120 protein-coding genes (1 of these 120 only partly in view) are annotated in these 110,361 nt (G+C 61.0%); 48 read left to right on the top strand and 72 right to left on the bottom strand.

Features of this window, described 5'->3' with window-relative positions; all coding sequences use genetic code 11:
* Window positions 1-144 precede the first annotated feature (144 nt).
* The 28 genes from rplQ to rpsJ all read right to left on the bottom strand — a co-directional run bounded on the left by rplQ (window position 145) and on the right by rpsJ (window position 13,767).
* Window positions 145-528, bottom strand: a complete 384-nt coding sequence (gene rplQ, locus AB5Y70_RS07855; RefSeq protein ID WP_005307999.1) for a 50S ribosomal protein L17 — start codon at window positions 526-528, stop codon at window positions 145-147.
* A gap of 43 nt (window positions 529-571) precedes the next feature.
* A complete protein-coding gene (rpoA, locus tag AB5Y70_RS07860) occupies window positions 572-1,561 on the bottom strand; it encodes a DNA-directed RNA polymerase subunit alpha (protein ID WP_005307997.1) in 990 nt (329 codons plus the stop codon).
* Window positions 1,562-1,586: 25 nt separating this feature from the next.
* Window positions 1,587-2,207 carry a 30S ribosomal protein S4 gene (gene rpsD / locus AB5Y70_RS07865; protein WP_010672568.1) on the bottom strand — a complete coding sequence of 207 codons (621 nt, stop codon included), beginning with the start codon at window positions 2,205-2,207 and terminating at the stop codon, window positions 1,587-1,589.
* A gap of 39 nt (window positions 2,208-2,246) precedes the next feature.
* Entirely contained in the window at window positions 2,247-2,636 is a 390-nt protein-coding gene (rpsK, locus tag AB5Y70_RS07870) for a 30S ribosomal protein S11 (RefSeq protein ID WP_005319702.1), read from the bottom strand.
* Window positions 2,637-2,650: 14 nt separating this feature from the next.
* Window positions 2,651-3,007: a 30S ribosomal protein S13 gene (gene rpsM, locus AB5Y70_RS07875; protein WP_005307991.1), complete on the bottom strand. Its 357-nt coding sequence runs from the start codon at window positions 3,005-3,007 to the stop codon at window positions 2,651-2,653.
* A 139-nt stretch (window positions 3,008-3,146) separates the two neighbouring features.
* Window positions 3,147-3,260: a 50S ribosomal protein L36 gene (gene rpmJ, locus AB5Y70_RS07880; RefSeq protein WP_005319705.1), complete on the bottom strand. Its 114-nt coding sequence runs from the start codon at window positions 3,258-3,260 to the stop codon at window positions 3,147-3,149.
* Between the two features lie 27 nt (window positions 3,261-3,287).
* Window positions 3,288-4,616 (bottom strand): preprotein translocase subunit SecY, encoded by a 1,329-nt coding sequence (gene secY / locus AB5Y70_RS07885; protein ID WP_010672567.1) that lies wholly within the window; start codon window positions 4,614-4,616, stop codon window positions 3,288-3,290.
* Window positions 4,617-4,624: 8 nt separating this feature from the next.
* Window positions 4,625-5,062: a 50S ribosomal protein L15 gene (rplO, locus tag AB5Y70_RS07890; protein ID WP_005307987.1), complete on the bottom strand. Its 438-nt coding sequence runs from the start codon at window positions 5,060-5,062 to the stop codon at window positions 4,625-4,627.
* Window positions 5,063-5,064: 2 nt separating this feature from the next.
* Window positions 5,065-5,244: a 50S ribosomal protein L30 gene (rpmD, locus tag AB5Y70_RS07895; RefSeq protein WP_005307985.1), complete on the bottom strand. Its 180-nt coding sequence runs from the start codon at window positions 5,242-5,244 to the stop codon at window positions 5,065-5,067.
* Window positions 5,245-5,250: 6 nt separating this feature from the next.
* Complete coding sequence (rpsE, locus tag AB5Y70_RS07900) at window positions 5,251-5,751, bottom strand: 30S ribosomal protein S5 (protein ID WP_005340605.1); 501 nt, start codon at window positions 5,749-5,751, stop codon at window positions 5,251-5,253.
* A gap of 14 nt (window positions 5,752-5,765) precedes the next feature.
* Window positions 5,766-6,119, bottom strand: coding sequence for a 50S ribosomal protein L18 (rplR, locus tag AB5Y70_RS07905; RefSeq protein WP_010672566.1), 354 nt, complete (start codon window positions 6,117-6,119; stop codon window positions 5,766-5,768).
* Between the two features lie 9 nt (window positions 6,120-6,128).
* Window positions 6,129-6,662, bottom strand: coding sequence for a 50S ribosomal protein L6 (gene rplF, locus AB5Y70_RS07910; RefSeq protein WP_010672565.1), 534 nt, complete (start codon window positions 6,660-6,662; stop codon window positions 6,129-6,131).
* Between the two features lie 13 nt (window positions 6,663-6,675).
* Window positions 6,676-7,068 carry a 30S ribosomal protein S8 gene (rpsH, locus tag AB5Y70_RS07915; protein ID WP_010672564.1) on the bottom strand — a complete coding sequence of 131 codons (393 nt, stop codon included), beginning with the start codon at window positions 7,066-7,068 and terminating at the stop codon, window positions 6,676-6,678.
* Window positions 7,069-7,087: 19 nt separating this feature from the next.
* A complete protein-coding gene (rpsN, locus tag AB5Y70_RS07920) occupies window positions 7,088-7,393 on the bottom strand; it encodes a 30S ribosomal protein S14 (protein ID WP_005331161.1) in 306 nt (101 codons plus the stop codon).
* A gap of 10 nt (window positions 7,394-7,403) precedes the next feature.
* On the bottom strand, window positions 7,404-7,943 hold the full coding sequence (gene rplE / locus AB5Y70_RS07925) for a 50S ribosomal protein L5 (protein WP_005331162.1): 540 nt from the start codon (window positions 7,941-7,943) through the stop codon (window positions 7,404-7,406).
* 13 nt (window positions 7,944-7,956) lie between these two features.
* Complete coding sequence (rplX, locus tag AB5Y70_RS07930; protein WP_005307977.1) at window positions 7,957-8,274, bottom strand: 50S ribosomal protein L24; 318 nt, start codon at window positions 8,272-8,274, stop codon at window positions 7,957-7,959.
* A gap of 11 nt (window positions 8,275-8,285) precedes the next feature.
* Window positions 8,286-8,654: a 50S ribosomal protein L14 gene (gene rplN, locus AB5Y70_RS07935; RefSeq protein ID WP_005307975.1), complete on the bottom strand. Its 369-nt coding sequence runs from the start codon at window positions 8,652-8,654 to the stop codon at window positions 8,286-8,288.
* A 148-nt stretch (window positions 8,655-8,802) separates the two neighbouring features.
* The gene (gene rpsQ, locus AB5Y70_RS07940) at window positions 8,803-9,051 is read right to left on the bottom strand and encodes a 30S ribosomal protein S17 (protein WP_005307966.1); all 249 of its coding nucleotides are present in this window, start codon (window positions 9,049-9,051) and stop codon (window positions 8,803-8,805) included.
* Complete coding sequence (gene rpmC / locus AB5Y70_RS07945; RefSeq protein WP_005307965.1) at window positions 9,051-9,242, bottom strand: 50S ribosomal protein L29; 192 nt, start codon at window positions 9,240-9,242, stop codon at window positions 9,051-9,053. Before rpmC ends, rpsQ begins: the two co-directional genes overlap by 1 nt.
* A complete protein-coding gene (gene rplP / locus AB5Y70_RS07950; protein WP_010672562.1) occupies window positions 9,242-9,655 on the bottom strand; it encodes a 50S ribosomal protein L16 in 414 nt (137 codons plus the stop codon). Before rplP ends, rpmC begins: the two co-directional genes overlap by 1 nt.
* A 13-nt stretch (window positions 9,656-9,668) precedes the next feature.
* Entirely contained in the window at window positions 9,669-10,382 is a 714-nt protein-coding gene (rpsC, locus tag AB5Y70_RS07955) for a 30S ribosomal protein S3 (RefSeq protein ID WP_005331168.1), read from the bottom strand.
* 3 nt (window positions 10,383-10,385) lie between these two features.
* Window positions 10,386-10,730 carry a 50S ribosomal protein L22 gene (gene rplV / locus AB5Y70_RS07960; RefSeq protein WP_010672561.1) on the bottom strand — a complete coding sequence of 115 codons (345 nt, stop codon included), beginning with the start codon at window positions 10,728-10,730 and terminating at the stop codon, window positions 10,386-10,388.
* A gap of 10 nt (window positions 10,731-10,740) precedes the next feature.
* On the bottom strand, window positions 10,741-11,019 hold the full coding sequence (rpsS, locus tag AB5Y70_RS07965) for a 30S ribosomal protein S19 (protein ID WP_005307960.1): 279 nt from the start codon (window positions 11,017-11,019) through the stop codon (window positions 10,741-10,743).
* A 22-nt stretch (window positions 11,020-11,041) separates the two neighbouring features.
* Window positions 11,042-11,863 (bottom strand): 50S ribosomal protein L2, encoded by an 822-nt coding sequence (gene rplB / locus AB5Y70_RS07970; RefSeq protein WP_010672560.1) that lies wholly within the window; start codon window positions 11,861-11,863, stop codon window positions 11,042-11,044.
* Window positions 11,864-11,878: 15 nt separating this feature from the next.
* The gene (gene rplW / locus AB5Y70_RS07975; RefSeq protein ID WP_342690021.1) at window positions 11,879-12,178 is read right to left on the bottom strand and encodes a 50S ribosomal protein L23; all 300 of its coding nucleotides are present in this window, start codon (window positions 12,176-12,178) and stop codon (window positions 11,879-11,881) included.
* Entirely contained in the window at window positions 12,178-12,783 is a 606-nt protein-coding gene (rplD, locus tag AB5Y70_RS07980; RefSeq protein ID WP_005340616.1) for a 50S ribosomal protein L4, read from the bottom strand. The genes rplW and rplD overlap by 1 nt, the downstream gene beginning before the upstream one ends.
* A 17-nt stretch (window positions 12,784-12,800) precedes the next feature.
* On the bottom strand, window positions 12,801-13,433 hold the full coding sequence (rplC, locus tag AB5Y70_RS07985) for a 50S ribosomal protein L3 (protein ID WP_010672559.1): 633 nt from the start codon (window positions 13,431-13,433) through the stop codon (window positions 12,801-12,803).
* Between the two features lie 22 nt (window positions 13,434-13,455).
* Complete coding sequence (gene rpsJ, locus AB5Y70_RS07990; protein WP_005307944.1) at window positions 13,456-13,767, bottom strand: 30S ribosomal protein S10; 312 nt, start codon at window positions 13,765-13,767, stop codon at window positions 13,456-13,458.
* Between the two features lie 354 nt (window positions 13,768-14,121).
* On the opposite strand from rpsJ, the gene AB5Y70_RS07995 reads away from it, so the two are divergent.
* On the top strand, window positions 14,122-15,036 hold the full coding sequence (locus AB5Y70_RS07995; RefSeq protein WP_049636697.1) for a DMT family transporter: 915 nt from the start codon (window positions 14,122-14,124) through the stop codon (window positions 15,034-15,036).
* A gap of 36 nt (window positions 15,037-15,072) precedes the next feature.
* On the opposite strand, the gene envZ is transcribed toward AB5Y70_RS07995, so the two are convergent.
* Window positions 15,073-16,383: a two-component system sensor histidine kinase EnvZ gene (gene envZ, locus AB5Y70_RS08000; RefSeq protein ID WP_010672557.1), complete on the bottom strand. Its 1,311-nt coding sequence runs from the start codon at window positions 16,381-16,383 to the stop codon at window positions 15,073-15,075.
* Window positions 16,380-17,099: a two-component system response regulator OmpR gene (gene ompR, locus AB5Y70_RS08005; RefSeq protein WP_010672556.1), complete on the bottom strand. Its 720-nt coding sequence runs from the start codon at window positions 17,097-17,099 to the stop codon at window positions 16,380-16,382. The genes envZ and ompR overlap by 4 nt, the downstream gene beginning before the upstream one ends.
* Before the next feature lie 202 nt (window positions 17,100-17,301).
* Here ompR and greB point away from each other — a divergent pair, with 202 nt between their 5' ends.
* Window positions 17,302-17,775, top strand: a complete 474-nt coding sequence (gene greB / locus AB5Y70_RS08010; protein WP_049636698.1) for a transcription elongation factor GreB — start codon at window positions 17,302-17,304, stop codon at window positions 17,773-17,775.
* 268 nt (window positions 17,776-18,043) lie between these two features.
* Entirely contained in the window at window positions 18,044-20,350 is a 2,307-nt protein-coding gene (locus AB5Y70_RS08015; RefSeq protein WP_049636699.1) for a Tex family protein, read from the top strand.
* Window positions 20,351-20,408: 58 nt separating this feature from the next.
* On the opposite strand, the gene AB5Y70_RS08020 is transcribed toward AB5Y70_RS08015, so the two are convergent.
* From AB5Y70_RS08020 to bioH, 3 genes are all read right to left on the bottom strand, one after another.
* Window positions 20,409-21,173: a putative metalloprotease CJM1_0395 family protein gene (locus tag AB5Y70_RS08020; RefSeq protein ID WP_049636700.1), complete on the bottom strand. Its 765-nt coding sequence runs from the start codon at window positions 21,171-21,173 to the stop codon at window positions 20,409-20,411.
* Window position 21,174: 1 nt separating this feature from the next.
* Window positions 21,175-21,408, bottom strand: coding sequence for a hypothetical protein (locus AB5Y70_RS08025; protein ID WP_041214075.1), 234 nt, complete (start codon window positions 21,406-21,408; stop codon window positions 21,175-21,177).
* A 72-nt stretch (window positions 21,409-21,480) separates the two neighbouring features.
* Window positions 21,481-22,245 carry a pimeloyl-ACP methyl ester esterase BioH gene (gene bioH / locus AB5Y70_RS08030; RefSeq protein ID WP_049636701.1) on the bottom strand — a complete coding sequence of 255 codons (765 nt, stop codon included), beginning with the start codon at window positions 22,243-22,245 and terminating at the stop codon, window positions 21,481-21,483.
* Window positions 22,246-22,283: 38 nt separating this feature from the next.
* On the opposite strand from bioH, the gene AB5Y70_RS08035 reads away from it, so the two are divergent.
* Both AB5Y70_RS08035 and nfuA read left to right on the top strand, forming a co-directional pair.
* Window positions 22,284-23,012: a ComF family protein gene (locus tag AB5Y70_RS08035; RefSeq protein WP_049636702.1), complete on the top strand. Its 729-nt coding sequence runs from the start codon at window positions 22,284-22,286 to the stop codon at window positions 23,010-23,012.
* 148 nt (window positions 23,013-23,160) lie between these two features.
* A complete protein-coding gene (gene nfuA, locus AB5Y70_RS08040) occupies window positions 23,161-23,739 on the top strand; it encodes a Fe-S biogenesis protein NfuA (protein WP_010672549.1) in 579 nt (192 codons plus the stop codon).
* Between the two features lie 69 nt (window positions 23,740-23,808).
* Here nfuA and gpsA read toward each other — a convergent pair whose 3' ends face one another.
* Genes gpsA through AB5Y70_RS08055 form a run of 3 tightly spaced genes read right to left on the bottom strand, consistent with a single transcriptional unit; the run spans window position 23,809 to window position 25,765 of the window.
* A complete protein-coding gene (gene gpsA / locus AB5Y70_RS08045) occupies window positions 23,809-24,813 on the bottom strand; it encodes an NAD(P)H-dependent glycerol-3-phosphate dehydrogenase (protein ID WP_049636703.1) in 1,005 nt (334 codons plus the stop codon).
* A gap of 2 nt (window positions 24,814-24,815) precedes the next feature.
* On the bottom strand, window positions 24,816-25,286 hold the full coding sequence (gene secB / locus AB5Y70_RS08050; protein WP_010672547.1) for a protein-export chaperone SecB: 471 nt from the start codon (window positions 25,284-25,286) through the stop codon (window positions 24,816-24,818).
* A 47-nt stretch (window positions 25,287-25,333) separates the two neighbouring features.
* Complete coding sequence (locus AB5Y70_RS08055; protein ID WP_010672546.1) at window positions 25,334-25,765, bottom strand: rhodanese-like domain-containing protein; 432 nt, start codon at window positions 25,763-25,765, stop codon at window positions 25,334-25,336.
* A gap of 348 nt (window positions 25,766-26,113) precedes the next feature.
* Between AB5Y70_RS08055 and gpmM the strand changes: the two genes are divergently transcribed.
* The gene (gene gpmM / locus AB5Y70_RS08060; protein ID WP_049636704.1) at window positions 26,114-27,643 is read left to right on the top strand and encodes a 2,3-bisphosphoglycerate-independent phosphoglycerate mutase; all 1,530 of its coding nucleotides are present in this window, start codon (window positions 26,114-26,116) and stop codon (window positions 27,641-27,643) included.
* 9 nt (window positions 27,644-27,652) lie between these two features.
* Window positions 27,653-29,056, top strand: coding sequence for a peptidoglycan DD-metalloendopeptidase family protein (locus AB5Y70_RS08065; protein ID WP_049636705.1), 1,404 nt, complete (start codon window positions 27,653-27,655; stop codon window positions 29,054-29,056).
* Window positions 29,057-29,346: 290 nt separating this feature from the next.
* Here the strand turns inward: AB5Y70_RS08065 and AB5Y70_RS08070 are convergent, their stop codons facing one another.
* A complete protein-coding gene (locus tag AB5Y70_RS08070; RefSeq protein ID WP_042864588.1) occupies window positions 29,347-29,997 on the bottom strand; it encodes a Qnr family pentapeptide repeat protein in 651 nt (216 codons plus the stop codon).
* Between the two features lie 88 nt (window positions 29,998-30,085).
* Here AB5Y70_RS08070 and AB5Y70_RS08075 point away from each other — a divergent pair, with 88 nt between their 5' ends.
* Window positions 30,086-31,093, top strand: coding sequence for a substrate-binding domain-containing protein (locus tag AB5Y70_RS08075; protein WP_039039499.1), 1,008 nt, complete (start codon window positions 30,086-30,088; stop codon window positions 31,091-31,093).
* 110 nt (window positions 31,094-31,203) lie between these two features.
* A complete protein-coding gene (locus AB5Y70_RS08080; protein ID WP_049636706.1) occupies window positions 31,204-31,593 on the top strand; it encodes a nuclear transport factor 2 family protein in 390 nt (129 codons plus the stop codon).
* Between the two features lie 55 nt (window positions 31,594-31,648).
* Here AB5Y70_RS08080 and AB5Y70_RS08085 read toward each other — a convergent pair whose 3' ends face one another.
* From AB5Y70_RS08085 to AB5Y70_RS08100, 4 genes are all read right to left on the bottom strand, one after another.
* The gene (locus AB5Y70_RS08085) at window positions 31,649-32,341 is read right to left on the bottom strand and encodes an AraC family transcriptional regulator (RefSeq protein ID WP_043153524.1); all 693 of its coding nucleotides are present in this window, start codon (window positions 32,339-32,341) and stop codon (window positions 31,649-31,651) included.
* A 138-nt stretch (window positions 32,342-32,479) separates the two neighbouring features.
* A complete protein-coding gene (locus AB5Y70_RS08090) occupies window positions 32,480-33,121 on the bottom strand; it encodes a bifunctional 4-hydroxy-2-oxoglutarate aldolase/2-dehydro-3-deoxy-phosphogluconate aldolase (protein ID WP_039039502.1) in 642 nt (213 codons plus the stop codon).
* Between the two features lie 9 nt (window positions 33,122-33,130).
* Entirely contained in the window at window positions 33,131-34,927 is a 1,797-nt protein-coding gene (edd, locus tag AB5Y70_RS08095; protein ID WP_043153528.1) for a phosphogluconate dehydratase, read from the bottom strand.
* 60 nt (window positions 34,928-34,987) lie between these two features.
* Window positions 34,988-35,497 carry a gluconokinase gene (locus AB5Y70_RS08100; RefSeq protein ID WP_039039504.1) on the bottom strand — a complete coding sequence of 170 codons (510 nt, stop codon included), beginning with the start codon at window positions 35,495-35,497 and terminating at the stop codon, window positions 34,988-34,990.
* A gap of 165 nt (window positions 35,498-35,662) precedes the next feature.
* On the opposite strand from AB5Y70_RS08100, the gene AB5Y70_RS08105 reads away from it, so the two are divergent.
* The 4 genes from AB5Y70_RS08105 to AB5Y70_RS08120 all read left to right on the top strand — a co-directional run bounded on the left by AB5Y70_RS08105 (window position 35,663) and on the right by AB5Y70_RS08120 (window position 42,975).
* Window positions 35,663-37,024: a GntP family permease gene (locus AB5Y70_RS08105; protein ID WP_223931884.1), complete on the top strand. Its 1,362-nt coding sequence runs from the start codon at window positions 35,663-35,665 to the stop codon at window positions 37,022-37,024.
* A 152-nt stretch (window positions 37,025-37,176) separates the two neighbouring features.
* A complete protein-coding gene (gene pssA, locus AB5Y70_RS08110) occupies window positions 37,177-38,526 on the top strand; it encodes a CDP-diacylglycerol--serine O-phosphatidyltransferase (protein WP_049636708.1) in 1,350 nt (449 codons plus the stop codon).
* 176 nt (window positions 38,527-38,702) lie between these two features.
* Complete coding sequence (gene recG, locus AB5Y70_RS08115; protein ID WP_049636709.1) at window positions 38,703-40,772, top strand: ATP-dependent DNA helicase RecG; 2,070 nt, start codon at window positions 38,703-38,705, stop codon at window positions 40,770-40,772.
* 142 nt (window positions 40,773-40,914) lie between these two features.
* Window positions 40,915-42,975: an AsmA-like C-terminal region-containing protein gene (locus tag AB5Y70_RS08120; RefSeq protein ID WP_049636710.1), complete on the top strand. Its 2,061-nt coding sequence runs from the start codon at window positions 40,915-40,917 to the stop codon at window positions 42,973-42,975.
* Between the two features lie 46 nt (window positions 42,976-43,021).
* On the opposite strand, the gene AB5Y70_RS08125 is transcribed toward AB5Y70_RS08120, so the two are convergent.
* Window positions 43,022-43,930 (bottom strand): bifunctional GNAT family N-acetyltransferase/hotdog fold thioesterase, encoded by a 909-nt coding sequence (locus AB5Y70_RS08125; protein ID WP_010672532.1) that lies wholly within the window; start codon window positions 43,928-43,930, stop codon window positions 43,022-43,024.
* 173 nt (window positions 43,931-44,103) lie between these two features.
* On the opposite strand from AB5Y70_RS08125, the gene AB5Y70_RS08130 reads away from it, so the two are divergent.
* Window positions 44,104-44,784, top strand: a complete 681-nt coding sequence (locus AB5Y70_RS08130) for a methyltransferase domain-containing protein (RefSeq protein ID WP_049636730.1) — start codon at window positions 44,104-44,106, stop codon at window positions 44,782-44,784.
* Between the two features lie 66 nt (window positions 44,785-44,850).
* On the opposite strand, the gene dtd is transcribed toward AB5Y70_RS08130, so the two are convergent.
* The 3 genes from dtd to typA form a co-directional block, all read right to left on the bottom strand.
* The gene (gene dtd, locus AB5Y70_RS08135; RefSeq protein WP_039039510.1) at window positions 44,851-45,288 is read right to left on the bottom strand and encodes a D-aminoacyl-tRNA deacylase; all 438 of its coding nucleotides are present in this window, start codon (window positions 45,286-45,288) and stop codon (window positions 44,851-44,853) included.
* Between the two features lie 126 nt (window positions 45,289-45,414).
* On the bottom strand, window positions 45,415-46,287 hold the full coding sequence (locus AB5Y70_RS08140) for a virulence factor BrkB family protein (RefSeq protein WP_039039511.1): 873 nt from the start codon (window positions 46,285-46,287) through the stop codon (window positions 45,415-45,417).
* A 177-nt stretch (window positions 46,288-46,464) separates the two neighbouring features.
* Window positions 46,465-48,276, bottom strand: coding sequence for a translational GTPase TypA (gene typA / locus AB5Y70_RS08145; RefSeq protein WP_042882265.1), 1,812 nt, complete (start codon window positions 48,274-48,276; stop codon window positions 46,465-46,467).
* 350 nt (window positions 48,277-48,626) lie between these two features.
* On the opposite strand from typA, the gene glnA reads away from it, so the two are divergent.
* The 5 genes from glnA to add all read left to right on the top strand — a co-directional run bounded on the left by glnA (window position 48,627) and on the right by add (window position 54,511).
* Entirely contained in the window at window positions 48,627-50,036 is a 1,410-nt protein-coding gene (glnA, locus tag AB5Y70_RS08150) for a glutamate--ammonia ligase (protein WP_010672526.1), read from the top strand.
* A 192-nt stretch (window positions 50,037-50,228) separates the two neighbouring features.
* Window positions 50,229-50,798 (top strand): DUF4124 domain-containing protein, encoded by a 570-nt coding sequence (locus AB5Y70_RS08155; protein ID WP_010672525.1) that lies wholly within the window; start codon window positions 50,229-50,231, stop codon window positions 50,796-50,798.
* A gap of 86 nt (window positions 50,799-50,884) precedes the next feature.
* The gene (gene glnL / locus AB5Y70_RS08160) at window positions 50,885-51,940 is read left to right on the top strand and encodes a nitrogen regulation protein NR(II) (RefSeq protein WP_010672524.1); all 1,056 of its coding nucleotides are present in this window, start codon (window positions 50,885-50,887) and stop codon (window positions 51,938-51,940) included.
* A 9-nt stretch (window positions 51,941-51,949) separates the two neighbouring features.
* Window positions 51,950-53,368, top strand: coding sequence for a nitrogen regulation protein NR(I) (gene glnG, locus AB5Y70_RS08165; protein WP_010672523.1), 1,419 nt, complete (start codon window positions 51,950-51,952; stop codon window positions 53,366-53,368).
* A 141-nt stretch (window positions 53,369-53,509) separates the two neighbouring features.
* Window positions 53,510-54,511, top strand: coding sequence for an adenosine deaminase (gene add / locus AB5Y70_RS08170; protein WP_049636711.1), 1,002 nt, complete (start codon window positions 53,510-53,512; stop codon window positions 54,509-54,511).
* Between the two features lie 68 nt (window positions 54,512-54,579).
* Here the strand turns inward: add and hemN are convergent, their stop codons facing one another.
* From hemN to AB5Y70_RS08190, 4 genes are all read right to left on the bottom strand, one after another.
* Complete coding sequence (gene hemN, locus AB5Y70_RS08175; protein WP_080988650.1) at window positions 54,580-55,953, bottom strand: oxygen-independent coproporphyrinogen III oxidase; 1,374 nt, start codon at window positions 55,951-55,953, stop codon at window positions 54,580-54,582.
* 28 nt (window positions 55,954-55,981) lie between these two features.
* Window positions 55,982-56,422, bottom strand: a complete 441-nt coding sequence (locus AB5Y70_RS08180) for a DUF2489 domain-containing protein (protein WP_039039514.1) — start codon at window positions 56,420-56,422, stop codon at window positions 55,982-55,984.
* 11 nt (window positions 56,423-56,433) lie between these two features.
* The gene (gene yihI / locus AB5Y70_RS08185; protein ID WP_010672519.1) at window positions 56,434-57,015 is read right to left on the bottom strand and encodes a Der GTPase-activating protein YihI; all 582 of its coding nucleotides are present in this window, start codon (window positions 57,013-57,015) and stop codon (window positions 56,434-56,436) included.
* 800 nt (window positions 57,016-57,815) lie between these two features.
* Window positions 57,816-58,433, bottom strand: a complete 618-nt coding sequence (locus tag AB5Y70_RS08190) for a cytochrome c (protein WP_010672518.1) — start codon at window positions 58,431-58,433, stop codon at window positions 57,816-57,818.
* Between the two features lie 143 nt (window positions 58,434-58,576).
* Here AB5Y70_RS08190 and yihA point away from each other — a divergent pair, with 143 nt between their 5' ends.
* A complete protein-coding gene (gene yihA, locus AB5Y70_RS08195; protein WP_049636713.1) occupies window positions 58,577-59,230 on the top strand; it encodes a ribosome biogenesis GTP-binding protein YihA/YsxC in 654 nt (217 codons plus the stop codon).
* 980 nt (window positions 59,231-60,210) lie between these two features.
* Here yihA and aroE read toward each other — a convergent pair.
* The 7 genes from aroE to AB5Y70_RS08230 form a co-directional block, all read right to left on the bottom strand.
* Window positions 60,211-61,032, bottom strand: a complete 822-nt coding sequence (aroE, locus tag AB5Y70_RS08200) for a shikimate dehydrogenase (RefSeq protein ID WP_049636714.1) — start codon at window positions 61,030-61,032, stop codon at window positions 60,211-60,213.
* A gap of 103 nt (window positions 61,033-61,135) precedes the next feature.
* Window positions 61,136-62,044: an oxygen-dependent coproporphyrinogen oxidase gene (gene hemF, locus AB5Y70_RS08205; RefSeq protein WP_049636715.1), complete on the bottom strand. Its 909-nt coding sequence runs from the start codon at window positions 62,042-62,044 to the stop codon at window positions 61,136-61,138.
* Window positions 62,045-62,144: 100 nt separating this feature from the next.
* Window positions 62,145-62,705 (bottom strand): Sua5/YciO/YrdC/YwlC family protein, encoded by a 561-nt coding sequence (locus AB5Y70_RS08210; RefSeq protein WP_049636716.1) that lies wholly within the window; start codon window positions 62,703-62,705, stop codon window positions 62,145-62,147.
* A gap of 278 nt (window positions 62,706-62,983) precedes the next feature.
* Entirely contained in the window at window positions 62,984-63,541 is a 558-nt protein-coding gene (locus AB5Y70_RS08215; RefSeq protein ID WP_049636717.1) for a type I DNA topoisomerase, read from the bottom strand.
* A 55-nt stretch (window positions 63,542-63,596) separates the two neighbouring features.
* On the bottom strand, window positions 63,597-64,070 hold the full coding sequence (locus AB5Y70_RS08220; RefSeq protein WP_010672510.1) for a DUF494 family protein: 474 nt from the start codon (window positions 64,068-64,070) through the stop codon (window positions 63,597-63,599).
* The gene (dprA, locus tag AB5Y70_RS08225; protein WP_043153552.1) at window positions 64,063-65,178 is read right to left on the bottom strand and encodes a DNA-processing protein DprA; all 1,116 of its coding nucleotides are present in this window, start codon (window positions 65,176-65,178) and stop codon (window positions 64,063-64,065) included. Before dprA ends, AB5Y70_RS08220 begins: the two co-directional genes overlap by 8 nt.
* Before the next feature lies 1 nt (window position 65,179).
* On the bottom strand, window positions 65,180-66,268 hold the full coding sequence (locus AB5Y70_RS08230) for a LysM peptidoglycan-binding domain-containing protein (RefSeq protein ID WP_010672508.1): 1,089 nt from the start codon (window positions 66,266-66,268) through the stop codon (window positions 65,180-65,182).
* A 108-nt stretch (window positions 66,269-66,376) separates the two neighbouring features.
* On the opposite strand from AB5Y70_RS08230, the gene def reads away from it, so the two are divergent.
* The 5 genes from def to AB5Y70_RS08255 all read left to right on the top strand — a co-directional run bounded on the left by def (window position 66,377) and on the right by AB5Y70_RS08255 (window position 72,186).
* Window positions 66,377-66,889 carry a peptide deformylase gene (gene def / locus AB5Y70_RS08235; protein ID WP_010672507.1) on the top strand — a complete coding sequence of 171 codons (513 nt, stop codon included), beginning with the start codon at window positions 66,377-66,379 and terminating at the stop codon, window positions 66,887-66,889.
* A 12-nt stretch (window positions 66,890-66,901) separates the two neighbouring features.
* Window positions 66,902-67,846, top strand: coding sequence for a methionyl-tRNA formyltransferase (gene fmt / locus AB5Y70_RS08240; protein WP_043153554.1), 945 nt, complete (start codon window positions 66,902-66,904; stop codon window positions 67,844-67,846).
* Between the two features lie 60 nt (window positions 67,847-67,906).
* On the top strand, window positions 67,907-69,199 hold the full coding sequence (rsmB, locus tag AB5Y70_RS08245) for a 16S rRNA (cytosine(967)-C(5))-methyltransferase RsmB (RefSeq protein WP_010672505.1): 1,293 nt from the start codon (window positions 67,907-67,909) through the stop codon (window positions 69,197-69,199).
* 74 nt (window positions 69,200-69,273) lie between these two features.
* Window positions 69,274-70,650: a Trk system potassium transporter TrkA gene (gene trkA / locus AB5Y70_RS08250; protein ID WP_049636718.1), complete on the top strand. Its 1,377-nt coding sequence runs from the start codon at window positions 69,274-69,276 to the stop codon at window positions 70,648-70,650.
* Between the two features lie 93 nt (window positions 70,651-70,743).
* A complete protein-coding gene (locus AB5Y70_RS08255) occupies window positions 70,744-72,186 on the top strand; it encodes a TrkH family potassium uptake protein (RefSeq protein ID WP_010672503.1) in 1,443 nt (480 codons plus the stop codon).
* Window positions 72,187-72,268: 82 nt separating this feature from the next.
* Here the strand turns inward: AB5Y70_RS08255 and rmuC are convergent, their stop codons facing one another.
* Together rmuC and AB5Y70_RS08265 are read right to left on the bottom strand one after the other, a co-directional pair.
* Window positions 72,269-73,600 carry a DNA recombination protein RmuC gene (rmuC, locus tag AB5Y70_RS08260; protein ID WP_049636719.1) on the bottom strand — a complete coding sequence of 444 codons (1,332 nt, stop codon included), beginning with the start codon at window positions 73,598-73,600 and terminating at the stop codon, window positions 72,269-72,271.
* Window positions 73,597-73,812 carry a hypothetical protein gene (locus tag AB5Y70_RS08265; RefSeq protein WP_010672501.1) on the bottom strand — a complete coding sequence of 72 codons (216 nt, stop codon included), beginning with the start codon at window positions 73,810-73,812 and terminating at the stop codon, window positions 73,597-73,599. Before AB5Y70_RS08265 ends, rmuC begins: the two co-directional genes overlap by 4 nt.
* A gap of 137 nt (window positions 73,813-73,949) precedes the next feature.
* On the opposite strand from AB5Y70_RS08265, the gene AB5Y70_RS08270 reads away from it, so the two are divergent.
* Entirely contained in the window at window positions 73,950-74,462 is a 513-nt protein-coding gene (locus AB5Y70_RS08270; RefSeq protein ID WP_010672500.1) for a ferredoxin-type protein NapF, read from the top strand.
* A 52-nt stretch (window positions 74,463-74,514) separates the two neighbouring features.
* Here the strand turns inward: AB5Y70_RS08270 and AB5Y70_RS08275 are convergent, their stop codons facing one another.
* The 6 genes from AB5Y70_RS08275 to AB5Y70_RS08300 all read right to left on the bottom strand — a co-directional run bounded on the left by AB5Y70_RS08275 (window position 74,515) and on the right by AB5Y70_RS08300 (window position 81,003).
* Window positions 74,515-74,967: an Rrf2 family transcriptional regulator gene (locus AB5Y70_RS08275; protein ID WP_010672499.1), complete on the bottom strand. Its 453-nt coding sequence runs from the start codon at window positions 74,965-74,967 to the stop codon at window positions 74,515-74,517.
* A gap of 275 nt (window positions 74,968-75,242) precedes the next feature.
* On the bottom strand, window positions 75,243-76,082 hold the full coding sequence (locus AB5Y70_RS08280) for a PfkB family carbohydrate kinase (protein WP_049636720.1): 840 nt from the start codon (window positions 76,080-76,082) through the stop codon (window positions 75,243-75,245).
* 60 nt (window positions 76,083-76,142) lie between these two features.
* Complete coding sequence (locus AB5Y70_RS08285; protein ID WP_041212153.1) at window positions 76,143-77,114, bottom strand: LysR substrate-binding domain-containing protein; 972 nt, start codon at window positions 77,112-77,114, stop codon at window positions 76,143-76,145.
* Window positions 77,115-77,267: 153 nt separating this feature from the next.
* Window positions 77,268-77,996, bottom strand: a complete 729-nt coding sequence (locus AB5Y70_RS08290; protein WP_010672496.1) for a glutamine amidotransferase — start codon at window positions 77,994-77,996, stop codon at window positions 77,268-77,270.
* Window positions 77,997-78,079: 83 nt separating this feature from the next.
* Window positions 78,080-79,576 (bottom strand): CoA-acylating methylmalonate-semialdehyde dehydrogenase, encoded by a 1,497-nt coding sequence (locus tag AB5Y70_RS08295; RefSeq protein WP_039039524.1) that lies wholly within the window; start codon window positions 79,574-79,576, stop codon window positions 78,080-78,082.
* A 98-nt stretch (window positions 79,577-79,674) separates the two neighbouring features.
* A complete protein-coding gene (locus AB5Y70_RS08300) occupies window positions 79,675-81,003 on the bottom strand; it encodes an aspartate aminotransferase family protein (protein WP_045522440.1) in 1,329 nt (442 codons plus the stop codon).
* 171 nt (window positions 81,004-81,174) lie between these two features.
* Here AB5Y70_RS08300 and AB5Y70_RS08305 point away from each other — a divergent pair, with 171 nt between their 5' ends.
* The 6 genes from AB5Y70_RS08305 to AB5Y70_RS08330 all read left to right on the top strand — a co-directional run bounded on the left by AB5Y70_RS08305 (window position 81,175) and on the right by AB5Y70_RS08330 (window position 86,365).
* Entirely contained in the window at window positions 81,175-81,717 is a 543-nt protein-coding gene (locus tag AB5Y70_RS08305) for a cupin domain-containing protein (protein ID WP_010672493.1), read from the top strand.
* Window positions 81,718-81,967: 250 nt separating this feature from the next.
* A complete protein-coding gene (locus AB5Y70_RS08310; protein WP_041212149.1) occupies window positions 81,968-83,464 on the top strand; it encodes an aldehyde dehydrogenase in 1,497 nt (498 codons plus the stop codon).
* Between the two features lie 124 nt (window positions 83,465-83,588).
* Window positions 83,589-83,762: a hypothetical protein gene (locus AB5Y70_RS08315; protein WP_010672491.1), complete on the top strand. Its 174-nt coding sequence runs from the start codon at window positions 83,589-83,591 to the stop codon at window positions 83,760-83,762.
* A gap of 122 nt (window positions 83,763-83,884) precedes the next feature.
* Window positions 83,885-84,781 (top strand): EamA family transporter RarD, encoded by an 897-nt coding sequence (rarD, locus tag AB5Y70_RS08320; protein WP_039039527.1) that lies wholly within the window; start codon window positions 83,885-83,887, stop codon window positions 84,779-84,781.
* Window positions 84,782-84,837: 56 nt separating this feature from the next.
* Complete coding sequence (locus AB5Y70_RS08325) at window positions 84,838-85,641, top strand: AraC family transcriptional regulator (protein ID WP_049636721.1); 804 nt, start codon at window positions 84,838-84,840, stop codon at window positions 85,639-85,641.
* A gap of 85 nt (window positions 85,642-85,726) precedes the next feature.
* The gene (locus AB5Y70_RS08330) at window positions 85,727-86,365 is read left to right on the top strand and encodes a LysE family translocator (protein WP_049636722.1); all 639 of its coding nucleotides are present in this window, start codon (window positions 85,727-85,729) and stop codon (window positions 86,363-86,365) included.
* A 53-nt stretch (window positions 86,366-86,418) separates the two neighbouring features.
* Here the strand turns inward: AB5Y70_RS08330 and AB5Y70_RS08335 are convergent, their stop codons facing one another.
* Entirely contained in the window at window positions 86,419-87,084 is a 666-nt protein-coding gene (locus AB5Y70_RS08335; protein ID WP_041212148.1) for a chromophore lyase CpcT/CpeT, read from the bottom strand.
* A 198-nt stretch (window positions 87,085-87,282) separates the two neighbouring features.
* Between AB5Y70_RS08335 and AB5Y70_RS08340 the strand changes: the two genes are divergently transcribed.
* On the top strand, window positions 87,283-87,726 hold the full coding sequence (locus tag AB5Y70_RS08340; protein ID WP_049636723.1) for an SRPBCC family protein: 444 nt from the start codon (window positions 87,283-87,285) through the stop codon (window positions 87,724-87,726).
* A gap of 127 nt (window positions 87,727-87,853) precedes the next feature.
* Window positions 87,854-88,510 (top strand): DUF3313 domain-containing protein, encoded by a 657-nt coding sequence (locus tag AB5Y70_RS08345; protein WP_049636724.1) that lies wholly within the window; start codon window positions 87,854-87,856, stop codon window positions 88,508-88,510.
* Window positions 88,511-88,570: 60 nt separating this feature from the next.
* Here the strand turns inward: AB5Y70_RS08345 and AB5Y70_RS08350 are convergent, their stop codons facing one another.
* Window positions 88,571-89,071 (bottom strand): DUF1993 domain-containing protein, encoded by a 501-nt coding sequence (locus AB5Y70_RS08350; protein ID WP_039039533.1) that lies wholly within the window; start codon window positions 89,069-89,071, stop codon window positions 88,571-88,573.
* A gap of 290 nt (window positions 89,072-89,361) precedes the next feature.
* On the opposite strand from AB5Y70_RS08350, the gene ydfZ reads away from it, so the two are divergent.
* On the top strand, window positions 89,362-89,559 hold the full coding sequence (gene ydfZ / locus AB5Y70_RS08355; RefSeq protein ID WP_010672483.1) for a putative selenium delivery protein YdfZ: 198 nt from the start codon (window positions 89,362-89,364) through the stop codon (window positions 89,557-89,559).
* A gap of 104 nt (window positions 89,560-89,663) precedes the next feature.
* Here the strand turns inward: ydfZ and AB5Y70_RS08360 are convergent, their stop codons facing one another.
* Complete coding sequence (locus AB5Y70_RS08360) at window positions 89,664-90,005, bottom strand: SH3 domain-containing protein (RefSeq protein WP_049636725.1); 342 nt, start codon at window positions 90,003-90,005, stop codon at window positions 89,664-89,666.
* Between the two features lie 237 nt (window positions 90,006-90,242).
* Between AB5Y70_RS08360 and AB5Y70_RS08365 the strand changes: the two genes are divergently transcribed.
* The 5 genes from AB5Y70_RS08365 (at window position 90,243) to AB5Y70_RS08385 (ending at window position 94,883) form a co-directional block, all read left to right on the top strand.
* On the top strand, window positions 90,243-91,028 hold the full coding sequence (locus AB5Y70_RS08365) for a hypothetical protein (RefSeq protein ID WP_049636726.1): 786 nt from the start codon (window positions 90,243-90,245) through the stop codon (window positions 91,026-91,028).
* 287 nt (window positions 91,029-91,315) lie between these two features.
* Window positions 91,316-92,209 (top strand): LysR family transcriptional regulator, encoded by an 894-nt coding sequence (locus AB5Y70_RS08370; RefSeq protein ID WP_049636727.1) that lies wholly within the window; start codon window positions 91,316-91,318, stop codon window positions 92,207-92,209.
* A 210-nt stretch (window positions 92,210-92,419) separates the two neighbouring features.
* Window positions 92,420-92,950 carry a transposase gene (locus AB5Y70_RS08375; RefSeq protein WP_049636728.1) on the top strand — a complete coding sequence of 177 codons (531 nt, stop codon included), beginning with the start codon at window positions 92,420-92,422 and terminating at the stop codon, window positions 92,948-92,950.
* Window positions 92,951-93,160: 210 nt separating this feature from the next.
* The gene (locus AB5Y70_RS08380; RefSeq protein ID WP_080988652.1) at window positions 93,161-94,201 is read left to right on the top strand and encodes a DUF262 domain-containing protein; all 1,041 of its coding nucleotides are present in this window, start codon (window positions 93,161-93,163) and stop codon (window positions 94,199-94,201) included.
* Window positions 94,194-94,883, top strand: coding sequence for a HEPN domain-containing protein (locus tag AB5Y70_RS08385; protein WP_158657395.1), 690 nt, complete (start codon window positions 94,194-94,196; stop codon window positions 94,881-94,883). Before AB5Y70_RS08380 ends, AB5Y70_RS08385 begins: the two co-directional genes overlap by 8 nt.
* Before the next feature lie 132 nt (window positions 94,884-95,015).
* On the opposite strand, the gene uvrD is transcribed toward AB5Y70_RS08385, so the two are convergent.
* From uvrD to AB5Y70_RS08400, 3 genes are all read right to left on the bottom strand, one after another.
* Window positions 95,016-97,187 (bottom strand): DNA helicase II, encoded by a 2,172-nt coding sequence (gene uvrD, locus AB5Y70_RS08390; RefSeq protein WP_103261588.1) that lies wholly within the window; start codon window positions 97,185-97,187, stop codon window positions 95,016-95,018.
* Between the two features lie 68 nt (window positions 97,188-97,255).
* Entirely contained in the window at window positions 97,256-97,738 is a 483-nt protein-coding gene (locus tag AB5Y70_RS08395) for a hypothetical protein (protein ID WP_128318463.1), read from the bottom strand.
* Window positions 97,722-99,641 carry a hypothetical protein gene (locus AB5Y70_RS08400; protein WP_125117011.1) on the bottom strand — a complete coding sequence of 640 codons (1,920 nt, stop codon included), beginning with the start codon at window positions 99,639-99,641 and terminating at the stop codon, window positions 97,722-97,724. The genes AB5Y70_RS08395 and AB5Y70_RS08400 overlap by 17 nt, the downstream gene beginning before the upstream one ends.
* A gap of 588 nt (window positions 99,642-100,229) precedes the next feature.
* Here AB5Y70_RS08400 and AB5Y70_RS08405 point away from each other — a divergent pair.
* The 4 genes from AB5Y70_RS08405 to AB5Y70_RS08420 all read left to right on the top strand — a co-directional run bounded on the left by AB5Y70_RS08405 (window position 100,230) and on the right by AB5Y70_RS08420 (window position 105,073).
* Complete coding sequence (locus AB5Y70_RS08405) at window positions 100,230-101,228, top strand: BMP family protein (protein ID WP_158657396.1); 999 nt, start codon at window positions 100,230-100,232, stop codon at window positions 101,226-101,228.
* A 101-nt stretch (window positions 101,229-101,329) separates the two neighbouring features.
* A complete protein-coding gene (locus tag AB5Y70_RS08410) occupies window positions 101,330-102,907 on the top strand; it encodes an ABC transporter ATP-binding protein (RefSeq protein WP_368175986.1) in 1,578 nt (525 codons plus the stop codon).
* A 79-nt stretch (window positions 102,908-102,986) separates the two neighbouring features.
* The gene (locus tag AB5Y70_RS08415; RefSeq protein WP_103261591.1) at window positions 102,987-104,105 is read left to right on the top strand and encodes an ABC transporter permease; all 1,119 of its coding nucleotides are present in this window, start codon (window positions 102,987-102,989) and stop codon (window positions 104,103-104,105) included.
* Window positions 104,106-104,107: 2 nt separating this feature from the next.
* Window positions 104,108-105,073 (top strand): ABC transporter permease, encoded by a 966-nt coding sequence (locus AB5Y70_RS08420; RefSeq protein ID WP_103261592.1) that lies wholly within the window; start codon window positions 104,108-104,110, stop codon window positions 105,071-105,073.
* 63 nt (window positions 105,074-105,136) lie between these two features.
* Here the strand turns inward: AB5Y70_RS08420 and AB5Y70_RS08425 are convergent, their stop codons facing one another.
* Window positions 105,137-106,042: a LysR substrate-binding domain-containing protein gene (locus AB5Y70_RS08425; protein WP_039039541.1), complete on the bottom strand. Its 906-nt coding sequence runs from the start codon at window positions 106,040-106,042 to the stop codon at window positions 105,137-105,139.
* Window positions 106,043-106,160: 118 nt separating this feature from the next.
* On the opposite strand from AB5Y70_RS08425, the gene AB5Y70_RS08430 reads away from it, so the two are divergent.
* From AB5Y70_RS08430 to AB5Y70_RS08440, 3 genes are all read left to right on the top strand, one after another.
* Window positions 106,161-107,288 (top strand): S-(hydroxymethyl)glutathione dehydrogenase/class III alcohol dehydrogenase, encoded by a 1,128-nt coding sequence (locus AB5Y70_RS08430; protein WP_010672469.1) that lies wholly within the window; start codon window positions 106,161-106,163, stop codon window positions 107,286-107,288.
* A 48-nt stretch (window positions 107,289-107,336) separates the two neighbouring features.
* A complete protein-coding gene (fghA, locus tag AB5Y70_RS08435; RefSeq protein WP_039039543.1) occupies window positions 107,337-108,185 on the top strand; it encodes an S-formylglutathione hydrolase in 849 nt (282 codons plus the stop codon).
* Between the two features lie 63 nt (window positions 108,186-108,248).
* Entirely contained in the window at window positions 108,249-108,755 is a 507-nt protein-coding gene (locus AB5Y70_RS08440; protein WP_042650299.1) for a DinB family protein, read from the top strand.
* A gap of 72 nt (window positions 108,756-108,827) precedes the next feature.
* Here the strand turns inward: AB5Y70_RS08440 and AB5Y70_RS08445 are convergent, their stop codons facing one another.
* Entirely contained in the window at window positions 108,828-109,550 is a 723-nt protein-coding gene (locus tag AB5Y70_RS08445; RefSeq protein WP_049637041.1) for a DUF2807 domain-containing protein, read from the bottom strand.
* 298 nt (window positions 109,551-109,848) lie between these two features.
* Here AB5Y70_RS08445 and ovoA point away from each other — a divergent pair, with 298 nt between their 5' ends.
* Window positions 109,849-110,361, top strand: partial view of a 5-histidylcysteine sulfoxide synthase gene (gene ovoA, locus AB5Y70_RS08450; protein WP_049637042.1) — the beginning only. 1,635 nt of this gene lie beyond the right edge of the window; 513 of the gene's 2,148 nt are visible here — the first part of the coding sequence; its start codon is at window positions 109,849-109,851; the stop codon falls past the right edge of the window.

Raw genomic sequence — 110,361 nt, forward strand, 5'->3', positions numbered from 1 at the left:
CAGTAGAGGCAGTAGAGGCAGTAGAGGCAGTAGAGGCAGTAGAGGCAGTAGAGGCAGTAGAGGCAGTAGAGGCAGTAGAGGCAGTAGAGGCAGTATCAGAATCCACCAAAAGAAAAGCCGGGACAAGCCCGGCTTTTTCTTTTATCACTCAGCAGCTGCTTCAGCAGCGGCCGGGCGGTCTACCAGCTCAATGTAAGCCATAGGAGCGTTGTCGCCAGCACGGAAACCGCATTTCAGAATGCGAGTATAACCGCCGGCGCGCTCCAGGTAGCGCGGGCCCAGTTCATTGAACAGCTTAGCCACGATCGCGTTATCGCGAGTACGGGCAAATGCCAGGCGACGATTAGCAACGCTATCAGTCTTGGCAAGGGTGATCAGCGGTTCAACTACACGACGCAGCTCTTTTGCCTTAGGCAGAGTCGTCTTGATGATCTCATGACGAACCAGGGAGCTGGCCATGTTGCGGAACATAGCCTGACGATGGCTGCTGTTCCGGTTCAGTTGACGACCACTCAAACGATGGCGCATGACCTTATCCTTCTAACTAAATCTGTGAAACCCGTAATCTGGATTACTCGTCAGCGATGCTGGCGGGCGGCCAGTTCTCAAGGCGCATGCCAAGAGACAGACCACGGGAGGCCAACACGTCCTTGATCTCAGTCAGGGACTTCTTACCGAGGTTAGGAGTCTTAAGCAACTCAACTTCGGTACGCTGTACCAGATCACCAATATAGTGGATAGCTTCTGCCTTCAGACAGTTCGCTGAACGAACTGTCAGCTCCAAATCATCGACAGGACGCAGCAGAATCGGATCAAACTCGGGTTTCTCTTCTTTCTTCTCGGGCACGCTGACATCGCGCAGATCCACGAAGGCTTCCAGTTGCTCTGCCAGAATAGTGGCTGAACGACGGATGGCTTCTTCCGGATCCAGAGTACCATTGGTCTCCATGTCGATAACCAGCTTGTCCAAGTCGGTGCGCTGTTCCACACGTGCCGCCTCGACATTGTAGGCGATGCGAACGATGGGGCTGAACGCGGAGTCCAGCAGCAGGCGACCGATAGGACGCTCTTCATCATCGTTGTGAACACGAGCAGAAGCAGGCACATAACCACGACCGCGCTGAACTTTCAGGCGCATGCTGATCTCAGCATTTGCACCAGTCAGGTGGCAGATTACGTGCTCCGGGTTTACGATCTCGACTTCATCACCGTGAGTGATATCACCAGCGGTAACGGGGCCTGTTCCAGACTTGGTCAGGGACAGAGTTACCTCGTCCTTGCCTTCCAGCTTCACAGCGATACCTTTCAGGTTGAGCAGGATTTCAAGAATGTCTTCCTGTACACCTTCTTTGCTGCTGTACTCGTGCAGTACTCCGTCGATCTCGACTTCAGTAACCGCACAACCGGGCATAGATGACAGCAAAATACGACGCAGGGCATTGCCCAGCGTGTGGCCAAAGCCACGCTCAAGCGGCTCGAGAGTCACTTTCGCGTGAGTCGGGCTAACTTGCTCGATGTCAACTAGCCGCGGTTTAAGAAAATCTGTTACAGAACCCAGCATTGTGTCCTCTCTTTAGAAGCTAGCTTTACTTGGAGTAAAGCTCGACGATCAGCTGTTCGTTAATGTCGGCAGACAGGTCGGAACGCTCCGGCAGGCGCTTGAAGGCACCTTCCATCTTAGCAGCGTCAACCTCTACCCAAGTCGGCTTCTCGCGCTGACCAGCAACTTCCAGGGAAGCTTTGATACGCGCTTGCTTCTTAGCCTTCTCGCGAACGCAGATCACGTCCTCAGGGGATACCTGGAAAGAAGGAACATTCACAACGCGGCCGTTTACCATGATGGCTTTGTGGCTCACCAGCTGACGAGATTCAGCACGAGTGGCGCCGAAGCCCATGCGGTAGACGACGTTGTCCAGACGACCTTCCAGCAGCTGCAACAGGTTTTCACCGGTGTTACCCTTTTGACGGGCAGCGTCGCGGTAGTAGTTGCGGAACTGTTTTTCCAATACGCCGTAGATACGACGTACTTTTTGTTTCTCGCGCAGTTGCACACCGTAGTCGGACAGACGCGCTTTACGCGCACCGTGTTGACCAGGAACGGTGTCAATCTTGCACTTAGAATCAATCGCACGAACACCAGACTTCAGGAAGAGGTCGGTGCCCTCACGACGGCTAAGCTTAAGCTTAGGACCGATATATCTTGCCATCTTCTTTCTCCAACAATCCTAGACCAAGTAGCTACAGCGTTACACGCGGCGCTTCTTGGGAGGACGACAACCGTTGTGCGGGATCGGAGTCACATCAGTAATGTTAGTGATGCGGAAACCAGCCGCGTTCAGAGCGCGGATGGAAGACTCACGACCGGGACCCGGACCTTTGACCATGACTTCCAGGTTCTTCACGCCGTATTCTTTGGCGATCTCACCAGCACGCTCAGCAGCTACCTGGGCAGCAAACGGAGTGGACTTACGGGAACCACGGAAACCGGAACCACCAGAGGTAGCCCAAGACAGAGCATTGCCCTGACGGTCAGTAATGGTCACGATTGTGTTGTTGAAAGATGCATGAACGTGCGCAATACCGTCGCTCACTTGCTTTTTAACGCGCTTGCGAGCACGAGTCGGAGTTTTAGCCATTTTCTACCTTCCCGTTACTTCTTGATAGCCTTGCGCGGACCCTTACGGGTACGAGCGTTGGTCTTGGTACGTTGACCACGAACAGGCAGGCTACGACGGTGACGCAAACCACGGTAGCAACCCAGATCCATCAATCGCTTGATGTTCATGGAAATCTGACGACGCAGGTCACCTTCAACGGTGAATTTACCTACTTGTTCACGCAGACTCTCGATCTGAGCTTCGTCCAGGTCTTTAATTTTCACATTCTCAGCGATACCGGCTGCGGCACAGATGGCCTTGGAGCGGGTACGACCGACGCCATAAATAGCAGTCAACGCAATGACTGCATGTTTATGGTCAGGAATGTTAATGCCAGCGATACGGGCCACTATTCACTCCTACATATAGTAGATAACGACCACCACAAAGCCCGTGAGCGGATACGTGGCGGTCAACCAATACACAACAAAAGTTGGCTGGCTATATTAGCCAGCACAACTATTTGTTGCAAGTACTAACCGTAAAAAATTAGCCTTGGCGCTGTTTATGCTTTGGCTCGCTGCAAATCACACGCACCACACCGTGACGCTTGATGATTTTGCAGTTACGGCAGATTGCCTTAACGGAAGCACGAACTTTCATTGCTTAACTCCGTAACTACGCCGACCTTTAGCGGCCGTAGCCCTTCAGGTTGGCCTTCCTCAGGACGTCGCCATATTGATGAGACATCATATGGGTTTGAACCTGAGCCATGAAGTCCATGATAACTACCACGATAATCAGCAGCGAGGTGCCACCGAAGTAGAACTGTACGTTCCAGGCAGTCATCAGGAACTGGGGTACCAGACAGATAAAGGTAATATAGAGCGCACCTGCCAATGTCAGGCGAGTCATAACCTTATCGATGTAACGTGCTGTCTGCTCGCCCGGGCGGATCCCCGGGATAAAGGCTCCACTCTTCTTCAGGTTATCTGCTGTCTCGCGGGGGTTGAACACCAGCGCGGTATAGAAGAAGCAGAAGAAGATAATGGCTGCTGCATAGAGCATCTCGTACAAGGGCTGACCCGGCTGCAGGACCATAGAGACCTGTTGCAGAATGTCAGCGATCTTGCCCTCGCCCTGACCAAACCAGGAGGTAATGGTACCCGGGAAGAGGATGATGCTGGATGCGAAAATCGCAGGAATCACACCGGCCATATTCACTTTCAACGGCAGGTGTGTGCTTTGCGCAGCGAATACCTGGCGGCCTTGTTGACGCTTGGCATAGTTAACGACGATACGACGCTGACCACGCTCCACGAACACCACAAAGTAAGTCACAGCGAAAACAATCAAGCCCAGCAACAACAACAGCAGGATGTGCAATTCCCCTTGACGTGCCTGTTCGGCCGTAGCGCCAATGGCATGAGGCAGACCGGCGACGATACCTGTGAAGATAATCAACGAGATACCATTACCAATCCCACGCTCGGTAATCTGTTCACCCAACCACATCAAGAACATGGTACCGGTGACCAGACTCACAACGGCTGTGAAATAGAAGCCCAAACCCGGATGAGTCACGAGTCCTTGCATCATATTCGGCAGACCTGTTGCAATACCAATGGCCTGGAACGTTCCCAAAACCAGCGTGCCCCAACGGGTATATTGGCTAATCTTGCGACGGCCGGATTCACCTTCTTTCTTGAGTTCAGCAAGAGCAGGGTGAACCACAGTCAGCAACTGGATAATGATCGACGCCGAAATGTACGGCATGATCCCCAGTGCAAGAATAGAAGCACGCGAGAGTGCACCACCACTGAACATGTTGAACATCTCAATGATGGTGCCCTTCTGTTGTTGGAACAACTCGGCCAGTACGGCGGCGTCAATACCAGGGATCGGCACATAAGAGCCTGCACGGAACACGATAATTGCCCCGAGAACGAAGAGCAGACGGCTCTTCAGTTCGCTCAGACCACCTTGTGCTTTAACATCCAATCCTGGTTTCTTAGCCATTGTACTGATTATTCCTCGATTTTACCGCCAGCGGCCTCGATGGCTGCACGTGCACCCTTGGTGACGGACAGACCACGAACGGTCACAGCACGGTCAATGTTGCCAGACAGAACAACTTTAGCGAACACGATGTTTTTGGTAATAACACCGGCTTGCTTCAGAGTGCTCACGTCGACCACATCACCTTCTACCAGGGCGATTTCGTTCAGGCGCACTTCGGCAGAAACCAAAGATTTGCGAGAGAAGAAACCGAACTTCGGCAGACGGATTTTCAAAGGCATCTGGCCGCCTTCGAAACCGTTGCGGACCTTGCCGCCACCGGAACGAGAGGTTTGACCTTTAACACCACGACCACCGGTCTTGCCCAGACCAGAACCGATACCACGGCCCGGACGGTGCTTGACGCGCTTGGAGCCAGCGGCCGGAGACAGAGTATTCAGACGCATGCTTAGCCCTCCACCTTAACCATGTAATAAACTTGGTTGATCATGCCGCGTACGCAGGGAGTATCTTCCAGCTCAACGGTGTGACCAATGCGACGCAGACCCAGACCACGCAGAGTCGCCTTGTGCTTTGGCAGACGGCCGATAGAGCTGCGAGTTTGAGTTACTTTTACAGTGTTAGCCATGTCGCATTACCCCAGAATTTCTTCAACGCGCAGACCACGCTTGGCCGCGATCTGTTCCGGTGATTGACCGTGAACCAGAGCGTCGACAGTTGCGCGAACAACGTTGATTGGGTTGGTGGAACCGTAGGTCTTGGCCAGCACGTTGTGGATACCAGCAACTTCCAGTACGGCACGCATGGCGCCGCCTGCAATGATACCAGTACCTTGGGAGGCCGGCTTCATGAACACGGTGGAACCAGAGTGAACGCCACGCACCGGGTGGTGCAGGGTGCCGTTGTTCAGCTCAACCTTGTTCAGGTTACGCTTAGCCTGTTCCATCGCCTTTTGAATGGCGGCCGGAACTTCACGGGCCTTACCGTAACCGTAACCTACACGGCCGTTACCATCACCCACCACGGTCAACGCGGTGAAGGACATGATACGACCACCTTTAACAGTTTTCGAAACACGGTTTACTGCAATGAGCTTTTCTTGCAGTTCGCCGGCTTGAGATTCGACTTTAGCCATCTTCGACTCCTAGCTTAGAACTGAAGACCAGCGTCACGAGCAGCGGCAGCCAGAGCGGCTACACGACCGTGATACTTGAAACCGGAACGATCGAAAGATACGTTCTGAACGCCTTTGGCAATAGCACGCTCAGCGATAGCCTTACCTACAGCGGTAGCAGCATCTGCGTTACCGGTGTATTTCAGAGCTTCACTGATGGCTTTCTCTACTGTGGAAGCAGAGGCCAGAACTTCGGAACCGTTGGCTGCAATAACCTGCGCATAGATATGACGCGGGGTACGGTGAACAACCAGACGGGTAGCTCCCAGTTCCTGCATCTTTTTCCGAGCACGAGTAGCACGACGGAGACGAGCTGCTTTCTTGTCCATAGTGTTACCTTACTTCTTCTTAGCTTCTTTAGTACGCACTTGCTCGTTGGCATAGCGTACACCCTTGCCCTTGTAGGGCTCCGGAGCGCGGTAAGCACGGATATCGGCGGCGACTTGGCCAACCAGCTGCTTGTCCACACCACGCAGAACGATCTCGGTGGCGGACGGACATTCAGCGGTGACACCAGCCGGCAGCGCATGCTCTACCGGGTGAGAGAAGCCCAGTGCCAGCGCAACAGCATTGCCCTTGATGGAGGCTTTGTAACCTACACCAACCAGCTGCAGCTTGCGCTCGAAGCCTTGGGTAACACCGACTACCATGTTGTTGACCAATGCACGGGCAGTACCGGCCTGAGCGTCAGCACCAGCGATGCCGTCGCGCGGGGCGAACTTCAGTACATTGTCTTCTTTGGTCACTTCTACACCGGCGTGGATGGAACGAACCAGGGAACCCTTGCCACCTTTGATGGACAGTTCTTGGCCGTTCAGAGTCACCTCTACGCCAGCAGGAATAGTGACGGGTGCCTTAGCAACGCGAGACATTTCCGACCTCCTATTAAGCGACGTAGCAGATGATCTCACCACCCATGCTTGCCTTGCGGGCAGCACGGTCGGTCATCACACCTTTAGACGTGGACACGATAGCAACACCGAGACCGCCCATGACTTTCGGCAGATCAGTAGTGCGCTTGTAAATACGCAGGCCGGGACGGCTCACGCGTTGGATCAGTTCTACAACCGGCTTGCCCTGGAAATACTTCAGTTCGATTTCCAGTTCCGGTTTCACGTCACCAGCTACGTTGTAGCCAGCGATGTAACCTTCTTCTTTCAGCACTTTGGCGATAGCCACTTTCAGCTTGGAAGAAGGCATGGAAACCGCAACTTTGCTCGCCGCCTGACCGTTACGGATGCGGGTCAGCATATCCGCGATCGGATCTTGCATGCTCATAGTCTAACTCCCGAGATTCTTACCAAGAGGCCTTTTTGAGGCCCGGAATTTCGCCCTTCATGGCATGCTCACGCACCTTGATGCGAGAGAGGCCAAACTTCCGCAGGAAACCGTGCGGACGACCAGTGATGTTGCAACGGTTACGCTGGCGGGACGGACTGGAATCACGGGGCAGCTGTTGCAGTTGCAAGACAGCATCCCAACGCGCTTCTTCAGAAGCGTTCATATCAACGATGATAGCTTTCAGCTCGGTACGCTTGGTCGCGAACTTGGCTGCCAGCTTCGCACGCTTTGCTTCACGTGCTTTCATGGATGTTTTAGCCATAACCCTAACCTTACTTGCGGAATGGGAAGTTAAAGGCAGCCAGCAGAGCACGGCCTTCTTCATCGGTATTCGCGGAAGTGGTGATGGTGATATCCAGACCACGGACGCGATCGACCTTGTCATAGTCGATTTCCGGGAAGATGATTTGCTCACGCACGCCCATGGAGTAGTTACCACGGCCATCGAACGCCTTGGCGTTCAGACCACGGAAGTCACGGATACGCGGTACGGAGATGCAAATCAGCCGTTCCAGGAACTCCCACATACGCTCGCCACGCAGGGTTACTTTACAACCTATCGGGTAGCCTTCACGAATCTTGAAGCCCGCAACAGATTTGCGTGCTTTGGTGATCAGCGGTTTCTGACCGGAAATGGCAGCCATATCGGCAGCAGCATTTTCCAGCAACTTCTTGTCAGAGATCGCTTCACCAACACCCATGTTCAGGGTGATTTTCTCGATCCGAGGGACTTGCATGATAGTCTTGTAACCGAACTGCTTGGACAGTTCATTTACTACATCGGATTTGTAGTAATCATGCAGTTTCGCCATCGTTAAACTCCAATTACTTCACAAGTTCGCCGGTGGATTTGAAGAAACGGACTTTCTTGCCGTCTTCAATCCGGAAACCAACGCGGTCAGCCTTGCCAGTGGCAGAGTTGAACAGCGCGACGTTAGATACATCGATGGGGGCTTCTTTGGTGACGATGCCGCCAGCCTGACCCAGTGCGGGTACCGGCTTTTGGTGTTTCTTCACCTGGTTGATGCCTTCCACGATTACCTTACCTTTTGCAATCAGGACTTGAGTGACTTTGCCACGCTTGCCCTTGTCTTTGCCGGTAAGAACAATTACTTCGTCTTCGCGACGGATTTTAGCTGCCATCGTTCGACTCCTTACAGTACTTCGGGTGCCAGGGACACAATCTTCATGAACTTCTCGTTACGGAGTTCACGGGTCACCGGGCCAAAAATACGAGTACCGATTGGCTGTTGGTTGTTGTTAAGCAACACAGCCGCATTGTTGTCGAAACGGATGACAGAGCCGTCCGGACGACGAACGCCTTTACGGGTGCGTACGACCACCGCGTTATACACATCACCTTTCTTCACTTTACCGCGAGGAATGGCTTCCTTGATGGAAACCTTGATGATGTCGCCGATGCCGGCATAACGGCGGTGCGAACCACCCAGAACCTTAATACACATTACACTGCGAGCGCCGGAGTTGTCGGCAACACCCAGCATACTTTGCATCTGGATCATCTTAGTGCTCCGCTTTGTTTACTTCTTATCCCTGATGGGATCTGGCTGCCTTCAAAAGGCGCGAAACTATAACACAGCTATTTTTGAAAAGGTAGCCTAAAAAACAAACGGCCCCGATGGGGGGCCGTTTGGGCTAAAAAGTACCGAATTAGGCCTTTTCTACGACAGCAACCAGGGTCCAGGACTTGGTCTTGGACAGCGGGCGGCACTCGCGGATTTCCACGAGATCGCCAGCCTTGCACTCGTTGTTCTCGTCATGCACGTGCAGCTTGGTAGTACGCTTGATGATCTTACCGTAGATCGGGTGCTTTACCTTGCGCTCGATAGCGACGGTGATGGACTTGTCCATCTTGTCGCTAATTACACGACCTTGCAGAGTACGGATCTTGTCAGTCATTACGCACCTGCCTTCTCAGTCAGTACAGTCTTGATACGTGCGACGTCACGACGCACTTGTTTCAGAGTGTGAGTCTGAGCCAGCTGGCCGGTGGAAGCTTGCATGCGCATGTTGAATTGCTCACGCAGCAGACCCAGCAGCTCCTGGTTCAGTTCTTCGACGCTCTTTTGACGCAGATCTTGGGCTTTCATCACATCACCGTCTTAATTACGAAAGTGGTCTGAACAGACAGCTTAGCTGCGGCCAGGGCAAACGCTTCACGCGCCAGAGCCTCAGGTACACCATCCATCTCGTACAGAACCTTGCCAGGCTGGATCGGGCAAACCCAGTATTCCACGTTACCCTTACCTTTACCCATACGAACTTCGAGGGGCTTTTCGGTGATGGGCTTGTCCGGGAACACACGGATCCAGATCTTGCCTTGACGCTTAACGTGACGGGTCATGGCACGACGGGCTGCTTCGATTTGACGAGCAGTCAGTTGACCACGAGATGTCGCCTTCAGGCCAAAGGTACCGAAGGATACTTCGTTACCGGCATTGGCCAGACCGCGGTTACGACCCTTGTGGGTCTTGCGGAATTTAGTACGCTTAGGTTGCAACATTTACCGAATCTCCTTACTTGGCAGCGCGGCGCTTGTTGTCACGCTTGGGCTTCGCAGGAGCTTGCTCTTGAGCAGCGGCAGCATTGACTGCAGCCAGACCGCCCAGAACTTCGCCCTTGAAGATCCAAACTTTAACGCCGATCACACCGTAAGTGGTGTGGGCTTCAGAAGTTGCGTAGTCGATGTCGGCGCGCAGGGTGTGCAGGGGCACACGACCTTCACGGTACCATTCGGTACGCGCGATTTCAGCACCGCCCAGACGACCGGAAACTTCCACTTTGATGCCCTTGGCACCCAGGCGCATGGCGTTCTGTACGGCGCGCTTCATAGCACGACGGAACATTACGCGACGCTCCAGCTGGGAAGTGATGCTGTCGGCAACCAGTTTGCCATCCAGCTCCGGCTTGCGGACTTCGGAAATGTTGATCTGAGCAGGCACGCCAGCGATCGCGGCTACAGCTTTGCGCAGTTTTTCAACGTCTTCGCCTTTCTTGCCGATCACGACACCCGGACGAGCGGTGTGAATGGTCACACGAATGCTCTTGGCCGGACGCTCGATAGTGATCTTGGACAAGGAAGCGTTTTTCAGCTCCTTGGTCAGGAACTGGCGTACTTGGAAATCGCTGTACAGGTTGTCAGCGAAGTCTTTGGTGTTCGCGAACCAGGTAGAATTCCAAGGCTTGGTAATACCCAGGCGAATGCCATTAGGATGTACTTTCTGACCCATTGCTTATCTCCCAGCCTTAGCGTCGGATACCACTACAGTGATGTGAGCGGTACGCTTGAGGATACGATCCGCGCGACCTTTGGCACGCGGGCGGATGCGCTTCATGGAGGGACCTTCGTCTACCATGATGGTGGCAACACGCAGGGTGTCGATATCGGCACCTTCGTTGTGCTCAGCGTTGGCAATGGCAGATTCCAGCACTTTCTTCACCAGAACAGCAGCCTTTTTCGGGCTGAAGGTCAGGATGTTCAGAGCCTTGTCTACGGACAGACCACGTACTTGATCGGCTACCAGACGAGCTTTCTGGGCAGAAGTACGGGCATAACGGTGTTTAGCGATAGCTTCCATCATTTATCCCTTAGCGCTTCTTAGCCTTCTTATCAGCAGCATGGCCGCGATAAGTACGAGTCGGTGCGAATTCACCCAGTTTGTGACCGATCATTTCTTCGGTAACGAAAACCGGAACGTGCTGACGACCATTATGGACAGCGATGGTCAAACCGATCATGTTCGGGATGATCATTGAACGACGGGACCAGGTCTTAACCGGCTTTTTATCCCCGCTTTCCACCGCTTTCTCTACCTTCTTCAGCAAGTGCAGGTCGATAAATGGACCCTTCTTGAGAGAACGTGGCATGGTGATTCCTCTATGTTAACAATTACTTGTTACGACGACGTACGATGTACTTGTCGGTACGCTTGTTCTTACGGGTCTTGAAGCCCTTAGCCTTCTGGCCCCATGGGGACACAGGCTGCATGCCCTTGTTACGACCCTCACCACCACCGTGCGGGTGATCAACCGGGTTCATCGCCATACCGCGAACGGTCGGACGAATACCACGCCAGCGGTTAGCACCGGCTTTACCCAGTTGACGCAGCATGTGCTCGGAGTTACCCACTTCACCGATGGTAGCGCGGCACTCGGCCAGAACTTTACGTACTTCGCCGGAACGCAGACGCAGAGTTACATAGTTACCTTCACGAGCCAGGATCTGGATGAAAGTACCAGCGGAACGAGCCAGCTGGGCACCTTTACCAGGCTTCATCTCAACGGCGTGAACGGTAGAACCGACCGGGATGTTGCGCATCGGCAGGGTGTTACCCACCTTGATGGCAGCATCAGCACCAGAGGCGATTGCATCACCAGCTTTCAGGCCTTTCGGAGCCAGGATGTAACGACGCTCACCGTCTGCATACAGCACCAGGGCGATGTTTGCGGTACGGTTGGGATCGTATTCCAGACGCTCAACTTTGGCCGGAATGCCGTCTTTGTCGCGTTTGAAGTCGATCAGACGGTAGTGTTGCTTGTGACCACCACCGATGTGACGAGTGGTGATACGACCGTTGTTGTTACGGCCACCGGACTTGCTTTTGCTGTCCAGCAGAGCGGCGAAGGGCTTGCCCTTGTACAGCTCTTGGTTGACGATCTTGACGACGTGGCGGCGGCCCGGAGAAGTAGGCTTGCACTTAACGATTGCCATTTTTCAGAACTCCTCTTACTCGGCTGCGCCCATGAAGTCGATGTCCTGACCAGCTTTCAGGGTCACATAAGCCTTTTTCCAATCGGAACGACGGCCTACGCGTGCACCTGCGCGCTTGGTCTTACCCTTCATGTTCAGGGTACGGACGGTCTCAACTTCGACCTCGAACAGTTTCGCAACTGCAGCTTTGACTTCCGCCTTGGTGGCATCAACAGCAACTTTGAACACGATAGTGTTCTGCTTTTCTGCGACCATGGTGCTCTTTTCAGAGATGTGCGGAGCCTTCAGAACTTTCAGCAGACGCTCTTCACGGATCATGCCAGCATCTCCTCGATTTGCTTAACTGCGTCAGCAGTCATCAGAACCTTGTCGAAAGCGATCAGGCTGACCGGGTCGATACCGGCAACGTCACGCACGTCAACTTTGTACAGGTTACGAGCAGCCAGGAACAGGTTCTCATCGACTTCAGCAGTCACGATCAGAACGTCAGTCAGTTCCATTTCTTTCAGCTTGGCGATCAGTTCTTTGGTCTTCGGCGCTTCGATGCCGAACTTCTCAACAACGATCAGGCGCTCTTGACGTACCAGCTCGGACAGGATGCTACGGATAGCGCCGCGGTACATCTTCTTGTTTACTTTCTGGCTGTGATCTTGCGGCTTAGCAGCAAAGGTCACACCACCGGAACGCCAGATGGGCGAACGGATGGAGCCAGCACGGGCACGACCAGTACCCTTCTGACGCCACGGCTTTTTGCCGCCACCAGACACTTCAGAGCGAGTCAGCTGCGCACGAGTACCCTGACGGGCACCAGCGGCATATGCAACGACAACCTGGTGAACCAGAGCTTCGTTGAATTCGCGCCCGAAGGTAGTCTCGGAAACTTCAAGAGCGCTCTTGGCGTCTTTCATTACCAATTCCATTACTATCTCCTCAGACGTTACGCTTTGACGGCAGGTTTGACGATCACGTTGCCGTTGGTTGCACCCGGTACTGCGCCTTTGATGAGCAGCAGGTTGCGTTCAGCGTCAACACGAACCAGTTCCAGGTTCTGAGTCGTTACACGCTCAGCACCCATGTGACCAGCCATCTTCTTGCCCTTGAATACACGGCCCGGGGTCTGGTTTTGACCGATGGAGCCAGGTACACGGTGGGACAGGGAGTTACCGTGGGTCATATCCTGGGTACGGAAGTTCCAGCGCTTAACAGTACCGGCAAAACCTTTACCCTTGGATGTGCCGGTAACGTCTACCAGCTTAACGTCAGCGAGAAGATCTACTTTCAGCTCGCTACCAACAGTGAAAGTTTCACCGTTGTTCAGGCGGAATTCCCACAGACCGCGACCGGCTTCTACACCAGCTTTGGCGAAGTGGCCAGCTTCCGGCTTGGTTACGCGGCTGGCTTTCTTGGCGCCAGTGGTAACCTGAATAGCGTTGTAGCCGTCGGTTTCTACAGATTTGACCTGAGTTACACGGTTAGCTTCAACTTCGATAACAGTCACCGGGATAGAAACGCCATCTTCAGTGAAGATGCGAGTCATACCCACTTTGCGACCTACAAGACCGATTGTCATTGTTATCAACCTCTTTCCGTAATTAACCCAGGCTGATCTGGACGTCTACACCAGCTGCCAGATCCAGACGCATCAGAGCGTCAACGGTCTTGTCAGTCGGTTCAACGATGTCTACCAGACGCTTGTGAGTGCGGATCTCGTACTGATCACGCGCGTCTTTGTTGACGTGCGGTGAGATCAGAACGGTGAAACGCTCTTTGCGAGTCGGCAGCGGGATAGGACCGCGAACCTGCGCGCCAGTGCGCTTAGCAGTTTCAACGATTTCCGCAGTGGATTGATCGATCAGGCGATGATCAAAAGCCTTCAGGCGGATACGGATTCTTTGGTTCTGCATTGACAGAGCTCCAATAGATAAAAGAACATAAATCAACACCGCCCGACCGGGATTACTCCCGCCAGAGGTGTGATTTTTCACGTTTCCTCCCATATCGGGAGGACTGTATGGCTGGCAACTCGTAAACGGGAAGCTCAGCAAGCAGACATATCGTCTGGCTGCCTCATGGGCAAGCGGAGGGGATTATACGGATTTTTTCCACTCACGCAAGTGAAGGCGGACAGATTGTGCGCAATTTTGTGTGGCGGATGGCTCTCCCTGCGATCGGCCCATCGCCCTCGGCAAGATGGTAACGACAATGTTGCAAACAGGCTGATAGACTGCGCCCTCGCCCCAGTTTGCGGAACGCATCCCATGCTCAAGAATCAGAAGAAAGCCTACCAGTACGGGCTCTGTGCCGTCGCCCTCTGGTCCACGGTGGCCAGCGCCTTCAAGATCTCCCTCGCCTACTTTGAACCGGTACAGCTGCTGCTGGTCGCGGCCTGCACCTCGACCCTGACCCTGGGGGTGATCGTGGCCTGTCAGGGCAAACTGCCGCTACTGCTCGACTACATCAAGAGTCGCCCCCTCTACTACCTCGCTCTCGGGGTCCTGAACCCCTTCCTCTATTACCTGCTGCTGTTCAAGGCATATGATCTGCTGCCCGCCCAGCAGGCACAGACTCTCAACTACACCTGGGCCATCACCCTCAGCCTGCTGGCCGTTCCCTTCCTCGGTCAAAAGCTGCGCCGCCGCGATGGCGTCGCCATCGTGCTCGGCTATTTCGGCGCCCTGGTGATCGCCACCAGGGGGGACGTGTTCGGTCTACAGTTCGACAGCCCCCTCGGCGTCACGCTGGCGCTGGTGTCGACCCTGATCTGGGCCGGTTACTGGATCCTCAACACCCGCAATCAGGGGGATCCCGTCGTCAGCCTGCTGCTCGGCTTCCTCATCAGCCTGCCCTTCATCATCGTGGCGACCTGGTTGCTCTCGGACTTTGCCATGACCGCCTGGCAGGGATGGGCTGGCGCCATCTATGTGGGGCTGTTCGAGATGGGCTTCGGTTTCGTGCTCTGGCTGATGGCCCTGCGCCACGCCACCAACACAGCCCCCATCAGTAACCTCATCTTCATCTCGCCGTTTGCCTCTCTGGTGCTGCTCAACCTGTTGATCGGCGAAACCATTCACCCGGCAACCCCCATCGGGTTGGCTCTCATCGTCGCCGCCCTGCTTATCCAGCAACTCAAATATGGCAAGCGCTACCGCAAGGTGAGCGACCCCCACCCCTGACAGACAAAAGGGCGCATCTCTCGATACGCCCTGCTTTCAATCCATCCACTCCAGCGGCTGGTTCTTGGGTAGCCGGATCTCCACCTGCAAGCCCCCCAGTTCGGAGCGCCCCAACCTGATGGTGCCGTGATGCTGGGAGACTATCTTGGCAACGATGGCCAGCCCCAGCCCGCTGCCGCCACCGGTGCGCGCCACATTGCCCTGGGTGAAGGGCTTGAGCACCCGGGAGTAGTCCTCTTCTGCGATCCCCGGGCCATTGTCGGAGAGTCGCAGCCGCACCCAGTGGCCATCATCCCTGAGCTCGGCCTGCAACCGGGTCGCGCCATAGCGCAGGGAGTTGCCCGACAGATTGTTGAGGATACGGCGAATGCTGATGGGATGGCAGGCCACACGCACCGCCTCCTCCGGCAGGAGCAGCTCCACTTCCAGTCCCTGATCGGTCTGCATCAGCAACGCATCGTGAATGAGCTGGGTCAGGTCGACGGGCCGGGCATCGAGCCCCTCGTTCGGGCGAATGTAGTCGATGAACTGATCAATGATACCGTTCGACTCATCGATGTCCGCATTGATGCTCTCCTTGAGGTACTCATCCCCCGAGGACATCATCTCGGTCGCGAGACGAATGCGGGTGAGAGGGGTGCGCAAATCGTGGGATACCCCGGCCATCATCAGGTTGCGCTCCTCGATCAGCCCCTTGATGGAGCTCGACATGTGGTTGAAGGTGCGGGTCAGGCGGCGCACCTCCCGCGAGCCCTGCTCCCCCAGGGCATCGGGAAAGTTGCCGCGCGCCACCGCCACGGCCCCCGCTTCCAGATCCTCCAGCGGTCGCACCAGCTGACGGGCAAAACGCCAGGCTGCAAACAGGGTCACCACCAGCAAGACGCTCATATAGAGGATGAGCGGTTCGATGTCGTCATCTTCAATTTCAGTCAGGGGAATGCGCACCCACATCTGGCTGGCCTGGGGAGGCTGGATCCAGATGATGTAGTGATCCTGGATTTCAACTCTGACCCTGGTATCCCCTTTCAATTCGCGGCTGATGCTCTGCTCCAGATAGGGGTAGGGCTTGGAATCATTCAGCCCGTGCTGCTCCGCCTCGCTCTGGGTATAGATGTCGCTGCCAGTGGTCACATAGACCAGCGCCTCGGCATCTTCACTGAGCGCCAGCTGGTTGTTGTCCACCGGAAAGATGAGTTTGACCTGGTTTGCCAGCAGGTGGCTGATCTGCTTGACGGTCGGCGCCAGCAGGTAGTTGTAGAAGGTAACGTAGGAGACGACTTGATAGACCACCAGCACGGCAGCCAGAAACCAGAGCATACGGGAGAACATGCTGCCCACTTTCTTCATGCGTTCTCACCGTCCGGTACGAACACATACCCCAGACCCCAGACGGTCTGCAGATAGCGAGGCTGGGCCGGGTCCTGTTCCAGCAGGCGGCGCAGGCGGGAGACCTGCACATCAATGCTGCGCTCGGTGGCCGTGTACTCGCGACCACGGGCCAGGTTCATCAGCTTGTCACGGGAGAGCGGTTCGCGAGGATGACTCACCAGCACCTTGAGCACGGCGAACTCCCCGCTGGTCAGGGCAACCGGTTCGCCATCACGGCTCAGTTCACGGGTCGCCAGATTGAGCTGGTAGGCCCCGAAACTCACCATCTTCTCAGCCGCGGAAGGGGCGCCGGGCAGCTCCACGGTATGGCGGCGCAGCACGGCGCGGATCCGGGCCAGCAGCTCACGGGGGTTGAACGGCTTGGGCAGATAATCGTCGGCCCCCATCTCCAGACCGACGATGCGATCCACTTCGTCCCCCTTGGCGGTGAGCATCAAGACAGGGATCTGGTTGCCGGCCTCGCGCAGGCGGCGGCAGATGGAGAGGCCGTCTTCCCCCGGCAGCATCAGATCAAGCACCATCAGGCTGAAGTTTTCACGCGTCAGCAGGCGATCGGCCTGCTCCCCGTTGGCGACACCTCGCACTACAAACCCCTGCTCGGTGAGGTAGCGCTCCAGCAAGGAACGCAGTTTCAGATCGTCGTCCACCACCAGGACCTTGTATTGCTGACTCATTGCCACCTCTCTTTTCTGTCTCCCCTCATACTAGAGCCGCCCCCTGCAACCACAAAGCATAAATATGTTACCGGTTATTGCCCTCATTCGGCCCCGGAGCCGGGAAGGATGGATGGCCAGCTCTGCTTTTTGCTCGACAGCACGGCGACAATGACTAAGATCCCGAGCAACCGGATGCAATTGGCGAGGGAGTGATAACTCCATGAAAACCAAACTCATTACCCGTGAAGGCTACACCAGGCTCCGGCAGGAGCACGACATGCTCTGGCGGGAGGAGAGGCCCGATGTCACCAAAAAAGTGGCCTGGGCGGCGAGCCTGGGTGATCGCAGCGAGAATGCCGATTACCAGTACAACAAGAAACGCCTGCGGGAGATCGACCGCCGGGTTCGCTACCTGCGCAAGTGCCTGGAAGAGCTGACCATAGTCGACTACTCCCCCTCCCAGGAGGGCAAGGTCTTCTTCGGCGCCTGGGTCGAGGTAGAAAACGACGAGGGTGAGACCAAGCGCTTTCGCATCGTCGGCTATGACGAGATCTTCGGCCGCAAGGATTACATCTCCATCGACTCCCCCATGGCCCGTGCCCTGCTCAAGAAAGAGGTGGGCGATGAAGCCTTGGTGCGAACGCCAGTGGGTGACGCCTGCTGGTACGTCAATGAGATCAGCTATCCCAAATAAGCCAGGCCGACCCTGACTGCCAAATCGGCTGACAAGGCCAGGAGAGACCAAGCATGTCCGCCCACCGGGTATGAGAAACGTCATTTCTGCCGGGGTGGCATCCCGCTGCCCGACCCCATATAGTGCTCACACCCGGCGCCTTGCGGCGCCAACCGGCCCGCGCGGCAGTGGCCTGGCAGGTATCTAAAGTATCGCCAGGACAAACCCCCTGTTCGGCGACATAGCCCCACGCTGGCCAGTTAGACAGGACCCGACCAAGAGACCCTCGATGCAAAGCCACGTAATAGAACATCAGATCGCCGGTGAGCTGAATGCCCGCCCGGAACAGGTGCAGGCAGCCGTTCGCCTGCTGGACGAAGGCGCGACCGTTCCCTTCATCGCCCGTTACCGCAAAGAGGTGACCGGCGGTCTGGACGACAGCCAGCTGCGTACCCTGGAGAGCCGCCTCGGCTACCTGCGTGAACTGGCGGATCGCCGCCAGGTGATCCTGCGCTCCATTGAAGAGCAGGGCAAACTGACCCCCGAGCTGGCCCGCGAGCTGAACGACGCCGACAGCAAGACCCGGCTGGAAGACCTCTACCTCCCCTACAAGCCCAAGCGGCGCACCAAGGGGCAGATGGCCATCGAGGCGGGGCTGGAGCCACTGGCGGATTTGCTGCTGGGTGACCCCATGAAGGATCCCGAACAGGAGGCGGTTCGTTTCCTCAATGCCGAGCAGGGGATCACCGACGGCAAGGCCGCCCTCGACGGTGCCCGTTACATCCTGATGGAGCGTTTCGCCGAGCAGGCCGATCTCCTTGAGAAGTTGCGGGACTACCTGTGGCAGAACGCCACCCTGCGTGCCCGCGTGGTGGCCGGCAAGGAGCAGGAAGGGGCCAAGTTCAAGGACTACTTCGAACACGACGAACCCCTGCACAAGGCCCCCTCCCACCGGGTGCTGGCCATGTTGCGCGGCCGCAACGAGGGGATCCTCAACCTGGCGCTGGTCACCGGCGAGGATGAGGGTACCAGCCCTTGCGAGGGGATTATTGCCCATCACCTCAAGCTCAACCTGCAAAATCGCCCGGCCGACAAGTGGCTGCAAGGGGTGGTGAGCTGGACCTGGAAGATCAAGCTCTCCTTGCAGATGGAGACTGAGCTCATCGGCCGTATCCGCGAGTCAGCAGAGGAGGAGGCGATCAAGGTGTTCGCCATGAACCTCAAGGATCTGCTGATGGCGGCACCGGCCGGCATGCGTTGCACCATGGGGCTGGATCCCGGTATCCGTACCGGCGTCAAGGTGGCGGTGGTCGATGCCACCGGCAAGCTGGTCGATCACGCGACCATCTATCCGTTCGAACCCAAGCGCCAGGTTGACCAGAGTCTCAAGACCCTGAGCGAGCTGTGCCAGAAGCACAAGGTCGAGCTCATCAGCATCGGCAACGGCACCGCATCCCGGGAAACCGACCGCCTGGTGAGCGATCTGTTCGAGCGCTACCCGGCCGCCAAGGCACAGAAGATAGTAGTGAGTGAAGCGGGGGCATCGGTCTACTCCGCCTCCGAGCTCGCCTCCCAGGAATTCTCGGATCTCGACGTCTCCATTCGCGGCGCCGTCTCCATCGCCCGCCGGTTGCAGGATCCCCTGGCCGAGCTGGTCAAGATCGATCCCAAGAGCATCGGTGTGGGCCAGTACCAGCACGATGTCGGCCAGAGCCAGCTGGCCCGCCGCCTCGACGCGGTGGTCGAGGATTGCGTGAACGCTGTGGGGGTGGATGTGAATACCGCCTCGGTCGCCCTGCTCAACCGGGTTTCCGGCCTCTCCCAGACCCTGGCCCAGAACATCGTCGCCTACCGCGACGAGAACGGCGCCTTCAAGAGTCGTCAGCAGTTGCTGAAAGTTGGCCGACTCGGGCCCAAGGCATTCGAGCAATGCGCCGGCTTCCTGCGCATTCGGGGCGGCAGCAACCCGCTGGACGGCTCGGCGGTGCACCCGGAATCCTACCCGGTGGTGGAGCGGATCCTCGCCAAGCTGGAGCAGACCGTGGACAGCCTGCTCGGCAACAGCAGCCTGCTGCGCACCCTCAAGCCCACCGACTACACCGACGATCAGTTCGGGGTGCCTACCGTCACCGACATCATTGGCGAGCTGGACAAGCCCGGCCGCGACCCGCGTCCCGAGTTCAAGACCGCCACCTTCAAGGAAGGGGTGGAGAAAATCAGCGATCTGGTGCCCGAGATGGTGCTGGAGGGTGTGGTCACCAACGTCACCAACTTCGGCGCCTTCGTCGACATCGGCGTCCATCAGGACGGGCTGGTGCACATTTCTTCCCTCACCGATCGCTTCGTCAAGGATCCCCGCGAGGTGGTCAAGGCCGGTGACATCGTCCGGGTCAAGGTGCTGGAAGTCGACGTACCGCGCAAACGCATCAGTCTGACCATGCGTCTGGATGAAAAAGCCGGCCAGCCTGCACGCAAAACGGCCGAGCCGCGTCACACTGGCAACGCCCGACCGAAACAGGCGCCCCGTCAGAGCGCTCCGACCGAGGGTGCCATGGGCAACGCCTTCGCGGCTGCCCTGTCGAAACTGAAGAAATAAGCCCCCAGAATGCAAAAAAGCCCCGAAAGGGGCTTTTTCATGCCTGTACTGAGCGGGATCAAACGTCCTGACTCAGGCTATGCGGGGAGGCTGGCCTCACCGCTTGCTGATAGTGCCTGGCAATCACCTGGTTTCGATTGTCCATATAAGCACCGAGCGGGCCTGTGGTTTCCTGCCTGAGGGTCATCAGATCCTTGCGGGCCTGTGCCTCCTTGCCAGAGGCGGCACGGGCCACACTCATGTCTTGTGACGATGGTTCATCGGGAGCCAGCGCAGCGGCACGCACCTGCTGCATCTTGGCGATGGTCGCGGCGGGATCCCCGGGAATGGTCCCCATGTCGATGACCACCTCCCCCCCGGTGGCATAACGCTTGCCATCCGGCCCACGGGAAAACTGGTAGGTAGGGCTCCCCGCATGCTCGCCGCCGGCTGCCTGGTGAGCCTGCTCATGCTTGCGAACTTCGAGATCCCGTTCGACCAGCGCAGCCACCTGACGCTGCTGCTGCTTTTGCTGCTCCTGCTGTTCACCCTCCTGACGTTGTCGACGCTCCCCCTCCTCCCCCGTTGCCTCGACAAAACGGTGCGCCACCATCACGGGGCCGGTCTGGCCGTTCTCTTTCGTGGACGAGGATGGGGCGGCGGGATTGGCCTGGGCGGCCCGGGCTCTCTCTTTCTGGGAACCGACGCCTGACTCGGCGTTGGACGCCTCACTCTGGCGGCTGGGGGGCACCAGTTCTGCGCGGCGGTTGTCAGTCTGTGCCGATTCCGTCTGCGGCTGCAGTTGATTCGGAATGATGGTCGGCAGACTGACGTTGATGTTCATGTCACACCCGGATATCGATCAGGGTGCCCAGCATGTCGCTGGCCGTCTGGATCACCTTGGCGGATGCCCCGGCATGCAGCTCGGCCACCTTGAGATTCACCAGTTCATCCGGCAACTGCACCTGCTCACCCGCTGGCGTATTGAGACGGGCGATCTGGCTGGAAGCCTGGCCCGCCAACTGCTCGGCCCGTTGGAACCCCTGCACGCCCGCCGTCATGGCTGATTCGATACGCATTGGCACACTCCTCTGTAGGGTTGGCTAATTATCCATCAATCTGACGAGTTATTGAAGCCTGCCGCTCAAATCTCAGTCAATGAACCGCCGCAGGAGGGTGATGAACTGCTCTGGATGGGAGATGAAGGGGGCATGGGATGCCTTCTCCAGCACCAGACTGTGGCTGGCAGGGTAGCGCGCATCCAGCAAGGGAATGGCGGCCTTCGGCACCAGGGTATCCAGCCTGCCGTAAAGACGCAGCCAGGGCAGATCCAGGCCGATCAGTTCATCCCGCAGATCGACCTCGGCCAGCAGACCCAGACCTGCCTCCAGAGCCGCAAGCCGGGGAGCGGGTCGCTCCGCCAGCCAGTGACGCAACTGGCGAATGTCGTTTCTGGCGTGCTCGCTGCCCATGGCCTGGATCGCGAGGAAACGCTCTATGGTCTGCATGAAGTCGCCGGCCAGCATCTGGTTGAACCCCGCCAGCACCTTGGGGGCAATCCCGGGCCACTCGTCGCGGGCCATGAAGCAGGGAGAACTGGCTACGGTAATGAGAGAGTGAAGACGTTCAGGCATGGTCAGCGCCAACTGACTCGCCACCAGACCACCGAGGGACCAGCCGAGCAGATGGCATTTTTCAGGCAATATGGCCGCCACCTGCTCTGCCAGCCAGGGCAGGGTGTAGTCTGTTCCTGATTGCAGGGGGCTGTTGCCAAAGCCGGGCAGGTCCACCAGATGCAGCCGATAGTGGGCAGCCAGTTCTTGGGCAATACCGTGCCAGACGGCCCCGTTCATGCCCCAGCCATGCAACAACACCAGGTCCGGGCCCTGGCCAAACCGCTCAACCGATACGCTCATCTAGACTCAAGATCCCTGTTTATCTGCTTGGAGCCTGCATGTTAAAGCGGCTGCTCGCCAAAGCAAGTCCGATCCTTGGCACCCAGTCCGACTGGCTCGGTCTGTGCCTGCTCTGTCGCCAACCCTGTGACGAGACGCCTTTGTTGTGCTCCTGGTGCCGCCACGCCCAGCACCAGCACGACAGACGATGCCTGATGTGCGCAGTACCGCTGCCGGAGCAACATCGCGAGAGCGAACTGCTGTGCGGACGATGCCAGCGCAGACCCGCCCCCTGGGAGCGTTTGCAGGTGATCGGCGATTATCAGGCACCTTATGCCCAACTCATCCCCCGGCTGAAGTATTCCGGTCAGATCCTGCTCGCGCCGCTGCTTGCCCGCCTGCTGGCAGACCATCTGGATCTCGCCAACCCGCCGCAGGTCATCATTCCGGTTCCCCTGCACTGGTGGCGCCAGTGGTGGCGAGGCTTCAATCAGGCAGAAGAAATCGGCCATGCCCTGAGCGCACTCACCGGCATTCCTTGCGACACCCGCGTACTGCGCCGGACAAGGTCGACCCCGCAACAGACCCGGCTCAGTGCCGGCCAGCGGCGACGCAATCTGCGTGGCGCCTTCGAAATAGAACCTCACCACTACCGGCATGTGGCACTGCTCGATGATGTGGTCACCACGGGCGCCACCGCAGGTCAGCTCACCCGGTTGCTTCATGAGCACGGCGTCACCACGGTGGAGGTGTGGGCCATCTGCCGTACCCTCCGACACCTGAAATAACCGGGCAGGGATCCGGCCCGGGAGTCCGCAGGCGGCATGATTCCGATACGCCCGGGCTCACAGGCTCACCATCGGCACGCTACCCAAGCCCCGCCAAGCGAGTTATCATGAATACCCTAGTCGTACACTCAGGTTTATGAGGATAGTGATGATCAGCATTTCCGACACCGCCCAGGCCCACTTCCGCAAGTTGCTGGAGAAGCAGCCTGATGGCACCAACATCCGGGTGTTTGTGGTCAATCCGGGAACCCAGAATGCCGAGTGCGGCGTATCCTATTGCCCACCCGACGCGGTCGATCCGGAAGATCAGCACCTGCCCTTCAGCGGCTTCGACTGCCTGGTCGATCCCCTGAGCGCCCCCTTCCTGGTGGATGCCACCATCGACTTCGTCACCGATCAGATGGGCTCCCAGCTCACCCTGAAAGCCCCGAACGCCAAGATGCGCAAGGTGGCCGACGACGCCCCGCTGATCGACCGCATCGAGTACGTGCTGATGTCCGAGGTGAACCCCATGCTGGCCGGTCACGGCGGCAAGGTCACCCTGGTCGAGCTGACCGACGACAAACTGGCCATCCTGCAGTTTGGCGGCGGTTGCAACGGTTGCTCCATGGTCGACTACACCCTGAAAGAGGGGATCGAGAAGCAGTTGCTGGAGAAATTCCCGGGCGAGCTCAACGGCGTCAAGGATGCCACCGAGCACCAGCGCGGCGACCACTCCTACTACTGATTTGCCCCCTTGCGGCAAAGAAAAGGCCCCGCCAGCTGGCGGGGCCTTTTGCATGCTGCGGCTGGCAGATCACTCGTCCTTCTTGTCTCGCGACAGCAGGGCGATGGCTGCCTCTTTCGGGTTCTTGCCCTCGTACAGCACTTTGAAGATCTGTTCGCAGATGGGCATCTCGACGCCACAGCGGGCCGCCAGCAGATGCACTTCCTTGGTGTTGCGATAGCCCTCCACCACCTGGCCTATCTCGGCCATGGCGGTGTCAACCGACTTGCCCGCTCCCAGCGCCAGACCGAAACGGCGGTTGCGCGACTGGTTGTCGGTACATGTCAGCACCAGATCCCCGAGCCCCGCCATCCCCATGAAGGTCTTGGCGTCGGCCCCGAGGGCGGCGCCCAGACGCTGCATCTCCACCAGACCCCGAGTGATGAGCGCGGTTCTGGCGTTGGCGCCAAAGCCGAGTCCGTCAGAGAGACCGGCACCGATGGCAATGACGTTCTTGACCGCCCCGCCCAGCTGCAGACCGATGAAGTCCGGATTGGTATAGACCCGGAACGAGCGGCCGCAGTGCAGCAGGTGGGAGAGATCGTCGGCAAAGTCGTCGTGGGTCGAGGCCACCGAGATGGCGGTCGGCAGACCGGCGGCCAGCTCGCGGGCGAAGGTCGGGCCCGAGATGACCGCCAGTGGAATGGCATCCCCCAGCACCTCCCGCGCCACCTCTTGCAGCAGACGGCCGCTGTCCGGCTCCAGCCCCTTGGTGGCCCAGGCGATCCGGGTATCCGGGCGCAGGAAGGGTTTGACCCGGGTCAGTACCTGGCCGAACACATGGCTCGGCACCACCAGCAGCAGCACGGGAGCGGCTTGCACCGCCGCCTGCAGATCCGACGTCAGTTGCAGATCGGCCGGGAAGGGGACATCCGGCAAGAATGCCTTGTTGCAGCGATCCTGTTCCAGCTCGGCGACATGGGCAGGGTCGTGACCCCACAGCAGGGTCGGATGACCATTGCGCGCCAGAGAAATGGCAAGGGCGGAGCCATAAGACCCCGCCCCCAGGACCGAGATTGCGATCTGGTCGGCCATTATCAGGCTTCCGCAGTCGCCTGCTGGGCCTGTACCTGCGCCATGTGCTGGGCGAACAGGGCGTCGAAGTTGACCGGAGCCAGGTTCAGTTGCGGGAAGGAACCCTTGCTCACCAGGTTGGACACCGCTTCGCGGGCATACGGGAACAGGATGTTCGGGCAGAAGGCCGCCAGGCAGTGGGCCAGTTGCGGCTCAGGCAGGTTGCCGATGGTGAAGATGCCGGCTTGCTGCACTTCGCACAGGAAGGCGGTCTCGGTTTCCAGCTTGCAGGTGACGGTCAGGGTCAGCACCACTTCATAGACGCTGTCGGCCAGGACATTGGTCTTGGTGTCCATGTCCAGCTTGACGTCCGGCTGCCACTCTTTCTGGAAGATGTGCGGAGTATTCGGGGCTTCGAAGGAAACATCCTTGGTGTAGACACGCTGGATGTGGAATTCCGGTTGCACTTCCTGGTTGTTGATTTCGTCAGCCATTTCGTTTGATTCCTTTTTAAGATAATGAGTGGGCGCAGGCCCTTAAATCAGCGTTTTTTGGTCACCGGCAGATTGTCTGCACGCCATTGGGCCATGCCACCGCTGAGCACATACACCTGCTTGAAACCGGCCTTGCTCAGTTGGCGACCCGCGCCACCAGCGGTCATCCCCGACTCGCACACCACTATGATGGGGGCATCCTTGTGCTTTTCAACCGGACCCAGATTATTCGCCTGGATCTGGGCGAGCGGCAGGTGATGGGCCCCGGCCAGATGGCCCTTGGCAAATTCATCCTGACTGCGAATGTCCACGACGGTGGCATTTTCACGGTTGATAAGCAGGGTAGCGGCGTGGTTGTTGACCGCCTTCACCGGAGAAAAACGAGCACGCACAGTGGTATACACCAGAGTGCCTGCCAGGCCCAACCAGGCTGCGGTCAGCAGCGGATTGCGGGCCGCGAAATCCAAATACTCTTGCATCTTCTACTATCCAGGGACCAAGACAAGGGCCCGAGTATACATGGGGCCCTGCATAAGATCAGCCATCTTGGCGGCAAAGCGAGAGCAAGCTCCCATCAGGGATGGCTGCCGATTCTTCCTCCTCCAACCGGGCCGAACGAGAGGATGCGCCATGCCGAAAAGAGGGGGGAAACAGCGGAAAACCCGCCGCGGCAGACAAGCCGGCAACATGCCTAAAACAGCGGGATAACAGTTAAAAAGCGAGGCTGGAGAGGGACTTGGCTATCAGGTGACTATTTCGGCAGATGTAGTAATATTACGCTAGTTTCACTTCCCGCAATTCATTCCTATCCGAGAGGACATAGCCTTATGTCAACAGCTAAGAAACCGCTGGTTCTGGTCATCATGGACGGTTGGGGCTACAGCACCAAGCAAGAGTACAACGCCGTTGCTGCTGCCAAGACCCCCAATCTGGATCGCCTGGTCCGTGACTACACCAGCACCCTGATCTCCGGCTCCGGCCTGGACGTGGGTCTGCCGGACGGCCAGATGGGCAACTCCGAAGTGGGCCACACCAATATCGGTGCCGGTCGCGTCGTCTATCAGGAGCTGACCCGCATCTCCAAGGACATCCAGGACGGCGACTTCTTCCAGAACGTCGAGCTGGCCAAGGCTGTCGACGCTGCCGTGACCAAGGGCAAGGCCGTGCACATCATGGGTCTGATGTCCCCGGGTGGCGTACACAGCCACGAAGAGCACATCATGGGCATGATCGAGATGGCCGCCAAGCGTGGCGCCGAGCAGATCTACTTCCACGCCTTCCTGGATGGCCGCGACGTCCCGCCGCGCAGTGCCCAGTCCTCCATCGAGCTGTTCGACGCCCTGTTTGCCCGCCTGGGCAAGGGTCGTTTCGCCTCCATGATCGGTCGTTACTACGCCATGGACCGCGACAACCGCTGGGATCGCGTGCAGCAGGCCTATGACCTGATGACCCAGGGCAAGGGCGAATTCACCGCCGACAACGCCACCGACGCGCTGGCCGCCGCCTATGCCCGCGACGAGAACGACGAGTTCGTCAAGGCCACCCGCATCGGCGACGCTGTACCGATGATCGACGGCGATGCGCTGATCTTCATGAACTTCCGTGCCGACCGCGCCCGCGAAATCACCCGCGCCTTCGTCGATACCGACTTCACCGGCTTCGCCCGCACCGCCAACCCGGCCCTGCACTTCGTGATGCTGACCGAATACGCGGCCGACATCAAAACCGCCTGCGCCTATCCGCCCACCGCCCTGGTCAATACCCTGGGTGAGTGGCTGGCCAAGCAGGGCAAGACCCAGCTGCGCATCTCCGAGACCGAGAAGTACGCCCACGTCACCTTCTTCTTCAACGGTGGCGAAGAGGCGTGCTTCACTGGCGAAGATCGCGAAATCGTGGCGAGCCCGAAAGTGGCTACCTATGACCTGCAGCCGGAGATGAGCTCCGAAGAGCTGACCGACAAGCTGGTTGCGGCCATCAAGAGCGGCAAGTACGACGTCATCATCTGCAACTACCCGAACGGCGACATGGTCGGCCACACCGGCGTGTTCGATGCGGCCGTCAAAGCCTGTGAAGCGGTCGACCACTGCATCGGTCGCGTCACCGACGCCCTGGCGGAAGTGGGTGGCGAGTGCCTCATCACCGCCGACCATGGCAACGCCGAGAAGATGATGGACGAAGAGACTGGTCAGGCCCACACCGCCCACACCAATCTGCCGGTTCCCCTCATCTACTTCGGTCGTAAAGCCGAGGTCGCCGAAGGTGGCAAACTGTCCGATCTGGCCCCCACCATGCTGACCCTGATGGGTCTGCCGGTGCCGCCGGAAATGACTGGCAAGCCCCTGATGATTCTGAAATAATCCTGCCCCATGCGGGGATGCGAAATTATTTCACAGAAAACCAGTCGCGTCGGCCTGTTGGTCGGCGCGCTGTTTTTTTGCCTGATCGGCGGTACCGGCACAGCCCAGGCTGCGAACCAGCAGCTGGGGGCCATGCAGTCCCAGATCAAGGAACAGCAACAGACCCTCAAGCTCAGCAAGCAGGAGCTTGCCAAGCTCAACACCCAGCTCAAGGCTGACGAGCAGGCCATTTCGGCTGCCGCCGCCAAACTCGAGCAGACCAGACAGCAACTCCGGCAGAACCAGCAGAAGCTGGCGTCCCTGCAGCAGGACAAGCTGGCACTGGAGCAGCAAGCAAAACACCAGAAGCAGTTGCTGGCCAAGCAGGCGGAAAGCGCCTTCCAGGCGGGCAACCACGATTACCTCAAACTGCTGCTCAACCAGCAGGATCCGGCCAAACTGAGCCGCGCCCTCGACTATTTCGACTACCTCAACAAGGCCCGTATCGAGGCCATTGAAGCCCTGCGCGCCACCCGTGACAAGCTGGCCAAGAACCAGCAGGCCACCAGGGAGACCGAGAAACGCCTCCAGACCCTGCTCGGCGAGCAGCAGGAGCATCACCAGAGCCTGCTGGCCAGCCAGCAGAGCCGTGCCAAGGTGCGTAACCAGTTGCAGCAGTCGGTGCAGGCCGACGAGCAGAAGCTCGACAAGCTGGTCAAGGCGGAGAAAGCGCTCAAGGCGCGGCTGGAAGAGCTGCGTCGCCAGCAGGAAGAAAAGGAACGCCGCGAACGGGCCGAGCGGGAGCGCCTTGCCAAGATCAAGGCCGAGCAGGAGCGCCAGCGCCGTCTGGAGGCCCAGCGCCTGGCAGCCGAGCAGAAGCGCATCGAGGAGCAGCAGCGGATCGCGGCCCAGCAGCGCCAGGTCGGCGAACAGCAGCGGCTGGCGGCCCAGCAGCAACGCGTCGCCGAACAGCAGGCCAAGGTGGCGCAGCAGCAAGCGGCCGCCCGCAACAGCGCCAAGGCAAGCAGCAACGGCTACGGCGGTCTGAGCACGGGTGGCAACCTGCGCTGGCCGGTGCAGGGCCCCATCCTCATCTCCTACGGCTCGCCACGTACCGCCGAGCTGAAGTGGAAGGGCACTCTGATCGGCGCCAGCGAAGGGACCCAGGTCAAGGCGGTGGCACCGGGCCAGGTGGTCTACGCCGACTGGCTCGACGGCTTCGGCATGCTGCTGGTCATCGACCACGGCAAGGGCTACATGAGCCTCTACGGCCACAACCAGTCGCTGCTGCGACAGGTGGGACAAAAGGTGGAGCAGGGTGAGCCCGTGGCTCTGGTCGGCGACAGCGGCGGACAGGAGCGCTCCGGCCTCTACTTCGAGATCCGCTATCAGGGCGAGGCCATCAACCCGACCAAGTGGCTGGCCAGACGCTAAGCCCATCTTGGCGGGGCCATCAACCCGGCCAACTGCCACAGGCCAGACGCTGAGTCCACCTTTGCGGGGCCATCAACCTGGGCCAACAACATCTGGCCAGACGCTAGGGGTCAGCGCCCCTCATCCCCAGCCCTTCTCCCGCGAGGGGGGCAGGGAGCAAAAGACAGCAACACCGCGTCGTTTACCACTTCACCTGACAAAAAGTCTGCATCGCGCAGGCTTTTTACTTGGCAGGGGAGGCACCACACCGCCCGCCCCGATGATGAAAACTTACCTCTTTTCCATCCCGCTCAGGGGAAGACCACCAGCCCGATCTGCTCCAGCAGCCCCTGCTGCTGATCTTCATTGATCTGCACCCCAGCGAGGTTGACCCGGCGCAGATCCAGACCGGGCAGATCGCACTGGCGCAGATCGCAGCCTTGCAGGTTGAAGCTGGTCCAGTCGATTTGCCCGAACTCGGAGCCGCTGAGATCCGAGCCCGCCAGGGAGGCGCCCAGCAGGTTGGCCCCCTGCCAGCGGTTGCCGGCAAGCTCGCACCGCTCCAGCAGGCAGCTTTCGAAGTTGGCGTAGCTGAAGTTGTTGCCGGTGAGGTGGGCTTCGCAGAAGTAGCTTTTGGCGGTGATCCGGTTGGCGAAGCTGGCATGGGCGAAGTTGATCCCCATGGCCTGGCAGTCGCGCATCTCCAGCCCAAGACACTGGCTGCGGCCGAAGTCCGCCAGGGTGAGATCGCAGCGCAGGAAGCTCGCCTCCCTCAGATCGCAGCCCTGAAACAGGCATCCCAGCTCCCGTTCCCTGTCATAGAAGCTGCAGTCGACGAAGCGGCTCTCCCCGAGATCGAGCCAGGAGAAGTGGCAGCCGATGAAGCGGCACCCCTGGAACTGCTCCCCCTCCACCTCCTGCTGCTCGAAGTGGATCCCCTCGAAACACCTGCCCTTGATCATCCCCTGCCCCCTGTTGATGGCGTCATATGCTGACATTGCCGTGCAAAAACGGTAATGTTACGTGTAACATTTTTTGCCGGATCCCCAGATGAACGACACCCGCAAGCGCCGCCCTACCCTGCAGGACATTGCCGACCTGACCGGTGTCACCAAGATGACCGTCAGCCGCTACCTGCGCGACCCGTCCGCCGTGGCCGAAGGGACCCGCGAGCGCATCGCCGCCGCGGTGGAGGAGCTCGGCTACATCCCGAACCGGGCGCCGGACATGCTCTCGAACGCCACCAGCAAGGCGATCGGCATCCTGATCCCCTCCCTCTCCAACCAGGTCTTCTCAGCGGTGATCCACGGCATCGAGGCGGTGACCCGGCCCGCCGGCTACCAGACCCTGCTCGCCCACTACGGCTACAGCCCGGAGCGGGAGGAGGAGCAGGTCGCCTCCCTCCTCTCCTACAACGTGGACGGGCTCATCCTCTCGGACACCCAGCACACCGAGCGCACCCGCAAGATGATCGCCACCGCCGGCATCCCGGTGGTGGAGACCATGGATCTGCCCCTCTCCCCCATCGACATGGTGGTGGGCATGGATCACCGGGCCGCCGCCCGGGCCATGGTAACAGAGATGCTGCGCCGGGGACGGCGCAAGGTGATCTACCTCGGCGCCCGGCTCGACGTGCGCACCCAGCTGCGAATGGAAGGCTACTACCAGGCGATGGCCGATTTCGGTCTGACCGGCCAGCACCTGCTGACGGAGCAATCTTCCAGCTTCACCCTGGGGGGAGAGCTGCTGGCCCAGGCCATGGCGCGCTTCCCCGATCTCGACGGCCTGTTCTGCACCAACGACGACCTCGCAGTGGGGGCCCTGCTGCAATGCCAGGCCAGGTGGATCCCGGTACCCCAGCAGGTGGCCATTGCCGGCAGCAACGCCCTCGACATCGGCCACGCCATGACCCCCAAGCTCGCCAGCATCGTCACCCCCCGCGAGACCATAGGTCGCGAAGCCGCCATCATGCTGCTGGCCCGCCTCGGCGGCCAGCCGCTGGCGACCAGGTGCAAGGACATCGGTTTCTCCCTCTATGAGGGGGAAAGCCTCGGCTGATCCCCGTCCATCATGGCGCGTTCGACCTCCATGATGGCGCCTTCTCCCCTCTCCCCTCGCCGCCCTCTGGCCTATGCTGGCTCCTCCATCCACCCTGTCAGGAGCAGACCATGCACCACACCGAACGATTGAAAGCCTGCCTGCAGCGCGTCATCTGCGATCCCGCCTTCCCCCTGGCGGAGCTCGACGCCTGGTTCACCCCCGACTACTGCCAGGAGGTGAACGGCGAGCGGCTCGACTACCCGGCGTTTCACCAGCACATCGCCACACTGCGCCGCCATCTGGCCGGGGCGAGCATCGAGTTTGTCACCACCCTGGCGCAGGGGGAGCGGGTGCACTCGACCCATGTGGTACGGGCCACCCGCCAGGACGGTGGCACCCTGGTCTGCAAGGTGAGCGGCCTCTTCACCTTTCGCGGCGATCGGATCTGCCACACCGACGAGGTGACCTGCCTGCTGGCAGGCAGCAAGGAGGATGCAGATATCGGCTCGCGACGCTGACTGCCGGCAACCCGCAGACACCGCCATGGCAGGTAGGAAGGCAGACAATGCGCCCTCAGGCCGCCGGTTCGCGCCGGGCAAGGCGCTGGAGGGCGCGGGACAAGGCGCCGGGATCCTCGTAGCCGAGCCGATCGGCGATCTGGGCCAGCGTGAGCCCCCGGTGCTGCAACTGGCGCGCCCGTCCCAGCACCACCTGCTCCCTCCATTGGCGAAAGCTGCACCCCAGCTGCTGGAGGAAGAGCCGGTTGAGGGTGCGCACCGAGGCGCCGCAATCTGCCGCCAGCGCCGTCAGCGTCAGATGGATGGCGGGTGCCTGGCACACCCTGTCCAGCACCCGCAGCAGGCGCGGGTCCAGCTCCCCGGCGAGGGGAATGCGCGCCGCGAGCGGGTCGGCGCGCTCCAGCTCCTGGCCAAGCACCGTCAGATAGGCCCCCTTCACCTCCTCCTCGGCCAGCTCGGGCAGGCGGGCGAAGAGGCCCGCCAGCAGCGGGCTGGCCAGCAAGGGGCCGAAGGCGGTACGGGCCGACGTCGGCACATAGAGGAGGGAGAGCCGGGAGCGGCGCAGCACGCGAAACTCGTGCTCCCACTCCGCTGGAATAAAGCAGATCTGGCCCGCCACCAGCAGTTCTCCCTCCCCTCGCCCCGTGATGATGCCGCCCCCGTCGTGCAGATAGCAGTATTGGGCATGAGGGTGGCAGTGCAGCGCGGTGAAGTGCCCTTGCGGGTAGGATGGATGCAGACAGGACATGAAGGCTCCAGGGGAGAGGGGCAGCCCCCGACCTTAAGCCAGGGCGAGGCCGGAAGCAAACGACCCACCCCCTCCGGGGGCGGAAAAACAGCAGGCCACCCGGGGGTGGCCTGTTTAATTTTTCTAAACGATATTTGCTTAGCGTTTAACCAATTCAACCGCTTCCCGGGAGAGGCGGGTCACCTCCTCCCAGTTGCCGCTCTTGACGGCGTCTGCCGGCAGCATCCAGGAGCCGCCGACGGTGGCCACACATTTCAGCGCCAGGTAGTCGGCCACGTTTTTCGGGCCGATGCCGCCGGTGGGGCAGAATTTCACCTGGGGCAGGGGCGCCGCGATGGCGGAGAGTGCCTTGGTGCCGCCGTTCGCCTCGGCCGGGAAGAATTTGAGGTGGTCGTAGCCCGCTTCCAGCGCCTGCATCACCTCGGACGGGGTGGCCACCCCCGGGATCAGCGGCGCCGTGCTCTTGGCCGCGTGGGCCAGCAGGGCCGGGGTCATGCCCGGGGAGATGACGAAGCGGGCACCGGCAGCGACGGCGGCATCAAACTGCGCGCAGTTGAGCACGGTACCGGCACCGACCATGGCATCCGGCATCGCCTTGGCGATGAGGGCGATGGCGTCCAGCGCCACCGGGGTGCGCAGGGTGATCTCGAACACCGAGATGCCGCCATCCAGCAGGGCCTTGGCCATGGGCAGGGCCTGCTCCAGGTCGTTGATGACCATCACGGGTACCAGGGGGGAGGCGGCAAACACCTCGGCAGGGGTCACTTTCCAGTTCTGCATAGCTCTTCCTTAGTCAAAGATGGTGGCGCCGCACTCGGCGCTCGATACCGCGCGACGCATCACGCTGAACAGTTCACGGCCCCACCCCTCTTGTTCCAGGGTGAGGTCGATCTCGGCCTGGGTACGGCCGCTCAAATCGGTCAGGCAGTCGAGGCGGCCAGACTCGGCATCCACCCGCAGCAGGTCGCCATCGGCGAGCAGGCCGATGGCCCCGCCGTGCAGCGCTTCCGGGGTGACGTGGATGGCGGCCGGGATCTTGCCGGAGGCACCGGAGAGGCGGCCGTCGGTGACCAGGGCCACCTTGTGACCCGCCTTCTGCAGGTTGCCAAGCACCGGCATCAGCTTGTGCAGCTCCGGCATGCCGTTGGCGGCCGGGCCGTTGTGGCGCACCACGATGACGGCGTCCTGGTTCAACTCACCGGCCTTGTAGGCCGCCTCCACCGCATGCTGGGAGGAGAAGACCCGGGCCGGGGCCTCGATGACCCGATACTCGGGCGCGACGGCGGAAACCTTGACCACGGCGCGGCCCAGGTTGCCCGCCAGCAGCTTGGTGCCGCCGGTGGCCTGGAACTCGCTGCCAGAGGGGGAGAGCACGCTCGGATCCCCGCTCTCGCCCACCGGTTGCCACACCAGCTTGCCATCCACCAGTGCCGGACGGCTGAGGTAGTCCTGCATCTCGCCGAAGACCGGGGTGGCATCCATGTGGATCAGCCCTTCTTCGGCCAGACGACGCATCAGGCCGGGCACGCCCCCCGCCTGCTCGAAGGCGTTGACGTCCGCCGGGCCGTTCGGGTACATGCGCACCAGGAGCGGCACCACGTCGGAGAGATCGCTCAGGTCGTCCCAGGTCAGCTCCAGCCCGGCGGCACGGGCCAGCGCCACCATGTGGATGCTGTGGTTGGTGCTGCCGCCGGAGGCGAGCAGGGCCACCAGGCCGTTGACCAGGGCGCGCTCGTCGATCACCGCACTCAGGGGGCGATAGGCCGGGGAGCCCGGGATCATGGCGCTGATGCGGCGGGCCGCTTCCTCGGTGAGGGCGTGGCGCAGCTCGCTGTGCGGATGCACGAAGGCGGAGCCCGGCAGCATCAGGCCCATGGCCTCGAACACCAGCTGGTTGGTGTTGGCGGTGCCGTAGAAGGTGCAGGTGCCCGCCGCGTGGTAGGCGCCGCACTCCATCTTGAGCAGGGCGTCGCGGCCCACTTCACCGGCAGCGTACTGCTGGCGCACCTTCACCTTCTCGTCGTTGCTGATGCCGCTCGCCATCGGGCCGGCAGGCACGAAGGCGGTGGGCAGGTGGGCGTGGGAAAGCGCCCCCATGATCTGGCCCGGGGCAATCTTGTCGCAGATGCCGAGCAGCAGGGTGGCGTCGAAGGTGTTATGGGAGAGGGAGACCGCGGTGGCCTGGGCGATGAGGTCCCGGGAGAAGAGGGACATGTCCATCCCCGGCTGACCCTGGGTCACGCCGTCGCACATGGCGGGCACGCCGCCGGCGACCTGGGCGCTGTGGCCGAGCTCGGCCAAGGCGCCTTTGATGATGTCCGGATAGCCCTGATAGGGCTGATGGGCACTCAGCATGTCGTTGTAGGCGGTGACGATGGCCACGTTGGCGCGGGTCATGTCGAGGATCCGCCCCTTCTCGTCACAGCTCGAGGCGGCCACGGCGTGGGCCAGGTTGCCGCAGGAGAGGGAGGCGCGGGTCTTGCCCTGATCGGCCTGGCGCTGGATGCGGGCCAGGAAGCGGGCACGGCGGGCGGTGCTGCGCTCGCGGATTCGGTTGGTCACCTGGGTGATCACGGGATGGGTCATAGCTTTCTCTCCAACTCTATATACGGGCGCGGTCGGCCGCAGCCGGGCGCGCGACATGGCTCATTGCGCCTGCGTCAGCGCGGTGACGGCACGGTCGACCACCTGTTCGAAGGTCCCGTCGATATCGATGCGAAACACGCCGGGCTCGCCATCCGGTCGCTCCAGGGTATCAAACTGGCTTTGTACCATGGCTTCGCGCATGAAGTGGCCCTGCCGTGCCCGCATCCGTTCGAGAATGAGGGACTGGCTGCCATCCAGAAACAGGAAACTCACCGAGTCGTTGCCCTCGCGGATCTGGTCGCGGTACTGCTTCTTGAGGGCCGAGCAGACGATGACGCCGAGCTCGTTCTTGCGCTCCAGGCTGTAGGCCGCATCGCGGATCCGCTCCAGCCAGGGGGCCCTGTCTTCGTCGTTGAGCGGGTTGCCCGCCGCCATCTTCTGGATGTTCGCGCGAGGATGCAGATCATCGCCGTCGATGAACTTGGCCCCCAGGGCATTGGCCACCTTGAGGCCGATGCTGGACTTGCCGCTGCCACACACACCCATCACGATAATGCACTTGCCCGCCATTATTTGACCTCTCTCTCACTTTTCAAAAAACGTTCGCCTGATGGGTTCTAAGCTACCACGTTACCGGTAACATGTTACCGGTAACGTTTCGCAATGTGAAGTGCAGCACAGAAATGTGCAGAACAACAACTAGAACCATTTGAGGACAATTTTATGGACGGAGCAATGAACACACCCGATGTCGCCTATCTGCTCTCGGTAGCGGGCGGAGCCATTGTCATGTTGCTGGTGCTGATCATGCGATTCAAGGTACATGCCTTCGTGGCATTGACCCTGGTCAGCATGCTGACGGCCCTGGCCACCGGGGTCACCTATGACCAGGTGATCCCCACCATGCTGACCGGTTTCGGCGGCACCCTGGCCTCGGTCGCGCTGCTGGTCGGCCTCGGTGCCATGATAGGCCGGATCCTGGAGATGACGGGGGGCGCCAAGGTACTGGCCGATACCCTGATCAACCGCTTCGGCTCCCACCGCGCCCCCTTCGCACTGGGTGTGGCCTCCCTGCTGTTCGGCTTCCCGATCTTCTTCGACGCCGGCCTCATCGTCATGCTGCCCATCATCTTCAGCGTGGCGAAGCAGTTCGGCGGCTCCGTCCTCAAGTATGCCCTGCCCTCCGCCGGCGCCTTTGCGGTGATGCACGCCTTCCTGCCGCCCCACCCGGGCCCGGTGGCCGCCAGCGAGCTGCTGGGTGCCAACATCGGTCTGCTCACCATCGTGGGCCTGCTGGTCGCGCTGCCCACCTGGTATCTGGGTGCCTACCTGTTCGGGCTCTGGTCCGGCAAGAAGTTTGAGCTGCCCCTGCCCCCGAGCTTCACTGCCAGCGCCGAGCAGCTCTCCGACAAGGCGCCGAGCTTCGGCCAGGTGATCTCCATCCTGCTGCTGCCGCTGGTGCTCATCTTCATGGATACCGGCCTCAATACCCTGGGCGTCATGGGCGTCATCGACAAGGGTGCGGACTGGGTCAACGTGCTGCGCATGGTCGGCAAGACCCCGGTCGCCCTGCTCATCACTGTGCTGTACGCCCTCTGGATGTTCCGCCAGAGCCAGGGCAAGGTGCAGCTCGAGAAGTTCTGCAACGACGCCCTGGCCCCGGTCTGCGCCGTCATCCTGGTCACCGGTGCTGGCGGCATGTTCGGCGGCGTATTGCGGGCGAGCGGCATCGGCACCGCGCTGGCCGACGTGCTCTCCGATACCGGCATGCCGGTGATCCTCGCGGCCTTCCTGGTATCCGCCGCGCTGCGGGTTGCCCAGGGTTCCGCCACCGTGGCCCTGACCACCACCGCCGCCCTGATGGCGCCGACCGTGGCCGCCACCACCGGCCTGAGCGAGCTGGACCTGACCTTCATCGTCATCGCCATCGCCGGGGGCGCCACCGTGCTCTCCCACTTCAATGACTCCGGCTTCTGGCTGGTCAGCCGCTTCCTCAACATGGACGAGAAGACCACCCTCAAGACCTGGACCGTGATGGAGACCCTGCTCGGCACCATCGCCTTCCTCATCGTGGCCACGGCCAGCGCCATCCTCTGACGGAAACACATCGGGGCCGCATCCGTCGGCCCCGATGTGATATTGCACCGACTTTTTACGGATTCTTGCTTGGGCCCATCGCCACAGATTGCTAGAATTGCCTATTCTTCGCCCCGAGTGGAACGCTTCATCCCGTGATTTCAGGCTTCTCTATGCATTCATCGGCACATTATCGACAGTTGCTGACCCGCTTACCCCAGATCGCCGTCGCCGCAGACCAGTTTGAAGTGCTCAACAGCGCCAAGGACTTCAAGAGCCGGATCCTGTCGCTCATCGCCCATGCGACCCAGCGCATCTATCTGATCGCGCTCTATCTGCAGGATGACGAGGCGGGACGGGAGATCCTCTCCGCCCTCTATGCCGCCAAGCAGCGCAATCCCTCTCTCGACATCAAGGTGTTCGTCGACTTCCACCGCGCCCAGCGCGGCCTGATCGGCAAGGGCAAGCAGGGGGGCAACCACCTGATGTACCAGGCCATGGCCGCCAGCCACCAACACCAGATCGAGATCTACGGCGTGCCGGTCAAGGGCCGCGAGCTGCTCGGGGTGCTGCACCTCAAGGGCTTCATCTTCGACGACACCCTGCTTTACTCCGGCGCCAGCCTCAACGACATCTACCTGCACCAGCAGGAGCGCTACCGCTTCGATCGCTATCACCAGATCCACAGCCCGGCACTGACCCGCAGCATGGTCAACTACGTGGATGACGTCTTCCTCGGCAGCGAGGCCGTCCAGCGACTGGATCGCACCGGCATCCCCGGCGCCAAGCAGCTCAAGGGACCGATCCGCCGCTTCAAGCAGCGCCTGCGCCTCTGCCAGTACCGCTTCGAGAGCATCCAGCCCAACGATCGGGAGATCGCCGTGACCCCCATGGTGGGCCTGGGCAAGCGGGGCAACCAGCTCAACCGGATGATCCGCAACCTGGTGCGGGCCACCGAGCGGGAGATCTTCATCTGCACCCCCTACTTCAACCCCCCCAAGGAGTTGAACAAGGACGTGGAGGCGCTGCTCAAACGCGGCTGCAAGGTGACCATCGTCGTGGGCGACAAGACCGCCAACGACTTCTTCATCCCCCCGGAGGAGAAGTTCTCCACCATCGGCGGTCTGCCCTATCTCTACGAGACCAACCTGCGCAAGTTTGCCGAGCGCAACCAGCACCACATCGACAACGGCCGGCTCAACCTCATGCTCTGGTGCTGCGAGAAGAACTCCTATCACCTCAAGGGGATCTTCGTGGATGAGGAGTGGGCCCTGCTCACCGGCAACAACCTCAATCCCCGAGCCTGGGCGCTGGATCTGGAGAACGGCCTGCTGGTACACGACCAGCACCATCACCTGCGCGAGCAGTTCAGTGCGGAGCGGGAGAACATCCTGGCCCACACCCGCCGCATCAGTCACTTCGACCAGATAGAGCAGATCAAGGATTACCCGGATCAGGTGCGCAAGCTGCTGGCCCGGATCCACAGGGTCAAGGCTCACCTCCTGCTCAAGCGCATCCTCTGACCGCCAGGGCGCCCCGTCAGTGAAAAGGCCTGCCGTTTCCGGCAGGCCTTTTTCATGGATGACCCTCCCCCCGCTCCCTTGCCCACCAGCCCGGAACGGCACAACGCGGCTTGCATCGAGGCCGCAACAACCCCTATCATCTGGACATATTTACAGTGTTTTCGGGCATCTAATTGATGAAATTGGATAAAATCTCCCTCGACAGCCTCAAGGGTGTCGGCAGCAAGATGCTGGAGAAACTCGAGCGGCTGGGGCTGGCCACGGTACAGGACCTGCTGTTCCACCTCCCCCTGCGCTACGAGGACCGCACCCAGGTGTGGCCCATCGGCGATCTGCCGCCCGGCCTGCACGGTGCCGTCGAGGGCGAGATCCAGGACACCCAGCTGGTGATGGGGCGCCGCCGCATGCTGGTGTGCCGTATCAGCGACGGCACCGGCAGCCTGACCCTGCGCTTCTTCAATTTCACCGCTGCCCAGAAAAACAGCCTGGCCCAGGGCCGCCTTATCCGCTGCTTCGGCGAGACCCGTCCCGGCAAGTACGGCCTGGAGATGGCCCACCCCGAGTACAAGCTGCTCGGCGAGGAGCAGGCCGGCCAGACCGAAGAGGCCCTCACCCCCGTCTACCCCACCACAGAGGGGCTGCGCCAGCTCACCCTGCGCAGCCTCACCGATCAGGCCCTGGCCCAGCTCGACCTCTACGGGGTCGAGGAGCTGCTGCCTGCCGGCCTCTATCCCCAGCAGATCGATCTTGCCGCCGCCCTGAAGCTGCTGCACCGCCCGCCCCCCTCGGTGGCGCTGGCCCTGCTCGAGAGCGGCCAGCACCCGGCACAGCAGCGGCTGGTACTGGAAGAGCTGCTGGCCCACAACCTCTCGGTCTTGAAGGTGCGCGCCCAGGCACAGACCCAGCTGGCCCGTGCCCTCAAACCAGCTCCCGAGCTGGTCCGGCAGCTGCTCGGCGCCCTGCCGTTCACCCCCACCGGCGCCCAGAGCCGGGTGGTGGCGGAGATCGGCCGGGATCTGCAGCAGAGCCACCCCATGATGCGGCTGGTCCAGGGGGACGTGGGCTCAGGTAAAACGCTGGTCGCGGCGCTGGCCGCCCTGCAGGCCATCGGCAACGGCTGCCAGGTGGGGCTGATGGCCCCGACCGAGCTGCTGGCCGAACAGCACGCCATCAACTTCGCCAGGTGGCTGGAGCCGCTCGGCATCAAGGTGGGCTGGCTGGCGGGCAAGCAGAAGGGCAAGGCGCGGGAAGAGGCGCTGGCCGCCATCGCGGACGGCAGCGTCAAGATGGTGGTGGGCACCCACGCCATCTTCCAGGAGCAGGTGGTGTTCCAGCGCCTAGCCCTGGTCATCATCGACGAACAGCACAGATTCGGCGTGCATCAGCGCCTCGCCCTGCGAGAAAAAGGAGAGCGGGAAGGGGTGCATCCCCACCAGCTCATCATGACCGCCACCCCCATCCCCCGCACCCTGGCGATGACCGCCTATGCCGACCTCGACACCTCCATCATCGACGAGCTGCCGCCGGGCCGCACTCCCATTACCACGGTCGCCCTGCCGGACAGTCGCCGCCAGGACGTGATCGAGCGGGTGAGGCTCGCCTGCGAGGAGGGCAAGCAGGCCTACTGGGTCTGCACCCTGATCGAGGAGTCGGAGGTGCTGGAGTGCCAGGCCGCCGAAGACACTGCCGCCGAGCTGCAAACCCTGCTGCCCGGCCTGCACATCGGCCTGGTACACGGCCGGATGCGCCCCGTCGAGAAACAACGGGTGATGGAGGAGTTCAAGGCGGGCATACTGCAACTGCTGGTCGCCACCACCGTCATCGAGGTGGGGGTGGATGTGCCCAATGCCAGCCTGATGATCATCGAAAACCCGGAGCGACTGGGGCTGGCCCAGTTGCACCAGCTGCGCGGCCGGGTCGGGCGGGGGTCGGTGGCCTCCCACTGCGTGCTGCTCTATCATGCCCCCTTGTCCAAGACGGCCCAGAGCCGGCTCGGGGTGCTGCGGGAGACCAACGACGGCTTCCTCATCGCCCAGCGGGATCTGGAGCTGCGCGGCCCGGGCGAGCTGCTCGGCACCCGCCAGACCGGCCTGGCCGATCTCAAGATCGCCGATCTGGTGCGGGATCAGCCGCTCATCCCGCAGGTGCAGAAGATGGCGCGCTTCTTGATGGACCGCCACCCAAACCATGTCGAACCCTTGATACGGCGCTGGCTCGGCCTGCGGGATCACTACTCGAATGCTTGACCAAGGCAGATGCAGAAGATGGTCACATTGCCTGATGGATAGGCACCCAAACCATGTCGAACCCTTGATACGGCGCTGGCTCGGTCTGCGGGATCACTACTCCAATGCCTGACCAAGCAACAGAAACAGGAGGAAAGCACTGATGAATTCCTGGCTGCGCGGCCTGCTCTACACCCTTGCCTTCCTGTTACTCTTTGTCTGGGTCGGGCTCGGCCTGTTCGATGCCGAGCGGGCCAAGGGGCCCATCGCCGGCTGGCTCAGCCAGCAGACCGGCGTGCCTGTCACCATAGGCCGGCTGGTGTTCAACCCGCTCCACCCCTACACCCTGCTGGCGGAGCAGGTGAGTTACGGCAACGCCGTGACCCTCGACAAGATCTATCTCGAGATAGAGAGCATCGACTGGCTGAACCGGGACGTGCGCATCGCCCATCTCGACCTCATCCGCCCGGCCATCAAGCTGCCGCTGCCCAACCAGTTGCCAAGCCTGCCGGTTCACTCCCTCACCATCAGCGACAGCACCATCGACAACCTGAGCCTGCAGAGCGAGGCCCTGACCCTGCGCGGCCTCAGTGCGTCCCTGAGTGACTGGGAACTGATCGACCCAAGACGCCAGCCCCAGGCCAACCTCACCCTGGGCATCAACCAGCTGGAGACCCCCATGTTCACCCTGGCCCGTCTCAGCCTCAAGGGGCGGCTGGAGGGGCAGGTGCTCAGCACCGACAGACTGGCCACCAACCTGTTCGACGGCCTGCTCGAGACCGGCATGGTGCTGAACTGGCCAGAGCGCAGCCTGCAACTGCACGATCTCAAGGCCCGCGCCATGCGCCTCGAGCTTGGTGACATCCCCACTGGCGAGTTCCCCCTGCGCCGCATCACCCTGGACAGGGGTCAGCTTGCCCAGGTGAGCATCAATGCCATCGATCAGGAGCTCTCCCTCAACAACTTCAACGGCCAGCTCACCGCCTTCGACTGGCAGGCGGGCAGCCAGCCCAGCGGCTATCTGGCGGGCACCCTGGGCGACATGGGCCGCGGCTTGTTCCAGCTTGAGGCCGTCGAGGGCAAGCTCGCCTTCTCCCCCCGGCAGCTGGATGCCGAGCTGCGAGGCAAGGCATACGAAGGGGAGTTCAACGTCGAGCTGGCTCTCGACACCCAGCAGCAGAAGCTCACCCTGAAGGATCTGGCCCTGAGCGGCATGGACATCAGTTTGCCCCAGGGGTGGTGGCAGGATTGGCAGGGCTGGCGCCCGCAACAGATCGACATCCGCAAACTGGCCTTCGACAAGCTCAAGGTGCTCTCTTTCGACGACACCCTGCCCCTCTCCCTGACCGGCTGGCAACTCTACCTGAACGATCTCGCCCTGCGGGGCAACCAGCCAGGCCCCCTGCTGGGGCGAGCCCGCATCGAGAGCAAGTGGTTCGAGCTGGTGTGGGACGGTCTCAGTGCCCGCAACGGCACCCTGGATGGCGAGCTGACCCCCAGCTCCTGGCAGCTCAATACCCTCGCCACCTCCCTGCCCGACGAGGGCTCCCTCAACCTGAGCGGCCAGTGGGGCAGAACGCCCGGGCAGGAGAGCCGTATGCAGTTGCAGGGCAAGCAGCTGGATCTGGAGCAGTGGGGCAAGTTGCTGCACTCCCCCGTCTCCTTCGCGGGCAAGGTGGATCTGGCGGCAGATCTGCAGGCCGACCTCAACGGGCAACCCGGCGAGCAGACGGCCAACTGGCGCCGGACCCTTCAGGGCAGCCTGAGCCTGGAGAGCAAGGATCCCTTCTGGGACAAGGTCGGCATCGACCCCCTGCTGGATGACTGGTTCAGGGAGCAGACCCCCCCCGATCTGACACCGCAGACGCTGTGGCAGGCGATGCAACGCGGAGACACCCCCTTCTATCAGATCAGGCTGGATGCCAGGGCGGAGCAGGGCAAGGTGCGGATCGAGCAAGGCGGTGCCTCCACCATCACCCACCTGCTGGCACTGCAAGGGGGTGTCGACCTGGCCGCAGATCAGTGGCAGCTCGACCTCGGGGTCCTGAACAAGGGACGCTGCGCCGAGCTGCTCGCCCGCTGGCGCGGCCCCCTCAATGCGCCCGACCTGGGCTGGAGTTTCCCCACGGGACAGGACGCCTGTGGCTGGGAGGCGGGTGTGCACTACCCCGCCCAGGGACGAAGCGGCCCGCTCTGGCGCCCACGGCCACCGGCCGCCCAATAACGAACAAGGCCTCGCGAAGAGGCCTTGTTGCTGTGAACATCAGGGATCAGCGTGCGCCGCGCTTGATGGGCAGCACCACATACTGACCGACAAACTCCACCGCCAGCTTGCGGCCGCTGAACAACTGCACCCGCAGGCTGAATTTGGCGGACTCTCCGCCCCTCAGCGGCTCGAGCACGGCGGGCATGCCCTCCCGGGCCACCCGCGCCTCCGGCTCTTCGCTCACCGGCCGGTAATACTTGATGTTGCCCTCGGCCAGCACGGTATCCCCTCCCAGCCCTGCCTCCTTGAGCTGCAACCAGATGAGACCCCAGCCCGCCAGCACGCACTGGCTGTAAATGCTGCCGGCGAACATGGTGTCGTGGACGTTGAGATTGGCCGCCAGGTTGGCCTTGAGGTGGAAGGTCTGGCCATCGTAGTGGGTGATGTGCACCCCCATCTTCTCGCTGATTGGAATACCCCGCGACCAGCGGGTGGTGAGATCCTGGCACCACTCCGGACGGTACTGGATGGTCTGCATGGGACTCAGGGACTTGATCATCTGGCGGTGAGGGATGCGGCCGAAGGAGACGGGGCCTTCCCCTACCTCGAGGAAGCCGCAGCGGCGATAGAACTCCACCGCCTCCTGGCGGGCGTTCATCACCAGCCGTTTCACCTTCTCGTCGCGGGCAAGCTGCTCGAGATCTTCCACCATGCGGGCGCCCAGCCCCTGGCCGCGAAATTCGGGTCGCAGCGCCATAAAGCGGATCTGGGCTTCATCGCCGCCCACAAAGAGGCGACCCACGGCGATGGGCGTTCCGTCGGGTGAGAGCATCAGCCGGTGAATGGCAACGGTATCGTACTCGTCACGCTCGGAGCCAAGGGGCAGATTGAAGGGTTTGCGCAGTAGTTCCCAGCGCAACTGATAGTAAGCATCCAGCTCCGCTGGTGTTTCTGGGGTGACTACCCGGTACATAAAGCGATCCTTGAGTGTGCGCCGACTGGCAGATGGAAGGACTGACGCAACCATTTCTCCCGGCGCAGCCTGTAGTAGGTATCCAGCTCGGCTGCCGTTTGGGGGGTGACCACCCGGTACATAACAACATCCTTGAGTTACACTGGTCGAAAGCCATCTTGCCGTGCAAATTCATGGACTTCAATCTGCAAGCGTACCAAGCCGATCACTTATTGCACCTCAGTGCCAAACCCGAACGCCGCGTTTCGGTGCTTGAAAATGCCCGTCATCGCTGGCTGGAAATGGACGGCGTGGTGCAATCCGCCATGAGCCTCCACCAGCCGGCACGCCTCTGTCTGCCTCATCAACGGAGCATCGCGGAGCAGTTGCCAAAGCAGGCAAACCGGATCCTGGAGCTGGGGTTGGGCGGAGGGGATCTCACCCGTCACCTGGCGGCACGCTGGCCCGATGCCCACCACGACTGCGTGGATCTGGATGCCGAGATCCTCACCCTGTTCCAGCAGTTCTTCCTCCCCTCGTCAGGGGGCTCGCCTCGGCTGCATCACGCCGATGCGCTGCACTTCCTGCACCAGAGCCAGGAGATCTACGATCTGGTGCTGCTGGATTTGTTCAGCCAGGACGGCAACCCCCTTCTGCTGTTCCAGGCTCCGCTCTATCAGGCACTGGCCAGCCGCCTGAGCGGAACCCTAATCATCAATCTGCTGCCCCGCACCCGGCTCGAACAGGCACAGGCTCTGCGACTGGCAGAGGAGTGGATAGGCCCGACCCACGTCCACGACGTGCCCGGCTACCGCAACGTCATCCTGCACGCGACCCGTCAGCATGGCCAGGGCGGGCGAGCACCGGCAGGGTGAAGAACCTGCGAAGTATGCAGGCATCGCGTCCTGCCCCTCCGGTGAGGCCTGCCCTGCCTGCCACCCTTATACCTGCAGCCAGAAGGTGACGGGGCCGTCGTTGAGCAGCCTGACCTTCATGTCGGCGGCAAAACGGCCGGTTTCGGTCGGCACGCCGCTCTCCCTGGCGCGGGCCACGAAGTACTCATAGAGTCGCTCGGCATCTGCGGGATGGGCGCCACCGGAGAAGCTGGGTCTCATCCCCTTGCCGGTATCCGCCGCCAGGGTGAACTGGGAGACCACCAGCAGGCTGCCACCCACCTGACTCACGTTGAGGTTCATCTTGCCGTTCTCGTCAGAGAAGATGCGATAGCCGCTCACCTTGTGCAGCAGCTTGTCGGCCTTGGCCTCGTCATCCCCCTGCTCCACCCCGAGCAGCACCAGCAACCCCTGGCCGATGGCCCCGGTCACCTCTCCCTCTACCGTTACGCTGGCCTCGCTGACCCGCTGAATCAGTGCAATCACATCCCTCTCCTCTCAAAACAGCACGACCGCCCATCCTGCGGGATGAGCGGTCGTCGATGCTACCAATAAATGCCCTGCCCGGGCCAACGCCTTTGTGTCGGGATCCGGTGTGATGGCCGGCCGGCGTCAGGCCAGCTCCTCTGCACCGGGCTTCTCGTACTCCCCGAGGCAGGCGGTGGTCTCGGCCCCCAGCAACACCACCAGCCAGCTCAGATACACCCAGACGAACAGGATGGGAATGGTCGCCAGGGCGCCATAGATGGCCTGGTAGGAGGGGAAGTTGGTGATGTAGATGGCAAAGCCACGCTTGGCCAGCTCGAACAGGGTGGCCGCCACCAGGGCTCCGATGAAGGCGTGGGTCAGCCGCACGCGGCAGTTGGGCACCACGGTATAGATCAGCAGGAAGGTGAGCACGGAGAAGAGGAACGGCAGGCTGCGCAGCAGCAGATAGCCGATACCGAACAGGCTGTCAGCCGCGAACAACCTGAGCGAGAGAATGTAGGAGGAGATGGCGATGCTGGCACCGATGAGCACGGGGCCCAGGGTCAGGATCATCCAATACATGGCGAATGCCTGGGCCAAGGGCCGGCTTCGGGTGGACCGCCAGATGTAGTTGAGATTCTTGTCGATGGCCGAGATGAGCATCAGGGCCACCACGATCAGGGCACCGATACCGACGGCCGTGGTGTTGGTGGCGTTGGCCACGAAGCCGTCGATGTACTCCTTGAGCATCTCGCCGGCGGTGGGGACGAAGTTGTGATAGACGAACTGCTCCATCGCCTGCTTCAGGCTCTGGAACACCGGAAAGGCCGACATCATGCCGAACACCACGGCTATCATGGGCACCAGGGAGAGCAGGGTGACATAGGCCAGGTAACCGGCGGTCACCGTCAATCTGTCCTGCTGGAAGCGGCCCCAGACAAACTGGGCGAAGTGGGCACCATCGTGGCGCAAGAAGGAGAGTGCATGGGCCAGACGGCCGCGGATCTGCTGCTGCATCTTGTTTCTCGTAAGCGTGATCATGCAGACATTGTGTCAGATAGGGTGGTCATTTGGCCACCCGCAGACCGGCCGGATGCGCCGCCATCGAGCTCAAACCCCATGCGCCCTCATGTCGAGCCCATAAAAAAAGAGGCCTTAAGGCCTCTCTTTGGTCTGTCGATGAACAGCTATCGATCAAGCACGACCGGCGCGCTTGCGATCCAGTTCGGTCAGCAGCTTTTTACGGATACGGATGGCCTTGGGGGTGATCTCCACCAGCTCGTCGTTGTCGATGAACTCGAGAGCCTGCTCCAGGGTCATGCGGATCGGCGGAGTCAGCACCTGGGCTTCGTCGGTACCGGAGGCACGCATGTTGGTCAGCTGCTTGCCTTTCAGGCAGTTGACGGTCAGGTCGTTGGAGCGGGAGTGGATCCCGATCACCTGGCCTTCGTACACTTCGGTCGCGTGACCGATGAACAGACGACCACGATCTTGCAGACCGAACAGGGCGAAGGTCAGGGCCTTGCCGGTGGCGTTGGAGATCAGCACGCCGTTCTGACGCTCACCGATGCTGCCACCCTTGTGCGGACCGTAGTGGTCGAAGGTGTGGTACAGCAGACCGGTACCAGAGGTCATGGTCAGGAACTCGGTCTGGAAGCCGATCAGACCACGGCTCGGGATGATGAAGTCCAGACGGACGCGACCCTTGCCATCCGGGGTCATGTTGGTCATCTCGCCTTTACGCAGGCCGAGCTGCTCCATCACGGAACCCTGATGCGCTTCTTCCACGTCCACAGTGACGGTTTCGAACGGTTCTTGCAGTTCGCCATTCACGGTACGCAGGATTACTTCCGGGCGGGATACCGCCAGTTCGTAACCTTCGCGACGCATGTTTTCGATCAGGATGGAGAGGTGCAGTTCACCACGGCCGGAGACGCGGAACTTGTCCGGATCTTCGGTCTCTTCCACGCGCAGGGCCACGTTGTGGACCAGCTCCTGGTTCAGACGCTCCAGAATGTTGCGGGAGGTGACGAACTTGCCTTCTTTACCGGCGAACGGCGAGGTGTTGACCTGGAAGGTCATGTTCACGGTCGGCTCGTCAACGGAGAGCGGCGGCAGGGCTTCGACGGCACTGTTGTCACAGATGGTGTCGGAGATCTTCAGCTCGCCCAGACCGGTGATGGCGATGATGTCGCCCGCTTGCGCGTCGGTCACTTCGGTACGGGACAGGCCCAGGTAGCCCAGCACCTGACCTACCTTGCCGGTACGCGGTTTGCCGTTGGCACCGACGATGGTGACCTGCTGGTTGGTCTTGACGCGACCACGAGTGATGCGGCCGATACCGATGACGCCCACGTAGGAGTTGTAGTCCAGCTGGGAGATCTGCATCTGGAAGGCACCGTCAACGTCGCCCTTCGGGGCTTCCACGTTGTCGACGATGGCCTGGAACAGGGGTTCCATGTTCTCGGACGGGACGTCCTGATCCAGGGTGGCCCAACCGTTCAGTGCAGAGGCGTAAACAACCTTGAAGTCCAGTTGCTCATCGGTGGCACCCAGGTTGTCGAACAGATCGAAGACCTGATCCATTACCCAGTCAGGACGAGCACCCGGACGGTCGATCTTGTTGATGACCACGATGGGCTTCAGACCCTGGGCGAACGCCTTCTGGGTCACGAAACGGGTCTGCGGCATCGGGCCGTCAACGGCGTCGACCAGCAGCAGCACGGAGTCAACCATGGAGAGTACGCGCTCAACTTCACCACCGAAGTCGGCGTGACCCGGAGTATCCACGATGTTGATGCGGTAGTCGTTCCAGCGGATCGCAGTGTTCTTGGCGAGAATGGTGATGCCACGTTCCCGTTCCAGATCATTGGAGTCCATGATCCGTTCCTGACCTTCGCTGGTGCGATCCAGAGTGCCGGATTGCTGCAGCAGCTTATCAACCAGAGTCGTTTTGCCGTGGTCAACGTGCGCAATAATCGCAATATTGCGTAAATTCTCTAACATTCTCGCCTCAAATCACCGGGTAAAATTGGGCGCTAATTGTACTCTCGCCTTTGTGATCTGCCTAGCAGAATTGCAACACATTCACGCACAACAAAGGATCAGGATCATGGACCCCGCAGCAAAAGGCTGCTTAGATGGCCTGGATACGCTGGCGCACCATCTCGGTGCACCAAAACGATCCAAGGTTGCACCACTTTAATGCAGCAACCGGCATGAGAACGGGTTTCTCGACAGCCTGAAACGGTGCAAGTGCCCTGAAATCAAGCTGTCACAAACTTGGCACGATACTGGCTTATGTGAATGTGACGACGCATTCACCCAAAGAGTTTTAACACCGGAGGTTACTTAGCATGTCAGCCCAGAACGTTTTGGCCCTGATCCAGGAACACGAAGTCAAGTTTGTTGATCTGCGTTTTACCGACACCAAGGGTAAAGAGCAGCACGTATCCATCCCTTCCCACCAGGTTGACGAAGACTTCTTCGAAGACGGCAAGATGTTCGATGGTTCCTCCATCGGCGGCTGGAAGGGCATCAACGAGTCTGACATGGTGCTGATGCCGGACCCGGCTTCCGCCAAACTGGACCCGTTCACCGAAGAGACCACTCTGAACATCGTCTGTGACGTGCTTGAACCCGCCACCATGCAAGGCTATGACCGCGATCCGCGCTCCATCGCCAAGCGTGCCGAAGATTTCCTGAAGTCCAGCGGCATCGCTGACACCGTGCTGTTCGGGCCGGAGCCGGAATTCTTCATGTTCGACAACATCACCTTCTCCAACACCATGGGCCACAGCTTCGTGAAGATCGAATCCGAAGAAGCTGCCTGGAACTCCGGTACCGACTACGAGCACGGCAACAAGGGTCACCGTCCATTCGTCAAGGGTGGTTACTTCCCGGTTGCCCCGGTTGACTCCTCCCAGGACATCCGTGCCGCCATGTGCCTGGTGCTGGAAGAGATGGGCCAGGTCGTCGAAGCTCACCACCACGAAGTGGCGACCGCCGGTCAGAACGAGATCGCAACCCGCTTCAACACCCTCACCCTGAAGGCTGACGAAGTACAGGTCCTGAAGTACGTGATCCACAACGTGGCCCACGCCTACAACAAGACCGTCACCTTCATGCCGAAACCCATGTTCGGTGACAACGGCTCCGGCATGCACTGCCACCAGTCCCTGGCCAAAGACGGCGTCAACCTGTTCGCAGGCGACCTGTACGGCGGTCTGTCCGAGATGGCACTGCACTACATCGGCGGCATCATCAAGCACGCCAAGGCCATCAACGCCTTCGCCAACCCAACCACCAACTCCTACAAGCGTCTGGTGCCGGGCTATGAAGCACCGGTCATGCTGGCCTACTCCGCCCGCAACCGTTCTGCCTCCATCCGTATCCCGGTCGTGCCGAGCCCGAAAGCCCGCCGCATCGAAGTACGCTTCCCGGATCCGGCTGCCAACCCGTACCTGGCCTTCGCTGCCCAGCTGATGGCCGGTCTGGACGGCATCATCAACAAGATCCATCCGGGCGATGCCATGGACAAGAACCTGTACGATCTGCCGCCGGAAGAAGCCGCTGAAGTGCCGACCGTTGCCGGTTCCCTGGACGAAGCGCTGTCCGCACTGGATGCAGACCGTGAGTTCCTGACCCGTGGTGGCGTGTTCAGCGATGACTTCATCAACTCCTACCTGGAACTGAAACAGCAGGATGTTGACCGCGTGCGCATGACTCCGCACCCGCTGGAGTTCGAGCTGTACTACTCCGTCTAATCCGCTTTCCCATGACAAACCCGCCATCTGGCGGGTTTTTTTTCATTCTGGCAACGGAAATACCGCCAAACGGGCACGATCGTGCAGAAAGATGATCCCGTTCACGGAGCCGTACCACCCTCGGCTGTTCACACCCCGACCCCGTGGTTTTTCTCTGATAGGATTAAGGTGAACCCCGTCAAGGAGAGATGGATGAACACTGTACCCTGGCTGCTGAGCCTCCTGCTGATGGCCTCCTGTTCCGCACAGGCCGCCCGCGTCTACTCCTGGGTCGATCCCCAGGGGGTGACCCACTACACCGATGCCCCTCCTCCCGGCAAGAGCGCAAAAGAGGTGGACCTGCGGGTCTCGCCGCTCATCGGCACCGCCCCCCACTCGGTCCAGGTGGACAACTTCAACAGCCTGACCGGTGTCGATGCCAGGAAAGCCCTGGAAGCGGCTCCCCTGGAGATCGACCTCATCTCTCCGGAACCGGGCAGCACATTGCGCGACAATACCGGCAACATCGTCTTCCAGGGCGAGATCTCTCCCCAGGTCCCGGTGCAATACGATGTGCGCCTGATCCTGAACGGCAAGGCGGTGCCCCTGGTTCACAACAGCCTGGCCATACGGGTGGAAAACCTCGATAGGGGCGCTTACGAGGCACGGCTCGAGTTGCTCGCCAAAGACGGTACGATCCTTGCTAAATCTAAGCCAACCACCTTTTACCTGCACAGGGCGTCGGTGAATCAGGCTCCCAGAGCCGCCCCCAAGGCCAATTAGGGGTGATGTGACGCACCGATGCGGGTAAACTTGATGCACTATATTGGTGCATTCCAGGTGTACAGCACCGTTTTAGGGAGAAACCTGTGCCAACCCGCTCGGACAACGCCAAGACACTCTTGGACAATCTGCTGACCGCCGTCATTCTCATGGATGAACGTCTCTGCATTCAATTCGTCAACCCGGCGGCAGAGCAGCTGCTTTCCCTCAGCGAACGACGACTGATCGGCATCGAACTGCCCCACCTGCTGGAGCACATCTCTCTCGATCTGCAGCGTTTCAAACAGTGCCTCATTTCGGGGCAGGGCTTCACCGACAGCGAAGTCACCCTGGTGGTGGAGGGGGAGCCCAGGCTGGTAGAGATCAGCGTCAGCCCCATGGCCGATCATGAACAGCGACTGATGGTGGTAGAACTGCGCAAGATCGATCAGCAGAAGAAGATCAGCCAGGAGCTGCAGCAACACGCCCAGCAGCAGGCCGCCAAGGAGCTGGTGCGCGGCCTGGCGCACGAGATCAAGAACCCCCTGGGGGGATTGCGCGGCGCGGCCCAACTGCTGCAAAAGGAGTTGCCCGACCCGGCCTTGCGTGAATACACCGGCATCATCATCGAGCAGGCCGATCGCCTACGGGTGCTGGTCGACAGGTTGCTCGGTCCCCAGCGTCCCGGCCGTCACCAGATGCACAACGTTCACTCCGTGCTGGAGCAGGTGCGCCGTCTGGTGGACCTGGAGCTGCCGCCGCAGATCCGCATCGAGCGGGACTACGACCCCAGCATCCCCGAATTCGAGATGGAATCGGACCAGCTGCAACAGGCGTTCCTGAACATAGTGCGCAACGCCGCCGAAGCCCTTGGGGATCAGGACGGCCTCATCCGCATCAAGACGCGCACCGCCTTCCAGATCACCATCCATGGCCAGCGCTATCGCCTGGCGGCCGAAATCAAGATCATCGACAACGGCCCCGGCATTCCCGACGCCATTCGCGACACCCTCTTCTACCCCATGATCACCGGCAAGGAAGGGGGAACGGGCCTGGGCCTCTCCATCGCCCAGAACCTGATCGATCAGCACAAGGGTCGCATCGACTGCATCAGCTGGCCAGGCCACACCGAATTCACCATTTATTTACCACTTCGCAAATAAGGGAACCTCATGACAGCAAAAGTGTGGATCGTCGATGACGACAGCTCCATCCGGTGGGTTCTGGAGCGCACCCTTGGCAGCGAAGGCTTCGAATGCGAAAGTTTCGCCGACGGCGAAGCCCTGCTGAGTTCACTGGAGATGCGCTCACCGGACGTGATCCTCTCGGATATCCGCATGCCGGGCATCGACGGCCTGAGCCTGCTGGAGCAGATCCATCGCCGCCAGGCCGATCTGCCCATCATCATCATGACGGCCCACTCGGACCTCGACAGCGCGGTCAACGCCTACCAGCGCGGTGCCTTCGAATACCTGCCCAAGCCGTTCGACATCGACGAGGCGGTCACCCTGGTACGCCGGGCCGAGAACCACCTCAAGGAGCAACGTACCAAGCGCAAGGCTCGCCAGCAGGAAGCCACCACCACCCCGGAGATCATCGGCGAAGCCCCTGCCATGCAGGAGGTGTTCCGCGCCATCGGCCGGCTGTCGCGCTCCAGCATCTCGGTGCTCATCAACGGCCAGAGCGGTACCGGCAAGGAGCTGGTTGCCCATGCCCTGCACAAGCACAGCCCCCGGGCCCACAAGAACTTCATCGCCCTCAACATGGCGGCCATCCCGAAAGATCTCATCGAATCCGAGCTGTTCGGCCATGAGAAGGGAGCCTTCACCGGCGCCAACAACATTCGTCACGGCCGCTTCGAACAGGCCGATGGTGGCACCCTGTTTCTCGACGAAATAGGCGACATGCCGCTGGACGTGCAGACCCGGTTGCTGCGGGTACTGGCGGACGGGCAGTTCTACCGGGTTGGCGGCCACCAACCGGTGCAGGTGGATGTGCGGATCATTGCCGCCACCCACCAGAATCTGGAGAAGCGGGTCGCCGACGGCGAGTTTCGGGAAGACCTGTTCCACCGCCTCAACGTCATCCGCATCCATATTCCGGCCCTCAAGGAGCGCCGGGAGGACATCCCCCAGCTGGCCCAGCACTTCCTGCTGCGAGCCGCCAAGGAGCTGAACGTGGAGGCCAAGAGCCTGCACCCGGATACCCAGACCTACATCAGCCGCCTCCCCTGGCCGGGCAACGTGCGCCAGCTGGAGAACGTCTGCCGCTGGCTGACGGTGATGGCCTCGGGCCAGGAGGTGCTGGTAGGCGATCTGCCCACCGAGCTGCTGACTCCCATCACCAGCACCGCCGAGCCGGGCCAGCCCGCCCTGACCGGTGGCTGGCAGCAACAGTTGCAGGACTGGGTGGCCGCCAAGCTGGCGCTGGGGGAGACCGATATCCTGGCGGATGCCATGCCCCAGTTCGAACGGATCATGCTGGAGACGGCACTGGATCACACCCACGGTCACAAGCAGGAGGCAGCCCGCCTGCTCGGCTGGGGCCGCAATACCCTGACCCGCAAGCTCAAGGAGCTCGACATTCCCTGAGCCCGCGGGAAAAACGATTCCCATCACGCCTTGAGGGAAAGCCTGACCAATCACACCCCGTTTGCTTGCAAACGGGGTATCTTTTTCAGGCGCCCCGCCTAGAATGGCAGGCTTTCCAACCCGACTCGCAGAAGGTGCCCCATGATTGACAGATCCCTCCCCCTGACCGACCTGCATCGCCATCTGGATGGCAACATCCGCCCGCAGACCATTCTCGAGCTGGGACGTCAGCACAACATCCGACTGCCGGCCGATGAGCTGGAAGCCCTGCGCCCGCACGTGCAGATCGTCGAGAACGAGCCGAGTCTGGTGGCCTTCCTGAAGAAACTGGACTGGGGCGTGGCCGTGCTGGCCGACTACGATGCCTGCCGCCGGGTCGCCTACGAAAACGTGGAAGATCTGCTGCGTGCCGGGATCGACTATGCCGAGCTGCGCTTCAGCCCGGCCTACATGGCGATGACCCACAAACTGCACCCACAGGGCGTGGTCGAAGCCATCATCGACGGCGTGGCCGCAGGCAGCCGTGACTTCGGCATCAAGACCAATCTCATCGGCATCATGAGCCGTACCTTCGGCACCGAGCAGTGCAAGCAGGAGCTGGATGCCTGTCTGGCTCATCGCGATCGCCTGGTCGCCATCGATCTGGCCGGCGACGAGCTGGGCTTCCCGGGCGATCTCTTCACCGACCACTTCCGCCGGGTGCGGGATGCAGGCATGCGGGTCACCGTGCACGCCGGTGAAGCCGCCGGTCCCGAGAGCATGTGGCAGGCCATTCGCGAGCTGGGAGCCGAGCGCATCGGCCACGGCGTCAAGGCCATCCAGGATCCGGCCCTGATGGCCTATCTGGCCGAACACCGCATCGGCATCGAGTCCTGCCTCACCTCCAACCTCCAGACCACCACGGTGGCGAATCTGGCCGATCACCCGATCCGCCAGTTCCTGGCCGCCGGCGTGCTGGCCTGCCTCAATACCGACGATCCGGCGGTGGAGGGGATCGACCTGCCCCATGAATACGAGGTGGCTGCCCCCGCTGCCGGCATGACGGTGAGCGAAATCCGCACCGCCCAGCAGAACGGCCTGATCCTGGCCTTCCTGAGCGAAGCCGAGAAGGCCGAGCTGAGTGCCCGCGCGGCTCAACGCTGAGCAGGGGTAAAACCCAATAAAAAAACCGCCGAAAGGCGGTTTTTTATTGTCCAACGACATTGCCCGGCCTAGATCACCCGGGAGAACTGCTGCTGGCGCGCCTTGTTGCGCAGGTAGACATCGAAGCACATGCAGATGTTGCGGATCAGCAGCTGACCGGTGGAGACCACCTCCAGCCCCTCTTCGGTCATGCGCACCAGACCGTCGTCGATGAAGGTCTGCAACAGATTGAGATCCTCGGCAAAATACTCCTTGAACACCAGGCCGTGGGCCTGCTCCACAGCGGCGAAGTTCAGGGAAAAATCGCAGATGAGGCGCTTGATCACCTCACGACGGATCAGATCGTCCCGATTGAGGGAGCACCCCTTCCACTGGGCATGGCCTAGTGACTCGACCTGGGCGTAGTAGGTTTTGAGATCCTTCTGGTTCTGGGAATAGGCATCCCCCATCATGCTGATGGAAGAGACCCCCAGCCCCAGCAGATCGCAATCCCCCTGGGTGGTATAGCCCTGGAAGTTGCGATGCAGCTTGCCTTCGCGCTGGGCGACCGCCAGCTCGTCATCGGGCTTGGCAAAGTGGTCCATGCCGATGAACTGATAACCCTGGCCGGTCAGGAAGGCAATGGTATCTTGCAGCATGGCCAGCTTCTCCTGCGGCGCCGGCATGTCCGCTTCTTTCAGCTTGTGCTGGGCGGCAAAACGGCTCGGCAGGTGGGCATAGTTGAAGATGGAGAGGCGGGCCGGGTCGGTTTTGAGCACCTCTTCCAGGGTGTGATGGAAGCTCTCCCGGTTCTGGTGCGGCAGACCGTAGATGAGATCCAGATTGGTGGAGCGGAACCCCAGCTCGCGGGCACGGACCAGCATGGCGCGGATGAAGTCGTTGTCCTGCTCCCGATTGACCGCAACCTGGACCGCCTTGTTGAAGTCCTGAACGCCAAGGCTGATGCGGTTGAAACCGAGCTCCCGCAGCACATCCAGCATGGACAATTCGATCTCGCGGGGATCCACCTCGATGCTGATCTCCCCCTCCTCGGCGAAGTGGAAGTGCTCCCGCAACATGGCCATCAGGCGACGAGTCTGGGGTTCGCTCAGATAGGTGGGTGTGCCGCCACCCCAGTGCAGCTGGGTGACCAGTCTCTCCTTGAACAGGGGGGCCTGGGCCTTGATCTCCTGTTCGAGGTAGTCGAGGTATTGATCTGCCTTGTGCTGGTGCCGGGTAATGACCTTGTTGCAACCGCAGTAGTAGCAGAGCTTGTGACAGAAGGGGATGTGCACGTAGAGAGACAGATTGCGAGCAGGATACTGGCCCGCTGCCTGGACAAAGTCCGGATAGCCGAACCCCTCGTTGAACTCCAGCGCAGTGGGATAGGAGGTATAACGCGGACCACTGTAGTTGTATTTTTCGATCAGGGCCTGATCCCACACAATCTGTTCTGCTTGCACGCTTGCTTCCTCTGTCTTTGTCATGGGCTCACCGGCTTAACTGAAAATCCTTCAGTCTGGCGACATCCTCAAGGATCTGCGCCTCCAGCTCGGCCTCGTAGCCGCTGCGTTCGAGATCCATCTTCATCACTTCATTGCGCTTGAGTGCCCGCCTCGCCTCATGGGTCGGCATCTCCTTCACCTTCTCATAGAGGCCGTAGAGCCCCGGGAACTCGGTGGCAAAGGCGCGGCCCCCCTTTATTTGCAAGGCATCCAGCAGATTGGTCAGCCGGATGGCGCCTTCTGAGTAGTCGCACTGACCATCTCGTACCGCGTGGGCGATCACCCTGACACTCTCCAGGATCCGCTCGTTGCGGGCCGCAATGGCGTGCTGCTGCATCTCTTGCTGGCGTTTGAGACGCGCCATCAGGGTGCCGGCATAGACGGCAAGCCCCAGCAAAATCAGGCCACCCAACAGGGCGGCCAGCATCCATCCACTCATCACTTTTTCTTCGGCTCGGGTTTGGCTTCAGGCTGGTAGTCCGCCTGAGAGAAACGCTCCCACAGCTCCTCTTCGGAGGCAGGCTGACTCGGCTCATCAAAATCGGCATCATCAAAATCCATGTCGCCATCTTCGTCATCGTCGTTGTCGATGATACCGAGCTCGTCCATCAGCTCCTGATAACGGTCAACCCGCTGATCGACCCATGCCTGCTCTGCGGCCTCCAGGGTTTCACCGGCATCCAGACGATCCAGCAAGGCATTGAGGCGATCATCATTTTCGATGGACGCCAGCTCCTGCTCGGGGGTCATCACCACCCGCTTCTCTTTCGCAGGCTTGGTCGCCACCGGCTTGCTGCCCTTCTCGTCGGCAATCAGCACGATGGGCTTGCGAGAGCCGATGCGTGGATCCTTGACCTGCTTGGAGCCACTCTTTTTGCCCGCCTGCTCGACCTGTTGGCGGGAGCCCGCCTTCAGGCCCTTGCGCTTGGCGGCGCGCTTGCGCTCACGACCTTCCTGGGCACTGGCATCTGATTCTTTGCGCTTGCCGGTAGGCTTGCGGTTGGGTTGTTTGGCCGACATGAATGACTCCGACAAATAACTGAATGGAAACCCCCGGAGCGTGTCGTCCGGGGAGGATGCTGAAGCGGGGAACAGTAAATATGGAACAAGAGTGGGATCCCGCACCAATTCGACCACGTTGGGTCGCTGAACACCGCAGGATCGGCATCCTCTGGGCATGTTGCTGGTATTTTGACACAGAATGTCTTGGCGGGTTAATGACCCAATAGAAAAAAGGCAGCCGAAGCTGCCTTTTTCCATCATGCGAGTTCCATTCCCTGGTAGCCAATCGCCTTATCCCTGGGCGAACCACGGCGCATCATTTCGTTGGATCATCCTGATCCTTATTGACCAGTCCTGAGTGTGCGTGTGTTTGTTTGTCTAACCCAAACCGGCGACATCCTGCCTCCCATCGGGGTGGTTGCCTCCCGCAGCCCCGCTCATCCCTGGCGGTCACCATCCTGGCTTTTTGCATCTATTGCTCATCGCATGCTCCGAGCAGACATCCTGTCAAACCGAAGACGGGTCTTGCTCCCTCTCTCCGGCCAATCCTGATTGCCTACTGTAACTTCTTCGCTGGATGACTCAATCAACCAAAGCACATTTCGAACTGGTACAAAGTAATGTTCTATTTCTTAATTCATTGAAAAACAAAAAATAAAATAATATACGTGAGCAATCTTTCAGACACGACCAGCCCCGTATATAGAAGATCTCTTACAGCAATGCAGGCTGTTTACGGGCGATCGCTACAACCTCAAAAAAGAACAGGGAACACAATGGTTCCCTGTTCTTTTCAACAAGATAACTAACAGTCTATATCAGTGAAGCCCCGCCACATACTTGGAGAGCGCCTCGATGTCCTGATCCGTCAGCTTCTTGGCCACATCCCGCATCATGCCATTGGGATCGTTGTCGCGGGTCGCCGAACGAAAAGCGGTGAGCTGGGCCTTGATATAGGCGGGATGCTGCCCTGACAGGCTGGGGTACTTCGCTTGCTCGACGCCGGAACCCCGTGGGCCATGACAGGCGGTACAGGCGGCCAGGCCTCGCTCCATGTCTCCCCCCATATAAAGCGCCTTGCCTGCGGCAACCACCTCATCGGGCACGGCAACCGGCGTCACCTTCTGGCTGGAGAAATAGGCGGCAAGATCGTCCATATCCTGCTCGGACAACGGCAACGCCATGGGTCCCATGACGGGCGCAACCCGACCAGTTTGGCCAGAAGCTGCAGCCTTCAGTTCAACTAATTGTTTTTTGATATATGATGCGTGCTGACCAGCAATCTTGGGATACATGTCGACTGGGCTGTTGCCGTCCGGTCCATGACAGGCCGCACAGACGGCAGCCTTGGTTTGTCCCGCAGCGGCATCGCCCTTGGCTTGTGCCATCCCAGTTACGCCAACCATCAGAGCAAGTGTAATGACTAGGTTCTTCATGGCGTTCCAACTTTCTCGTTATTAGGCTTCCAGATCCCATGCCGCTGAAGGCATGTTAAAATAAACGCGTTCAAGCGACGCCATTTTACACTATTTCACAAAAAAGTAACTCTATAACCCTCTATCTCTATGGGGAATTTACGTTGGATACACAAACTCTGAATTTCAATAAGGTGCATTTTGTGACCAGCGCACCCGACATCCGCCACCTGCCAAATGATGGGGGTGTCGAGATTGCGTTTGCCGGTCGTTCCAACGCTGGCAAATCGTCTGCATTGAATACCTTGACCAAACACAAGAACCTGGCACGTACCAGTAAGACCCCTGGCCGTACTCAGCTGATCAACCTGTTTGAGCTGGAACCGGGCAAACGCCTGGTCGACTTGCCCGGCTATGGATATGCCCAGGTTCCGCTGGAAATGAAGCTCAAGTGGCAAAAGTCACTGGCTGAATACCTGCAACGACGGGAGTCCCTGAAAGGGCTGGTGATCCTGATGGACATCCGCCATCCGCTCAAGGAAACCGACATGAACATGCTGGAATGGAGTTCACACCGTGAACTGCCGGTGATGCTGTTGCTGACCAAGGCGGACAAGTTAAGCCCGGGGCCCCGCAACAACCAGGTGATCAAGGTTCGTCAGGCGGTGGCAGAACTGGGCCCGCAGATCCAGGTTGAAGCATTCTCTTCTCTGACCAATATCGGCGTCGAGAAGCTGGCCCAGACCCTGAGCGGCTGGTACCTGTCCGAAGCAGACAACGCCCAGGCAGACGACGAAGATAATCAGAACGAGGAGTAAACGACTCCTCTCCCTGGCTGCAATTGGCGGAGTTGGACCTCCGCTGATTGAAAGGCTTTCATGATCCCCCCATCTCCGAGCCCTCCCTCCCCGCCTTCGCCACCTCTGAAGAAAAACCTCAAAAAATATATTTAAATCATACTGATAGCATGTTTAGACGCGAAAAGAATTAACTAATCATCAACCTGATACCGTTTTCATGGATATCGAGTAAAAAATCAGAATTGAAGGCCGTAACAAACGAAACTGAAATTTAATTACACGATGAGGCAATATAGGGATAAAAATGAGGCCGGTCTTGCCATTGCAAACCGGCCTGAAGAAATGAGTTCAAAAATTTGGGAAAAAGCGAGTTCTCGAGAACAAAGACGATTGGTTTTCCTCAAGAAACGCCTTCATTCTAACAAAGAACGGCAACAATTAAAGCATTTGCTCTAAATGTTGCGCATAAAAAAACGCCCCGACGATGACTCATCGGGGCTGCTATTCAGCCACATTCAATTACGTGAAATAAAAGGTCTGAAAGATAGAACATCTTACCTCTGTACCCTACGCCGACAACTGTACAGCAAAGCAGCAGAAAGTGAAAGTAATTTATGTAATTTAGTTTCAATGGTAGAAAAAAGAAAAAATATTCATAATTTTCATGCAGATAAAAAAATACCCAGTACGAATACCGGGGAGTTATAAAGGTGACTAGCTAGCACTTCCTCAACTATCCAGTTAGTCAGCAGTCCGTTACAGAAGTTCCGCTGCTTTGAGAAAAAACTCAAAAAAATTCTGCGAGTGACGGCAAAGTAAAAGTAACTTATTGTTATGCAATGGTTTTATAAAAATGGCACCTGTTCTGCCACACACCCACCGCAGAACGACCGTTTCACATCACACGTGCCGTGCCGCATCACGAGGGAGCCCTTATCCAGAGATGCAGAATCTCTACATCAGACCTGCCGACAGCCCAATAGAACGCACAAGCTGGTTCACACGACGCCCAGATTGCGCTGCAACTCTCTCAATACCTGCTTGGTGCCGGGCCGGATCCCTCGCCATACGGTAAAGGCCTCAGCAGCCTGCTCGACCAGCATGCCCAATCCATCCATGGTATGGCGCGCGCCATGTTGTTTGGCCCAGCCGATGAAGGCTGTGTCCGTTGCGCCATACATCATGTCGTAGATCGCGATGTCCGGGTGGATGAGGGTTGGCGCCAAAGGTGGCAACTCTCCTTGCAGACTCGCTGAGGTGGAATTGATGATGAGATCGAACGGCCCCACCAACTGTTCATAGGATTGAGCCGTGATGCTGCCCAGATCCCTGAACTCCACAGCCAGCTGTTCCGCCTTGGCATGGGTACGGTTGACCACGACGATCTCGCCCGGCGCTTCCGCCAGCAGGGGGGCCAGGGCACCACGAGCTGCGCCACCGGCCCCCAGAAGCAGGATCCTGCTACCGGCAAGGTTCACTCCGTGAGCCTTGAGATCGGCGACCAGCCCGGCGCCGTCGGTATTGTCACCCAGCAGCACACCATCATCAGTCAGTTTGATGGTGTTGACCGCTCCCGCCCGCTTGGCCCTGGGGCTCAGCCGCTCCACCAGCCCGAAGGCTTGCTCCTTGAAAGGTACGGTCACGTTGCACCCCTTCCCTCCTTCGGCGAAGAAGTGGTTCAGAGCGCTGGCAAACTCATCGACAGCAGGTTCTGCCAGACCATACTCCAGCGCTTGCTGGGTCTGCCTGGCAAACAGGGTATGAATGAAGGGAGATTTGCTGTGGCGTACGGGGTGGCCAAAAACCAGATAACGATCCATCAAGGCGTTCCTTTTGAGAGCAATATCCCGATTTAACGGGTTTTCTCATGAAGGAACAAGCCGAATATCGGCCAATAAGAAGAGGCCATCATGGCCCCTCTGGTCACAACCACTCGCGCGGTTTGAGGTAGTCGCTGTAGAGCAATGCCTCCGGGCTGCCAGCCTCCGGCTGCCAGTCGTACTCCCAGCGCGCCAGCGGCGGCATCGACATCAGGATGGATTCGGTACGCCCCCCCGTCTGCAGTCCGAACAGGGTCCCGCGGTCGTAGACCAGATTGAACTCCACGTAGCGGCCACGGCGATAAAGCTGGAACGCCCGTTCCCGCTCCCCATAAGCAAGCTCCTTGCGTCGCTCGACAATCGGCAAGTAGGCCGCGAGGTAACCCTCACCCACTGCACGCATGAAGGCAAAGCAGTCGGCAAAGGGCCAGCGGTTCAGGTCATCGAAGAAAAGACCGCCCACCCCGCGCGTCTCGCCCCGATGCTTGAGGAAGAAGTAACGATCGCACCAGGATTTGAACTCGGGATAAATGTCGGTGCCGAACGGCTGACAGAGCTCACGGGAGACCTGGTGCCAATGCCTCACGTCCTCTTCGAACGGATAGAAGGGCGTCAGGTCGAAGCCGCCACCAAACCACCAGATCGGCTCCTCCCCCTCTTTCTCGGCGATGAAGAACCGCACATTCGCATGGCTGGTCGGTACATAGGGATTATGCGGGTGGATCACCAGCGATACCCCCATGGCCTCAAACCTGCGGCCAGCCAGTTCGGGACGATGTGCGGTCGCGGATGCCGGCATGGCATCGCCATAGACATGGGAGAAGTTGACCCCACCTTGCTCGATCACCGCCCCCTGACGCAGCACCCGTGTTCTACCGCCACCACCACCTTCGCGACTCCAGGCATCTTCCACAAAGCGCCCGCATCCATCGGCCTGCTCCAGGCCACGGCAGATATCATCCTGCAATTGCAGCAGGAAGGCTTTTACCTGGGCCACATCCGGTTTGCTCATTTTATCTCCTGTCAGACAGGCATCATGCATGCACTGCCTGCACTTCTCGTATTGTCATGACCTCATCGCACAACCTGCATGAAACAGGGCCGTGCCCAACTCAGGATGGGCGAATAATGGCCCCGGTGAGGGCGTCCTTGATTTCGGACGGGTTGGCTTGCCCCCCGACTTCGCCGGGCAGAATGTAAGCCAGCTGGCTTGCCAGCAGATCGCCAATATCAGCCACCCGACGAGCGGGTTCATCACCGGTTAGATTGGCACTGGTGGACACCAGCGGTTTGCCAAATGCCCGGCAAAGCCCTTGCACCTGGGGATGGCCTGTGACCCGCACCGCCAGGGTCTCGAACTGACCGGTCAACCAGGACGGCGTCGTCGCGCGAGCGGGCATGATCCAGGTGAAGGGACCAGGCCAGCTCGCCTGCACGCGAGCAAGCTGCTCATCGCTGAGCTGGCTCAGGTCGATGTAGTCCTGCAATTGCGCCAGATCTGCCGCGATCAGGATCAATCCCTTCTCCACCGGCCGCTGCTTGATGGCCAGCAGCCGCTGCACGGCGGCTTCGGAATCAGGATCACACCCCAGACCAAACACGGCTTCGGTGGCATAGGCGATAACCCCTTCTCCTTGAAGGGCGGCAACCGCTTGTTCAAATTCATTTGGCATAAGCACATGCGACAGCCACGCTGCCGCCTCTCATCACTGGATTGTATGTTGAACCGACATGACGGCATCGGGGCCATCACTGCTGCGATATGGGCTATATCCCTGCTCCTCTTCAGTCATGCATTTCGGTTCAGACGCTTGAGTGCATCAGTGAACCGAGCAACCGCAGGGAGCTTGAGATGGCGACCAGGTCAGGATCAGGGCAAGTTGGGCGATGTGCATCGGCTCACAACCTCACGCTGACCAGCAATCCGCCTGCCTGATCATGGGCGGCGAGATTATACCCGCTCAATCTGGTGGGAGCATTTCTTTTGCGGGCAGACCCAGCGCAGGTTTCCCCGCACCTTCTTCTCGATCATGATGCCCCAGCCACACTCGGGACAGGGCATGGGAACCGGCTTGTCATTCACCACATACTTGCAGTTAGGATAGGCGTCACACGAGTAGAACTGTTTGCCATAACGGGACGTGCGGCTCACCAGATGACCTTTGCCACACTCCGGGCAGAGGATTTGGGTATCGTCACTCTCCTGAAGGGATTCGATATGCTGACAGGCCGGGTACTGGGTACATCCCACAAACAGACCGTAACGACCCTTCTTGATGGCCAGTGGATGGCCACAATCCGGACAGGACGACCCCTCGAGCACTTTCTCTATATCGCGGCCAGAGGGGGTGAGGGAGCGAATGTAATCGCAAGCGGGATAGGCTGAACAACCAAGGAAGGGACCGTGCTTGCCCTGGCGGATCACCAGTTCAGCACCACACTGCGGGCACGGCTCGCGCTCGAAGGCATGTTCGTGGGCAGAGAAGAGGTGGTGATCGATCTTTGACATGGGCCGCGCCTTGAAATCCAGATGGCCTGAATTCTACCAGCGCGGCACCGGGCTGTCAGTGGATGACGCCGTCCGACTCGTCAAACACCAGCTCTTCCATCTGCTGGTAGGCGTTTTCACTGCCTGGCACATTGAACAGCACCATCATGACGACCCACTTCAGATCGTCCAGCTCGATGTCCGGCTTGTCCAGCTCGAGCAACCGTTCGATGCAGATTTCACGGGTTTCGGCATTCAGCACTTGCGCCTGCTCTAGGAACAGCAGGAAACCGCGACATTCAGTACTGAGGCGAACCAGCTCCTGCGGCGCATAGATCCGCATAGAGCCCTGCTGGCTTGCGGTGACATAGACTTCCCGCTCGCTGTCGTGCAGGTTGGCCAGTCGCTCCAGCCAGTTGAGCGCTTTCTCGATCTCGTCCTTGTCGAAACCGGCCCGGCTCAGTTCGTCGGTGAGTTCATCCTGCTCGACCATCACATCTGCATCGCTGTGGATGTAGGTCTCGAAAAGGTACATCAATACATCAAACATGATTCGCCCTCCTCGCTCTGACGTATCCACCGGCTACCGCCATCACTGCACCAACCAGCTCCAGCTCTACCAACCTGCCCAGTACGACATCGACAGGAAGCCGGGCCCGTTCGGCAACGGTATCCACGCTCGTGGTCTCATAATCTACGTTATCCAACAAATCGGCATAAGGCAATTCGCTATTATGCTGCGCCTCGGAAGAACCGTTGGCAGGTCCAGGGGACAAGACCAGCCTTGGAAACTCTTCCAGGATATCGGCGGCATTCAAGACCAGCTTGGCACCCTGTTGAAGCAGACGGTTGCACCCTGCTGCCTGTGCATTTTGCGGAGCGCCGGGAACGGCAAAGACCTCGCGGCCCTGCTCCAGCGCATAACGGGCCGTGATGAGCGAACCACTCTGTTCTGCCGCTTCCACCACCAGTGTCCCCAGCGACAGGCCACTGATGATACGGTTGCGGCGAGGGAAGTGTTCAGCCAGGGGGCCTTGCTGGGGCGCCAACTCGGAAACAAGCAGGCCTTCCTGCTCGAGGATTTGCATCGCCAACCCCTGATGACGCTTGGGGTAGAGACAATCCAGACCGGATCCCAGCACCGCCAGGGTGATTCCGCCCGATGCCAGCGCCTGCTGATGGCAGACGCCATCGATGCCCAACGCGAGGCCGGAGGTGATCGCCAGACCACAGCCCACCAACTCGGCACACAAGCGTGTCGCATTGTCTTTGCCGGCATAGGTGGGGTGGCGGGTACCCACCATCGCCAACTGTGGCAGGGAGAGGGATGAGACGTTCCCGCGGCAGTAGAGCAAGAGCGGGGCGCCGGGGATCTCTTTGAGCAGGGCAGGATATGCGGGGTCATCGGGACAGAGGAGGTGATTGCCGGGCTCGGCGGCCCAGCTCAATCCCTGCTCCACGACAGGAAGAGGCCATCTCATCTGCTGAATCTGGGCACTCTGCAGACCAAGAACTCGCAGGGCGCCATCATCTGAGTCAAACAGAGTTGTGATGTCACCACCCACATGAGCCAGCAGGCGAGCGGCGGTGACCGGGCCTATGCCTGTAACGGCATCCAGCGTCAGCCATAGCGACAACCGCTCCAGTGGCAAGGACACGTCAGAAATTACTGACCTGATAGCCAGAGCCGACCAGATCCTGACTCTGCAGGATAAGACCGTAACTCAATTTGTCGTAGACCTTGAACAGCATGACTCTGGCAACGGCCTCGGCAGGCAGCGATGACTTGCCGGCAGAATAGAACGCCTTGTCATAAACGGATGAATATTCCCGGTATGACACCTTGCCATTCTTGTCCACCATCTCGGCTCCCGGGCGCAGGATCTCGAGCACATCGCCCGGGGCCACCTGATCACGCCCCCCCTTGTTGATGAGTACCACATCAAATTTGCCCCCACCATGTACCTTACTCGGCAGCTCGATCACATAGCCGGGGGAAATGGAGGGTGCCGCCTTTGGCATGAACACGGCAGAGATGCTCTCCTGCGACGGCAGCGGCATCACCTTGTCGCCCTGATACACCTCACGCCGGTTATGGGTCAGCGTCACTTTGGTGGTGTCGTGGGCAAGGTACTCCTCTGCCCGCACCGTGCCGACAAAAATTGCCTCCTGACCGAGCGACTCGCCGGTATGCTTGTCCTTGTATGCCACCCCCGGGCGATAGAGGCCATAACTCTGGCCCGGGTTCAGGGCTCCTTTCACATAGAGAATGTCGCCCTCCAGCATCCCGACATGCTTGTCATTGTTGCCGAGCACATAGGGCAGGTCCTTGCTCTGCTGGCTGTTGGCCAGAATGTGGTCGGTCTGCAGGAAGGGCGCTATCTCGCTCAGAGGCAAGGTTGGTATGGGATTAGCCTTGTTTTCATAGCGGTTCTTGGGCGAGAGACGGATGACCTGCTTGCCCCCCTGACTGGCTTTGCCGAGCCGAGGCTCACCATTGACCCAGCTCAGGTGCAGCACGTCACCGGGATAGATCCAGTGGGGATTGGCGATCTGCGGATTGATGTTCCAGAGGCGTGGCCAGAGCCAGGGTTCGGCCAGATACTGGCCCGAGATGTCCCAGAGGGTGTCCCCTTTTTGCACCACATAAGTCTCGGGGTAACCGGATTTGAGCGTCAACTGCTGTGCCATGGCGCCACCGGCCAGGGCTGTCGCCAGGCAGGCGACGACGATTTGCTTCAGATACATAACACTCCCTGTTACTTCTGCACGCAAAGTGTTGCTGTTTTTTGTCGGCGTAAATGACTAGAATTACGTCAATATTGACTGCGTTTATATGAAACTAAAGAAAAAATTATGGCCATTCTAGATGTATTGCGTTTCCCCGATGAGCGTCTGCGCACAGTCGCGGCCCCTGTCGAAGCCTTTACACCCGAGTTACAACACATTGTAGATGATATGTTCGAAACCATGTACGCGGAGGAAGGCATCGGCCTGGCCGCGACCCAGGTCGACATTCATCAGCGCATCATCGTCATCGATGTCTCCGAGAACCGCGAAGAACAGCTGGTGTTGATCAACCCGGAGATCTTGGAGCAGTCCGGCAGCACCGGCATCGAAGAGGGCTGCCTCTCCGTGCCCGGCAACCGTGCTCTGGTTCCGCGCGCCGAGTGGGTCAAGGTCAGGGCGCAAGATCGCCACGGCAACACCTTCGAGCTGGAAGCGGACGATCTGCTCGCCATCTGCATACAACATGAGATGGATCATCTGGTCGGCAAGCTGTTTGTGGATTACTTGTCCCCGCTCAAGCGCCAGCGCATTCGTCAGAAGCTGGAAAAGATGGCCCGTGAAGATCGCAAAGTCCTCTGAGGATCCGCTCCATTGAACAAGCTGAAACTGATTTTTGCCGGTACCCCCGACTTCGCCGCCCGTCATCTGGCGGCGTTGTTGTCTTCCGGCCACGAGGTCGTCGCCGTTTATACCCAGCCGGACAAGCCCGCCGGTCGCGGCCAGAAGCTCACTGCCAGCCCGGTCAAGGAACTGGCGCTGGCCCACGATCTGCCGGTCTATCAACCTGCCTCCCTGCGCAATGAAGCGGCGCAGGCCGAACTGGCCGCTCTGGGTGCCGACCTGATGGTCGTCGTGGCTTATGGCCTCATCCTCCCCAAAGCGGTGCTCGATACGCCGCGTCTGGGCTGCATCAACGTGCACGGCTCCCTGCTGCCACGCTGGCGTGGTGCCGCCCCGATTCAACGCTCCATCTGGGCGGGGGATGCCGAAACCGGCGTCACCATCATGCAGATGGATGTGGGGCTGGATACCGGCGCCATGATCCGCAAGGTAATCTGCCCCATCGCCAGTGATGAGACCTCTGCCAGCCTCTATGACAAGCTGGCCGGTCTGGGCCCGCAGGCACTGGTCGATACCCTGGACGCCATGGCTGCCGGCGATACCGCTGCCGAGCCCCAGGACGATGCGCTGGCCAACTACGCCGAGAAGCTCTCCAAGGAAGAGGCCCGCATCGACTGGTCGATGGACGCCGTTGCCATCGAACGCTGCATCCGAGCCTTCAACCCCTGGCCCATCAGCTGGTTCGACGTCGCCGGACAGACCGTCAAGGTGTGGCAGGCCGAGGTCGTCGCACAGGATCACGGCCAGGCAGCCGGCACCCTGCTCAAGGCCGACAAGCAGGGGATCGAGGTTGCCACCGGTCAGGGGGTGCTGCGCCTGCTGACCCTGCAACCTCCCGGCAAGAAGGCCATGTCCGTTTCGGATCTGCTCAACTCTCGCCGCGACTGGTTTGAACCTGGCACGCAACTGATTTGATCTGGATTGAATTGACACAAGCGGGGCCCTGGCCCCGACTTGTGCATCTAAGGTAACGCTATGAAAACACGCGCACAGGCTGCTCTCGTCATTCAACAGGTGCTGGATCAGGGCCAATCTCTCTCCGCCGTTCTGCCTGCTGCCCAGGAGAAGGTCGCCCCTCGCGATCGCGCCCTCCTGCAAGAACTCTGCTACGGCACCCTGCGCTGGCTGCCCCGCCTCGATGCGGCGGTCAGCGAGATGATGGACAAGCCGCTCAAGAACAAGAGCCGCATCTTCCACTACCTCATCCTGGTCGGCCTCTACCAGCTCATCTATACCCGCATTCCGGCTCACGCCGCCGTGGCCGAGACCGTCAACGCCGTCAAGCTGCTCAAGGGTTCTTCCCTGCGCGGCCTCATCAACGGCGTACTGCGCAACTTCCAGCGCAGCGCCGAAGTGATCCTGCTGCGCATCGACCGCGTCCCCAGCGTCCGCCTCGGCCACCCCGAATGGCTCACCAAGCGCCTGCGTCAGGCCTATCCCGATGACTGGGAGTTCATCATGGAGGCCAACAACCAGCGCCCGCCCATGTGGATCCGCAACAACAGCCAGCGCCAGAGCCGCGAGGCCATGCTGGCCCGCATGAGCGAGGCGGGCATCCCGGCCATGGCCGGTGTGGAAGGGGAAGATTGCATCCTGCTGGAGCGCCCCTGCGACGTGACAAAGCTGCCCGGCTTCGAGCAGGGTGACTGCTCGGTGCAGGACGGTGCCGCCCAGCAGGCCGCCGCCCTGCTCGATCCCCAGCCGGGAGAGTGGGTGCTGGACGCCTGCGCCGCCCCCGGCGGCAAAACCGCCCACCTGCTGGAACGCCAGCCGGCCCTTGCCGGCGTGGTTGCCGTCGACGCCGACGACAACCGCCTCAAGCGGGTGCAGGAGAACCTGGATCGCATCGGCCTTCAGGCCCAAGTGATCCACGGTGATGCCAGCACGCCGGATCTGTGGTGGCCACAGGGGCAGTTCGACCGCATCCTGCTGGATGCCCCCTGCTCCGCCACCGGCGTCATCCGTCGTCACCCCGACATCAAGTGGTTGCGCCGGGATCAAGACATCCGCGAGCTGGCCGAGCTGCAACGCCGCATTCTCGATGCCCTCTGGGGCAAGCTGAAGCAGGGCGGCACCCTGCTCTACGCCACCTGCTCCGTGTTGCCGGAAGAGAACCGGGAGCAGATCCGCGCCTTCCTGGCCGATACCCCGGATGCCCGCCTGGTGCCGTTGCATGCAGAAGACACCCCGGCCTGTCCGGGTCGCCAGTTCCTGCCCGGCGAGGCGGAGATGGACGGCTTCTACTATGCCAAGCTCATCAAGCTGTAGGCCGAACCGGCGGATGGCAGGCCCGGTGACGGGCCGCCTCATTACGAAGCAACAACCTTGAGTAAGATGGCCTTATGAAAATCATCATTCTGGGCGCAGGTCAGGTGGGTGGCACCCTGGCTGAGAATCTCGCCGGCGAGAACAACGACATCACCATCGTCGACACCGATAGCGAGCGCCTGCGCGAACTGCAGGACAAATTCGACCTGCGGGTGGTGAATGGCCACGGCGCCCATCCCAGGGTGCTGCGCGAAGCCGGCGCCCAGGATGCCGACATGCTGGTCGCCGTCACCAACAGCGACGAGACCAACATGGTCGCCTGCCAGGTCGCCTACTCCCTGTTCAACACCCCGAACAAGGTGGCGCGCATTCGGTCTCCCGCCTATCTGGTGGAGCGGGATCGCCTGTTCCTGCCCGAATCCGTCCCCGTGGATCACCTGATCGCCCCCGAGCAGCTGGTGACTGACTACGTGCGTCGCCTGATCGAGTATCCGGGGGCGTTGCAGGTGGTGGATTTTGCCGACGGCAAGGTGGGCCTGGTGGCGGTCAAGGCCTATTACGGCGGCCCCCTGGTGGGCAATGCGCTCTCCACCCTGCGGGAACACATGCCCAACATCGAAACCCGGGTCGCCGCCATCTTCCGCCAGGGGCGCTCCATCCGCCCCCAGGGCACCACCATCATCGAAGCCGATGACGAGGTGTTCTTCGTGGCCGCGGCGGGCCATATCCGCGCCGTGATGTCGGAGCTGCAACGCCTCGAGAGCCCCTACCGGCGCATCATGATCGTCGGCGGCGGCAACATAGGCGCCGGCCTTGCCCGCCAGCTAGAGAAGCGCTACAGCGTCAAGCTCATCGAGCGCAACCAGAAGCGGGCGGAGCAGCTCTCAGAACACCTGGAACACACCATCGTCTTCTGCGGCGATGCGGCGGATCAGGAGCTGCTGGCGGAGGAGCACATCGACCAGATCGACGTCTTCATCGCGGTCACCAACGAGGATGAGGCCAACATCATGTCGGCCCTGCTCGCCAAGAAGATGGGGGCCAAGAAGACCATGGTCCTGATCCAGCGCGGCGCCTACGTGGACCTGGTACAGGGCGGCTCCATCGACATCGCCATTTCCCCCCAGCAGGCCACCATCTCGGCCCTGCTGACCCATGTGCGCCGTGCCGACATCGCCAACGTCTACAGCCTGCGCCGCGGGGCGGCCGAAGCCATCGAGGCGATCGCCCACGGGGACGAGAACACCTCCAAGGTGGTGGGCAAGACAGTGGGCGATCTCAAGCTGCCCCCGGGCACCACCATAGGCGCAGTGGTGCGCGGTGATGAGGTGCTGATCGCCCACGATCGTACCCAGATACAGCAGGATGACCACGTGGTGATGTTCCTGGTGGACAAGAAGTACATCCCGGAAGTGGAGCGTCTGTTCCAGCCCAGTCCCTTCTTCCTGTAAGCCGGCCATGTCTCTGGCAACGGTATCCGGACCCGGCCCCTTTTCTCAGGAAAGGTCCGGGTCTTTTTTCAATCAACGACCAGGTTTTCTTGCATGATCAAGCTGCATCCCATCGTCTTCACGCTCGGGCTGGTGCTCTCCAAGCTGGCGCTCTTCATGTGGCTGCCCACCCTGCTGGCCCTGCTGACCGGTTCGGAAGGTTTCGTCGAATTTCTCAAGTCGGTCTTGATCACCCATGGTGCCGCCCTGCTCTGCCTCCATTACGGTCGCAAGGCAGAGTTTCACCTCGGCGTGCGGGAAATGTTCCTGCTCACCACCTCGGTCTGGGTGGTCGCTTGCGTCTTCGGGGCCCTGCCCTTCGTCTTCATCACCCATATCGACTTTGCCGACGCCTACTTCGAGACCATGTCGGGGGTCACCACCACGGGATCCACCGTGCTGTCGGGGCTCGACGGCATGGCCCACAGCATCCTGCTGTGGCGATCCATCCTGCAGTGGCTGGGCGGGGTCGGCTTCATCGTGATGGCGGTGGCGGTGCTGCCCTACCTCAACGTCGGTGGCATGAAGCTGTTCCAGACCGAGAGCTCCGATTGGTCCGACAAGAGCGCCCCCCGCGCCAAAACGGTGGCCAACAACATAGTGCTGGTCTATCTGGTACTCTCCATGCTCTGCTTCCTCGCCTACTGGGTGAGTGGCATGAACCTGTTCGAAGCGGTCAACCACGCCATGACGACCCTCAGCACCGGCGGCTACTCCACCTCCGATCAATCCATGTCCCACTTCTCCCACGCGGCGCACTGGATAGGCACCCTCTTCATGTTCCTCGGTGGCCTGCCCTTCCTGCTCTATGTGCAGGCTCTCTCCCGCCGTGACAACAGCCTGTTCAAGGATGCCCAGGTGCAGGGCTTCTTCTGGCTGATCGTCTGGGTGACCCTGGTCGTCACCTTCTATCTCTGGGTGAGAGACATCTACGGCTTCATGGATGCCTTGCGCATCAGCAGCTTCAATATCGTCTCCGTGCTTACCACCACGGGTTTCGGACTCGGCGACTTCGGCACCTGGGGCCCGCTCACCACCATTATCTTCATCATCCTGCTGGCACTCGGCGCCTGCTCCGGCTCCACCTCGGGCGGGCTCAAGATCTTTCGGGTCCAGGTGGCCTTCGCCCTGTTCAAGAAACAGATGCGCCAGCTGATGCACCCCTCCGCCGTGTTTCCCCAGAAGTACAACGGCCGTCCGGTCAACGACGCCATCATCCGCTCCCTGATCTCCTTCGTGCTGGTCTACTTCGCCATCATCCTGCTGATCGCCGCCCTGCTCGCCGCTATCGGGCTGGACCCCCTGACCGCCATCTCGGGCTCCATCACCGCCGTCGCCAACGTGGGCCCGGGCATGGGGCCTGTCATCGGTCCCAGCACCAACTTCGCCAGTCTGCCGGATGCGGCCAAGTGGATACTGTCGTTCGGCATGCTGCTGGGACGCCTCGAGATCCTGACGGTGGCGGTACTCTTCTTCCCCTCCTTCTGGAAGCAATAAGCAGCCGTCCAGGCTGTTGCATGAAACGAAAAGGGCAGCCAATGGCTGCCCTTTTCGTTGTCCCGGCGAATGACGATTCCCCTCAGTCCGCCGACTCCTCCCGCTCCAGCGCCCTGTCCACCAGCGCGTCCGGCAAGGGCTTGGTCACCTCGACCCCCAGCTCGCGAAAGCGCTCGGCCTGGGCGATCAGGTTGCCACGACCGTTGACCAGGCGGCCCATCGCCTTGTCGTAGCTCTCCTGCGCCTTGTGCAAGCTGCCCCCCATCTGCTGCATCTCCTCCACGAACAGCCGCAGCTTCTCGTAGAGGCGGCCGGCCCGCTCCGCTATCTGGCGCGAGTTCTGGTTCTGCCGCTCGTAGCGCCACAGGTTCTCTATGGTGCGCAGCGCCACCATCAGGTTGGTAGGGCTCACCAGCAGGATGTTGTGTTCCAGCCCGTAGCGCACCAGGGAAGGGTCCGCTTCCAGGGCAGCGAGGAAGGCAGGCTCCACCGCCACGAACATCAGCACATAGTCCAGGGTGCGCACCCCGGGCAACTGCTGGTAATCCTTGCGGCCCAGCTCGCGGATATGGTTGCGCACCGAGGCGACGTGCTCCTTGAGCGCCACCGCCTTCTCCAGATCGTCAGCGGCGTTGTACCAGCGCTCATAGGCGGTCAGCGACACCTTGGCGTCGATGATGATGTCCTTCTCCTGGGGCAGGTGGACGATGACGTCGGGTTGGTAGCGCTTGCCCTTGTCCACCTCGATGTTGACCTGGGTGTGGTACTCATGCCCCTCGCGCAGGCCGCACTCGGAGAGGATCCGCGCCAGCACCACCTCCCCCCAGTTGCCCTGCTGCTTGCTGTCGCCCTTGAGGGCCCGGGTCAGCGCCGCCGCCTCTTCGGTCATGCGGGCGTTGAGCTCGGCAAGGCGCTCCAGCTCGAACTTGAGGTTGTGGCGCTGGGCCGTCTCCTGGGCGTGGGTCTCTCCCACCTGGCGGCGAAAGCCCTCCAACTGCTCTTTGAGTGGAGTCAGCAGGAGATCCATGCTGTTCTGATTCAGTTCGCGGAAGTTTCCAGCATTTTGTTCAAAGATACGATTGGCGAGGTTCTCGAACTGCTGACTGAGGCGCTGCTCAGCCTCTTGCTGCAACTGCAGCTTCTCGGCGCTGGCGATGCGCTCGCTGCGCAGAGTCGCCTCGGCCTCCTTGAGGCGGGCGGTGAGCTTGAGCAGCAGGGTCTGCTGCTGATCCAGCTTCTGCTGAGCCAGCATCTTCTCGTCCTGCAGCGCGTCCCAGCGGTCCTGCAACCCCTGATGACGCTCCTCCAGCAGCAGCGCCTCTTCACGGCCGCTGCGCCGCCCCCACCACCAGCCGAACAGCAGCGCCAGCCCGCCAGCCAGCATGGCAGGCCACCAGGTCAGCAGCGGGGTCATCTGCGCCCCCGCTGGCGCAGGAAGAGTTCGAGATAGCGGTTGAGCAGCAACCAAATCAGCACATAGAGCAGGTAGGCCGCCAGCACCACCCACTTGTGGCTGTTGACCCCGGTATCCAGTTCACTGAACTCGATACCCTTGAGATGGCAGTAAGCCCACATCAGCAGGGGGAAGACATAGAGCAGAGAAGCACGCCACAGAAATAGCCACATGAGTTCATTCAATCCCGCAAAAAGACCCGCCTAGCTTACACAAGGGCAACCCGGCTTGCGATCCTGCCCGCCGCTATTCTCTGGCTTGCCGGCCTAAAACTGGATAAAATTAACCCCTAATAGGTATAGAGGTGGGCATGACGCATTTTTTCTGTCGCTGGCTGGCACACGCATGGGGGAGCCCCCGCAGACCCGAGGTGGTCTGCCATGAGGCACGCCCGCCCTGGGCCATCGACGAGTCCCAGTTCCTCACCCTCTGCACCCGTTGTGGCGACTGCTTCAAGGCGTGTCCCAACGGCCTCATCAAGCCCGCCGATCGCCCCGAATATGACGGCAGCCCCATCGCCGGTACCCCAGTGCTGGATCTCGCCTGTGGCCAGTGCAGCTATTGCGGCAGCTGCGCCAGAGCCTGCCCCACGGGCGCACTGGATCTCTGCCTCGGCCGTCAGGTGCAGACCCGGGTCAGGATAGAGGCGAGCTGCCAAGCCCGTCAGGGCTACTATTGCCTGCTGTGCGAAGATGCCTGCCCCCAGCAGGCGATCAAGGTCGGCAGCGAGGGAGTGACCGTCAACATGGCCGCCTGCGATGGCTGCGGCGCTTGCGGCCTCGCCTGCCTGCACGGAGCCATCACCCTTGTGCCCCAGCTCTGACCGCTGGCAATGACAGAGGGGCCCGCAGGCCCCTCTGTCATTCACCGTGGCATCATGCCATGGTCAGGATATTATCCTGCTCTATGCCGAGAAGGTGGCACAGACGAGTGGGATCCCGCACCGCATCCGCCAAAGTGTACTCCCCCAGCACCTCCAGGAAGGCGTGCATGGCGCGGCGTAGAATGCCCTGGATGCGGCAGCCCCCGGAGAGACGGCAGTTTTCGCGCTTGCAGTCCACCGGGCAGAGCACGTGCTCCATGTCCATCACCACATCGCGCAGGTTGATGGAGACGGCGGCACGGCCGAGGCGGATGCCCCCATGCTTGCCACGCACCGTCTCGATGTAACCCTTGATGCCGAGCTGATGCACTATCTTGACCACGTGATTGCGGGAGATGGCGAAGGTGTCGGCCACTTCCGTGATGGTCGACAGGCGATCACCGGGCTGGATGGCCAGGAAGGTCAGGGTACGCAGGGCGTAGTCGGTAAATCGTGTCAGTTGCATGGTCGCACTTGCCTCTTACTACAAGCCAGAAATCAGGACGACAGCCGGTGGCCAAAGAGGGGGTCTGCACATGCGTGCGCACGGGATGGGCTTCTTCGACCGAGTCGTGAAGTCACAAGGGTAAGAGCAGCCCGGGCGGGTGTCGACGAAGATGTACATAAATCGACACTTTCTTTGATTGATCGCAAACTTGCCGCCTCAGCGAGGGGTTTTGGCGGTTTCCGTCGACAAATCCCCACCTCTTCTACCATCGCCGGAGCCGTTGTCCGGCGAGTTCAGTGGGGCTGCTTCAGCCAGTTGCGCAGCGCCTGGGAGGGGATGGAGCTCTCGGAGGCCACCGCGAAAGCGCCCCAGTCCACGGCGCACTGCAGCGCATCGGCCATGGCCATGCCCCGCGCAAGACCGTGGATGAGACCGCCCGCGAAGGCATCCCCCGCCCCCGTGGTATCCACCACGGAGACCGGTCGCGCCGCCACCCTGACCTGCTCCTCCCCGTGAATGGCCACGGCGCCCGCCTTGCCCTCGGTCAGCACCAGCCATTCAAGCTGCTCCCCTGCGAGCTGGCGGGCATGCTGCCAGAGGTCGCTCACCTCGCCGAGATCGGAGCGGGAGGCCACCAGCACGTGGCAGGGGCGGCGGGCCTGCCCCCCCTTGGGATACTGGGCCACTACGAAACTCTTGGCGAGCATCTGGCGCATGTAGCCCACGATGGCGGTGCCCGGATAGTTCACATAGAGGCAATCCACCCCTTCGGTCGGCAGATCCCCCGGCAGATCCGGACGACGTGGGCGCCTGAGAATGGTGCGCTCACCGGTGGCGTCCACCAGCACCAGCAGCTCGCCGGTCTCGCCGCCAAAGCGTTCCACATGGCTGCAATCCAGGCCGTATGAGGCCGCCTGCTCCAGCAGCCAGTCACCGGTGTCGTCCAGCCCGACCCGGGAGGCGATGATCACCTCGTGCCCCGCCCACACCAATCCGATGCCGGTATTGGCGGCGCCGCCGCCGAGCCTGCGCCCCTGATCCACGTATTGCAGCCGCGCCCCCGCCACCAGGGGTTCGGCCAGGGAGAGCACATGATCACAGTTGAGATTGGCGAGCAGCAGGATGCGGGACATGGAAACCTCGGCGGGAGGAGGCCGACACCCCGGGGTGCCGGCACAGAAACGGAAGCGGGATCAGTAGACGGGCAGCTCCACCCCTGACAGCAGCTCGTCGATGCGCGCCTGGGTCGGCTGCTGCATCACGTTCTGGATCATCTCCTTGGTGAGATGGGGGGAGAAAGAGCTGATGAAGTCATACATGTAGTTCTGCAAGAGGATGCTCTTGCTGAAGCAGATCTGGGCCGGGCAAGGCTCGAACAGGTGCTCCAGATTGATGGCCACGAGGCCGGGGGCATCGCTATCGTTGGCAACCAGGGAGGAGATGATGCCGATGCCAAAGCCCAGCTCCACGTAGCGCTTGATGACGCCGGCATCCATCACCGTCATGTAGTAGTTGGGAGTGAGGCCGGCCGCCTGGAACACCCTGTCCTGCACCTGACGCCCGGTGGCGCCGCTCTCGTAGCTCAGGATGGGATACTGGCAGAGCTGCTCTAGGGTCGGCTTCTTCACCTTGGCCAGGGGGTGCTCCTGGGGCACCACCAGGGAGAGGGTCCAGAGGTAGGCGGGCAGCGCGATCAGCTCCTTGTCGAAGCCTATCTCGTGGGCCACGATGGAAAAATCCGAGTATCCCTTGCTGATCTGTTCCTTGGTGGCGGACATCACAGGATGCAGGTGGAACGAGATCTTGGGGTACTTTTTGGTGAAGTAGGTGACGCTTTTCGGCAGCAGGTAGCGGGCGATGGTGTGGGTGGTGTGGATGTTGAGGGTGCCCACGGTCGGATCCAGGTACTCCCGGGAGATGGCCTTGATCTTGCTCTCGATATTGAGCATGGCCTCGGCACACTTGATGATCTCCTCCCCCACCGGGGTGATCCGGTGCAGGTGCTTGCCGCGGCGCTCGAAGATGCGCACCCCCAGCTCGCTCTCCAGCAAGCCGATCTGCTTGCTCACCCCAGGCTGGCTGGTATAGAGCGCATCGGAGGCAACGGAGACGTTGAGATTGTGGTCCCGCACCGCGATCAGATACTTCAACTGCTGTAGTTTCAAGGTTGCCCCCTCACAGACTGACGCGGCGCTCGTCGATGGACTAGGCCGCCAAAAATGGCGGCCAGTGTATCATCCGGACTGGGCATATCGCCGCTTGATCCTTCATTTTGCTACAAAATCTAGCATCAGCGCGGTGGATATGACAAACGGGGTTCAGCGCGCGTCGGCCCCGATCGGCAGGATGCCGAGGAACTGCAGCAGCCACTGCATCATGGTGGCGGAATCCACCTCCCCTTCCAGGGAAGAGAGACTGCTCTGGTAATGTGCATCGGGCAGCCTGTCCCGTCGCCGCTCGATCAGGGCCCGGTTGTACGCCACCGAGAATTCCGGGTGCCCCTGGATGGCGACGATGTGATCCCCCTGCAGGAACATGAAGTTGGGGCAGAAGTCGTTGCCCGCGAGCAGGGTCGCCCCCGGCGGAAGCTGCTCCACCTGATCCTGGTGGCTTGCCAGGATGCGGATGGTGTCCAGACCCGGCGCCATCCAGGGTTTTGTCGTCTGCATGGCATGGACCGACACCCCCAGCCCCCACCCCTTGGTGGACTTCATTACCTCCCCTCCCAGCGCCTGGGCGATCACCTGGTGGCCGAAGCAGACCCCGGCCAGCTTGACGTTGGCATCGTGGGCCCGGCGGATCCAGTCGCGCAGCGCCAGGATCCAGGGGATGTCGCTGTAGGCATCGTGGCGCGAGCCGGTGATGAGCCAGGCATCGCATTCGGTCAGATCCGGGGGCAGATCGCCGTCGAGGGCGGACCAGACCCGAAATTCCAGCTCGGGGGCCAACGCCCGGAAACCCTTGATAAACATCTCGGAGTAAACGGGACCAAAATCCCCCACCAAATCGGGGTCCAGCCGGTCACAATCGAGAATACCCAGTCGCATCTGTTACTCCTTGACAGAAGCGCCCCCGCAGACCGGCGGCCTGCGGGGGCAAGAGATTAAAGCCATGGCAGCGAGCCGGGGGCTCACTTCATGGTCGGCATGGAGAACTCGGCGCCGGCGCGCAGGCTCTGGGGCCAGCGGGCGGTCACCGTCTTCATCCGGGTGTAGAAGCGCACCCCATCCGGCCCGTGCATGTTGAGCGGCCCGAAGATGGACCGTTTCCAGCCACCGAAGCTGTGAAACGCCATGGGCACCGGAATGGGAACGTTCACCCCTACCATACCGACCTGAACCCGCGTGGTGAAGTCCCTTGCGGTATCTCCGTCACCGGTGAAGATGGCGGTGCCATTGCCGTACTCGTGTTCGTTGATGAGGCGCAGGGCCGTCTCGTAGTCCGGGGCCCGCACGATGGCGAGCACGGGGCCGAAGATCTCCTCCCGGTAGATGCGCATCTCGGGGCCGACCCGATCGAACAGGCTGCCCCCGATGAAGTAGCCCTCGCCATGGCTCAGGCCCCGGCCATCCACCACCAGCTCGGCCCCCTCGGCCACTCCCTGATCCACGTAGCCGCGCACCTTGGCCAGGTGTTCCCGGCTGATGAGGGGCCCCATCTCGTTCTCCGGACTCTGACCGAGACCGGGGCCGACCCGAAGGGCCGCCACCAGGGGCGAGAGCTTCGCCACCAGGGCATCGGCGGTCTCGTCACCCACCACCACGGCCACCGAGATCGCCATGCAACGCTCGCCCGCCGCGCCATAGGCGGCCCCCATCAGGGCGGAAACCGCCTGATCCAGATTGGCATCCGGCATGACCACCATGTGGTTCTTGGCGCCGCCCAGGGCCTGCACCCGCTTGCCGTGAGCCGAGGCGGTGGCATAGATGTACTGGGCGATGGGGGTGGAGCCGACAAACGACACGGCACCGACCCTCGGGTCGGTCAGCAGCACGTCCACCACCTCCTTGTCGCCGTTGACCACGTTGAGCACCCCGTCCGGCAGGCCCGCCTGCTTGAGCAGTTCGGCCATGCGCAGAGAGAGGGACGGATCCTTCTCCGAGGGCTTGAGGATGAAGGTGTTGCCGCAGGCCAAGGCCACCGGGAACATCCAGAGCGGCACCATGGCAGGGAAGTTGAACGGGGTGATGCCGGCGCAGACCCCCACCGGCTGCATCATGGAGTGACTGTCCACCCCGCGGCCCACGTTGAGAGAGTGCTCCCCCTTGAGCAGGTGGGGAATGCCGCAGGCAAACTCCACCACCTCCAGCCCCCGGGTCAGCTCCCCCTGGGCGTCGGAGAAGACCTTGCCGTGCTCGCGGCTGATGAGCTGGGCCAGCTCGTCCCTGTGCTGCTCCATCAGCTCCTTGAAGCGAAACAGCACCCGGGCCCGCACCAGCGGCGGGGTCTGGGACCACTCCCCAAAGGCGCGCTCGGCGCAGGCAATCGCCTCGGCACACTCATCGGCCGTGCTGAGAACGACGGAGCCCTGCTGCTGGCCGGTGGCCGGATTGAAGATGGCACCGAAACGCTCGCTGCGACTCTCGGTCGTCTCGCCGTCGATGAAGTTGTCGATCCTGTAACTCATAAATCCTCCGTGATGGGTCATCCGTCCTCCCCTCGCCGCGCCGGGGCAGCACAGGGGGATGACGCCCGGGACGAGCGCCATCCTGTGTGATGTGGGGGTCAGTCCTGGGCCTGCAGGGCGTCCTGCAGCAGGGTGAAGAGATCGTCTATCTGGCTGCGCTCGATGATGAGGGGAGGCGACAGGGCGATGATGTCGCCGGTCACCCGGATAAGCGCCCCCTTCTCGAAACAGCGCACGAACACCTCGTAGGCCCGCTTGCCCGGTGCATCGGGCATGGATTCGAGCTCAATGCCCGCCACCAGGCCGTAGTTGCGCACGTCCTTCACGTGCTTGCAGCCCTTGAGGGAATGGGCAGCCTCCTCCCAGTAGCCCGCCAGCTCGGCTGCCCGGGTCAGCAGATTTTCGCTCCGGTAGATCTCGAGGGTGGCCAGACCCGCCGCCGCCGCCACCGGGTGGCCGGAGTAGGTGTAGCCGTGGAACAGCTCGATGGCCCCCTTGCCCGCCGCCATCATGTCGTCATAGATATGGTTTTGCACCAGCACGGCCCCCATGGGGATGGCGCCGTTGGTGAGCCCCTTGGCGCAGGTGATCATGTCGGGGATGACGTCGAACTCCTGGGCGGCGAAGGGGGAGCCGAGGCGGCCGAAACCGGTGATCACCTCGTCAAAAATCAGCAGGATGCCGTGTTTGGTACAGATCTCCCGCAGCCGCTTGAGATAGCCCTTGGGGGGCATGATGACCCCGGTGCTGCCGGCGATGGGCTCGACGATGACCGCCGCGATGTTGCTGGCGTCGTGCAGGAAGACAATCTTCTCCAGTTCATCGGCCAGGGTGAGGTCTTCTGCTGGCAATCCCTTAGTGAACGCATTTTTCCCTATGTTGAGGGTGTGGGGCAGATGATCCACCCCGGTCAGCAGGGAGCCGAACCACTTGCGGTTGCCGGGAATGCCCCCCACCGAGATGCCGCCAAAACCCACCCCGTGGTAGCCGCGCTCGCGGCCGATGAGCCGGGTACGGGTCCCCTGGCCGCGAGCCCGCTGCCAGGCCAGCGCAATCTTGAGCGCGGTGTCCACGGACTCCGATCCGGAGTTGGTATAAAAGACGTGACCGAATCCCTTGGGGGCGATCTCCACCAGCCGGTTGGCCAGCTCGAACGGCAGGGGGTGGCCCATCTGGAAGGTGGGGGCAAAATCGAGGTGGGAGATCTGCTGGGAGACCGCCTCGGCGATCTCGCGCCGACCATGGCCTGCGTTGCAACACCAGAGTCCGGCAGTGCCATCCAGTATCTTGCGGCCATCCTCTGAGTGATAATACATCCCCTCTGCCGACTTCAGGATGCGCGGCGCCGCCTTGAATTGCTGGTTGGCGGTGAACGGCATCCAGAATGCGGACATGTCGGGGGTATTGATGTCGCTGACAGGTTTCATGGTCACCTCATCCTTAAGGCGTTTAGTAACACCCGGCTCATGCCTATTAAATTAAACACCTGAATCCATAAAAAAGGGCTTTTATCGCCCGGCTTGGTGTCACCCCTCAGGGGTGGTATAAGATATTTAACACAATTTTAATAATAGTAAACAGTCAAGGAGTGTCTATCGATGGATATCGGTCACCGCCTCAAGGCGGTTCGCACCAAGGCGGCCCTCTCCCAGCGCGAGCTGGCAAAACGCTCCGGTGTGACCAACGGCTTTATCTCCCAGATCGAGAAAAATCAGGTGAGCCCCTCGGTGGCCTCCCTGCGCAAGGTGCTGGAAGGCATCCCCATGTCATTGGCCAGCTTCTTCACCGACGAGACGGAGATGGATTCCGAGGTGATCTTCCGTGCGGACGACATGCCGGATCTCGGCACCCACCCCATCAGCTACCGTCTGGTGGGTCACAGCCGCGCCAACCGCGCCATCGGCATGATGCAGGAGATACTGCCCCCGGGCGCCGACACCGGTGACGACATGCTGAGTCACGAAGGGGAAGAGTGCGGCATCGTCATCCGGGGTCAGGTGGAAGTCACGGTAGGCGAGCAGGTTCACCTGCTGGCACCGGGGGATGGCTACTACTTCGACAGCCGCACTCCCCACCGTTTTCGCAACGTGGGGGATCAGGAGTGCGTGCTGATCTCCGCCAACACGCCCGCCAGCTTCTGACGGGCCTTCTCCCGGAACAGCCCGCCGGGATCCCCCCTGCCCGGCCCAGGGATCAGGCCAGCGACACGGGCTCCCGCCCCGCCGCGCGACCCCCGACACCACAGGCCAGGGCCCCCGGTTTGACCCGCCGTTGGCCCGGGTTGTTCGGGGTCAGTGTTTAATGAATTGTTACAAGATGGATTTACAAGCGGCAGGATGTTTAGCATATTGATACGCGGAGACTGACTTTCTGCCGGTTCAAGGAGTGAACATGAGTGACCTGACCCTGGCCCAGTGGCAACACAAGGCCGCCCATCTGACCCTGCCCTCGCAAGCCTTTATCGACGGCACCTACCGGGATGCCGTCAACGGCGCCACCTTCGATTGCATCAATCCGGCCAACGGCCAACTGCTGACCAAGGTCGCCTCCTGCGACGCCGCCGATGCCGAGCTGGCGGTCAAGGCGGCCCGTGCCGCCTTCGACGACAAGCGCTGGTGCGGCCTCTCTCCCAAGCAGCGCAAGCTCATCATGCAGCGCTTCGCCGAGCTGATGCGCCTGAACCTGGTGGAGCTGGCACTGCTGGAGTCCCTGGATATGGGCAAGCCCATCGGCGACGCCATGGGGTATGACGCCCCCGCCGCCGCGAACTGCATCGCCTGGAACGCCGAGGCGATAGACAAGATCTACGATCAGGTCGCCCCGGTGGAAGAGTCCGCCCTGGCCCTGGTGACCCGCGAGCCCCTCGGTGTCGTGGCTGCCATCGTGCCCTGGAACTTCCCCCTGGTGATGGCCTGCTGGAAGCTGGGCCCGGCGCTCGCCACCGGTAACTCGGTGATCCTCAAACCCTCCGAGAAATCCCCCCTCACCGCCTTGCGCATCGCGGGTCTGGCGAAGGAGGCGGGCATCCCCGACGGCGTGTTCAACGTGCTGCCGGGCTTTGGTCACACCGTGGGCGAGGCGCTGGCCATGCACATGGACGTCGACTGCATCACCTTCACCGGCTCCACCAAGATCGGCAAGCATCTGGTGCAGTGCTCCGGGAAATCCAATCTGAAACGCGCCTTTATGGAGTGCGGCGGCAAGAGTCCCAACATCGTGCTGGCGGATGCACCGGATCTGGACGCCGCCGCCAGAAGCGCCGTCGGCGCCATCTTCTACAACCAGGGGGAAGTGTGCACCGCCGCCTCCCGCCTGCTGGTGCAAAACAGCATCAAGCCCCAGTTCATGGAGCGGCTGCTGGCCCACGCCCGCGAATGGATCTCGGCCAACCCGCTCGACCCCACCACCCGCATCGGCGCCATGGTGGACCACATCCAGATGGAGCAGGTCCTCAACTACATCGCCATCGGCCAGCAGGAGGGCGCCAAGCTGCTGCTGGGAGGCAAGCGCACCCAGCCCGAGGAGGGCGGCTACTATATCGAGCCCACCATCTTTGACGACGTGACCCCGACGATGCGCATCTTCCGCGAGGAGATCTTCGGCCCCGTGCTGGCGGTGACCGGCTTCGACACCCTGGAAGAGGCCATCGCCCTTGGCAACGACACCGACTACGGCCTGGCGGCCGCTATCTGGACGGCGGATCTCAACCAGGCGGTGAAGGGGTCGCGCGCCCTGCGCGCCGGCACCGTCTTCGTCAACAACTGGGATGGCGGCGACATGACCATGCCGTTTGGCGGCTTCAAGCAGTCCGGCAACGGGCGCGACAAGTCCCTGCACGCCCTGGAGAAGTACACCGAGCTGAAAAGCACCTGGATCCAGCTCGAATAACGTCATAAATGACGCTTATCAACAAAACAGGGGGAGAAATCCCCCTTTCTCATTTTTACTCTTTTATCCCCTCGCTCAATCGATATAATCGTCAAATAGCAAGCCATTAAATTTAAAGATAAAAATGCTGTTTTTTCTGGGAAGTGTACTGTTTCTGGTGGTGGGACTGCCGCTGCTGTTCTTCGTGCTGGGTCAGGGGGAAGCCTATGTCACCTGGGGCCCCTGGATCTCCGCCATCGCCCTCATGCTGTGGCTGCTGATGGACGTGGAGAAGATCCGCCGCGGGGGCGGTCGCTGAAGTCGCTCCTGCTGTTAAAATCCCGTCAGACCCATTTATTGTCTTCTTTCCCTGCAGAAGGATCGCTACACTGACTTTTTGCGATGTTTCCCGACATCCGCACTCCAGTGAAGGTTATCCGCATGCAACAACAGATCCAGCGCCAGGGCGTCCTCTATGCCCTCGGCGCCTACACCCTTTGGGGCCTGGCACCCATCTACTTCAAGTCCCTCTCCGCCGTGCCGGCCGCCGAGATCCTGACCCACCGCATGATCTGGTCCTGCGCTCTGTTGATGGTGCTGGTGCTGCTCGGACGCCAGTGGCACAAGGTGCAGGCGGTGCTGCGCCAGCCCAAGGTGCTGCTCACCCTGGCCTTCACCTCCGTCACCGTCGGCGGCAACTGGCTGCTGTTCATCTGGGCCATCAACAACGGCCACATGCTGGATGCGAGCCTGGGCTACTACATCAACCCCCTGTTCAACGTGCTGCTCGGCATGGTGTTTCTGAGCGAGAAGCTGCGCCGCCTGCAGTGGTGGGCGGTGGGGCTCGCCTTTGTCGGTGTTGCCGTCCAGCTCATCGCCTTCGGCTCCCTGCCCTGGATAGCCCTGGTGCTGGCCTCGAGCTTCGCCATCTACGGCCTCATTCGCAAGAAGCTGGCCCTGGACGCCCTCACCGGCCTGCTCATCGAGACCCTGATCATGCTGCCGCCGGCCGCCTTCTATCTGTGGGGCATCGCCGACAGCCCCACCAGCCACCTCACCCAGAATGACTGGCACCTGAACCTGCTGCTCATCGCCGCGGGCGCCGTCACCACGGCCCCCCTGCTCTGCTTCACCGCGGCGGCCACCCGGCTCAAGCTCTCCACCCTGGGCTTCTTCCAGTACATAGGCCCCAGCCTGATGTTCATCCTGGCGGTGACCCTGTATGGCGAGGCGCTGGCGCTGGACAAGATGATCACCTTTGGCTGCATCTGGAGCGCCCTGGTGCTGTTCAGCCTGGATGGCCTGCGCAGCGGCAAGCGGCGCCAGGAGGTCGGCTGAGGCGCCGGCGCAATAATCTACAAGCCAAGGGGCCGCTTTCGGGGTATCAATAGGGGATGAACGCACCCCAATCCCGCATCCACTACTGGCAATCCCGGCTGCTGCCGGGGGTTGAACTCTCCCACTCCCACCACAGGGAGTTCAGCTATGGCCGCCACGTGCATCTGGACTACCACATCGGTCTGGTGCAGCGGGGCGGCCAGAAGTTCATCCACAAGGGGAACAGCCACAACCTGGTGCGCGGCGAACTCTCCACCGTCAACCCGGACGAAATGCACGACGGCCTCAGCCTGCTGCCGGAAGGGTACGAGGTGCGGGTCTTCTCCATCGCCCCCGAGCAGCTGGCCCGCTGGCTGCCGGAACACCCCGAGCCCTTTTTCCACCAGGGATTGCAGAGCCGCCCCGACCTCTATCAGGGCTTTGCCCGCCTGCACATGCACCTGGACGGCCCTTCCCCCGACGGCCTGCTGGCGGAGAGCCAGTTGCTGGCCCTGCTGGGCGAACTGTTCCGGCTCGCCCCCGAGCGCCACGCCCTGGCGGATCCCCAGCTCAGGTTCCTGCGCGACCATCTGCTGGCCCGGCTGGACGAGCGCCACACCCTGGAGGACCTGGCCGCCCTGTTCGGGCTGGATCGCTTCGCCTTCCTGCGTCAGTTCAAGAAGAAGACCGGCATGACCCCCTATGCCTGGCTCAAGCGGCTGCGCCTCGAACAGGGCAAGCGCCTGCTCGGCAGCGGTCTGCCGGTGAGCGAAGTGGCACTGGCGGTGGGCTTCTTCGATCAGAGCCACTTCCACCACGGTTTTCGTCAGGCCTTCGGGCTCACCCCGGCGGAGTATCGCCAGCAGATGCTGCCCGCCTGAATCGTCGCCGCTGCAATCTTTTACAATCTCCCGTCCCCCGTCCTGCCCCATGCTGTCACCTCCATACCGCTGTCGGAGGTCTTTTATGTTCACCAGCCTGTTTCTGACCCTGGGTCTCGTCCACCTCGTCGCCCTGGCGAGCCCGGGCCCGGATTTCGCACTCATCCTGCGCACCAGCCTGCACAGGCCCACCGCCCTCGGAGCGGCCCTTGGCATCGCCCTCGCCATCCTGCTCCACGCCACCCTGAGCCTGACCGGCATCAGCCTGCTGATCGCAAGCCAGCCCTGGCTCTTTCTCGCCGTGAAACTGGTGGGTGCCATCTATCTGGGCTGGCTGGGCTGGGGGGCGCTGAAAGCGGCCTGGCAGGGAAGCGGGGATCTGGCGCTGCGCGCCGGAGGCGAGCGGCCGGGCTGGCGCAAGGGGGTGAAGAGCGGGCTGGCCACCAATCTGCTCAACCCCAAGGCGATGCTGTTCTTCATGGGACTGCTGGCCGCCATGGTGACGCCCCAGGTGGATGGCCTGACCCGGGGATTGCTGATCCTGGAGCTGTTCCTGCTCTCCCTCGTCTGGTTCAGCGCCCTGGCCTGGAGCCTCTCCACTCCCCGCGCCCAGCACCTGCTCGGCCGCATCCAGCGCCCGCTCAACCTGATAACGGGCCTGCTGTTTGGCGCGGTCAGCCTCTCCATCCTGGTGGATCTGCAGGGGCACTGGCCAGCAGCCTGACCGGCACGTCCTTGTTGGCGGCAAGCAGAGAGGGGCCCTGACGGACGGCGCGACTACTCCCCGCGCCGCATCCCCTTGCGCAGGTAGACGTAACCCTCCCCCGGGCTGCCCCAGCGCTGATGGGCGCCGTTGTCATAGGCCCTGTCCAGCAGCCGGACGCTGTCCGGGCCGATCCAGAGGTACTGCACCAGGGTGGTGGCACCGCCAAAATCGGTGGCGCAATGCCCGACCCGGGTCTGTCCCTTGTACTCCCCGCCCGGCTGGCGGGTCAGCCAGATCTCGCACCCTTCGCGCAGGGAGAGTTGCTGCGGGGTGAGGGAGTCGAGCAGCTCGGGCCGACGCCAGGCGCCGGCAAAATCCGTGGCCCTCGGCATGGTCAGTTCGGCCATCAGGATGCGGCCATCGGGCAGGGAGGAGAAGCGGTAGATGCGCTGGCGAAACGGTCGCTGCGCCCGTTCGGTCAGAAACTGCTCCGCATAGACCCAGCGGAAGGGGCCCTCCCCGGGCCAGATCTCCACCAGCCGCAGCTCGGCGCTGGTGAAGCGGGCATCGAAAGTGGCCTGCTCCTGGCTGGAAAACTCCCCCGAGAACCAGGAGAGCAGGGGCTCCAGCCTCCCCTGCGTGGCATGGGGGCCGGGGGCCGTCACGAAGGGGACGGGCGCCGCCCAGATCAGGCTGGCGTAAAACAGCCCCAGCAGGGCCGCCATCAGCTGTGTCATCGAATCCTTCCGAGTCGCTTGCATGGCGGCGATTATATGAGCGAACGGTGACAATAACCTCTATCTTGATCAACTCCTTGAAGAGAAAACGAAAAATCCTCTCTGCAGGCGAAAGGAGGCGACGCACCCCCGCAGGCCACGGGGATGACGGCTATCCTTGCTGCGACCCGTCCCTGTTGCCGCCAAGAGGAGTCCCCCATGAACACAGTCACCCTGCACCGCGTACTCAAGGCCCCGCCACAGCGGGTATACCAGGCCTTTATCGAGCCGGACGCCCTGGCCAAATGGCTGCGCCCCCATGGCTTCACCTGCAAGGTGGCGGCGCTGGATGCCAGGGTCGGCGGCCAGTTCAGGATGTCGTTCACCCACTTCGCCAGCGGCCACACCCACGCCTTCGGCGGCGAGTATCTCGCGCTGGAGCCGGGCAAGCGCATCCGCTACACCGACCGCTTCGACGACCCCAACCTGCCGGGGGAGATGCAGGTCACCATCACCCTCACCCAGGTGCTGTGCGGCACCGATCTCGCCATCGAACAGGCGGGTATTCCGGCGGTCATCCCGGTGGAGATGTGCTACCTCGGCTGGCAGGAGTCCCTGATGCAGCTCGCCACCCTGGTGGAGCCCGAGATCCCCGCCGAGTGACCCGACACGGGGGCACCCCCGGTGGCCCCCGCACAGATACCCCTTGTGAGAGAGGGGCCTGATCAGGTATCTCTGTGGGCAGGGCGGGCTGCGTCCTTGCAGCGACCATCCACCGCCAGGAGCCCCCATGAAACGAGTCTTGATGATGACCATGGCTGCCGCCCTGCTGGGCGGGTGCGCCGTGAAGAACCAGGTCACCCACAGCCTGCAGGCGATCCCGCTCACGGCCTTCCAGCAGAGTGAAAGCAACCCCAACCAGCGTATCTACAAGGAGCCCGGCGTGGATCTGCGCCAGTACCATCAGGTGCTGCTCGATCCCTTGCAGTTCATCCGCCAGGAGAACGGCCAGTGGTATCTGCTGACCGCCAACGAGCAGAACGAGATAGGCCGCTACTACCACGCCACCTTCCAGCGGGAGCTGATGAGCCAGGGCGTCAAGATGGCTACCGAACCCGGTCCCGGCGTGATGCGGGTGCAGGCGGCCATCACCAACTTCGACCTGACCCACCCCGACCCCAAGCTGCGGGATCTGCTGCCCGCCAAGATCGCCATCAACGTCACCCGCGAGGTAATAGGCAAGGAGCCCTATCTGCTCAGGGTGGGCAGCATGGCCCAGTTGCTCGACGCCCAGAGCGGCAAGCTGCTGGTGCGGGTGATGGACGCTCGCGAGAGCCCGGACACCACCCACAAGGATTCCCCCATCACCGCCGAGGAGATGGAGAAGATGATCGATCAGTGGGCCGCAAGTCGCGCCAAACAACTGGCCGACAACCTGGGGCGCTGAGCCGGGCCGAAAACGACAAAGCCTGCCAGGGGGCAGGCTTTGTCGTCGCTGAAGCGCGGTTTATTGCAGGTTCAGACCACCCAGGTAATCCCGCTTGCCCAGATCCACCCCGGCCTGGCGCAGCAGGGCATAGGTCATGGTGAGGTGGAAGTAGAAGTTCGGGATGCCGTACTCGTGGACGCAGCTGTGGCCGTCCATCCCCTTGCCACCGGCCCAGTAGGGGTAGTAGTGGCCGCTCGCGTACTGGCTGAAATCCGCCTCCAGCTTGCCTTGCAGGTAGGCGATGGTCTTGGCCACGTGGGCGCGCAGATCCGCCATGGTCTTGGGATCATCCCCCAGCACCGGCGGCTCGCTCAGGCTGGCGGTGGCCACCACGGCGCGGGCGCTGTCACAGCAGATCAGCACCTGCTTGCTCAGGGGCAGCATGTCGACGATGAGGCGCTCATTGAAGAAGTTGTCCACGTTGAATTTCTTTGCCTCGGCGTGGGCCTCGGCCTTGGCCAGACACTGGTCCAGGTTGGTCAGCATCTTGATGAACTGGGCTGCGATATCACGATTCATAATGCACTCTCGGTTGGTTGAAGGCAGTAAAACGAGCGGCTCCACTATAGCGCATCCCCCTTGCAGTTCGAGCCCGAGGGGATGAAAAGCGGGGGCGTCCTCCCTGCCCTGCGACAGGCGGTGGCGATCACCGGCGGGCAGCGAGACCAGAGCGCCATACCCCGTCGCCGCACCGCGTCCCTCTTTCCCCCTTTTTTGATCTGTGACAGGCATCTCGTTTTTCGAGGGGCGTAGTCTGGAGCCCGTTGCCCCGGCACGGGCCGAGGCACCCATCCCACAAGGAGAATGCCATGAAGATCTACGATCGAAACCGCAATGTGCTGACCCTGGGCCAACGGGTGATGATTGCCGCCACCGGCGCAGTCGACACCCTCAAGGAGGCGCACACCGACAACCTGACCCCCTATGAGGCGGAACATGAGAAGTGCGTGCTGCTGACGAACAGCCAGGAGCGCTACGCCCCCATCGAGTTGATTAGACTAGGCTGATCCCGTTTTCCGTCACCCTACTCTTTACAATTCACCCGGCCGCCGCGTCCGTCGCTGGCCGGGTTTCTCTCTCCGCTCTACTCCTTCTCCGAGCCGCTGCCACCTTATGAGGGCGAGGCGATGCAGCTTGCCGGTATCCAGCCTGATTGCCCCGCTTCGTTGTGAACCCAGAGCCAGCCTGCCAGCTCCCGATCCACCCGTACCCGCTCCCCCACCGCCACGTCCAGCTCCCGGGCGGTATAGTCCTGGCGCGCCTGCGCCTCCCCGGCGCCGATCGGGGTCAGCAGGGACAGGGGCGCCCACCCCTCGTTGCCGTCTGCGGTAAAGGTGCGCACCCAGCCCGGAAACTCGTCGTCCTCGTAGCCGATGCGCACCCGCTCTCCGGCCCGAAAGGCGATGGGATTGGGGTAGCAGGTGTGGTGCGCCGTGGTGATCAACGCCAGCATTGTCTCGTCCTCCGACAGGTTCTGATGAGTAACGTCCAGAGTCATACCACAAGCCGGGCCCCGTTGCGTCAACCGGGCTCACACCCCCTGGCAGAGGGCACGCTCCCCCAGGGCGGGCCGACGACCCTGATCCCCACGATTCATTACTGTCAGTGAATTTTCATATCATCCGAGTGTCATTTCAGTGAACACATCACCGCCCTAGACTGCTTCTCGAACCTTAACGAGGAGTCTTGTATGAAACTCACCCCTATCCCGCTGCTGGCCGGCACCCTCGCCTCGGCCTTCTCTTTCAACACCTTCGCCGGTGACATCGTCTCGGTGCAGTTCAGCGATGGCCGCCCCGCCGTGACCGGGGTCGAAGCGGTCAACAACGCGCTCAACCCCATCGGCGTCAACGTGGTCACTGTCGACATTCCCGAGGCCGCCAGGCCGCTGCTTGAAGCCTCTCACCGCCGCGCGTTGACCAAAGCGGAGCACGGCGCCCTGATCTCGGCCTTCAACCTGAGTCAGGGAGAACTGCTGGAGCAAGCCAGGCTCGCAGGGCGCGCGCCTGCGGTGCAAGGGGGCGGCGTCGCCACCGAAGAGACCGGCGTCGGCCCCTACCCCAAGGTCTATGACCTGATGGCGCTGGACGAGCGCACCCGCAGCGCCGTGCTCGGCAAATATGGCCGCATGCACGTCAACTCCGCCGAGGACGGCACCGACATCGACGAGGTGATGACGGTGGTCAGCGGCGGCCCCTTCCGCTGGGGCTTTACCCTCAAAGACGGCAGCATCGCCCGCTTCCAGATAGACAAGGTGGGCCTTGAGGACAAGGCCGTGCGGATCAGCTATCACGGGCTCGGCATGCACGCCGGGTTGATGGATGCAAAACAGGGGCTGCTGGTAGCCTTCGCCCACGGCCCCAGAGCGTTCACCATGCGCTACCAGGCCGACGTGCCCCACGCGCAGTTGCTTGGCACCAACCCCTGGGCCGATGTCGGCATCACCCTGCCCCCCGCCCCTGGCAAAGTGCAGTAAGCCGGTGCGTGCCATCTGGCGGCGGGGCCCGGGCCCTGCCGCCTGCTTTTATGCCTGCTATGCCTGCCGTCACGGGCCGGGGAGCCCTGGGCTCATCGCCTCCCTTTCGTCTGCGTCTCTGTCGGGCCCGCCACGCCCCGGAGGGCCATGATCCGGGCCGGTCTGCCACGGGCAACTCTCTGTCTGGCGGGGGATGGGGGGTGGACACCCCGGGGAACCGCACTATTGTGATAAAAGTGCGCAATGATGGCGCCATCATTTACCAGTAGTGAATTAACGGGGGCAGGATGAACAAGATCACGGCGCTGAACGTCTTTCGCCGGGTGGTGGAAATGGGCACCTTCAGGGCAGCGGCGGACGATCTGCGCCTCTCCCAGGCGGCGGTCAGCAAGAACATCAACGAGCTGGAAGCCTTTCTCGGCATTGCGCTGATCAACCGCACCACCCGGCGGCTGAGCGTCACCGAAGCCGGCATGGCCTATTACGGCCAGATATGCGCCGTGCTGGACAGCCTGGAGGCCGCCGACCAGTCCATCATGGCTGCCTCCTTCAGCCCCAGGGGCAGGCTGAGGATCGGCATGCCCATGTCCTACGGGCTGATCCGCCTCAACCCCCTTGTCTGCGCGTTCCAGCGCCGCTATCCGGAAATCGGCATCGAGGTGATCCTGAGCGACGCCTACATGGATCTGGTGGATCAGGGGCTGGACGTGGTGATCCGGGGGGCTGGCACCCTGGAGGACTCCACCCTGCGCGCCAAACCCCTGTGCGAGGTGCAGCGGGTGCTCTGCGGCGCCCCCGACTACCTGAAGGAGGCGGGCCAACCCGCCCACCCGGCGGATCTCAAGGCCCACAACTGCCTGCGCTACAGCCTCTCCTCCTCCCCCAACAAGTGGTTCTTCACCCGGGACGCGGAGAGCGTGGCGGTGGAGCTGCCCCCCGCCAGCTTCTGCGCCAACAACGGCATCGCCCTGAAACAGGCGGCGGTGCAAGGGCTCGGGGTGATCCTGGTACCGGATGAATTCGTGTCGAACGACCTGTCGGACGGCACCCTGGTCAGATTGCTCCCCGACTGGCAACCCGACCCCCACGCCCTGTTCGCCGTCTACCCCTTCCACAAGGAGCAGTCCCGCAACGTGCGGCTCTTTATCGAATTTATCGTCAAGGCGTTTCAGCCGAGGTAAGTCAGACAGGCGGGAGCTTGGGATATCCGCCTGCATGTAGGTTCGATTAGCGAAGCGTAATCGGACGTTCGCGTAATCGGACAATCGGACAATCGAACGATCGCGTCACCGGTCCATCCCATCATCTGACAACCGCGCGACGGGGCCCACGAACGGATCGCCGGGCGGCAAGGCTATGCTTGACTTTTCTGCCGAAGATAGGGGAAATGCATGGCCAACTGGCGGCGGGCATGGTGGCCCGGAGGAACCTGGTTCTTTACCGTCAACCTGCTGGAGCGGCGCAACAACCGGTTGCTGGTGGAGCAGATCGACCTGCTGCGCCATAGCGTTGCCAAGGTGCAACAGGCTCACCCCTTCGCCATTCATGCATGGGTAGTGTTGCCCGACCATCTCCACTGCATCCTCTCTTTACCGCAGGGGGACACCGATTTCCCCCTGCGGTGGCGGTTGATCAAAAGCCACTTTTCCCGCGCCTTGCCGGTGACCGAGCGGCGTAGCCAGACCCGGTTGCGCCACGGGGAGCGGGGCATCTGGCAACGCCATTATTGGGAACACCTGATCCGGGATGAGCAGGATTACCGCCACCATATGGATTATGTCCATATCAACCCCCTCAAACATGGTCATGTCACCCGGGTGGCCGATTGGCCGTATTCCACCTTCCATCGTTACGTGGCGAGTGGCGTCTATCCGCCGGATTGGTGCGGGTCGGTGGATGGGGTGTTGGGAGGATTGGAGTAAACCCCTAAAAGGGTTGTTCCGTTGTAAACGTCTGATTACGCGATCGTCTTACGCGATCGTCCGATTACTCGATCGTCCGATTACGCTTCGCTAATCGAACCTACGCACTACGCACGTTGTCGCAAAAAACGGATTTATTAAAAACTTATTTGTATAATTCATATCTGGTTATTACTATGTGCTTTCAGTCATATGAATGGTAAAAATATTATGAAAGATTTCATTACCCAGTTAGAGCAAGAAACAAGAAAGGTTGACTTTGATTCTTTCGATATTTCTGTTAAAGAAATAATATCCATGTCATATGATGATATTATCGATGTTGCACCTGAATATCAGCGCCAATTTAGATGGCCAGCCGAAAATCAATCAAAATTAATTGAGTCTGTTTTTCTTGGCATTCCTGTTCCAAGCTTGTTTATGGCTGCTAACAGGGATGGAACGTGGGAGTTGATTGATGGTGTACAGAGATTAAACTCATTGATTCATTTCGCTGGTTCACCTGAACAGCTAAAGAAATTTTCTTTTGAGAGTCCTCTCGTATTAAAAGATTTGGAGATTTTGAGTGAGTTTAATGGTTGCACATTTGATGATCTTCCATCAACATTAAAACTAAAATTTTCACTTCGTCCTTTGAAAGTTACAACGCTTAGTGATAAAAGCGACATGAAAGTAAGATTTGATCTTTTTGAACGATTGAATACTGGTGGTATTAAGTTGACAGATCAAGAGATACGGGCATGTGTATTTCGTGGTCAATTCAACGATTTCTTGACTGAACTTTCTCTCAATCAAGACTTTAATGCTGTTGTTAACTTACCTGACCCGAAGTTAAATGATGGTACTAAACAAGAGTTAATACTTAAGTTCTTTGCATATAAAAATAACCGTGATGAGTTTGATCATAGTGTCGTTGGTTTCTTAAATAATTATATGGCTGAGTCTGTTAAAAGTTTTGATTACTCTAAAGAACGTAAAATATTTGAGGAGACTTTTTCTACTTTACGCAAAGAATTACCATCCGGTATTAAAAGAGGTTCCCGTAAAAATACACCATATAACTTATATGAAGCTATTGCTGTTGGTGCAGCAGAGGCAATTGAAGCTGGATTCGATATAACAAATAGAAATGTTGTTACTTGGATTGATGATGCTGAGCTAACTAAACTGACGTCTGGCGCTACTAACTCTAAGCCTAGAGTATTTTCTCGAATAAATTATTGCTGTGAAAGGTTTAAGGGCAATGTTTGATTCAACCGAGCAAGAAATTAGAGATAGAATTAGACAGTCGAAAGAAATTCTATCTCTGATTGAAAGATTAGAAGGAGGGAATAGTGCAAAGCTTGAAAAAGAGGCTGGAGAGGTCGATATAATAAAAATTCAGAAAGGAATTTTTTTCGTATCATTGTATTCCTCCATAGAGTACAGTCTTACTGCAAGCTCAGCATGCTTTTTAACCCTGCTTAATAAGCATAAGAGAAGGCCGATAGAGTATCATAAGTATATGTTGTGTACTATATTGAACTCCGAGTTTAACTCTGTTAGAGAATGCGGAAAGAAAAACTTATGGGAGAAAAAAGCCTCATTCTTTGATACTTTATTTTCAGATGACTTACTAAGTATTGATGCTAGTGTTTTCCCCGCTGATGGAATAAATATATCAGACAAACAAATAAAGGATGTTTGGAAATTTTTCAACTTGCCAGGTCATCATCTACCAGATAATAGTCTCAGACTGGTCCTTAGTGAAGTTAAGGACCATCGAAATGCTATCGCTCATGGTAGAGAGAAGGCGATTAATATAGGCTCTAGATATACGCTTGATTCGTTGAAAAAGAAAACTCAAGATATAGAGTCAATATGTTTTCATATATTAAATGGATTTAAAGAAGCCTTTTCTTTGGAAGCATATTTATCTGATGAAAAAACATAGTGTTGCATATGATCGTAGGTTCGAGTAGCGAAGCGTATTCGGACGATCGCGTATTTAAAGTTGTCGCGATAGGCAATATAAAAAAATCAACCCGGCCTAAGCCGGGTTGATTGCATCAAGAGGCAGAAAAAATCAGAGCGCTTCCAATCTGGCATACGCCGTCACCAGCCACTTGGCGCCGACGTCGTCGAACTGGATCTGCACCCGGCTCTGCTGGCCGACCCCTTCGAAGTTAAGCACTATGCCTTCCCCGAATTTCGGGTGCAGCACCCGCTGGCCGAGCTTGATACCGCTGGCGTCGAAGCTCTGCTGCACCTCGTTCTGGCTAAAGCGGCCATATTGCGTGGGTCTACTCACCTGGGTGCGCAGCCGGATCTCTTCCAGACACTCGGCGGGCATCTCGCGGATAAAGCGGCTCGGCTTGTGGAACATCTCGCGGCCGTAGATGCGGCGGCTCTCGGCATAACAGATGTAGAGCTTCTCCATGGCGCGGGTCATGCCCACGTAACAGAGGCGGCGCTCCTCTTCCAGCCGCCCCGACTCCTCGGTGGATTGCTGGCTGGGGAACATGCCTTCCTCGACGCCAACCAGCAGCACCAGCGGGAACTCCAGCCCCTTGGCGCTGTGCAAGGTCATCAGCTGCACCGCGTCGGCATATTCGTCGGCCTGATTCTCGCCGGACTCCAGCGCCGCGTGGGCGAGGAAGGCGGAGAGATCGCTCATATCCTCCAGCTCGTCCGGGCGCTGGTACTGGCGGCAGGCGGTGACCAGTTCGTCCAGGTTCTCTACCCGCGCCTGGGATTTCTCGCCTTTTTCCGCCAGATACATGGCCTTGAGGCCGGAGTTCTGGATGACGATGTCCGCCTGCTGGTGCAGGGGCAGCAGGGAGACCTGTTCCTCCAGCGCGTCGATGAGATCCACAAAGCCGCGCACCGCGTTGCCAGCGCGACCGGTCAGCACCTTGTCATTGAGCAGAGTCTTGGCGGACTGCCACAGATTCTGGCCCTGATCCCGGGCGTTATTGCGCAGGATCTCCAGGGTGCGATCGCCGATGCCGCGGGTCGGGGTGTTGACCACCCGCTCGAAGCTGGCGTCGTCGCCACGGTTGTTGATGAGCCGCAGGTAGGCCATGGCGTCCTTGATTTCCTGCCGCTCGAAGAAGCGCAGGCCGCCATAGATGCGATAGGGCATGGCGTCCTGCATCAGCGCCTCTTCCAGCACCCGCGACTGGGCGTTGGAGCGATAGAGGATGGCGCAGTCGGCGAGCAAGCCACCTTTCTCTTTCCAGTCCTTGAGGCGGCCCACCACGAAGCGCGCCTCGTCCACCTCGTTGAAGGCGGCGTAAAGGGAGATCGGCTCCCCCTCGGCGCCCTCGGTCCACAGCTCCTTGCCGAGCCGCTCGGCGTTGTTGGCGATGACGCTGTTGGCGGCCTTGAGGATATTGGCGGTGGAGCGGTAGTTCTGCTCGAGGCGGATGGTCTCGGCGCCCTGATAGTCGGTCAGGAAGCGCTGGATGTTCTCAATCTTGGCGCCGCGCCAGCCATAGATGGACTGGTCATCGTCACCGACGATCATCACCTTGCCGGTGTCGCCCGCCAGCATCCGCAGCCAGGCGTACTGGATGCCGTTGGTATCCTGGAACTCGTCCACCAGGATGTTCTGGAAGCGGTCGCGGTAGTGCTCGAGGATGTGCGGCTTGTTGAGCCACAGCTCGTGGGCGCGCAGCAGGAGTTCTGCGAAGTCCACCAGCCCGGAGCGATCGCAGGTCTCCTGGTAGGTCTTGTAGATCTGCTGATAGGTGCGGGTGACGGGGTCGCCGTAAAGGTCGATGTCGCCGGGGCGCAGCCCCTCGTCCTTCTTGCCGTTGATGTAGCCCATCACGGCGCGCGGGGCCCAGTGCTTCTCGTCGAGGTTGAGCGCCTTGAGCACCCGGCGGATGAGACGGTACTGATCGTCGGAGTCGAGGATCTGGAAATCCTGCGGCAGCCCTGCATCCAGATGGTGGGCCCGCAGCAGGCGGTGGGCGATGCCGTGGAAGGTGCCAATCCACATGCCGCGCACGCCGTCACCGATCACCTTCTCGACCCGGCCGCGCATCTCGGCCGCCGCCTTGTTGGTAAAGGTCACGGCGATGATGGAGAAGGGTGAACAGCGTTCCACCTGCATCAGCCAGGCGATACGGTGCACCAGCACCCGGGTCTTGCCCGAACCGGCACCGGCCAGCACCAGCAGGTTGCAACGGGGGGCCGCCACCGCGTCTCTTTGCTTGTCATTGAGCCCGTCGAGCAGGGTTGAAACGTCCATCACCACTCCTGTTTATTTATACAGGCGAGGATTATACGGCCTGAGCCGCCAGAGACCAACCGGCAGGATCAACGAAGGGGGCGGTGATAGTCCCGGTATTGGCCCAGTACCTCACCGGAAAAGCTGAGCAACCGGGCGCGGGGGGCATCCAGCACCTGCTGGACGGGATCAAATCGCAGTGAAGCGGCCAGCATGCGGCCCTCAGGCAGGGTCACTTCCGTGTTCCCCATCACCAGCATGCCGTCCTGATAATGCCCATGCTCGAAGCGCACGATGACGTCATTCACCATCAAGGTGCCCTGCTTGAGCTGCAGTGATGCTCGTTGCATCTCTCGCAACGCAAACAGACTGGACAATGACGGACGCCCGCTGGGCATCCGCTGCAAGTATTCGTGGGTGGTCAATTGATATTGCAACTGACCCTGACGATCGAAGACACGCTCCCGATAATCGGTGTAGCGCGTCAGCATGCCGGCAGCCTGTGCCACCGGCATCCACAACAGGAGCGCCCCCGTCAGGAGCGCTCCCACTGGTTTACAGCTGATCGGCACAGCTGACCTTGTTGTCATCCAGGTCGGTACAGGAGACGAAGACCTTGTCAAAGGTCGACCCGGCCACCGGCGTCATCTGGGTTGACCAGTCATAACCCACCCCCTTGGCATAGATGGCGGTGTGGCTCTCCTGATCTTCCTGCATCCAGCCGATGTACTTCAGTGCGCCGCGATCGCTCTGGGCAAGTGCCTTGAACTCGTCGCTCGTGATGAGACACATGGGCTCTCCCATGGCCTTGGACAGCTCGGCATCCCGCGCCCCCACGGCGCCATCACAGCCGCCGGTCACCTTGATGGTCATGTCACTGCGATCCAGCATCTCATCGAAGAACGGCAGCACATTGATGTTGTACTTCACCCCCACCTCTTGAGGCTGCCAGCCCATGCCGGTATTGACGTATCGGGTCTCGACGCTTTCCCACTGGATAGTGGGCACAGTGCCTGCAAAGTGGTTCGCCAGCTCCTTGAGAGTCGCGGCATTGGCCTCGATCTCATCCTGGGTCAACGACTCGTCCAGCTTGCTCTGATCGATGGTCAGAGCGAGGCTCACCGCATCCTTCAACTGCGACTTGGCCTTGGCCAACCGTGCTTTGGCATCGTCGGTCAAACGGAAGAAATCGGCGTGCGCCACCAGCGCATCCGGCTCGATTTCCTGCTGACTGAACTGGGTCTCGAAGGTGCTGCTGCTCTCTTCATAGGTGGTGGTCGGCTGCATGCCCCAGGTGTCCTTGATGTGCATACGCGGCAAGGTCACTTCTTCCTGCTGGGTGACATAGGCGCTGTCAGGACCGTACTGGTAGGAGGCGGCGATGTTGAGGGCCGATGCCATCGCCATCGCCGAGGCCCGCAGGGCCTTGGCACCGTCGAGGTTGAGGGTGACGGTATCGTCATCGCCATAGGTGGCGCTGTAATCCGGATCCTGGATATCGGCCAGGGCAGCCGCGACGTTTTCCAGGCTGTCGGCATAGGCGCCCATCAGCTTGGCCACGTCACGGGTATATCCCTTGCCACCTTTGAGCGCCACGGAGGCGGTGCCGGGGGTGTGGATGATGACATCCATCACCTTGGCCAGGCTGGTGCTGTAACCACTGCCAATGGCGGACGAGGTGAAGCCCAGGCGTTCAGCCACCACGGGGTTGTTGGTCACCTCCAGCATGGTCAGCATGGCCAGCACGATCTGGCGATCGGCCTTGCCGCTCTCACCGGTCTCGGCCTGCAGGGTCTCCTTGTACTCCTTGAACTTGCTCTCGACGTCCAGGTTTTTCAGATCGGTCAGTCCCTGCAGATCGCTCAGCACCTTGTCGACCGCCACGGAGCGGCCATTGACGCCAGCCAGGGTGGCGGAGAGGTGGGCTTTCGCCGCAGCCAGAGAGACGACGGCCTTGGTGAGGCCCGCTGTTTTCAGCGCCTCGACCAGGGAGGTGTTGAAGGCGTCATCGCTACCCAGTTCGACGATCCCCAGTTGCGCGACCTGCGCCTTGTCGAGGGTGATGCCGTTCTCCGGATTGCTGTCGCTGTCGAGCGTCTGCAGCAATGCCGCAATGCGGATCGCTTTCTCCTTGTCGTCACCCGCCAGGGTGTAAGGGGTCACCAGCGAGTTGCCCGCCTTGAGGGTCACCGCCCCCAGGCGTTGGTTGCCCAATGCGAATTCGCAGGTGTCGCCATCATCAAACAGGAATTCACCCTTGGCATTGGTGACACCGGTGTAATCGTTGCACCGATAGTCGAGGCCACCCACGACGGAATCCAGGAAGACGGCAGTGTGAAGAGGCTTGCTGCCGGTGTCGGTGCCACCGCCATTGTTGCCACCATTGTTGCCACCATTGCTGCCGCCACCGTTATCGTCACCACCGCCCCCGCAAGCGGTCAACATGACACCGGACAACACACAAGCCACTGCCATACTCAGCACGTTTTTTTTCATTTTTATCACCCGAACAAATGTCAAAAATACGGCCCCATCCCGGGGGCCAAGTTAATCCGGGTATAACCTAGCGTACCCATATGACAAACACCAATGCATTTCCATATGAGTGTGCTTGCCATCACGCAGGCCCCGAGCGAGCAGGAAAAACGGCCACAGACGACGGCCCTGGGAGGGGAAATAGCCACCCATCGTGGGCTGTCACACCCGGGGCGGACCTCCTGGCGATCAGCCAGCCCGCCCGCCGGCGTGGCGTCGATGAGGCCGCAGGGCTGGTGCCGATGGAAGCCAGTTTTTTCATCAGGGGAGGAAAACGGTTGCGCCTAACGTCATGAATCCAAACACAAATGTCGATCGAGCCCTATTAATCCCGGAATTTAATTCTGCAAAAACACCATAAAACAACCACTTATAAGGCAATTTGCTTATATTTCAAACCGTTAACGCAAACGTTTTTCCTCTATGATCCCCTTGACCAACGGGCTGGCTCACTTACAGTTAGCCAGCGTGCTTTATGACCTGCCAAGACAGGTTGTGGACCCTCACATAACAATCAAGGATACGATCGTGACTAAAGTGCTCAAGCTGGCCACCGTGGCCGCCCTCACCCTCGCTGCCCTGTCCGCCCAGGCAGCCTCCGAGCCCGCCGTCATCTATGACACCGCAGGCAAATTCGACAAGTCCTTCAACGAAGCCGTGTTCCGCAACGGCGTCGAAGTCTACAACAAGGACAAAGGCGTCAAGGTCAAGGAGTTCGAACCCCAGAACGAAGCCCAGCGCGAGCAGGGCCTGCGTCGTCTGGCCAGCCGTGGCAACGGCCCCATCGTCGCCGTCGGCTTCAACATGGGTTCCGCGGTAGAGAAAGTGGCCACCGAGTTCCCGAACACCCAGTTCACCATCATCGACATGGTGGTCGACAAGCCGAACGTCCAGTCCCTCATCTTCAAGGAGCATGAAGGTTCCTTCCTGGTGGGTGCCCTGGCGGCCATCGCCTCCAAGACCGGCAAGGTCGGCTTCGTGGGCGGCATGGACATCCCGCTGATCCGCAAGTTCCAGTGCGGCTATGAGCAGGGCGCCAAGTACATCAATCCGAAGATCGACGTCTATCAGAACATGACCGGCTCCACCCCGGCAGCCTTCGCCGACCCCGCCAAGGGTGCAGAACTGGCCAAGTCCCAGTTCGCCAAGGGCGCCGACGTGGTCTATGCCGCCGCCGGTGGCACCGGTATCGGTGTCTATCAGGCTGCCAAGGACGAAGGCAAGCTGGCCATCGGTGTGGATTCCAACCAGAACCACCTGCAACCGGGCACCATGCTGACCTCCATGGTCAAGTCCGTGGGTCTGGCCGCGTACAAGAGCTGGGATGACGCCGCCAAGGGCAGCTGGAAGCCGGGCATCCAGTCCCTGGGTCTGGCCGAAGGCGGGGTTGACTGGGCGCTGGACGAGAACAACGCCAAGCTGATCACCCCGGAAATGAAAACCAAGGTCGAGAGCATCAAGGCCGACATCATCGCCGGCAAGATCAAGGTGCACGACTACATGAGCGACAACTCCTGTAAGTACTGATCCTGCAAATACCGAGTCACTGCTACGACTCTCAACCAGTGATGACCGGCCCGCACGGGCCGGTTTTTAGTCTCTACTTCATGACCCGCAAGGACTGCATCATGGACCAGACAGATCGCTATGCCATCGAATTAAGGGGTATCGATAAGCGGTTCGGCGACGTGTACGCCAACAAGCAGATCGACCTTCAGGTTCGTAAAGGCAGCATTCACGGCATCGTCGGCGAAAATGGCGCCGGCAAGTCGACCCTGATGAGCATCATTTACGGTTTCTACCACGCCGACAAAGGCGAGATGCTGATCGACGGGAATCCGTTCAAACCCCATGGCTCCCAAGATGCGATTGCCGCCGGGGTGGGCATGGTGCACCAGCACTTCATGCTGGTGAACAACTTTACCGTATTGGAAAACGTCATCCTGGGGGCCGAGAACGGCTGGCGCCTGGGCAAGAGCCTGGCGGCCGCCGAGAAGCTGCTGGGCGAGCTGGCACGGGACTATGGTCTCGAGGTGCCGCTGCACGAGAAGGTCGAGGATCTGCCGGTGGGCCTGCAACAGCGGGTCGAGATCCTCAAGGCGCTCTATCGCGGTGCCCGCATCCTGATCCTCGACGAGCCCACCGGGGTGCTGACCCCGCAAGAGGCGGATCACCTGTTCGAGGTGCTGAAAAAGCTGCGGGATCAGGGGGCGACCGTCATCCTCATCACCCACAAGCTGCGGGAGATCCTGGCCATCACGGATCAGGTCTCCATCATGCGCCGGGGTGAAATGGTGGCCCATGTCGCCACCAAAGACACCGACAAGGAGCAGCTCGCCGAGCTGATGGTGGGCCGCAAGGTGCGCCTCAAGGTCGACAAGGGCACCGCCCAGCCGGGCGAGGCCAAGCTCAAGGTCGAGGGCCTCTCTTACGTCGATGACGCCGGGGTGGAACGGGTCAAATCCGTCAGCTTCGAGGTGCGGGCGGGGGAAGTGGTCGGCATCGCCGGGGTCTCCGGCAACGGCCAGTCCGAGCTGCTCAGCATGCTCGGCGGCATCCTCAAGCCCAGCAAGGGCGGCTTCACCATCGCCGGGGCGCAGCGCCATGAGGTGAGCCAGAGCCACCCGGCCGACCCGGAGCAGGTGCGCAACTTCGGCCTCGGCCACATCCCGGAAGACAGGCACAAGATGGGGCTCATCAACCGCTTCGAGGCGAAAGAGGCCTTCATCCTCGGCTATCACCGCCGTGCCCAGTACAACAAGGGCTGGCTGCAGGACAAGGAGGCGATCCGCCAGGATTGCCAGGCCAAGATGGAGAAGTGGGACGTGCGCCCGCCGAGCCCGGAGCACAAGACCGCCAACTTCTCCGGCGGCAACCAGCAGAAGCTGGTGATCGCCCGGGAAGTGGAGCAGGACCCGGATGTGCTGCTGGTCGGCCAGCCGACCCGGGGCGTCGACATCGGCGCCATCGAGTACATCCACCAGCAGATCATCGCCATGCGCGACAAGGGCAAGGCGGTGCTGCTGGTGTCGGTGGAGCTGGACGAGATCATGAGCCTCTCCGACCGCATTCTGGTCATCGCCGATGGCCGTATCGTCGGCGAGCTGGACGGTGCCAGGGCGGATGAACGCACCATCGGTCTGATGATGGCGAACATAGTTCCTGACGACGTGGCGACAAGCCAATCACAAGGAGCCACATCATGAAGGTCACAACCACTTGTAACGGATTCGGCCTGATGATGGTCAACACACCAGTCCCCGACGATATCAAGGAGGCCCATTCATGAGCCAAGCACGTGTTCCTGCCTGGATATCCGTGGGCGTGCTGCCCGCCGTCAATATCCTGCTGGCCTTCCTGGTGTCGGCCATCCTGTTCTATTACCTCGACATCAGCCCCATCGAGGCAGCCGAAATCATGTGGTACGGCGCCTTCGGCACCGGCGAGGGGATAGGCTTCACCCTCTACTACGCCACCGGTTTCATCTTCACCGGTCTGGCGGTGGCGGTGGCCTTCCACGCCGGCCTGTTCAACATCGGCGGTGAGGGGCAGGCCTATATCGGCGGCCTCGGGGTCGGTCTGGTCTGTCTGCTGCTCGGGGACGTGTTGCCGTTCGCCCTGCTGCTGCCGCTCGCCATCATCGCCGGCGGCCTGTTCGGTGCGGCCTGGGCCTTCATCCCGGCCTGGCTGCAAGCCAAGCGCGGCAGCCACATCGTCATCACCACCATCATGTTCAACTTCATCGCGGCCTCCTTGATGGCCTACCTGCTGGTAGACGTCTTCAAGCCGCCAGGATCCATGGCCACCGAGAGCAAGGTGTTCGCCGTGGCGAGCTGGCTGCCGAAGATGAGCGAGCTGGCGGCCGGTTTCGGCATCGCCATGCCCAACAGCCCCCTCAACATCAGCTTCTTCTGGGCGCTGATCTGTGCGGCCCTGGTGTGGGTCTTCATCTGGCATACCCGCTGGGGCTACGAGATCCGCTCCGTGGGCGCAAGCCAGAGTGCCTCCGCCTATGCGGGTATCTCCTACCCCAAGGTGGTGATCCTGGCCATGGTGATCTCCGGCATGCTGGCGGGCTTCTTCGCCCTCAACGTGCTGCAGGGTGAGCTGCACCAGATCAAGCTCAACTTCGTGGAAGGCTTCGGCTTCACCGGCATCGCGGTGGCCCTGATGGGTCGCAACCACCCGGTCGGCGTCATCATCGCCAGCCTGCTGTTCGGCTTCCTCTACCAGGGCGGCGCCGAGCTCAGCTTCGAATTCGGGGTGGATCGCAACATCGTCGTGGTGCTGCAGGGTCTGGTGATCCTGTTCTGCGGCGCCCTCGAGCACATGCTGCGTCCGCGCATCGAGCAGGCCTACCTGGCCTTCGCCAACCGCTCAGTCGCGCAAGTCAAAGGAGCCTGACCATGTTCGAAATGCTGATTTTGATGCTGGATGCGACTATCCGTACCGCGCCGCCGCTCATTCTTGCCGCTATGGCGGGCATGTTTTGCGAACGCTCCGGGGTGGTCAACATCGCCCTGGAAGGCAAGCTGCTGGCCTCCGCCTTCGCCAGTGCGGCGGCCGCCGCCGTCACCGGCTCCGCCTGGATTGGGCTGGGTGCCGGGGTGGGGATCTCCATCCTGTTCGCCCTGCTGCACGGCTTCGCCACCATCACCCACCGCGGTGATCAGGTGGTGAGCGGCATGGCCATCAACATCCTGGCGGCCGGCCTGACCGTCACCCTGGGCCGTTACTGGTTCGATCAGGGCGGCCAGACCCCGGCGCTCTCCGGCGATGCCCGCTTCGCCCCCATCGACCTGCCCTATGCCAAGGAGCTCTATGACGTGCCCGTCATCGGCCAGCTCTACAGCGAGCTCTTGAGCGGTCACTCCCTGCTGGAGTACGTGGCCTTCGCCGCCGTGCCCCTGGCCTGGTGGGTGCTGTTCCGCACCCGCTTCGGCCTGCGGCTGCGGGCGGTGGGCGAAGCCCCGGCGGCGGTCGACACCGCAGGCATCTCCGTGGTGCGCATGCGTTACACCGCCCTCATCATCGGCGGCCTGCTGGCGGGGATCGGGGGCACCTATCTGGCGGTGGCCCAGACTGCCCAGTTCATCCCCAACATGAGCGCGGGCAAAGGCTTCATGGCGCTGGCGGCCCTGGTGTTCGGCAAGTGGCGCCCCTGGAACGCCATGGCGGCCTGTCTGCTGTTCGGCTTCCTCGACGCGGTCGCCATCCGGCTGCAAGGGGTCAGCATCGGCGATTTCCCGATCCCGGTGCAGGCCATCGAGGCGCTGCCCTACATCCTGACGGTCTTCCTGCTGGCCGGTTTCATCGGCAAGGCGGTGGCCCCCAAGGCCCTCGGCACCCCCTACGTCAAGGAGCGGGAATAGCCCCGCCCTTCATGCCATGCAAAAGGCCCGCACATGCGGGCCTTTTCTTTTTCGGGCGACGGCTCAGCCGATGGGCCGAACCAGGGCGGGTTGGTGGGGATCGCTGAGGCGCTCGGCCAGATAGTCCACCAGCAGCCGCACCTTGGGGGAGAGGTGGCGGTTGTGGGGATAGAGGGCCCAGATCCCCTCCTCGGGGGCCCGCAGCTCCGGCAGCAGCTCGATGAGCTCCCCCCGGGCGAGGTGGTCGCTCACGTAGTAGTCCGGCAGCTGGATGATGCCGATCCCCTTGATGGCCGCATCCAGCAGGGCGTGGCCGCTGTTGCACTGAAGCAGACCGCGTACCCGCACGCTGTGGGGTTTACCGTTCAGGGTGAAGTGCCACTCGTCCCCGTTGCCCACCAGGCAGGTGTGACGGGCCAGCTCCGAGAGACTGTTGGGCATGCCGTGGCGGGCGGTGTAGGCAGGGGAGGCGCACACATAGGGAACCCGCTGCGCCAGCTTGCGGGCCACCAGGGTCGAATCCTTGAGGTGGCCGAGGCGGATCGCCAGATCGAACCCCTCGTGCACCAGATCCAGCAACTGGTTGGTGAGGTTGAGGGTCACCTCCAGCTGGGGGAAGCGCACCATGAAGTCGTTCACCAGGGGGGCGATGCGGCTCTCGCCGTAGGAGACCGGGGCCGTGATGCGCAAGGAGCCCTGGGGCACCGCCTGATGGCGTCCCACCGCCAGCTCCGCCTCGTAGAGGTTGTCCAGCAACTGGCGGCAGTGACGAAAATAGATCTCCCCGAGTTCGGTGAGTCGCACCTGGCGGGTGGTGCGCAGCAGCAGCTTGGCCTGCAGCCTGTCTTCGAGCTGCGCCACCTGGCGGCTCACCTGGGCCACCGACACCCCGAGCTTGCGCGCGGCCGGGGTAAAGCCCCCCTGCTCCGCCACGCTGACAAATTCACAGACCCCTTCCCAGCCGAACATTATTACCTGTGTGTAAAAGTGATTTGATACTTAGCGTTATTATCACCAAATCGGCGGGAAACTACACTGGATCTCCGAACTCATTTCCGTTCATCCAACCACTACGAGGACGTCATTCATGGCACAGGTTCAGAGCATCAAGTGTAAAGCCGCCATCGCCTGGGGACCGGGTCAGCCCCTCTCCATCGAAGAGGTCGAGGTCATGCCGCCCCAGGCCGGCGAGGTGCGGGTGCGCATCGTCGCGACCGGCGTCTGCCACACCGATGCCTTCACCCTCTCCGGTGAAGATCCGGAAGGGGTCTTCCCCTGCATCCTGGGCCATGAAGGGGGCGGTATCGTCGAGTCCGTCGGCGAGGGCGTCACCAGCGTCAAGGTCGGCGATCACGTGATCCCGCTCTACACCCCCGAGTGCGGCGAGTGCAAGTTCTGCAAATCCGGCAAGACCAACCTGTGCCAGAAGATCCGCGCCACCCAGGGCAAGGGGCTGATGCCGGACGGCACCACCCGCTTCTCCAAGGACGGCCAGCCCATCTACCACTACATGGGCACCTCCACCTTCAGCGAATACACGGTGCTGCCCGAGATCTCCATCGCCAAGGTGGATCCGGCCGCCCCCCTGGAAGAGGTCTGCCTGCTGGGCTGCGGCGTCACCACCGGCATCGGCGCCGTGATGAACACCGCCAAGGTGAAAGAGGGTGAGAGCGTCGCCATCTTCGGGCTGGGGGGCATCGGCCTCTCCGCCATCATAGGCGCGCGCCTGGCCAAGGCCGGCCGCATCATCGCCATCGACATCAACGAGAGCAAATTCGAGCTGGCCCGCAAGCTGGGCGCCACCGACTGCATCAACCCGAACACGTTCGACAAGCCCATTCAGGAGGTGATCGTCGAGATGACCGACGGCGGCGTCGACTTCTCCTTCGAGTGCATCGGCAACGTCAAGGTGATGCGCGCGGCGCTGGAGTGCTGCCACAAGGGCTGGGGCGAATCCGTCATCATCGGCGTGGCCGGTGCGGGCCAGGAGATCAGCACCCGTCCGTTCCAGCTGGTCACCGGCCGGGTGTGGCGCGGCAGCGCCTTCGGCGGCGTGCGCGGTCGCAGCGAGCTGCCGAGCTATGTGCAGCGCTACATGCAGGGTGAGTTCAAGCTGGACGACTTCATCACCCACACCATGCCCCTCGAGCAGATCAACGAGGCGTTCGATCTGATGCACGAAGGCAAGAGCATCCGCACCGTCATCCACTACTGATCCCATGAGCGCCCCGCCCATCGCATGGGCGGGGCAAGGAGTCCTTACATGAATCTGGACATCATCAGCAGCAACAAGAGCTTCGGCGGCTGGCACAAGCAGTATCGCCACCGCTCCAATGTGCTGGGGTGCGAGATGCGCTTCGCCATCTACCTGCCGCCCCAGGCCCTCACCGGCCAGAAAGTGCCGGTGCTCTACTGGCTCTCCGGTCTCACCTGCACCGACGAGAACTTCATGCAAAAAGCCGGGGCCCAGCGCATCGCCGCCGAGCTCGGCATCGCTCTGGTAGCGCCGGACACCAGCCCCCGCGGTGAAGGGGTGGCGGACGATCCCGGCTATGACCTCGGCATGGGGGCGGGGTTCTACGTCAACGCCACCCAGACCCCCTGGCGGGATCACTACCAGATGTACGATTACGTCACCCGGGAGCTGCCCGAGCTCATCGAGACCCACTTCCCGGTCTCGACGAAGCGCGCCATCAGCGGCCACTCCATGGGGGGCCACGGCGCCCTCATCGCCGCCCTGCGCGAGCCGGGTCGCTACCGCTCGGTGTCGGCCTTCAGCCCCATCAGCCACCCGAGCCGCTGCCCCTGGGGCCAGAAGGCCCTCGGCGCCTACCTCGGCAACAACCCCCTGCTGTGGCAGGAGTGGGATGCCTGCCAGCTGCTGCGCCACCACGACAGCCCGCCCCTGCCGACCCTGGTGGACGTGGGGCTGGACGACCCCTTCCTGGCGGAGCAGCTCGGCATCGACACCCTGGCCGAAGTGGCCGCCACCCGGGCGTGGCCCCTGACGCTCAACCGCCATGCCGGCTACGACCACAGCTATTACTTCGTGGCGAGCTTCATCGAGGCGCACCTGCGCTTTCACGCCAACCACCTGGGCGAACCGGCCTGAGGCTGACCCGCTCGTGGCCGCCCCGTCAGCGGGCGGCCATTCACCCGGAAACAGGAGACAAGGATGCCTCTCTTCACCACATTGCTGGCCATGCCGGATCAGTTCGAGCGGCTGCTGGCACAGGTCCCCACCGACCACCTGGACTGGGAACCCGCCAACTGGGCCGGGATCCCCTCCGAGCGTTTCAGTGCTAGGGGGCACCTCTGCCACCTGCTGGACATCGAGGTGCTGGGCTATCAGGTGCGGTTTCGTCGCACCCTGGCAGAAAGCCTGCCGGAGCTCGCCTCCCTCGATGGCTATCAGCTGGCGCTGGACCATGATTACCCCCGACAGGATACCGCCACGCAGCTCGACCGCTTTCGTACCGCCCGCCTGCAGACCGTCGAATGGTTGAAGACGGTGCCGTCCGACGCCTGGCAGCGCCGCGCCCGCTATGGCGGCTATGGGGAGGTGACCCTAGACGGTCTGGTGCGCCTGCTCGTCAGCCATGACCACCAGCACCTCGCCGGCATGCAGTGGCTGCTGATGCGCCTGAACGCCGATCTGGGCCTCGCACTCCCCCTCGAGTGAAGCGTCGCCCAACAGTGTCGCATCCTGCAAAAAAGGCCCCGAGGGGCCTTTTTCATTGTTGCGATGATGGGATCAGCTCCCCAACCGGCTCACCTGGCCCGAGCCCGCGATCTCGCTGGTCAGCGCTGGGCTGCCCCAGTAGTTGACCGCTCCGGCACCGGCGATCTCTATCTTGAGCCGCGACCGGGCCCGCACCTCGACCTCGCCACTGCCGGCGATGCTCACCTCGACCTCCTCGCTGGCGAGCCCGGCTCCCTTGACACCACCGGCGCCGGCGATGTTCAGCGCCATCACCCGGGCGGAGCCCTGCCCCAGATCCAGGTTGCCCAGCCCGGCGATGTTGCCCTCCAGCCGATCCAGCGTCAGCCCGCTGGCGACGATGTCCCCCGTGCCCGCCAGGGAGAGCACCAGATCATCCCCCTTGAAGTCGCGCAAGGTGCCGTTGCCAACTCCCGCCAGTGCCAACTCGTGCAGCGTCGGCAGGGTGATGGTGATCTCCAGCGGCTGGGTGGGGTCGAGCCGGTAGCCATCCTTGACCTCGATCTCCAGCTTCTCCCCCTTCTCGGTGAGCACCAGATAGGGCAGCAGGTTGGCCTCCCCCTTGACCCTGAGGGTGTGGCTCTCTCCCGCCACCAGGTACAGGTTGGCGGGCACGCCCGCCAGCACCCGGGTCACCTCCCGCCCCAGGGGATGCTGCTGCTCCACCACGGCCCCCTCCCCGCGCACCTTGACGTCATCCTGCCAGCTGCATCCGGTCAGTCCCAGGGCCAGCACCACTCCCAGCATCCATTTCATCCCGCTACTCCTCGTTTCCTCTTTGCCGCACGGCGCGGCAGGTGAGTGGCAATCAGCAAACCCTGTGCCATATGGCTAACATCATGATTTATCTATCCATTTCAATATTTCGAGGCTCGAAGGGTCCATAACAAAGAGTCATTCAGACCACAATCTGGTCAATCTGACCACACCCGAAGGGGGGTGTTGACCCATTTTTTTGGTTGCCGCCCCGGTTCGTTGAGCCAATAGTGATACCTGGTGCGTATAGAGCACTCCATCGCTGCTTCACCCGCCAGAATCAACAAGGAGTCAGAGCGTGACCCAAGCCAGCCACTCATTCGTCCATCCGGGCCTGCCTGCCCCCACCCGCACCCCGCTGCTGACCGGCGACGATCCCGACCACAAGCGCCGCGAGCTGCTCGCCTACTTCTGCCAGACCTTCGATCTCTACGACTCGCTGTTCGACTGCCTGGCCGACGAGCGGGCCTGGTTCAACAAGGCGATCCCCCTGCGCCACCCGCTCATCTTCTACTACGGCCATACCGCCGCCTTCTTCGTCAACAAGCTGCTGGCGGCCCGTCTCATCGAGAGTCGGCTCGACCCACGCATCGAGGCCCTGGTCGCCATCGGGGTGGACGAGATGAGCTGGGACGATCTGGACGAAACCCACTACGACTGGCCCACGGTGGCCGAACTGCGTGACTACCGCGGCCGGGTGCGCGCCCTGGTGTGTGAGTTCATCGAGCGAATGCCGATCGAGCTGCCCATCCATTGGCAGAGCCCGGCCTGGGTCATCCTGATGGGGATAGAGCACGAGCGCATCCACCTC

The organism is Aeromonas sp. s1(2024) (assembly GCF_040908005.1).
Lineage (GTDB): Bacteria > Pseudomonadota > Gammaproteobacteria > Enterobacterales > Aeromonadaceae > Aeromonas > Aeromonas caviae.

Coding starts and splice junctions, on each gene's coding strand:
- rplQ (WP_005307999.1), bottom strand. CDS start 528: ATGCGCCATCGTTTGAGTGGTCGTCAACTGAACCGGAACAGCAGCCAT.
- rpoA (WP_005307997.1), bottom strand. CDS start 1,561: ATGCTGGGTTCTGTAACAGATTTTCTTAAACCGCGGCTAGTTGACATC.
- rpsD (WP_010672568.1), bottom strand. CDS start 2,207: ATGGCAAGATATATCGGTCCTAAGCTTAAGCTTAGCCGTCGTGAGGGC.
- rpsK (WP_005319702.1), bottom strand. CDS start 2,636: ATGGCTAAAACTCCGACTCGTGCTCGCAAGCGCGTTAAAAAGCAAGTG.
- rpmJ (WP_005319705.1), bottom strand. CDS start 3,260: ATGAAAGTTCGTGCTTCCGTTAAGGCAATCTGCCGTAACTGCAAAATC.
- secY (WP_010672567.1), bottom strand. CDS start 4,616: ATGGCTAAGAAACCAGGATTGGATGTTAAAGCACAAGGTGGTCTGAGC.
- rplO (WP_005307987.1), bottom strand. CDS start 5,062: ATGCGTCTGAATACTCTGTCTCCGGCCGCTGGCTCCAAGCGCGTCAAG.
- rpmD (WP_005307985.1), bottom strand. CDS start 5,244: ATGGCTAACACTGTAAAAGTAACTCAAACTCGCAGCTCTATCGGCCGT.
- rpsE (WP_005340605.1), bottom strand. CDS start 5,751: ATGGCTAAAGTCGAATCTCAAGCCGGCGAACTGCAAGAAAAGCTCATT.
- rplR (WP_010672566.1), bottom strand. CDS start 6,119: ATGGACAAGAAAGCAGCTCGTCTCCGTCGTGCTACTCGTGCTCGGAAA.
- rplF (WP_010672565.1), bottom strand. CDS start 6,662: ATGTCTCGCGTTGCTAAGGCACCCGTCACTATTCCTGCTGGCGTAGAG.
- rpsH (WP_010672564.1), bottom strand. CDS start 7,068: ATGAGCATGCAAGATCCGATCGCGGATATGCTGACCCGCATCCGTAAC.
- rpsN (WP_005331161.1), bottom strand. CDS start 7,393: ATGGCTAAAACATCCATGAAAGCACGTGAAGCAAAGCGTGCGAAGCTG.
- rplE (WP_005331162.1), bottom strand. CDS start 7,943: ATGGCGAAACTGCATGATTACTACAAATCCGATGTAGTAAATGAACTG.
- rplX (WP_005307977.1), bottom strand. CDS start 8,274: ATGGCAGCTAAAATCCGTCGCGAAGACGAAGTAATTGTTCTTACCGGC.
- rplN (WP_005307975.1), bottom strand. CDS start 8,654: ATGATCCAGATGCAAAGTATGCTGGGTGTTGCCGACAACTCCGGCGCT.
- rpsQ (WP_005307966.1), bottom strand. CDS start 9,051: ATGACTGACAAGATCCGTACTCTGCAAGGTCGTGTAATTAGCGACAAG.
- rpmC (WP_005307965.1), bottom strand. CDS start 9,242: ATGAAAGCCCAAGATCTGCGTCAAAAGAGCGTCGAAGAACTGAACCAG.
- rplP (WP_010672562.1), bottom strand. CDS start 9,655: ATGTTGCAACCTAAGCGTACTAAATTCCGCAAGACCCACAAGGGTCGT.
- rpsC (WP_005331168.1), bottom strand. CDS start 10,382: ATGGGTCAGAAAGTACATCCTAATGGCATTCGCCTGGGTATTACCAAG.
- rplV (WP_010672561.1), bottom strand. CDS start 10,730: ATGGAAGCTATCGCTAAACACCGTTATGCCCGTACTTCTGCCCAGAAA.
- rpsS (WP_005307960.1), bottom strand. CDS start 11,019: ATGCCACGTTCTCTCAAGAAGGGTCCATTTATCGACCTGCACTTGCTG.
- rplB (WP_010672560.1), bottom strand. CDS start 11,863: ATGGCAATCGTTAAGTGCAAGCCTACTTCTCCGGGCCGCCGCCACGTC.
- rplD (WP_005340616.1), bottom strand. CDS start 12,783: ATGGAATTGGTAATGAAAGACGCCAAGAGCGCTCTTGAAGTTTCCGAG.
- rplC (WP_010672559.1), bottom strand. CDS start 13,433: ATGACAATCGGTCTTGTAGGTCGCAAAGTGGGTATGACTCGCATCTTC.
- rpsJ (WP_005307944.1), bottom strand. CDS start 13,767: ATGCAGAACCAAAGAATCCGTATCCGCCTGAAGGCTTTTGATCATCGC.
- AB5Y70_RS07995 (WP_049636697.1), top strand. CDS start 14,122: ATGCTCAAGAATCAGAAGAAAGCCTACCAGTACGGGCTCTGTGCCGTC.
- envZ (WP_010672557.1), bottom strand. CDS start 16,383: ATGAAGAAAGTGGGCAGCATGTTCTCCCGTATGCTCTGGTTTCTGGCT.
- ompR (WP_010672556.1), bottom strand. CDS start 17,099: ATGAGTCAGCAATACAAGGTCCTGGTGGTGGACGACGATCTGAAACTG.
- greB (WP_049636698.1), top strand. CDS start 17,302: ATGAAAACCAAACTCATTACCCGTGAAGGCTACACCAGGCTCCGGCAG.
- AB5Y70_RS08015 (WP_049636699.1), top strand. CDS start 18,044: ATGCAAAGCCACGTAATAGAACATCAGATCGCCGGTGAGCTGAATGCC.
- AB5Y70_RS08020 (WP_049636700.1), bottom strand. CDS start 21,173: ATGAACATCAACGTCAGTCTGCCGACCATCATTCCGAATCAACTGCAG.
- AB5Y70_RS08025 (WP_041214075.1), bottom strand. CDS start 21,408: ATGCGTATCGAATCAGCCATGACGGCGGGCGTGCAGGGGTTCCAACGG.
- bioH (WP_049636701.1), bottom strand. CDS start 22,245: ATGAGCGTATCGGTTGAGCGGTTTGGCCAGGGCCCGGACCTGGTGTTG.
- AB5Y70_RS08035 (WP_049636702.1), top strand. CDS start 22,284: ATGTTAAAGCGGCTGCTCGCCAAAGCAAGTCCGATCCTTGGCACCCAG.
- nfuA (WP_010672549.1), top strand. CDS start 23,161: ATGATCAGCATTTCCGACACCGCCCAGGCCCACTTCCGCAAGTTGCTG.
- gpsA (WP_049636703.1), bottom strand. CDS start 24,813: ATGGCCGACCAGATCGCAATCTCGGTCCTGGGGGCGGGGTCTTATGGC.
- secB (WP_010672547.1), bottom strand. CDS start 25,286: ATGGCTGACGAAATCAACAACCAGGAAGTGCAACCGGAATTCCACATC.
- AB5Y70_RS08055 (WP_010672546.1), bottom strand. CDS start 25,765: ATGCAAGAGTATTTGGATTTCGCGGCCCGCAATCCGCTGCTGACCGCA.
- gpmM (WP_049636704.1), top strand. CDS start 26,114: ATGTCAACAGCTAAGAAACCGCTGGTTCTGGTCATCATGGACGGTTGG.
- AB5Y70_RS08065 (WP_049636705.1), top strand. CDS start 27,653: ATGCGGGGATGCGAAATTATTTCACAGAAAACCAGTCGCGTCGGCCTG.
- AB5Y70_RS08070 (WP_042864588.1), bottom strand. CDS start 29,997: ATGATCAAGGGCAGGTGTTTCGAGGGGATCCACTTCGAGCAGCAGGAG.
- AB5Y70_RS08075 (WP_039039499.1), top strand. CDS start 30,086: ATGAACGACACCCGCAAGCGCCGCCCTACCCTGCAGGACATTGCCGAC.
- AB5Y70_RS08080 (WP_049636706.1), top strand. CDS start 31,204: ATGCACCACACCGAACGATTGAAAGCCTGCCTGCAGCGCGTCATCTGC.
- AB5Y70_RS08085 (WP_043153524.1), bottom strand. CDS start 32,341: ATGTCCTGTCTGCATCCATCCTACCCGCAAGGGCACTTCACCGCGCTG.
- AB5Y70_RS08090 (WP_039039502.1), bottom strand. CDS start 33,121: ATGCAGAACTGGAAAGTGACCCCTGCCGAGGTGTTTGCCGCCTCCCCC.
- edd (WP_043153528.1), bottom strand. CDS start 34,927: ATGACCCATCCCGTGATCACCCAGGTGACCAACCGAATCCGCGAGCGC.
- AB5Y70_RS08100 (WP_039039504.1), bottom strand. CDS start 35,497: ATGGCGGGCAAGTGCATTATCGTGATGGGTGTGTGTGGCAGCGGCAAG.
- AB5Y70_RS08105 (WP_223931884.1), top strand. CDS start 35,663: ATGAACACACCCGATGTCGCCTATCTGCTCTCGGTAGCGGGCGGAGCC.
- pssA (WP_049636708.1), top strand. CDS start 37,177: ATGCATTCATCGGCACATTATCGACAGTTGCTGACCCGCTTACCCCAG.
- recG (WP_049636709.1), top strand. CDS start 38,703: ATGAAATTGGATAAAATCTCCCTCGACAGCCTCAAGGGTGTCGGCAGC.
- AB5Y70_RS08120 (WP_049636710.1), top strand. CDS start 40,915: ATGAATTCCTGGCTGCGCGGCCTGCTCTACACCCTTGCCTTCCTGTTA.
- AB5Y70_RS08125 (WP_010672532.1), bottom strand. CDS start 43,930: ATGTACCGGGTAGTCACCCCAGAAACACCAGCGGAGCTGGATGCTTAC.
- AB5Y70_RS08130 (WP_049636730.1), top strand. CDS start 44,104: ATGGACTTCAATCTGCAAGCGTACCAAGCCGATCACTTATTGCACCTC.
- AB5Y70_RS08140 (WP_039039511.1), bottom strand. CDS start 46,287: ATGCAGCAGCAGATCCGCGGCCGTCTGGCCCATGCACTCTCCTTCTTG.
- typA (WP_042882265.1), bottom strand. CDS start 48,276: ATGTTAGAGAATTTACGCAATATTGCGATTATTGCGCACGTTGACCAC.
- glnA (WP_010672526.1), top strand. CDS start 48,627: ATGTCAGCCCAGAACGTTTTGGCCCTGATCCAGGAACACGAAGTCAAG.
- AB5Y70_RS08155 (WP_010672525.1), top strand. CDS start 50,229: ATGAACACTGTACCCTGGCTGCTGAGCCTCCTGCTGATGGCCTCCTGT.
- glnG (WP_010672523.1), top strand. CDS start 51,950: ATGACAGCAAAAGTGTGGATCGTCGATGACGACAGCTCCATCCGGTGG.
- add (WP_049636711.1), top strand. CDS start 53,510: ATGATTGACAGATCCCTCCCCCTGACCGACCTGCATCGCCATCTGGAT.
- AB5Y70_RS08180 (WP_039039514.1), bottom strand. CDS start 56,422: ATGCTGGCCGCCCTGTTGGGTGGCCTGATTTTGCTGGGGCTTGCCGTC.
- yihI (WP_010672519.1), bottom strand. CDS start 57,015: ATGTCGGCCAAACAACCCAACCGCAAGCCTACCGGCAAGCGCAAAGAA.
- AB5Y70_RS08190 (WP_010672518.1), bottom strand. CDS start 58,433: ATGAAGAACCTAGTCATTACACTTGCTCTGATGGTTGGCGTAACTGGG.
- aroE (WP_049636714.1), bottom strand. CDS start 61,032: ATGGATCGTTATCTGGTTTTTGGCCACCCCGTACGCCACAGCAAATCT.
- hemF (WP_049636715.1), bottom strand. CDS start 62,044: ATGAGCAAACCGGATGTGGCCCAGGTAAAAGCCTTCCTGCTGCAATTG.
- AB5Y70_RS08210 (WP_049636716.1), bottom strand. CDS start 62,705: ATGCCAAATGAATTTGAACAAGCGGTTGCCGCCCTTCAAGGAGAAGGG.
- AB5Y70_RS08215 (WP_049636717.1), bottom strand. CDS start 63,541: ATGTCAAAGATCGATCACCACCTCTTCTCTGCCCACGAACATGCCTTC.
- AB5Y70_RS08220 (WP_010672510.1), bottom strand. CDS start 64,070: ATGTTTGATGTATTGATGTACCTTTTCGAGACCTACATCCACAGCGAT.
- AB5Y70_RS08230 (WP_010672508.1), bottom strand. CDS start 66,268: ATGTATCTGAAGCAAATCGTCGTCGCCTGCCTGGCGACAGCCCTGGCC.
- def (WP_010672507.1), top strand. CDS start 66,377: ATGGCCATTCTAGATGTATTGCGTTTCCCCGATGAGCGTCTGCGCACA.
- rsmB (WP_010672505.1), top strand. CDS start 67,907: ATGAAAACACGCGCACAGGCTGCTCTCGTCATTCAACAGGTGCTGGAT.
- trkA (WP_049636718.1), top strand. CDS start 69,274: ATGAAAATCATCATTCTGGGCGCAGGTCAGGTGGGTGGCACCCTGGCT.
- AB5Y70_RS08255 (WP_010672503.1), top strand. CDS start 70,744: ATGATCAAGCTGCATCCCATCGTCTTCACGCTCGGGCTGGTGCTCTCC.
- rmuC (WP_049636719.1), bottom strand. CDS start 73,600: ATGACCCCGCTGCTGACCTGGTGGCCTGCCATGCTGGCTGGCGGGCTG.
- AB5Y70_RS08265 (WP_010672501.1), bottom strand. CDS start 73,812: ATGTGGCTATTTCTGTGGCGTGCTTCTCTGCTCTATGTCTTCCCCCTG.
- AB5Y70_RS08270 (WP_010672500.1), top strand. CDS start 73,950: ATGACGCATTTTTTCTGTCGCTGGCTGGCACACGCATGGGGGAGCCCC.
- AB5Y70_RS08275 (WP_010672499.1), bottom strand. CDS start 74,967: ATGCAACTGACACGATTTACCGACTACGCCCTGCGTACCCTGACCTTC.
- AB5Y70_RS08280 (WP_049636720.1), bottom strand. CDS start 76,082: ATGTCCCGCATCCTGCTGCTCGCCAATCTCAACTGTGATCATGTGCTC.
- AB5Y70_RS08290 (WP_010672496.1), bottom strand. CDS start 77,996: ATGCGACTGGGTATTCTCGATTGTGACCGGCTGGACCCCGATTTGGTG.
- AB5Y70_RS08295 (WP_039039524.1), bottom strand. CDS start 79,576: ATGAGTTACAGGATCGACAACTTCATCGACGGCGAGACGACCGAGAGT.
- AB5Y70_RS08300 (WP_045522440.1), bottom strand. CDS start 81,003: ATGAAACCTGTCAGCGACATCAATACCCCCGACATGTCCGCATTCTGG.
- AB5Y70_RS08305 (WP_010672493.1), top strand. CDS start 81,175: ATGGATATCGGTCACCGCCTCAAGGCGGTTCGCACCAAGGCGGCCCTC.
- AB5Y70_RS08310 (WP_041212149.1), top strand. CDS start 81,968: ATGAGTGACCTGACCCTGGCCCAGTGGCAACACAAGGCCGCCCATCTG.
- AB5Y70_RS08315 (WP_010672491.1), top strand. CDS start 83,589: ATGCTGTTTTTTCTGGGAAGTGTACTGTTTCTGGTGGTGGGACTGCCG.
- rarD (WP_039039527.1), top strand. CDS start 83,885: ATGCAACAACAGATCCAGCGCCAGGGCGTCCTCTATGCCCTCGGCGCC.
- AB5Y70_RS08325 (WP_049636721.1), top strand. CDS start 84,838: ATGAACGCACCCCAATCCCGCATCCACTACTGGCAATCCCGGCTGCTG.
- AB5Y70_RS08330 (WP_049636722.1), top strand. CDS start 85,727: ATGTTCACCAGCCTGTTTCTGACCCTGGGTCTCGTCCACCTCGTCGCC.
- AB5Y70_RS08335 (WP_041212148.1), bottom strand. CDS start 87,084: ATGACACAGCTGATGGCGGCCCTGCTGGGGCTGTTTTACGCCAGCCTG.
- AB5Y70_RS08340 (WP_049636723.1), top strand. CDS start 87,283: ATGAACACAGTCACCCTGCACCGCGTACTCAAGGCCCCGCCACAGCGG.
- AB5Y70_RS08345 (WP_049636724.1), top strand. CDS start 87,854: ATGAAACGAGTCTTGATGATGACCATGGCTGCCGCCCTGCTGGGCGGG.
- AB5Y70_RS08350 (WP_039039533.1), bottom strand. CDS start 89,071: ATGAATCGTGATATCGCAGCCCAGTTCATCAAGATGCTGACCAACCTG.
- ydfZ (WP_010672483.1), top strand. CDS start 89,362: ATGAAGATCTACGATCGAAACCGCAATGTGCTGACCCTGGGCCAACGG.
- AB5Y70_RS08360 (WP_049636725.1), bottom strand. CDS start 90,005: ATGCTGGCGTTGATCACCACGGCGCACCACACCTGCTACCCCAATCCC.
- AB5Y70_RS08365 (WP_049636726.1), top strand. CDS start 90,243: ATGAAACTCACCCCTATCCCGCTGCTGGCCGGCACCCTCGCCTCGGCC.
- AB5Y70_RS08370 (WP_049636727.1), top strand. CDS start 91,316: ATGAACAAGATCACGGCGCTGAACGTCTTTCGCCGGGTGGTGGAAATG.
- AB5Y70_RS08375 (WP_049636728.1), top strand. CDS start 92,420: ATGGCCAACTGGCGGCGGGCATGGTGGCCCGGAGGAACCTGGTTCTTT.
- AB5Y70_RS08380 (WP_080988652.1), top strand. CDS start 93,161: ATGAAAGATTTCATTACCCAGTTAGAGCAAGAAACAAGAAAGGTTGAC.
- AB5Y70_RS08385 (WP_158657395.1), top strand. CDS start 94,194: ATGTTTGATTCAACCGAGCAAGAAATTAGAGATAGAATTAGACAGTCG.
- uvrD (WP_103261588.1), bottom strand. CDS start 97,187: ATGGACGTTTCAACCCTGCTCGACGGGCTCAATGACAAGCAAAGAGAC.
- AB5Y70_RS08400 (WP_125117011.1), bottom strand. CDS start 99,641: ATGGCAGTGGCTTGTGTGTTGTCCGGTGTCATGTTGACCGCTTGCGGG.
- AB5Y70_RS08410 (WP_368175986.1), top strand. CDS start 101,330: ATGGACCAGACAGATCGCTATGCCATCGAATTAAGGGGTATCGATAAG.
- AB5Y70_RS08415 (WP_103261591.1), top strand. CDS start 102,987: ATGAGCCAAGCACGTGTTCCTGCCTGGATATCCGTGGGCGTGCTGCCC.
- AB5Y70_RS08420 (WP_103261592.1), top strand. CDS start 104,108: ATGTTCGAAATGCTGATTTTGATGCTGGATGCGACTATCCGTACCGCG.
- AB5Y70_RS08425 (WP_039039541.1), bottom strand. CDS start 106,042: ATGTTCGGCTGGGAAGGGGTCTGTGAATTTGTCAGCGTGGCGGAGCAG.
- AB5Y70_RS08430 (WP_010672469.1), top strand. CDS start 106,161: ATGGCACAGGTTCAGAGCATCAAGTGTAAAGCCGCCATCGCCTGGGGA.
- fghA (WP_039039543.1), top strand. CDS start 107,337: ATGAATCTGGACATCATCAGCAGCAACAAGAGCTTCGGCGGCTGGCAC.
- AB5Y70_RS08440 (WP_042650299.1), top strand. CDS start 108,249: ATGCCTCTCTTCACCACATTGCTGGCCATGCCGGATCAGTTCGAGCGG.
- AB5Y70_RS08445 (WP_049637041.1), bottom strand. CDS start 109,550: ATGAAATGGATGCTGGGAGTGGTGCTGGCCCTGGGACTGACCGGATGC.